General features: G+C 66.6%; 75 protein-coding genes and 2 tRNA genes. 38 read left to right on the forward strand and 39 right to left on the reverse strand.

Annotated elements, in window-relative coordinates:
• Window positions 1-384 precede the first annotated feature (384 nt).
• Window positions 385-1,647 (reverse strand): polyhydroxyalkanoate depolymerase, encoded by a 1,263-nt coding sequence (locus K3F48_RS13695; RefSeq protein ID WP_222576000.1) that lies wholly within the window; start codon window positions 1,645-1,647, stop codon window positions 385-387.
• A 359-nt stretch (window positions 1,648-2,006) separates the two neighbouring features.
• The gene (locus K3F48_RS13700) at window positions 2,007-2,552 is read right to left on the reverse strand and encodes a YbhB/YbcL family Raf kinase inhibitor-like protein (protein WP_222576001.1); all 546 of its coding nucleotides are present in this window, start codon (window positions 2,550-2,552) and stop codon (window positions 2,007-2,009) included.
• A gap of 174 nt (window positions 2,553-2,726) precedes the next feature.
• Here K3F48_RS13700 and K3F48_RS13705 point away from each other — a divergent pair, with 174 nt between their 5' ends.
• Complete coding sequence (locus K3F48_RS13705) at window positions 2,727-4,154, forward strand: MDR family MFS transporter (RefSeq protein ID WP_222576002.1); 1,428 nt, start codon at window positions 2,727-2,729, stop codon at window positions 4,152-4,154.
• 5 nt (window positions 4,155-4,159) lie between these two features.
• Here the strand turns inward: K3F48_RS13705 and K3F48_RS13710 are convergent, their stop codons facing one another.
• Window positions 4,160-5,077 (reverse strand): alpha/beta fold hydrolase, encoded by a 918-nt coding sequence (locus K3F48_RS13710; RefSeq protein ID WP_222576003.1) that lies wholly within the window; start codon window positions 5,075-5,077, stop codon window positions 4,160-4,162.
• 143 nt (window positions 5,078-5,220) lie between these two features.
• On the opposite strand from K3F48_RS13710, the gene K3F48_RS13715 reads away from it, so the two are divergent.
• Window positions 5,221-6,120, forward strand: a complete 900-nt coding sequence (locus tag K3F48_RS13715) for a LysR family transcriptional regulator (RefSeq protein ID WP_222576004.1) — start codon at window positions 5,221-5,223, stop codon at window positions 6,118-6,120.
• A 124-nt stretch (window positions 6,121-6,244) separates the two neighbouring features.
• On the opposite strand, the gene K3F48_RS13720 is transcribed toward K3F48_RS13715, so the two are convergent.
• Genes K3F48_RS13720 through K3F48_RS13730 form a run of 3 tightly spaced genes read right to left on the reverse strand, consistent with a single transcriptional unit; the run spans window position 6,245 to window position 9,041 of the window.
• Window positions 6,245-7,594, reverse strand: coding sequence for a sorbosone dehydrogenase family protein (locus tag K3F48_RS13720; RefSeq protein ID WP_222576005.1), 1,350 nt, complete (start codon window positions 7,592-7,594; stop codon window positions 6,245-6,247).
• Complete coding sequence (gene epsC / locus K3F48_RS13725; RefSeq protein ID WP_222576006.1) at window positions 7,591-8,544, reverse strand: serine O-acetyltransferase EpsC; 954 nt, start codon at window positions 8,542-8,544, stop codon at window positions 7,591-7,593. The genes K3F48_RS13720 and epsC overlap by 4 nt, the downstream gene beginning before the upstream one ends.
• A complete protein-coding gene (locus K3F48_RS13730; RefSeq protein WP_222576007.1) occupies window positions 8,541-9,041 on the reverse strand; it encodes a heme-binding protein in 501 nt (166 codons plus the stop codon). The genes epsC and K3F48_RS13730 overlap by 4 nt, the downstream gene beginning before the upstream one ends.
• Window positions 9,042-9,207: 166 nt before the next feature.
• On the opposite strand from K3F48_RS13730, the gene K3F48_RS13735 reads away from it, so the two are divergent.
• The 16 genes from K3F48_RS13735 to tolR all read left to right on the forward strand — a co-directional run bounded on the left by K3F48_RS13735 (window position 9,208) and on the right by tolR (window position 26,617).
• The gene (locus K3F48_RS13735; RefSeq protein ID WP_255609004.1) at window positions 9,208-9,828 is read left to right on the forward strand and encodes a helix-turn-helix domain-containing protein; all 621 of its coding nucleotides are present in this window, start codon (window positions 9,208-9,210) and stop codon (window positions 9,826-9,828) included.
• A gap of 263 nt (window positions 9,829-10,091) precedes the next feature.
• Window positions 10,092-11,039 carry a family 2A encapsulin nanocompartment shell protein gene (locus K3F48_RS13740; protein WP_222576008.1) on the forward strand — a complete coding sequence of 316 codons (948 nt, stop codon included), beginning with the start codon at window positions 10,092-10,094 and terminating at the stop codon, window positions 11,037-11,039.
• Between the two features lie 67 nt (window positions 11,040-11,106).
• A complete protein-coding gene (locus K3F48_RS13745; RefSeq protein ID WP_222576009.1) occupies window positions 11,107-13,305 on the forward strand; it encodes a family 2A encapsulin nanocompartment cargo protein cysteine desulfurase in 2,199 nt (732 codons plus the stop codon).
• Window positions 13,306-13,395: 90 nt separating this feature from the next.
• Window positions 13,396-13,839 (forward strand): Rrf2 family transcriptional regulator, encoded by a 444-nt coding sequence (locus tag K3F48_RS13750; protein WP_222576010.1) that lies wholly within the window; start codon window positions 13,396-13,398, stop codon window positions 13,837-13,839.
• Window positions 13,840-14,119: 280 nt separating this feature from the next.
• Window positions 14,120-16,456 (forward strand): DUF1549 and DUF1553 domain-containing protein, encoded by a 2,337-nt coding sequence (locus K3F48_RS13755; protein ID WP_222576011.1) that lies wholly within the window; start codon window positions 14,120-14,122, stop codon window positions 16,454-16,456.
• 28 nt (window positions 16,457-16,484) lie between these two features.
• Window positions 16,485-17,936 carry a DUF1501 domain-containing protein gene (locus K3F48_RS13760; RefSeq protein ID WP_222576012.1) on the forward strand — a complete coding sequence of 484 codons (1,452 nt, stop codon included), beginning with the start codon at window positions 16,485-16,487 and terminating at the stop codon, window positions 17,934-17,936.
• Window positions 17,937-18,062: 126 nt separating this feature from the next.
• Window positions 18,063-18,473, forward strand: a complete 411-nt coding sequence (locus K3F48_RS13765) for a hypothetical protein (protein WP_255609008.1) — start codon at window positions 18,063-18,065, stop codon at window positions 18,471-18,473.
• A 19-nt stretch (window positions 18,474-18,492) separates the two neighbouring features.
• Entirely contained in the window at window positions 18,493-19,383 is an 891-nt protein-coding gene (locus K3F48_RS13770; RefSeq protein WP_222576013.1) for a dienelactone hydrolase family protein, read from the forward strand.
• A 27-nt stretch (window positions 19,384-19,410) separates the two neighbouring features.
• The gene (locus K3F48_RS13775) at window positions 19,411-19,926 is read left to right on the forward strand and encodes a rhodanese-like domain-containing protein (RefSeq protein WP_222576014.1); all 516 of its coding nucleotides are present in this window, start codon (window positions 19,411-19,413) and stop codon (window positions 19,924-19,926) included.
• A complete protein-coding gene (locus tag K3F48_RS13780) occupies window positions 19,923-20,489 on the forward strand; it encodes a peroxiredoxin (protein ID WP_222576015.1) in 567 nt (188 codons plus the stop codon). Before K3F48_RS13775 ends, K3F48_RS13780 begins: the two co-directional genes overlap by 4 nt.
• A 72-nt stretch (window positions 20,490-20,561) precedes the next feature.
• Complete coding sequence (locus K3F48_RS13785; RefSeq protein ID WP_255609009.1) at window positions 20,562-21,023, forward strand: cytochrome c; 462 nt, start codon at window positions 20,562-20,564, stop codon at window positions 21,021-21,023.
• A 16-nt stretch (window positions 21,024-21,039) separates the two neighbouring features.
• Entirely contained in the window at window positions 21,040-21,789 is a 750-nt protein-coding gene (locus K3F48_RS13790) for a cytochrome b/b6 domain-containing protein (protein ID WP_222576017.1), read from the forward strand.
• 197 nt (window positions 21,790-21,986) lie between these two features.
• Window positions 21,987-24,416 (forward strand): TonB-dependent receptor, encoded by a 2,430-nt coding sequence (locus K3F48_RS13795; RefSeq protein ID WP_222576018.1) that lies wholly within the window; start codon window positions 21,987-21,989, stop codon window positions 24,414-24,416.
• A 238-nt stretch (window positions 24,417-24,654) separates the two neighbouring features.
• Complete coding sequence (locus K3F48_RS13800; RefSeq protein WP_222576019.1) at window positions 24,655-25,407, forward strand: hypothetical protein; 753 nt, start codon at window positions 24,655-24,657, stop codon at window positions 25,405-25,407.
• Between the two features lie 42 nt (window positions 25,408-25,449).
• Complete coding sequence (locus K3F48_RS13805) at window positions 25,450-26,187, forward strand: MotA/TolQ/ExbB proton channel family protein (protein ID WP_222576020.1); 738 nt, start codon at window positions 25,450-25,452, stop codon at window positions 26,185-26,187.
• Window positions 26,168-26,617, forward strand: a complete 450-nt coding sequence (tolR, locus tag K3F48_RS13810; RefSeq protein ID WP_222576021.1) for a protein TolR — start codon at window positions 26,168-26,170, stop codon at window positions 26,615-26,617. Before K3F48_RS13805 ends, tolR begins: the two co-directional genes overlap by 20 nt.
• A gap of 139 nt (window positions 26,618-26,756) precedes the next feature.
• Here tolR and K3F48_RS13815 read toward each other — a convergent pair whose 3' ends face one another.
• From K3F48_RS13815 to K3F48_RS13825, 3 genes are all read right to left on the reverse strand, one after another.
• Window positions 26,757-27,830 carry a hypothetical protein gene (locus K3F48_RS13815; RefSeq protein WP_255609011.1) on the reverse strand — a complete coding sequence of 358 codons (1,074 nt, stop codon included), beginning with the start codon at window positions 27,828-27,830 and terminating at the stop codon, window positions 26,757-26,759.
• 211 nt (window positions 27,831-28,041) lie between these two features.
• Window positions 28,042-29,433: a sensor histidine kinase gene (locus tag K3F48_RS13820; RefSeq protein WP_370631421.1), complete on the reverse strand. Its 1,392-nt coding sequence runs from the start codon at window positions 29,431-29,433 to the stop codon at window positions 28,042-28,044.
• A 2-nt stretch (window positions 29,434-29,435) separates the two neighbouring features.
• Window positions 29,436-30,125: a response regulator transcription factor gene (locus K3F48_RS13825; RefSeq protein ID WP_222576022.1), complete on the reverse strand. Its 690-nt coding sequence runs from the start codon at window positions 30,123-30,125 to the stop codon at window positions 29,436-29,438.
• A gap of 315 nt (window positions 30,126-30,440) precedes the next feature.
• Here K3F48_RS13825 and K3F48_RS13830 point away from each other — a divergent pair, with 315 nt between their 5' ends.
• Both K3F48_RS13830 and K3F48_RS13835 read left to right on the forward strand, forming a co-directional pair.
• Window positions 30,441-30,872 (forward strand): hypothetical protein, encoded by a 432-nt coding sequence (locus tag K3F48_RS13830; protein ID WP_222576023.1) that lies wholly within the window; start codon window positions 30,441-30,443, stop codon window positions 30,870-30,872.
• A gap of 83 nt (window positions 30,873-30,955) precedes the next feature.
• A complete protein-coding gene (locus K3F48_RS13835; RefSeq protein WP_222576024.1) occupies window positions 30,956-33,235 on the forward strand; it encodes a TonB-dependent siderophore receptor in 2,280 nt (759 codons plus the stop codon).
• Window positions 33,236-33,852: 617 nt separating this feature from the next.
• On the opposite strand, the gene K3F48_RS13840 is transcribed toward K3F48_RS13835, so the two are convergent.
• Window positions 33,853-33,929 (reverse strand) — tRNA-Arg (locus tag K3F48_RS13840).
• A 191-nt stretch (window positions 33,930-34,120) separates the two neighbouring features.
• Here K3F48_RS13840 and K3F48_RS13845 point away from each other — a divergent pair.
• Together K3F48_RS13845 and cysE are read left to right on the forward strand one after the other, a co-directional pair.
• A complete protein-coding gene (locus K3F48_RS13845) occupies window positions 34,121-34,885 on the forward strand; it encodes an alpha/beta fold hydrolase (RefSeq protein ID WP_222576073.1) in 765 nt (254 codons plus the stop codon).
• A gap of 33 nt (window positions 34,886-34,918) precedes the next feature.
• A complete protein-coding gene (gene cysE / locus K3F48_RS13850) occupies window positions 34,919-35,770 on the forward strand; it encodes a serine O-acetyltransferase (protein ID WP_222576025.1) in 852 nt (283 codons plus the stop codon).
• On the opposite strand, the gene K3F48_RS13855 is transcribed toward cysE, so the two are convergent.
• Window positions 35,731-36,390, reverse strand: a complete 660-nt coding sequence (locus tag K3F48_RS13855; RefSeq protein ID WP_222576026.1) for a TetR/AcrR family transcriptional regulator — start codon at window positions 36,388-36,390, stop codon at window positions 35,731-35,733. The two genes, cysE and K3F48_RS13855, sit on opposite strands and share 40 nt — an antisense overlap.
• 277 nt (window positions 36,391-36,667) lie before the next feature.
• Between K3F48_RS13855 and K3F48_RS13860 the strand changes: the two genes are divergently transcribed.
• The 8 genes from K3F48_RS13860 to K3F48_RS13895 all read left to right on the forward strand — a co-directional run bounded on the left by K3F48_RS13860 (window position 36,668) and on the right by K3F48_RS13895 (window position 48,487).
• On the forward strand, window positions 36,668-40,135 hold the full coding sequence (locus K3F48_RS13860) for an acyl-[ACP]--phospholipid O-acyltransferase (RefSeq protein WP_222576027.1): 3,468 nt from the start codon (window positions 36,668-36,670) through the stop codon (window positions 40,133-40,135).
• A gap of 243 nt (window positions 40,136-40,378) precedes the next feature.
• A complete protein-coding gene (locus tag K3F48_RS13865) occupies window positions 40,379-41,428 on the forward strand; it encodes an NADP(H)-dependent aldo-keto reductase (RefSeq protein ID WP_222576028.1) in 1,050 nt (349 codons plus the stop codon).
• A 17-nt stretch (window positions 41,429-41,445) separates the two neighbouring features.
• Window positions 41,446-41,910, forward strand: coding sequence for a GNAT family N-acetyltransferase (locus tag K3F48_RS13870; protein ID WP_222576029.1), 465 nt, complete (start codon window positions 41,446-41,448; stop codon window positions 41,908-41,910).
• 234 nt (window positions 41,911-42,144) lie between these two features.
• Window positions 42,145-43,914 (forward strand): phospholipase C, encoded by a 1,770-nt coding sequence (locus tag K3F48_RS13875; protein ID WP_222576030.1) that lies wholly within the window; start codon window positions 42,145-42,147, stop codon window positions 43,912-43,914.
• Window positions 43,915-44,105: 191 nt separating this feature from the next.
• A complete protein-coding gene (locus tag K3F48_RS13880; RefSeq protein ID WP_222576031.1) occupies window positions 44,106-44,702 on the forward strand; it encodes a LemA family protein in 597 nt (198 codons plus the stop codon).
• 38 nt (window positions 44,703-44,740) lie between these two features.
• Window positions 44,741-45,535 carry a YgcG family protein gene (locus K3F48_RS13885; protein WP_255609013.1) on the forward strand — a complete coding sequence of 265 codons (795 nt, stop codon included), beginning with the start codon at window positions 44,741-44,743 and terminating at the stop codon, window positions 45,533-45,535.
• Window positions 45,535-46,140 carry a TPM domain-containing protein gene (locus tag K3F48_RS13890; RefSeq protein WP_222576033.1) on the forward strand — a complete coding sequence of 202 codons (606 nt, stop codon included), beginning with the start codon at window positions 45,535-45,537 and terminating at the stop codon, window positions 46,138-46,140. Before K3F48_RS13885 ends, K3F48_RS13890 begins: the two co-directional genes overlap by 1 nt.
• Before the next feature lie 748 nt (window positions 46,141-46,888).
• Complete coding sequence (locus K3F48_RS13895; protein WP_222576034.1) at window positions 46,889-48,487, forward strand: murein L,D-transpeptidase; 1,599 nt, start codon at window positions 46,889-46,891, stop codon at window positions 48,485-48,487.
• Between the two features lie 222 nt (window positions 48,488-48,709).
• Here K3F48_RS13895 and mmoC read toward each other — a convergent pair whose 3' ends face one another.
• The 12 genes from mmoC to K3F48_RS24905 all read right to left on the reverse strand — a co-directional run bounded on the left by mmoC (window position 48,710) and on the right by K3F48_RS24905 (window position 61,074).
• On the reverse strand, window positions 48,710-49,744 hold the full coding sequence (gene mmoC, locus K3F48_RS13900; protein ID WP_222576035.1) for an aromatic/alkene monooxygenase hydroxylase FAD-binding subunit MmoC: 1,035 nt from the start codon (window positions 49,742-49,744) through the stop codon (window positions 48,710-48,712).
• Window positions 49,745-49,756: 12 nt separating this feature from the next.
• Entirely contained in the window at window positions 49,757-50,080 is a 324-nt protein-coding gene (gene mmoD / locus K3F48_RS13905) for a soluble methane monooxygenase-binding protein MmoD (RefSeq protein WP_222576036.1), read from the reverse strand.
• Between the two features lie 78 nt (window positions 50,081-50,158).
• On the reverse strand, window positions 50,159-50,668 hold the full coding sequence (gene mmoZ / locus K3F48_RS13910; protein WP_222576037.1) for an aromatic/alkene monooxygenase hydroxylase subunit gamma: 510 nt from the start codon (window positions 50,666-50,668) through the stop codon (window positions 50,159-50,161).
• A 26-nt stretch (window positions 50,669-50,694) separates the two neighbouring features.
• Window positions 50,695-51,111 carry a methane monooxygenase regulator MmoB gene (mmoB, locus tag K3F48_RS13915; protein ID WP_222576038.1) on the reverse strand — a complete coding sequence of 139 codons (417 nt, stop codon included), beginning with the start codon at window positions 51,109-51,111 and terminating at the stop codon, window positions 50,695-50,697.
• Window positions 51,112-51,126: 15 nt separating this feature from the next.
• On the reverse strand, window positions 51,127-52,314 hold the full coding sequence (gene mmoY / locus K3F48_RS13920; RefSeq protein WP_222576039.1) for an aromatic/alkene monooxygenase hydroxylase subunit beta: 1,188 nt from the start codon (window positions 52,312-52,314) through the stop codon (window positions 51,127-51,129).
• A gap of 148 nt (window positions 52,315-52,462) precedes the next feature.
• Window positions 52,463-54,043: an aromatic/alkene monooxygenase hydroxylase subunit alpha gene (gene mmoX, locus K3F48_RS13925; protein WP_222576040.1), complete on the reverse strand. Its 1,581-nt coding sequence runs from the start codon at window positions 54,041-54,043 to the stop codon at window positions 52,463-52,465.
• 405 nt (window positions 54,044-54,448) lie between these two features.
• Window positions 54,449-56,131, reverse strand: coding sequence for a molecular chaperone GroEL (locus tag K3F48_RS13930; RefSeq protein ID WP_222576041.1), 1,683 nt, complete (start codon window positions 56,129-56,131; stop codon window positions 54,449-54,451).
• A gap of 40 nt (window positions 56,132-56,171) precedes the next feature.
• On the reverse strand, window positions 56,172-56,507 hold the full coding sequence (locus K3F48_RS13935) for a hypothetical protein (RefSeq protein ID WP_222576042.1): 336 nt from the start codon (window positions 56,505-56,507) through the stop codon (window positions 56,172-56,174).
• A 4-nt stretch (window positions 56,508-56,511) separates the two neighbouring features.
• Window positions 56,512-58,587: a sigma-54-dependent Fis family transcriptional regulator gene (locus tag K3F48_RS13940; RefSeq protein ID WP_255609019.1), complete on the reverse strand. Its 2,076-nt coding sequence runs from the start codon at window positions 58,585-58,587 to the stop codon at window positions 56,512-56,514.
• Window positions 58,588-58,720: 133 nt separating this feature from the next.
• Window positions 58,721-59,275 carry a DUF1097 family protein gene (locus K3F48_RS13945; RefSeq protein ID WP_222576044.1) on the reverse strand — a complete coding sequence of 185 codons (555 nt, stop codon included), beginning with the start codon at window positions 59,273-59,275 and terminating at the stop codon, window positions 58,721-58,723.
• Window positions 59,276-59,390: 115 nt separating this feature from the next.
• The gene (locus K3F48_RS13950) at window positions 59,391-59,792 is read right to left on the reverse strand and encodes a hypothetical protein (RefSeq protein WP_222576045.1); all 402 of its coding nucleotides are present in this window, start codon (window positions 59,790-59,792) and stop codon (window positions 59,391-59,393) included.
• A gap of 184 nt (window positions 59,793-59,976) precedes the next feature.
• Entirely contained in the window at window positions 59,977-61,074 is a 1,098-nt protein-coding gene (locus K3F48_RS24905) for an SCO family protein (protein WP_222576046.1), read from the reverse strand.
• Window positions 61,075-61,502: 428 nt separating this feature from the next.
• Here K3F48_RS24905 and K3F48_RS13960 point away from each other — a divergent pair, with 428 nt between their 5' ends.
• Entirely contained in the window at window positions 61,503-62,003 is a 501-nt protein-coding gene (locus tag K3F48_RS13960; RefSeq protein ID WP_222576047.1) for a copper chaperone PCu(A)C, read from the forward strand.
• A 2-nt stretch (window positions 62,004-62,005) separates the two neighbouring features.
• Here the strand turns inward: K3F48_RS13960 and K3F48_RS13965 are convergent, their stop codons facing one another.
• From K3F48_RS13965 to K3F48_RS13995, 7 genes are all read right to left on the reverse strand, one after another.
• On the reverse strand, window positions 62,006-63,148 hold the full coding sequence (locus tag K3F48_RS13965; RefSeq protein WP_222576048.1) for a DNA cytosine methyltransferase: 1,143 nt from the start codon (window positions 63,146-63,148) through the stop codon (window positions 62,006-62,008).
• Window positions 63,149-63,307: 159 nt separating this feature from the next.
• On the reverse strand, window positions 63,308-63,721 hold the full coding sequence (gene rplQ / locus K3F48_RS13970) for a 50S ribosomal protein L17 (RefSeq protein WP_222576049.1): 414 nt from the start codon (window positions 63,719-63,721) through the stop codon (window positions 63,308-63,310).
• A 118-nt stretch (window positions 63,722-63,839) separates the two neighbouring features.
• Complete coding sequence (locus tag K3F48_RS13975) at window positions 63,840-64,859, reverse strand: DNA-directed RNA polymerase subunit alpha (protein ID WP_222576050.1); 1,020 nt, start codon at window positions 64,857-64,859, stop codon at window positions 63,840-63,842.
• 88 nt (window positions 64,860-64,947) lie between these two features.
• Window positions 64,948-65,337 carry a 30S ribosomal protein S11 gene (gene rpsK, locus K3F48_RS13980; protein WP_018267194.1) on the reverse strand — a complete coding sequence of 130 codons (390 nt, stop codon included), beginning with the start codon at window positions 65,335-65,337 and terminating at the stop codon, window positions 64,948-64,950.
• Window positions 65,338-65,450: 113 nt separating this feature from the next.
• Window positions 65,451-65,819: a 30S ribosomal protein S13 gene (rpsM, locus tag K3F48_RS13985; RefSeq protein WP_222576051.1), complete on the reverse strand. Its 369-nt coding sequence runs from the start codon at window positions 65,817-65,819 to the stop codon at window positions 65,451-65,453.
• A gap of 464 nt (window positions 65,820-66,283) precedes the next feature.
• Window positions 66,284-68,446, reverse strand: a complete 2,163-nt coding sequence (gene scpA / locus K3F48_RS13990) for a methylmalonyl-CoA mutase (protein WP_222576052.1) — start codon at window positions 68,444-68,446, stop codon at window positions 66,284-66,286.
• 30 nt (window positions 68,447-68,476) lie between these two features.
• Complete coding sequence (locus K3F48_RS13995; RefSeq protein WP_222576053.1) at window positions 68,477-69,640, reverse strand: hypothetical protein; 1,164 nt, start codon at window positions 69,638-69,640, stop codon at window positions 68,477-68,479.
• 107 nt (window positions 69,641-69,747) lie between these two features.
• On the opposite strand from K3F48_RS13995, the gene K3F48_RS14000 reads away from it, so the two are divergent.
• Window positions 69,748-71,229 carry a PLP-dependent aminotransferase family protein gene (locus tag K3F48_RS14000; protein WP_222576054.1) on the forward strand — a complete coding sequence of 494 codons (1,482 nt, stop codon included), beginning with the start codon at window positions 69,748-69,750 and terminating at the stop codon, window positions 71,227-71,229.
• Window positions 71,230-71,250: 21 nt separating this feature from the next.
• On the opposite strand, the gene K3F48_RS14005 is transcribed toward K3F48_RS14000, so the two are convergent.
• Window positions 71,251-72,456, reverse strand: coding sequence for a DUF2336 domain-containing protein (locus tag K3F48_RS14005; RefSeq protein ID WP_222576055.1), 1,206 nt, complete (start codon window positions 72,454-72,456; stop codon window positions 71,251-71,253).
• Window positions 72,457-72,572: 116 nt separating this feature from the next.
• On the opposite strand from K3F48_RS14005, the gene K3F48_RS14010 reads away from it, so the two are divergent.
• The 3 genes from K3F48_RS14010 to K3F48_RS14020 all read left to right on the forward strand — a co-directional run bounded on the left by K3F48_RS14010 (window position 72,573) and on the right by K3F48_RS14020 (window position 76,931).
• Window positions 72,573-73,307 (forward strand): aldolase/citrate lyase family protein, encoded by a 735-nt coding sequence (locus tag K3F48_RS14010; RefSeq protein WP_222576056.1) that lies wholly within the window; start codon window positions 72,573-72,575, stop codon window positions 73,305-73,307.
• Window positions 73,308-73,447: 140 nt separating this feature from the next.
• Window positions 73,448-75,910 (forward strand): hypothetical protein, encoded by a 2,463-nt coding sequence (locus tag K3F48_RS14015; RefSeq protein WP_222576057.1) that lies wholly within the window; start codon window positions 73,448-73,450, stop codon window positions 75,908-75,910.
• 76 nt (window positions 75,911-75,986) lie between these two features.
• The gene (locus K3F48_RS14020; protein ID WP_222576058.1) at window positions 75,987-76,931 is read left to right on the forward strand and encodes a hypothetical protein; all 945 of its coding nucleotides are present in this window, start codon (window positions 75,987-75,989) and stop codon (window positions 76,929-76,931) included.
• An 81-nt stretch (window positions 76,932-77,012) separates the two neighbouring features.
• Here K3F48_RS14020 and K3F48_RS14025 read toward each other — a convergent pair whose 3' ends face one another.
• Both K3F48_RS14025 and K3F48_RS14030 read right to left on the reverse strand, forming a co-directional pair.
• The gene (locus tag K3F48_RS14025) at window positions 77,013-78,344 is read right to left on the reverse strand and encodes an outer membrane beta-barrel protein (protein ID WP_222576059.1); all 1,332 of its coding nucleotides are present in this window, start codon (window positions 78,342-78,344) and stop codon (window positions 77,013-77,015) included.
• Between the two features lie 239 nt (window positions 78,345-78,583).
• On the reverse strand, window positions 78,584-86,257 hold the full coding sequence (locus K3F48_RS14030; RefSeq protein ID WP_255609014.1) for an apolipoprotein acyltransferase: 7,674 nt from the start codon (window positions 86,255-86,257) through the stop codon (window positions 78,584-78,586).
• A gap of 382 nt (window positions 86,258-86,639) precedes the next feature.
• Here K3F48_RS14030 and K3F48_RS14035 point away from each other — a divergent pair, with 382 nt between their 5' ends.
• The 3 genes from K3F48_RS14035 (at window position 86,640) to K3F48_RS14045 (ending at window position 87,573) form a co-directional block, all read left to right on the forward strand.
• Window positions 86,640-87,008: an Hpt domain-containing protein gene (locus tag K3F48_RS14035; protein ID WP_370631422.1), complete on the forward strand. Its 369-nt coding sequence runs from the start codon at window positions 86,640-86,642 to the stop codon at window positions 87,006-87,008.
• A 108-nt stretch (window positions 87,009-87,116) separates the two neighbouring features.
• Window positions 87,117-87,191 (forward strand) — tRNA-Thr (locus tag K3F48_RS14040).
• 94 nt (window positions 87,192-87,285) lie between these two features.
• A complete protein-coding gene (locus tag K3F48_RS14045; RefSeq protein WP_222576062.1) occupies window positions 87,286-87,573 on the forward strand; it encodes a hypothetical protein in 288 nt (95 codons plus the stop codon).
• Between the two features lie 3 nt (window positions 87,574-87,576).
• On the opposite strand, the gene K3F48_RS14050 is transcribed toward K3F48_RS14045, so the two are convergent.
• The 6 genes from K3F48_RS14050 to K3F48_RS14075 all read right to left on the reverse strand — a co-directional run bounded on the left by K3F48_RS14050 (window position 87,577) and on the right by K3F48_RS14075 (window position 98,068).
• Complete coding sequence (locus K3F48_RS14050; protein ID WP_222576063.1) at window positions 87,577-88,554, reverse strand: bifunctional riboflavin kinase/FAD synthetase; 978 nt, start codon at window positions 88,552-88,554, stop codon at window positions 87,577-87,579.
• Between the two features lie 142 nt (window positions 88,555-88,696).
• Window positions 88,697-89,275 (reverse strand): RNA polymerase sigma factor, encoded by a 579-nt coding sequence (locus K3F48_RS14055; RefSeq protein ID WP_222576064.1) that lies wholly within the window; start codon window positions 89,273-89,275, stop codon window positions 88,697-88,699.
• A 693-nt stretch (window positions 89,276-89,968) separates the two neighbouring features.
• On the reverse strand, window positions 89,969-90,862 hold the full coding sequence (locus K3F48_RS14060; RefSeq protein ID WP_222576065.1) for a transglutaminase family protein: 894 nt from the start codon (window positions 90,860-90,862) through the stop codon (window positions 89,969-89,971).
• Window positions 90,859-93,375 carry a circularly permuted type 2 ATP-grasp protein gene (locus K3F48_RS14065; RefSeq protein ID WP_222576066.1) on the reverse strand — a complete coding sequence of 839 codons (2,517 nt, stop codon included), beginning with the start codon at window positions 93,373-93,375 and terminating at the stop codon, window positions 90,859-90,861. The genes K3F48_RS14060 and K3F48_RS14065 overlap by 4 nt, the downstream gene beginning before the upstream one ends.
• Entirely contained in the window at window positions 93,365-96,661 is a 3,297-nt protein-coding gene (locus K3F48_RS14070) for a transglutaminase family protein (RefSeq protein WP_222576067.1), read from the reverse strand. Before K3F48_RS14070 ends, K3F48_RS14065 begins: the two co-directional genes overlap by 11 nt.
• Before the next feature lie 216 nt (window positions 96,662-96,877).
• Window positions 96,878-98,068 carry a GGDEF domain-containing protein gene (locus K3F48_RS14075; RefSeq protein ID WP_222576068.1) on the reverse strand — a complete coding sequence of 397 codons (1,191 nt, stop codon included), beginning with the start codon at window positions 98,066-98,068 and terminating at the stop codon, window positions 96,878-96,880.
• Window positions 98,069-98,382 lie beyond the last annotated feature (314 nt).

The following is a 98,382-nucleotide window of genomic DNA, read 5'->3' on the forward strand; positions in this document are numbered from 1 at the left end:
AACCTCATGCATCGCAAGAGCGTCGTCGACATGCGCGCGCCGACGCCGAATAACAAGCCGGACCCACGCCAATACGAAATAATACTATGCCTATCTTGAACCGGACAGCCGTGGGCTTGTCCCGGCCATCCACGCCGCAACGCCGAGGTTTCTCGCAAATTCATGCGCGGCGTCGACGCCGCGGCGACAGTCTCCGCGACTTGGCGCAAAAACGAGACATTCGCAGTGCGCTGGCGCTTTGCAAAAATATCTCAGTGGCTCGGCGTGGAGGGCCGGGACACGCCCGGCCATGACGGCGCTGCGCATTCCAAGATGTGTGCACGCGGTAGCCCTCGAGGGGGGAGGCTCTGACGATCGGTCGCGCGGGGCGAGCAGCGGCGCCCGTCAGCTGTCCGCCCGCTCGACCCTCGCCAGAAAATCGCGGATGCGCGGCGCGATCTCCTTGCGGAAGCGTGAGCCGTTGAACACGCCGTAATGGCCGACGCCCTCTTGCAGATAGTGCTGCTTGCGCCCTTCGGGAACATTCGCGCAGAGCTCCTGCGCCGCATAGGTCTGGCCGACGCCGGAAATATCGTCCTTCTCGCCCTCGACCGTGAGCAGCGCGGTGCGCTGGATCGCCGAGAGATCGATGATCTCGCCGCGATGACGCAGGTCCCCCTGCGGAACCTCGTGGCGGATGAACACCTTCTCGACCGTCTCGAGGTAGAACTCGGCGTCGAGGTCCATGACGGCGAGATATTCGTCGTAAAAATCGCGATGCTTCTCGGCCGAATCGCCATCACCTTCGACGAGATGGTTGAACATGTCGAGATGAGCGGCCACATGGCGCTCGAGATTCATCGCCATGAAGCCCGAAAGCTGCAGAAAACCGGGATAGACGCTGCGCCCGAGGCCCGCATGCGGGAACGGCACGGTGTGGATGCAGTTGCGGTGGAACCAGTCGACGCCGCGCTCCACGGCGAGGCGGTTGACCGCGGTCGGGCTGCGGCGCGGATCGATCGGACCGCCCATCAGCACCATGGACTCCGGCGCATCCTTGCCGCCCTCGCCCTCGAGCGCCGCCACGGCGCAGATCAGCGGCACCGAGGCCTGGCAAACGCCGAGCGTGTGCAGCGGAACGCCGTCGCCGCGCTTCGACAAGAGGCGCATCATCTCGACGAGATAGTCGATGTAGTCGTCGAGGCCGAAGACGCCGCGCTCGCTCGGAACGGCGCGGGCGTTGGACCAATCGGTGATGTAGACGTCATGGCTCGGCAGGAATGCTTCGACCGTGCCGCGCAGCAGCGTCGCATAATGGCCGGACATGGGCGCGACGATGAGCAGCTTCGACTGGCGCGGCGCGCCTTCCGCGATCTGGCGCCGGAAATGCACAAGGCTGCAGAATGGGCGCTCCCACAGCACCTCTTCCCGGATCGGGGTGACGAGGCCGTGAACCGTCGTCTCCTTCAGTCCGAAGGTGGGCTTGCTGTAGCGGCGCGTCATCCGCTCGAACAACTCCGCCGCCGCAGCGACGCTGCGGCCGATGGATGTGTGCGCGAAAGGATTGAACGGGCTGGTGAAGGTCGTCAGCGTCGCGTCCGACACCGCGCGCGCCGGCGCGAAAGCCAGATGCATCATCTCATAGAGCTGGTACGACAGCCGATCCATTTCCCGACACTCCAGCTCTCGCGCCGCGCCGCTCGAGAGAGCGACGTAGCGTGACCGAAGACGAACCTCTAACATAGCTCAGTTCAGGCGAAATTGAAACTGCCTCTAATCTGCGCTGATTGCACGCAAGTTCTCTTTTCGACGCCTTAAAAATAAGCAGAAACGGCTGCGGACGAGGGCAGCTTCGCCGCCCGCGGATGTCGCGACGGCGCTTCACGCCGCGTCGTCGTCCCGCCGCCATCGCGCTTGATATGATAACTCCGCAAAGGCTCAACAAGATCAGGGCGCGACGGCAGAATCAGAGCGCACCGCCAGAGCCCTCGCCCTTTGCCCGGAACGGAAAGCGTCTCCGGCCCGCGTCAGCGGCCATAGAGGCCGGTGAGGCTCGCCTTGGCGAGGACGTTCTGATTGACGAGGAAGCCGACGAGCGAGGCCGTCGCGCCCTCCGGCGCCGCGATCGCGTCGACGCCCAGCGCATAGAGGGTGAAGACATAGCGATGCGGCGGATCGCCCACCGGCGGGCAGGGACCGCCCCAGGCGGAAAAGCCGTAATCGGTGCGAATCTGCTTCGCCCCCGCCGGCAGGCCGGCGCCGTCCGGCGTCCCCGCGCCCTGCGTCAGCGCGCGCGCCGTGGCCGGAATGTCGACGACGAGCCAGTGCCAGAAGCCGGCGCCGCCGGTCGGCGCGTCTGGATCATGGCAGAACAGAGCGAAGCTCTTGGTTCCCGCCGGCGGCTCGCTCCAGGCGAAGCCGGGCGAGACATTGCCGCCGCCGCCCCCGAAGCCGTCGAAGGCGAATGTTCGGTCGATGGTCGCGCCGTCGGCGATGTCCGAGCTCGTGAGGGCAAAGCCCCCGCTCGCCGGCTCGGCGGCGGAGAGGACGGCGAAGGGAAGTTGATTGCGCATGCAGCGGCCTCCGGTGCGACTGTGGCGAAGGGCGTTCCGCCCGGCCCTTTTCTAGACGATGCCGCGCGCCCTGTCGCGCCTTCCGAAACGCGCGCGGCCCGACGCTTTTTCTGCTTAGCGCGACGGGCGCGGGACGGCTATTGTGCGGCGCCGCGCAAGAAGGACGAGACACGAGTGAACAAGCCGCCGACGGAGCTCACGCGCAGCGCGCTGACGAGAGCCGAGCTGATTCAGATCATGGTCGGCCTCGGCCTCGCCATGCTGCTCTCGGCGCTGGACCAGTCCATCGTCGCCACCGCCATGCCGACCATCGCCGCCGATCTCGGCGATTTCGCTCATCTGCCCTGGATCGTCACCGCCTATCTCGTCGCCTCCACCGCGGTGACGCCGCTCTATGGCAAGCTCGCCGATATTCACGGCGCGCGCGCCATGCTGCTGATCGGCGTCGCCACTTTCGTCGCCGGCTCGATCTTCTGCGCGCTCGCGCCCAGCATGAGCCTGCTGGCGCTCGCCCGCGGCGTGCAGGGCCTGGGCGGGGGCGGGCTCATCGCTCTGGCGCAGACCGTCATCGCCGATCTCGTCGCGCCGCGCGAGCGCGGGCGGGTGATGACCTATTTTTCCGTCGTCTTCATCGCCGCCAGCGTCGGCGGGCCGGCGCTCGGCGGCGTGTTCTCCGAGCATCTGCACTGGTCGCTGATCTTCTGGATCAATGTTCCGCTCGGCGTCCTGGCCTTCTGCATGAGCTGGTTTCATCTCGGCCGCGTGCGGCAGCGCCGACATCCGCATCGGCTCGACATCGCCGGCGCGCTGCTGCTCGTCATCGGCTCCAGCGCGACGCAGCTGGCCCTCTCCTGGGGCGGCGAGCGCTACGCCTGGAGCTCGGCCCCGATCCTCTCGCTGCTGGCGGCGGCCGGGGCGGCCTGGGCGCTGTTCGCCTGGCGCACCCGCGCGGCCGAGGAGCCGCTGATCCCGCTCGCCGTGCTCGGCGACGCCGTGGTGCGCGACGCGACGCTCTCGGGCGCCTTCGGGCTCGGGACCTTTGTCGCTCTGTCCATGTTCCTGCCGATCTATTTCGAAGGCGCGCTCGGGCTCACCGCCGACCGGTCCGGCCTCGCGCTCATTCCGCTCACCGTCGCCACGGTGGCGGGGGCGACGATCGCCGGCCGGCTGATGAGCCGCACCCGCCATTACAAAGCGGCGCCGCTGGTCGGCCTCGCCGCCGCGACCGTCGCCATGGCGGCGCTCTGGCTCTGGCTCGATTCTTTATCGCTCGTCGCGCTCGACGCGCTGCTGGCGGTGGCCGGGCTCGGCGTCGGCGCCATGCTGCCGGTGACGACCGTCTCGGTGCAGAACGCGGTTCCGGCGCATAATATCGGCACAGCGACGGCGGTGACGCAATTCTCGCGTCAGCTCGGCGGCGTGTTCATCGTGGCGATCTTCGGCGCCATCGTGATCGGCGGCGGCCCCTCCGCCGCGCCCGCCGAGCCGGACACTCTGCGCGCCGCCTTCCGCGCGGCGCTCGGAATCGGCGCGCTGTTCCTATTGGCGAGCTGTCTGTTCCTCGCGCGGATGGAGGAGAGACCTCTGCACGGCGGCGAATGAAGCGCTCAGCTCGCGAGAAAGCGGGCGAGGCGATCGCAGAAGAACTCCGGCGCCTCCTCGGCGACGAAATGCCCGCTGTCCTCGGCGATCTCGGCGGTGAGATCGCTCGCCTGCCGCCCGACCGCCTCTGCGAGCCGCGGCCCGACGCCATGGCGGCCGGCGATCGTCATTACCGGCATGGCGAGCTTGTTCCCGGCGAGGGACGCGGCGAGCCGGGCGTCCTCCGGCAGCGCCCGGTAGAGAGCAAAGCCCGCCGTCATGCCGCCCGGCGTCGCATAATGGCGGGAGAATTCGGCGATCGACGCCTCGGAGACGGCGTCCTTGCGATGCGACCAGGCGCGAATCTGCGCGGCGATATACTCCCTCTCCCGCCCCTTGGTCAGCAGCTCGGGAATGTCGGGAGCCATGTGGAAGCCGTAATGCCAGGCGCCGCCATGCGCCGCGTCCATATTCTCCGTGCCGGGCAGGAGACAATCGACGAGGACGAGCTTCTCGACGCGCAGCGGGTAGAGATGAGCGAGCACGAAGGCGGCTTTCCCGCCCATGTCGTGACCGACCACATGCGCGCGCCCGCCCGCGACATCGGCAATGAGCGCGGCGATATCGGCCGCAATCGTCCGCTTGTCATAGCCCGCCGGCGTGCGCTCCGACAGGCCGACGCCTCTGAGATCGGGGGCGATCAGCGTGAAACGCGCGGCGAGCCGCTCCATCGCGCCTTTCCACGCGAGCCAGGTCTGCGGCCAGCCATGCAGCAAGACGACCGTCGGACCGACGCCGGCGACGACATAATGCAGCCGAACGCCATTGACCTCGGCGAACCGGCTCACGCCGCCTGCCGGAAGCATCGCCGGAGAGAAATCGGCGAGAGCCGGCCCGAGCAAGGCGGCGCCCGTCACGCCAGTGAGAAACGCGCGGCGCTTCATGTGATTTCCTTCTTTCCGCGAGCGACAGCGCCCCCCTCCCCGGAAGAGGAGGCTGACCGCCCTCTGTCGCCGCCAGAGTTGTCGATCTCTTTCGCCCGGTCTATTCGTCATGCCGGCATGACTTCCATAACCATTGAGAATGCATGGACCTCGCCGCCGCACTTCGCGCCTTCGTCCGCTCCGTCGAGCGCGGCTCGATGACGGCCGCGGCGACCGATCTCGGCGTGTCGCAACCCGCCGTCAGCAAGCTGCTGCGCAATCTGGAAAATCATGTGGGCGCGAAGCTCGTCGAGCGCGGCGCGCGCGTCCTCCGCCTCACGCCGCAAGGCGCCGCGCTCTATGAGGCGGCGGGCGGCGGGCTGGCGCTGATCGACGCGGCGATCGAGGGCGTTCGCGGCGACGGCGGCGCGATCGAGGGACGCCTGCGCCTGCACGGGCCGGCTTGCATCGGCGAGCGCCATTTGCACGGGCTCGTGATGCAATTCCAGGATCGCCATCCGCGCGTGCGCGTCGAGCTCTTCCTGGACAATCATCCGATCGACCTCGTTCAGGAGAATGTCGATCTCGCTCTGCGCATGGAGCGGCCGGCGGATCGGCGCCTCGTCATGCGCCGCATCGGCTACAGCCGGCGCATCCTCGTCGCCTCGCCCGATTATCTCGCACGCCACGGGCCGGTGCGGCGCTGCGAGGAGCTGAGCGAAGCCGACGTCATCGTCACCAATGCTTCGCTGCGGGGCGACGCGCTGCCGCTGCGCAGGGGGAAGGAGAGAACCGCAATTCCCCTGCGGCCGAAGCTGACCACCAATAATGCGCAGGTGCTGCTCGACGCGCTGAAAGCCGGCAGGGGCGTCGGAACCGCGCAGCTGCTGCTCGTCGCGGAGGATCTGGCGCAGGGGCGGCTGGTCCGCGTGCTGCCCGATTACGAGATCGAGCCGACGGAATTCTTTCTCGTCTATCCCTCATCCAAATATCTACGCCCGACCGTCCGCGCCTTCATCGATTTCGCCGCCCCGGCGTTGCGCCGGATCGAGGGAATTTTTTGAGGCGGCGACGGGACGCTCCGGTCGAGAGAGGGGCGGCGCCCTTCATGTTCGCCGACGCAAGTTTGTAGCCGCGCTCGCGCAGCGCGCGGCATGGCGAGAGAGCCGCCCCGAGACTCGGTTGTGTTCATTGCGTCGAATGAGAGACACGCCAGATAACGCCATTCGCATCCTCGGTGAAGAGCAGCGCGCCATCCTTCGCCACGGCCAGCGACACCGGACGGCCCCAGACCCGCGCATCGTCCAGCACGAAGCCAGTCAGGAAATCCTGATATTCGCCGGTCGCTCTCCCATTCTCGAATATGAGCCGGATGATCTTGTAGCCCGTGCGCTTGGCGCGGTTCCAGGACCCGTGCAGAGCGATGAACGCATCGCCCGCATAATCGGACGGAAACTGGCCGCCGTCGTAGAACGCGATGCCGAGCGGCGCCGAATGCGGTTGAATCAATAGGTCCGGCACGGTCGCCCGACCGGCGAGATCCGGCCGCTCGCCCGCATGACGCGGATCGACATGATCGCCGATATAAAGCCAGGGCCAGCCGTAGAAGGCGCCCTCGCGGACCCTCGTGGCGTAATCGGGCGGCAGATCGTCGCCGATCATGTCGCGCTCGTTGACGACGCACCAGAGCTCGTCGGTCGGCGGGCGGAAGGCCATCCCGGAACAGTTGCGCAGACCGGTCGCGAACACCCGCTTGTGACCGCCGTCCGGATCGAAGGCGAGCACATCGGCTCGCAGCAGCTCCACGCCGTCGCTCGCGCCGACGCCATTCGCCTTCTCGAGCGCGGCGACCTGCTCGGGCGATGGCTGCGAATGTCCTTCGGCGACATTCGAGCGAGAGCCGACCGCGACGAAGAGCGTCTTGCCGTCCGGCGAGAAGACGATGTCGCGGGTCCAATGTCCGTCTCGCGGCAAATCCGAGACGACGATCTCCGCCGGGCCGGCCGCGACCAGCTCGCCCGGCCGATAAGGATAGCGCCGCACCTCCGAAACCGTCGCGACATAAAGCCATCTCGGATCGGGACCGGGCGGATAGAAGGCGAGGCCGGAAGGCCGCTCGAGGTCGCGCGCGAAAACGCGATCCGTCTCCGGCTTGGAGCCGCTCGCGTCGAGCCGGAAGGCGCGCACGCGTCCGCCAGTGCTCTCGACGACGAACACGTCGCCGTTCGGCGCGACGCGAATGACGCGCGGGCCTTGGAGATCGGCGGCGACGACGTTCGCCATGAAGCCCGGCAGCGTGTTCGGCTGCGCGGCCTCGGGCCGCGCGGCCACTTGCGAGCGAGAGGCGGCGGGATCGCTGGCGTAAGGAGCGGGCAGGTCGCCGTTCGAAATTTTTCGTCGCACGCCCGGCGCATCGGCGCGCCAGTCGGAAAAGGCCTGCGCGCCGCTGAGCAGAGGCGCGGTCTGCGCCTCGGCGAAGTCGGAAAGCGCGAGCGTGAACACGACGCAATGGAAAATCGTCGAAAGCCGCAGCCTCATATCCCGCCGCCATTGTCGAAGGTCTCGATGGCGCGCGCCTGGGTGATGTTGCTCCCCGGCGGAACGCTGTGCGTGAGCCAGACATTGCCCCCGACCGACGATCCCCGGCCGATGGTGATGCGCCCGAGGATGGTCGCGCCGGCGTAGACGACCACATCGTCCTCCACGATCGGGTGACGGGGGCGGCCTTTGACGAGCGCGCCGCTCGCATCCGCCTCGAAGCGTTTCGCTCCGAGCGTGACGCCCTGATAGAGCCGCACGCGCTTGCCGATGCGCGCCGTCTCGCCGATCACGACGCCGGCGCCGTGATCGATGAAGAAGCTCGCGTCGATCTCGGCGCCGGGGTGAATGTCGATGCCGGTCTCGGAATGCGCGATCTCGGCGACGATGCGCGCGAGCATGGGCGCGCCGAGCGAAAACAGCTCATGGGCGAGGCGATGGCGCGTGACCGCGGCGATTCCGGGATAGCAGAACACGATCTCGTCGAGGCTGCGCGCCGCCGGATCGCCGTCGAAGGCGGCGCGTATGTCGGTGTCGAGGAGCGAGCGGACTTTCGGCAATGCGCCGAGGAAGGCGTCCGATATCCGCTTTGCGTCTCGCTCTTCCTCCCCGCTCTCCTCCCCTTCCGCAAAGAGCAGCAGCTCCTTGCGGATCTGCTCGGTCAGCGCGTGCAGCGCGCGCTTCAGCGTCGTCGACACGAAAGCGTCGACGGTCTCGACGGTGAGATGCGAGGGGCCGAAGTGGCGTGGATAGAGAACGGCGACGAGATCCGCGACGATGTCGGCCATCGCCGCGCGCGAGGGAAGCTCGGGAAGCACGCCGCCCTTGTAGCGACGCTTCTGCGAGGTCTTGCGCAGAGCGCGCAGCGCATCGACGACCTGATCGACCGCCGCGCTTTGCGCGTCCCCGGCCTCGGCCGGCTTCGTCCCGTCGCCGAAACGGGCGTTCACTTCAGCTGATCCGCGATCTTGTCGATTCCGGCCTTGGCGCAAGCCTCGTCCTTGTCGCCGCCCGGAGCGCCCGAGACGCCGACCGCGCCGATGGTCTCCTCGCCGGCCTTGATCGGCAGCGCGCCCGCAATGGCGATGACGCCGGAAAGATGAACGAGGCCGAGGCTCGGATTGTCCTTCACCCTTTGGGCGATATCGCCGGACGGCGCGCGGAAGGTGCGCGAGGTATAGGCCTTGCGCTGGCTGTTCTCGAGCGTGTGCGGAGAGGCGCCGTCGCCGCGAAGCGAGACGAGCGCTTGCCCTTCCGCGCCGACGATCGTGACGGACACGCGATATCCCTGGGCGACGCAAGCGTCATGAGCGCCTTGCGCGACCGCGAGGGCGGCGGTGAGCGGCAGGAATTTATGCGCCGGCAGCTCGGCTCGCGCCGCGGGGGAGGCGATGAAGGCGACGCCGAGCGAAAGGAGAGCCAGATTGCGGGCGAAGAATTTGCTCATGTTCGATCCATCCGTTCGAGGATGTCGCATGCTAGCAGCATTTATATCAACTGCAAGGGTATGATTTCAGCAGCAGCCGAGGCATTGCGCAATATTAAAGGAGATTTTCGCGCTTGACCGCGGTGCGCCCATTCCAGATACTCCGCTTAGACAAGAGGAAAAATGGATGACTCGAGTGGCGGGTGGACTCTTCAGGCGCGATCGTTCGTCTCCGGAGCGGCTGTCGCGGACGGTCGCGGAACGGCTCGAGCGGCTGCTCAATCGCCGTGGACGCTCGCTGGCCCGCCTGTCCGAGCAGAGCGGCATAGAAGGGGACGAGCTCGCGCGGATCGCCGCCGGACGTCAGGCTCCTTCGCTCGGCCATCTCTGGCGCATCGCCAATGCGCTCGGCGTTCCCTTCGGCAGCCTCGTCGCCTCCAAGGAACGCCAGGGCGTGCTCGTGATCCGCAAAAGCGAGCCGCAGGCGGTCGAGTCCGTCGGCGGGGCCTTCGTCTCGCGCGCGCTCTACCCCTATGACTGCCGCCGGCCGGTCGAATTCTATCACCTCACCATCGGACCCAATCACCTCGAGCGCTCCGAGGCCCATGCGCCGGGCACCAAGGAAAATCTCGTCGTCGCGCGCGGCTCGATCGAGGTCGTCGTCGGACGAGAGCCGGCGGTGCAGCTCGACGAAGGCGACGCCGTCGATTTCCTCGCCGACGTGCCGCACAGCTATCGCAATCTCGGCGTCGTTCCGGCGACGGTCTATCTCGTCATGTCCTATACGGACGCCGACGAGGAGGGGTGAAGCGGCGGCGCCGGCCTCGGACAGTCCGAGCAGTAGACCGTTTTGATAGACGTATACAAACCAAATATATTTGAAGAACATTGCAAATGTAGAATAATTTTCTACTACGAATACTATTGATCGCCGCGGGGCAATCTCGTAGGGATGACGAGCGGCGTCCAAATCGCCGCTCCTTTCGATGACGGCCGGACGTTATTCGGCGCCGCGCGGCGAGCATCCGCCGGCGCCGGGCGCCTCGTTCAATCGCCCCGAGGTATGATTCAATGACCACCGAACCCGAAGTCCGACGGACGCTGAGCGAATCCGCGGCCCGTCAGCTCGCCAATGCGACGAAGACGAGAGCGCAATGGTCGGGCATAACGCCGCGCTGGCTCGTGTCCTTCCTGCCATGGACGCCGGTCGAGGCCGGCATTTATCGCCTCAACCGCGTGCGCGAGGATCGCGCGCTCACCGACGCCGACGTGACCTGCAGCCCGGCCCGCGACCGCGACGCCGATCTGCCCGAGACCTTCGTCGATTACGAGGATCATCCGCGCGAATATTCGATGAATGCGGTGACCACGGTTCTAGACGTGCAGACGCGCGTCTCCGATCTCTACAGCCATCCCTACGATCAGATTCAGGAGCAGGTTCGTCTGCTCACCGAAAAGGTCAAGGAGAAGCAGGAGAGCGAGCTCATCAACAATCCGGAATATGGATTGCTCGCCAATGCGCATCCGTCGATGAAGATCAGGACGCGCACGGGCGCTCCCACGCCCGACGACCTCGACGAGCTCATCGCCCGCGTCTGGAAGGAGCCGGCCTTTTTCCTCGCCCATCCGCGCGCCATCGCCTCCTTCGGCCGCGAATGCACGCGCCGCGGCGTGCCGCCGCCGACCGTGACCTTGTTCGGCTCGCCCTTCCTCACCTGGCGCGGCCTGCCGCTGGTGCCGAGCGACAAGCTGTTCATCGACGAGGCGGGCAAGACCAATATTCTGCTGCTGCGCACGGGCGAGAAGAAGCAGGGCGTCATCGGCCTGTTCCAGCCGGGCATTCCGGGCGAGGTGGCGCCGAGCCTCTCGGTGCGCTTCATGGGCATCAACCGCAAGGCGATCGCCTCCTATCTCATCTCGCTCTATTGCTCGGCGGCCGTGCTGACGCATGACGCGCTCGGCGTGCTCGAGGGCGTCGAGGTCGGCAAATATCACGATTATCCCGACAAATATGTCTGACGCCGATGCGCTGGCGGCCGCGTCGCCGGCGCGCGCATTGTCGAGACTGCTACTTAAGAGAGCGATCATGTCTTCTGCGCTTTCCCAGCCCGCGGGTTTCGGCGCGACGTCTCCGGACGCGCCGTCGCAAGAGGCTCTGACGCGCCATGGCGCGCCGGCCTTTCCCGATCCGGCCATGATCGCCCGCATCGCCAACGCCTTTTTCCAGGCCTCGCCCGATGAGCAGCCGACGACGCTCTCGCCCGGCGCGCCGATCGTGCCGCCCATGCTGCCCGAAGCGCCGGCGCCCTCCGTCGTCACCAGCGTCGCGCCGCTCGCGCCGGCGCGCCCGCCTCTGGGCCCGCCCGATCTTCCGCCGACGACGATCCCCTCCATGGCGCCGACGCCCAATCTCTCCGCGCCTTCCGCGCCGATCGGCCTGCAACCGGCGGTTCCGCCCTATGGCCTCTCGGATGTTCCGCAGCCGGGCGCATCGGCCGGCGCCTTCGAGCCGGGCAGCCCGGCCGCGGCGACGATCGACTATTCGGCGATCCCCGGCTCTTTGACTCCGCTCGGCGGCGCGTCGCCCGTGCAGGCGCCGGCGCCCTATGGCGGCTATGATCCGGGCTCGGTTCCGGGAGGCGTGAAAGCCACGCCGGCCGACAATCTCTATTTTCTGCATGATCGGTCGCCCGTCGCCGCCCCGTCCGACCCGTCCCTCTCGCTCGTCGACCGCCATGACGTCGACGCGCCGGCAGCGGGCGGCGCCGGCGCTCCCGGCGCCGCGCCGGAGACCTTCGCCTATTCGGGCCCGTCGGCAGCCGATCCGCATCGCCTCTCCGATAGCGTCGCGCTCGGGACCCCGAACATCGCCCTGCCGGCTCTCTCCGGCCAGGAGCGCAGTTTCGCGCCGGGCGCGGCCGGACCGGCGGCGACCGACTCTCTTTATTTCCTGGACCGCGTCGGGGCGGTCCCCGCCGCGCCGGTCCCCGCTGCGGAGGAGCCGCAGGGCTTTGCGCCGCAGCTCGTCGCCCATGCGCCGGCGAGCCGCGGCGCGTTCGATCCTTACGCCGTGAAACGCGACTTCCCGATCCTGCAGCAGCAGGTGCACGGCAAGCCGCTGGTCTGGCTCGACAACGCCGCCACCACGCAGAAGCCGCAGGCGGTCATCGACCGGCTCGCGCATTTCTACGAATATGAGAACTCCAACATCCATCGCGCCGCTCATGCGCTGGCGGCGCGATCGACCGACGCCTATGAGGCGGCGCGCGAGAAGGTGCGGCGCTTCCTGAAAGCGCCGTCGGTGAAGAACATCATCTTCGTGCGCGGAGCGACGGAAGCGATCAATCTCGTCGCGCAGGCCTGGGGCCGGCGCAATGTGCAGGCGGGCGACGAGATCGTCGTCTCCTTTCTCGAGCATCACGCCAATATCGTGCCCTGGCAGCAGCTCTGCGCCGAAAAAGGCGCGCGGCTGCGCGTCGCGCCGGTGGATGATCGCGGCCAGATCATTCTCGAGGAATACGAGAAGCTGCTGAACCCCAAGACGCGCATCGTCGCGGTGACGCAGGTTTCCAATGCGCTCGGCACGGTGACGCCCGTACGCGACATCACGGCGATGGCGCATCGCCATGGCGCGCGCGTGCTGATCGACGGCGCGCAGTCGGTCTCGCATATGCCGGTCGACATGCCGGCGATCGGCTGCGATTTCTTCGTCTTCTCCGGTCATAAGGTGTTCGGCCCGACCGGCATCGGCGTCGTCTATGGCAGGGACGAGGTCCTCGCCGATATGCCGCCCTGGCAGGGCGGCGGCAATATGATCGCCGACGTCACCTTCGAGAAGACCATCTATCAGGGGGCGCCCGAGCGCTTCGAGGCGGGCACCGGCAATATCGCCGACGCCGTCGGCCTCGGCGCCGCGCTCGATTATGTCGAATCGATCGGCATGGAGATCATCGCCCGCTATGAGCACGACCTGCTCGTCTACGCGACCGAGAAGATGCGGCTCGTGCCGGGGCTGAAATTCATCGGCACGGCGGCGGAGAAGGCCAGCGTGCTCTCCTTCGTGCTCGACGGCCACCGCACCGAGGACGTGGGCAAGGCGCTCGACCGTGAAGGAATCGCCGTGCGCGCCGGGCATCATTGCGCGCAGCCGATACTGCGCCGCTTCGGCCTCGAGGCGACCGTGCGTCCCTCGCTCGCCTTCTACAACACTTGCGCGGATGTCGACGCGCTCGTCGCCGCGCTGCTGCGCCTGCAGAGCGGAGGCGCCGCCCGCGTTCGTGCGTGAGCGCCCCACCCCGGCCCTCCCCCGCTTCGCGGGAGAGGTTGCCCATGAAGCTTTCATAGTCTATGGTCTTCATAGACGGAGAGCGGCGCTTTGTTGACCAAAAAGGGCAAATACGGCCTCAAGGCGATGGCGCATCTCGCGCGATTTGCTCCCGGGCGCCCTGTGCCCGTGCTGGAGATCGCGACGACTCAGAACATCCCGAAAAAATTCCTCGACGCGATCCTCTGCGAGCTGCGCAACTGCGGCTATGTCGTCTCGAAAATGGGAAAGGGCGGCGGATATACGCTCGCCCGGCCGGCGGACCAAATCACCGTCGGCGATATCGTTCGCGCGCTCGACGGCCCGCTCGCCCCGCTGCCCTGCGCCAGCAAGACCCGCTATCGCCCGTGTGACGACTGCGGCAATGTCGAGCGCTGCGCGGTGAGGCTGGTGATGCGCGACGCCCAGCGCGCGCTGTCCGGCGTGCTCGACAATTGCACGCTCGCGCGCGCCTGCGAATTGGCCGAGACCATTCCGCTCTGCTATCACATTTGAAAGCGCGCGCCAGCCCTCGCCGCAAAGCCCCGCCCCCTCGCACATCTTCTCTCTGATCGGCAGCCGAGCGCCGACGTCGAGGGGCCGCGCGTCGTGCGCGGCCGCTCCGTAGGCCCCGAGGATTTTTTGTTTTATACCTATCTAATAGGTAGACATTATACGAATTCGAGCCTAGAGTTTGCCGACTGCCCGCCACAAAGAGACCTCTCTCTGCGAGCGCGGCGCCCCATGTCGCCGAAGAAACTCCAAGCCTTTTCGAACCGATCGAGGTTGCGCGCATATGACGAAGACCCTGAGACGATCCGCGTTCACTTTGCTGCTGAGCGCCTCGGCGAGCGTCCTCGCCCTCGCCGAAGAAAACAAGTCCGCCTCTCCCGGCGCCGCCAGTGAGCCGCCGGCGCGCGCAGCCAGGCTCCATTGGGCCTGGCAGCCCGTTCAAGCGCCCGCCATTCCGGCCGTCGACCAGAAGCAATGGGTGCGTTCGCCCCTCGACGCATTCGTTCTCGCCAAGATCCGCGCCAACGGACTGACGCCGTCGCCGGATACCGATCGCGCGACCTTCATCCGCCGCGCGACGCTCGACGCCTGGGGAGTTATTCCGACGCCGGAGGAGGTCGTCGCCTTCGTCGAGGATCAGAGCCCCGAGGCCTATGAGAAAGTGATCGACCGGCTCCTCGCCTCGCCGCGCTACGGAGAGCGTCAGGCTCGCTTCTGGCTGGATCTCGCCCGCTATGCGGACAGCTCGGGCTTTCAGAACGACACTGCGCGGCCGAACATGTTTCGCTATCGCGACTATGTGATCAAGGCCTTCAACGAGGACAAGCCCTATTCGCAATTCATCCGCGAGCAGATCGCGGGCGACGAGATCGCGCCGGGCAATCAGGACGTGCTGGTCGCGACCGGGTTTCTCGCCGGCTATCCGGACAACAGCAATTCGCGCGACCTCGTGCAGCGCAAATATCAGATCACGACCGACATGACCGACACGGTCGGTCAGGCGATCCTCGGCACGACGGTCGGCTGCGCGCGCTGCCACAATCACAAGAGCGACAAGTTCACGCAGAAGGACTATTTTTCGCTGCAGGCGTTTTTCGCCAATACCGCCTTCGATGAGAAAATCTCCGCCCGCAAAGGCGAGGTGGAGACCGCCTTCGAGAAGGAACGGGCGATCTACGACGAGGCGACCAAGGCCATCCGCGCCCGTCAGAAAGAGATTATCGATTCGGTCCGCGAGGCGGCGTACAAATATCACAAGGAGCGCTATCTCACCGACAGCCGCGAGTCGATCTTCAAGCCGAAGGATCAATGGACCGCGCTCGATCGCTGGGTCAATCATCGGCTCGACGCGGTGACCGACGACACTCAGCTCGGAGCCTATCTGCGCTACACAGCGGACGACAAGACCTCGCCGGATCACAATGCGGAGATCGTCAAGAAGGCCGAGGAATATCTGAAGCTCACCGCCGAGCTGCGCAAGTTTCAAAATTTGCGTCCGACCAAGGGCTCTCTCAACTACACCGCGGCGACCGAGCTCGGCCACAGCGACGCGCCGCCGACTCATGTTCTCTTCGTCGGCAATCACGAGAAGCCGCTCGAAGAAGTGCCGCCAGCCTTTCCGGAGGCGTTGACCAGCGAGAAGCCGAACATCAAGCCGACCGCGACATCGTCCGGCCGCCGCACGGCGCTCGCCGATTGGCTCGTGAGCGACAGAAATCCGCTCACCGCGCGCGTGTTCGTCAATCGCGTGTGGAACCAATATTTCGGCAAGGGCATCGTCGGCACGGTGAGCGACTTCGGCAAGGCCGGCGACAAGCCGACCAATCAGGAGCTGCTCGATTTCCTGGCCTACAGCTTCGTGCAGGACGGCTGGAGCGTGAAGAAATTGCATCGCGCAATTCTTCTCTCCTCCACCTATCGTCAATCCTCCGCCCATCGCGAGGATGTCGCCAAGGCCGACCCCGACAACAAGCTCGTCGCCGTGTTCCCGCGCAAGCGACTCGAAGCGGAAGAAATTCGCGACTCGATTCTCGTCGCCTCGGGCAAGCTGAACGAGCAGATCGGCGGCCCGAGCGTGTTTCCGCCCATTCCGGCCAATCTGACCGGCGGCGGCAACTTCAACTTCGATCCGTCCTGGACGACGGCCAAAGACAAGAAGGATTTCAACCGCCGCAGCCTCTACATCTTCACGCGGCGAAGCCTGCCCTATCCGCTGCTCGAAACCTTCGACATGGCAAATTCGCAGCAGATCCACAGCAAGCGTGACGTCACCACGACGCCGCTGCAGGCGCTGACGCTCTACAACAGCGACATCGTGTTCGAATGGTCGCAGGCGCTCGCCGGACGCGTGATCGAAGAGGCCGGCGCCGACGAAACGGCGCAGATCGACAGGCTCTATCTCGTGCTGTTCGGCCGCAAGCCTTCGGACGCCGAGCGCTCGGCTCTGCTCGCCTTTCTCGATCGGCATCGCAGCACGATCGCCGGCAAAGGAGAGGACGGCAAGCTCTCGCTGGCCTTGCCGATCGTGAAGGCCAAATTCGTCGATCCGCTGCGCGCATCGGCCTTCGTCGATCTCGTGCATACCGTCGTGAACAGCAATGATTTCGTCTACCGCTTCTGAAAAGGCTCCTCGATAGGAGGGAATCCGGATGCTCATCAAGACTACACGTCGCGAATGGCTGCGCAATGCGGCCTATGGCGTCGGCGGCTTCGCCGTCGGCGGAATGATGCCCGGCGGCGGCTGGTTCGGCGCGCCGCAGGCCAATGCGGCCGCTTTCCTCGACCCGCTCGCGCGCAAGGAGCCGCATTTCCCCGCCAAGGTGAAATCGGTGATCTGGCTGCATATGGACGGCGCGCCCAGCACGATCGATCTCTATGACTACAAGCCCGAGCTCGAGCGGCTCGCGGGACAGGAGATTCCCGCCTCCTTCCTCGAAGGGATCAAGACCAGCACGCAGGGCGGCGTCGGCAAGCTGTTCGCCTCCAAGCGCACATGGAAGCAATATGGCGAGAGCGGCGCCTGGTTCTCCGATTGGCTGCCCAATCTCGCGCAGCACGCCGACAAGCTCACTTTCATCAAGTCCAGCGTCACCATCGGCGCGACGCATGATATTTCGATCTTGAAGCTCAACACGGGCGATGTGAATCCTGGACGTCCGTCGCTCGGCTCCTGGGTGGCCTATGCGCTCGGCGCCGCCAATCCCGATCTGCCGCCTTACGTCGTGCTTTATGGCGGAAAGCGTGAGCCGCGCGCCGGCTCGGTGAATTGGAGCTCGGGCTTCCTGCCGGCCGTCTATCAGGGCACGGCGTTCCGCCCCGGCGCGCAGCCGATCCTCTATCAGGCGCCGCCGGAGCTGATCGGCCTGCAGCAGCAGCGCGAGAGCCTCGATCTCCTCAAGACGCTCAATGATCTGCGGTCCGCAGCGCGTCCGGAGGATTCCGAGCTCGCCGCGCGCACCAATTCCTATGATCTCGCCTATCGCATGGAGGCGACGGCGCCGGAGGCGGTCGATCTCGCGAAGGAGTCCGCCGCGACCAAGGCGCTCTACGGTATCGACCAGGACGCGACCCAGGACATGGGCACCGTGCTGCTGCGCGCGCGCCGCCTCGTGGAGCGCAATGTGCGCTTCGTCCATGTGGTGTCGGGGCCAGTCGAGCAGGCGGGCGACGATGATCGGAGCTGGGACGCGCATCGCCAGCTCGAGAAAAATCACTCGGCCCATACGCGCGCGATCGACAAGCCGGTCGCAGGCCTGCTCGCCGATCTCGAGGCCCGCGGCCTGCTCGATCAGACGCTCGTCGTGTGGACCTCTGAATTCGGACGCACGCCCTATGGCCAGAGCGGCGACGGCCGCGACCACAATCCGTGGGGCTATACGCAATGGCTCGCTGGCGGCGGAATCAAGCACGGCCTCACTTATGGACGCACCGACGAGCTCGGCTTGAAGACGGTCGAAAATCCGGTCGACACTTATGATCTGCACGCGACCGTGCTGCAGCTTCTCGGCCTCGATCATCTGAAGACGATCTATCATCGCGCCGGACGCGCCGAACGTCCGACGGTCGTCTACGGAAAGGTCGTCGGCGACATTCTCGCCTGAGCCCAGCGCCGGGGAGGGACGACGGCGTCGTCCGCGCTCTTCTCCGGCCTCCGCCGATCGTTTCGTCCTCGATGGCGCGATCCATGGCGGGGCGCCGCGTCCTCCGGTCTCCATGTTTGTTACGACATGAAAAACAAGACAAGCTATCGCAACATGCTTCTGCGCGTCGGATCTTTCGTCCTCGTCCTCGCGACTCCTGCGCTGGCGTTGGACCTTCATGATTACGACGACGATCTGATGCGCGATCTCGACAGAACCATCAAGTTCTTCGAGCCGGACATCACCGCCCAGAATGCGTCGGCGGCCAAGGAAGACGCCGCCATCCTGCTCGAGGGTTTCCGCTATACGGAAGACTATTTCGGCAAGAAAGGCGTCGCGGACGCTGTGGCGATCTCCCGCGACGGCTCGAAGCTCGTCGATGTGGTGCTGCGCAACGTCGAAAAAGGCGATTTCGACTCTGCGGCCGCCGCCGCGCGCGATACGACGCAGGTCTGCAAATCCTGCCACGAACTCTACAAACCCCGCCTGGCCCGATGAAACCGAAGCGAGACGAACCATGACGAGGAAGACTGCGCGTGATTTTCCGCCGGACGTTTTGAAGCTGTTCGATCAGTTCGTGCATGGCGACATCGATCGCCGCGGCTTCGTCGACGGCGCGAAGCGGCTGACGATCGGCGCCGCGGCGGCGGGAGCCTTTCTCGACGAGCTGCTGCCGCGCTTCGCCGAAGCGGCGCAAGTCGAGAAAAACGACCCGCGCATCGCTGGCGAGACGCTCGAAATTCCATCACCCGATGGATATGGAAAAGTGAAGGGCTATTTCGTCCATCCGGCGAAGGTCGAGGGCAAGCTGCCGACCGTGCTGGTGATTCACGAGAACCGCGGGCTCAATCCCCATATCGAGGATATCGCCCGCCGCCTCGCGCTCGAGAATTTCGTCGTTCTCGCGCCGGACGCGCTCGCGCCGCTCGGCGGCTATCCCGGCGACGAAGACAAGGCGCGCGCGCTGTTTCCGCAGCTCGATCAGGCGAAGACGCGCAACGACTTCATCGCCGCTTATGGCGCACTGAAGAATTGCCCGATCGGCAACGGCAAGGTGGGCGCGATCGGCTTTTGCTATGGCGGCGGCGTCGTGAATTTTCTCGCGACGAAGCTTCCCGATCTCGCGGCAGGCGTGCCGTTCTATGGCGCGCAGCCCGCTGCCGAGGAGGTGGCGAAGATCAAAGCGCCGCTGCTCATCCATTATGCCGAGAGCGACGAACGCATCAACGCCGGCTGGCCGGCCTATGAAGCGGCGCTCAAAGCCGCGGGAACGCATTACCAAACTTTCATCTATCCGGGCGTTCAGCACGGCTTCAACAATGATACGACTCCGCGCTATGATCAGGCCGCCGCCGCGCTCGCCTGGAAACGCTCCGTCGATTTCTTCAACGCCCATCTTCGGGCGTAATCACCACGCAAGAGAAAGGTCGAATCGATGCGAGCGCCGACGCTGCTCATCTCCCTCCTACTCTCCGCCGCGGCCGCCGAGGCCGCAGACGCTCCGGCGCCGCCGACCGCCGCCGCCGCGCCGGCCGTGACTCCGGCCAATGATCCCGCCTACACCTACAAGACGCTTCGCCTCAACCGCGCGGCCTTCGACGCGCTGGCCGCCAAGCCGGAGAATTTGCTGGTCCTCGATATCCGCCGTCCCGACGAGCTCACCAAAAACGGCGGCTTCCCCGTCTATCTCAGCATTCAAACCGCCGATGTGCAGAAAAGCCTGTCCTTCATTCCACGCGATCGGCTCATCGTCACCGTGTCCAACCGCGCGCATCGCGCCGGAGCGGTCGGCGATATTCTCACCGGCCTCGGCTATCGCGTGGTCGGCGCGATCGGCGTTCTCGACTATCAGGACGAAGGCGGAACCTTGACGAAAATCACGCCTCCTCCACCGAAGACCGCCACATCCTCGACCGAAGCGCCATCCGCCGCTGCGGGAGGCGCCAAATGATCGGAACGCTGCGCGACGGCGCGCTGCTCTCGGCGCTCTGCGCGAGCCTCGCGGCGTCGCCGGCCTCGGCGGCGTTGAAGCAGGGCGCAGCGGCGCCGGATTTCACCACCGCCGCTGCGATCGGCGGCAAGGAATTCGTCTTCTCGCTCGCCGAAAGATTGAAGCAAGGGCCCGTGGTTCTCTACTTCTATCCGAAGTCCTTCACGCGCGGCTGCACGATCGAGGCGCACGAATTCGCCGATAATTACGACAATTTCGCCGCCGCGGGCGCTTCGCTCGTCGGAGTGTCGGCGGATACGATCGCGACGCAGATCGATTTTTCGACCAAGGAGTGCCGCGACAAATTCCCCGTGGCCGCCGATCCCAATCTCACGGTGATCGAGGCCTATGACGCCAAGCGTGATCGTCCGATACCGAGTGGCGCGACCGTGTCGGACCGCATCTCCTATGTTGTCACGCCCGACGGCAAGATCGGCCTCGCGCTGGTTTCCGCCGATCCGCTCGAACATGTGGCGGCGACGCTCGCATTCGTCCGCAAATGGCGAAGCGAGCATCCACGCTGATCTGCTTCACCGAGAGAAGGAACGATTATGGACTTGTCTTCGAAACGCGCACGCCTGTTCGTCACGAGTGGAATGGCTGTCGTCTGCCTCGGCCTCGCAGCCTCGTCCTTTGCTCAGACCGCGCAGGCGCCCGCCGGTCCGTCCGCCGCGAAGATCGCCGTCGAGAATCGCAGAGCGGCGTTCACTCTCATCGGCAATTCCTTCCGCTGGTTCGGAGCGGCGGCCAAGGGCGCCGCGCCCTATGACGAAGCCGAGGCGAAGAAGCGCGCCTCTCGCATCGGCTTCCTCGTCAATTTTCTCGATGACGCATTTCCGGAAGATTCCAATCTCGGAGAGCCGGCCAGCAAGGCGAAAGGCGACGCCTGGACCAATCGTGCGGACTTCGAGAAGAAGCTCGCGGCGTTCAAGGCGAACGCCCGCGCGTTCGAGCAGACGGTCGCCAATGAGAAGGGCGCGACGGACGGCTTCAAGGCGGCGGTCGCCTCGCTCGGGCAGGACTGCAAAGGCTGCCATGATTCCTACAAGCTGAAATAACGCGCGCGACCGGCGAATGACCATCATCGACGAGCAGAGACCGCAAGCCCAGTCGGCGGCCGAGGCGCCGCCCCGGACGACGCGACTCGTCTGGGATCTCCCGGTGCGGCTCGTTCACTGGTCTCTGGTGATCTCGTTCGTCGGCGCTTTCATTACCAATAAGCTCGGCGTCGCCTGGTTCGACTGGCATGTCCGGTTCGGATACGGCGTTCTCGCGCTGGTCGCTTTTCGCATTCTCTGGGGATTTTTCGGGACCAAGCATGCGCGATTTGCGAGCTTCGTAACGCCGCTCGGAGAGACGCTGCGCTATCTGCGTCGCTTGGCGCGGGGCGCGCCGACCGCCTACGCCGGACATAATCCACTCGGCGCTCTGATGGTCGTGGCGCTTCTGCTCGGACTCGGCGCACAGGCCGGGCTGGGGTTGTTCTCGGACGACGAGATCTTCAATGCCGGCCCGTTCGCCGGGCTGATCGGCAAGGAAACAAGCCTCGCGCTCACATCGCTGCACGCGCGCGGCTTTTATCTGTTGGCGGCGGCGGTCGCGGCGCATGTCGCCGCGGTGCTGGCGCATGTGTTCATCAAGCGCGACAATCTCGTGCGCGCCATGATCACCGGCCGCAAGGCGGCCCATAAGGTTCCGGCGCAAGACGAGATCGCCCATTCCCGCCTCGTGGCGGCGATGGCGCTCGTGCTCGTCGTCGCGGCGGTCTTCGCTGTCGCGAGTTCCTTCGTCCCTGTCGCCGAGGCGAATGCCGACGCTTTCTGAAGATGCGACTCCCTCCCCGATGAACTTTTTAGATCGCGCGTCGCGCGATCTTTTTTGCGTCGAGTGTGTCGCGTTCGCAACGGCCGGCGAGATTCTCCGCTTTGCTTTCCGATTCCGCGCGCCCGTCGATGACTTTGGGCTTGACCGCAGCTAGTATAGCTACAAACTAAGTAGATATACTGGCGACGGAGAGTGGGATGGTCGGTGCATCGTATCGTGAGCGGCTTTTGTCCAGCGTGCGTTTCGTCCCCTGCGCAGTGTTGAGCGGCGTGATCCTCGGAGCGATCGCGCCTTCGGCCAGCGCCGAGGATGCGCAAGTGGAGGAAGTCAAGGTGACGGCGCGTCACCGAGAGGAAAAGGCGCAGGACGTGCCGCAGCCCGTCGCCGTCGTCGGCGGCAAGACGGCCGATCGCGAACATATCGAAAGGCTGCAGGAGTTCGGCCAGAAGGTTCCGAATTTCGGCTTCTTCGTCGGCAATCCGCGTGGATCGGGCGCAAATATCCGCGGCACCTCCGGCGCGTTCACCAGCGCCGACGGCGCCGAGAGCGCGGTCGGCTTCATCGTCGACAATGTCTTCTACACGCACACCGGCTTTCAATGGGCCGATTATGTCGACCTTCAATCCTTGGAAGTGGCGCGCGGTCCGCAAGGCACGCTGCTCGGCAAGAACACGACCGCCGGCGCCGTGGTGATCCACACGCAGCTGCCGTCCTTCACGCGCTCTGCGACATTGGAGACATCCTTCGGCAATCGCGGCCGCATCATCGAGAAGCTCAACGTCACCGGTCCGCTCATCGAGGACACGCTCGCCTATCGCGTCACGTTCTTTCTCGACAAGAGCGGCGGCTTCATCCACGACAAGGTCACGGGAGCCGGCCTCCTTAATAATAATCGCTGGGGCGTCCGCGGGCAGCTCCTCTACACCGGCGACAATTTCACCGACCGGCTCATCTTCGAGCGGCTGCGCTCCGACGAATACAATAATTATACCGCCCTTTGGGGGGACTCCATTCCCTATTTCGCCAATGGCGCGCCGGCGCGGCAGTTCAGCCAGAATGTCGCGAGCCGCCTCGGCAAGCCCATTCTCGGCTTCGATCCCTATAGCCCCTATCTCACCCGTCTCGGCAATCTCGATCAGCGCACGCATGGGCTCTCGAACGAGATCAATTTTCAGCTGGGCGAGAACACTGTCACCTCGGTGAGCGCATGGCGAGAGTTCATTCTCCATCCGCGCAACTCGCTCGGATCCGCCTATGGCAACGAGCTGGAGATCGTGTCCACCGCCTTCGACACTTATGTCGACCAATATTCGCAGGAGCTACGCCTCGCCTCGCCGAAGGAGCAGATATTCGAATGGCAGGTGGGCTTCTACGGCCTGCGCGAAATGATCTGGTCCAATCGCCATGACGATTTCGGCTCCGACTCCGCGCAATGGTACGCCAATGACATCAACGCCAATCCCGCCCTCTTGAACGGCGTGGTCGCGCATCAAGACGGCAAGGCGACGACGACGAGCTTCGCGGGCTTCGGCCAGGGAACCTGGCATATCGACGAGCAATTGGCCGTGACCCTCGGCTTGCGCGACACTTATGAAATCAAGACCGGCTCCGACTTCGGATGGGTGAGCGGCTTCAATCCCGCTTTCACGGTGCAGCAGACGCTGGCGGCGGTCGCGCAGGCCAAGGGCGGCATCGCGCTGTTCGATTCGGGGGGGCAGTGGAAGGACAATAATTCGCTGTCCGGGCTCATCAATCCGTCCTATCGCTACAATGAGAACATCCTGGTGTATGGCTCTGTCGCGCGGGGCGAAAAATCCGGCGCGGTCAACACCAATGCGCTTCCCATTCTCGACGGCGCCCGCAATTACGTAGGCTTTCAACCGGTCATCATCAAGCCGGAGATCACCTGGGATTATGAGCTCGGCGCCAAGACCAACTGGCTCGACGGCAAGCTCGTCCTCAACGCCAATCTCTATTGGCAGGACACGTTCAATTTCCAGACGACGCTCGTCAACACGGATTACGTCGACGCAGCCGGCGTTCCAATCACCAACACCTATCTCGGCAATATCGGACATGTCCGCTTTCGCGGCGTCGAATTCGACGGGAAATGGAGTCCGTTCGAGCGCTTCTGGCTGACCTTCTCCGGCGCGCTCACCGAGGTTCGCTATATCGATCACAAGAAGGGCCCGCGACCGGCCGATTGGCAGTTCACGGGCGCGCCCGCATTCCTCGATCTCTCGGGCACCAAGGCGACCGGCGTCTCGCCTTTGTCTTTCAATGTCGGCTTCAGCTATGATCATCCGCTCGGCGCGGCTTTCAGAGACGCCGGCTTCGATCAGCCGGTCACCGCCTACACTTATGTCAATGCCGCGTGGAAGGACACGACGCCATTCACGACGCCCTGGTCGATCTACAAGCTGGAGCAGAGGCCGTATACGCTCGTCAACGCCGGCATCGGCGTTCGCACCGACGACGATCGCTATAATCTCTTCTTCTGGGTGAAGAACCTCTTCGACGAGCGCTATCGCACCAATATCGCGATGTCGACGGGCAGCTCGCCGAATTCGATGAACTTCGGCGATCCGCGCTGGTTCGGCGGGACCCTGCGCGTGAAGCTCGAGTGATCGGAGATCGGACGCAACCGCGATTGTCGGATGTGTGCGCCGTGCGCAAACGCGCTCGCTCGATCGATGACGAGGCTCGAAGGGACAAAGGGGAACAGCTCCTTTGTCCCTTCGTCGCGACAGGCTTCTCGGCGCCGTCAATTCGCCCCACCGAGACGCGTCTCGTAAATAAGCCTATTGCATCGATAGGATTTATATTGTGTAATGACTCTCACATTCGGCAAGGGGGAATTGATCGATGTCGTTGGCGACCGCGGCGAGATATGCTCCGCCCCTCCAAGAGCTTGCTTTCGATGACGACGCGTCGGGAGCGCAGGGCCTTCTGCGAGCGTCGCCCCCGCGCGCGAATTACGCCGCGCGTTGCGGCGCCGTCATTCTTTATGCGCTCGCCTTCGCGGCGATCGTGTCGGTCGGCTTCAGCGTCGACAACAAGCCCGTCGAAGAGCTGAGCGTGATCGAGCTCGCGCCGATTCCGGTGGACGAGACGCCGGAGGAGGAAACGCCTCCGCCTGCCGAGCCCGACCTGCCGGAGCCGCCGCCGCCCGCGCCGGAGGCGGTCGAGCCGCTTCCGCAAGTGAAGCCGCCGCCGCCGAAGCCAGCTCCAAAGCCGAAAGTCGAAAAGGAGCGACCGCGCCACGAGCCGCGGCCGGCGGCGGAGCGCACTAGGGCGAGCGGGCCCCGCGTCGACGCTCCGGCGGCGCGCGCGCCCACTCCGGTCGGCGCTACGCCTTCGGCGATCGCCAATGTGTTTCACGCGTGCATGCAGAGAGCGGCAGCCAACGCCTATCCGGAAGCGCAGTCTCCGCGCAGGGCGCACATCGGCTATCACGCGACATTCAGCGCGACTGGTTCGCTCGTCTCCTATTCGATCGTGTCATCGGGCAACGCCGCATTCGATGCGGTCGCCAACCGACTCGCCGCACGCTGCGGCACGGTTCCCGCGCCGGGCAAGACGGTTACGCTGCCTGGGGCAATTACCTTCAGTCCCTGACATCTCGCAACCTCTGTCTCTCTGCTGAAAGGCCATCCATCCATGAGTGACGCTTCCGCCGCCTCGGCCGCCCTGGCGCATGCGCTGACACCGGTCGAATTGTTCCTGCAAGCCGACGCGATCGTCAAAACGGTCATCGTCCTGCTCATTCTCGCCTCGGCTTGGGGCTGGACCGTTATCGCCGAAAAGCTGATCCGCCTCGGCGTGCTGCATCGGCGCGCGGCGCGGCTCGTCGACAGCGTTCAGGACGGCCTTCCGGTCGCCAGCGTCGCGGACAGTTTCGGCGAGGCCTCGCCGGACGATCCGCTGGTTCAGGTCTATCGCGCGATGGTCGACGAGCACACGCGCTCGTCCGATCTGCAGCAGACCGAAGCCCAGCGCGACGCGCTGCAGGAGCGCGTGCATCGGGTCGGCCAGCTCGCCGCGACCAACGCCATCGATCACCTGCACTCCCGCCTGCAGGGCCTCGCGACCATCGGCTCGGTGGCGCCCTTCGTCGGCCTGTTCGGCACGGTCTGGGGCATCATGAATTCCTTCCAGGGCATTGCCGCGTCGAACAACACCAGCCTCGCAGTCGTCGCGCCGGGCATCGCCGAAGCGCTGTTCGCGACGGCCCTCGGACTGGTCGCGGCGATCCCCGCCGTGATCTTCTACAATCGGATCAGCGGCGACATCAGCGCTTATGGCAAGCGCCTCACCGCCTTCATCGGCGTGTTCGAGGTGGAGCTGTCCCGTCAACTGTCTCGCAAGGGAGATCGCAATGGCCTTCGCGCTGCGTAAGAACGACTCCGATTTCGAACCGCAGCCGATCGCGGATATCAATGTCACGCCGCTCGTCGACGTCATGCTCGTTCTGCTGATCGTATTCATGGTCGCGGCGCCGCTGATGACGGCGGGCGTTCCGGTCGATCTGCCGAAGACGCAGGCCAAGCAGCTCGACGATCAGCAGCCGCCGATCGTGGTGAGCGTGGACGCCAATGGCGCCTTCTTCGTCGATAAGCGCGAAGCGGGCGCCAATGAGGGGCTTCTGGCCCTCTTGCAGGAGAGCAGCGGCGGCGCGAAGGACCGGCGCGTCCATATTCGCGCGGACAAGGCCGTGCCCTATGGCAAGGTCGCCGAAGCGATGGGCGTCATCAGCTCGGCCGGCTACGCCAAGGTCGCGCTCGTGTCCGAGGCGGCGCCGGGCGGCGCCAGAGCCGCGTCGCGCTGAGCTTGGGCCGCCTGCGGGGCGCCGGCTCTAAACAGGCCGGCGCCGCCGGGACAGCGAAAGGTGTTCCCATTTCAGGCGCAAATGTCGCGCCAGTGAGGACGGAACTGGGAACTCAGATGTAATTGCATTGTCCATATATTCACGATTCCTGCTGAAATGCGCGCACGAGTCGCAGCAGCGTCTCGGGTGGCGCACCGTAGCTTACGATCCTCACATCGAGATCATAGCCCGCCATCAACTCCAAGGCGCGTCGGATGGCGTCATCGATCCAACTGGCGTCGTTGCCGAAAGCGCCGCCCCCAAGAGAGGTGAGAAGAACGATATTTGATGCGCCCCGATTTACATTCAGCACGGCGCTCCACAATGTCGCCTCGTAGGCTGCCTCCAGCACCAGAGATGCGAAGGGCCTCCAGAGCGGAGTGGGCACAGAACTGTAGGCAACTGGCAGGGCCGAGCAGAAGGCTTGCGAAACCAGGGGCCGCCTTTCTCCTGCACCATCGATGACTTCCACGTCGCGATGCAATCCGATGCGCAATTCGCCGCGCAAGCTGTCCGACTCCTGCCCGTTGCTCGAGGCGAGGCAGTCGGCGATGGCATTCAGCCCGTCGGCGCTACAAAGCGCATAGCCATTCTGCATGCGCCAGAGCTTGTTGACCGGCCGGCCCGTGGCGACGCTCAGCGCCTCGCCGACAGCCGCCAGTCCGTCGAGTTGGCGATCTCGCGTTTGACCGTAGCTATCGCCGGCTGGCGCGAAATAATTGCGGTAGATCGTTGCCGCTCCGGCGGCGATAGCACAGGCAGGGCCCTGGGTGTGGTCATGCTGATAGCGGGTGACGCCATGCTCGGGCGTTATCTCGGGGGAGGTCATTTCCAGCATGTTGAATTGCGACGCCACCTGAAACAGAGCGCCGGAATATTCGGGCCTCCTCATTAATTCCCGCACATCGCCGGTCACAACGCTGACTTTCAGCTGTCCACTCGGGGCGCCCGCCGATTGCGCGCGTCCACGCAGCGAGTGGAGCGACGCCAGTTCGAGATCGCCAATAGCGAAGCTCTTGCCGTTGATCAGGGATCGCAGCCGAGCCCCTTCAACGGCGAGATTTGACCGAGTGCTCTCATAGTCCAACTCGCGAAATCCCGTGAGTCGCTCAAACCAGTCCATGCCCGCCCCCGTCGCGCGAAATTGCGATCCATATTTGGTGGCCGAGACCATGCTGTCGAGAGCCTTTCAAGTATTGCGTGCGGTTCGACGCCCGACTCGTTCAGCCTCTGGCAAATCGTGAGCACGACGCCGCCGGTCGGCCGCGCCGATGTCGAGCATCATGGCCAAGCTGCGGCCAGAACCGGTGCGTCCAAGCATGGATAAGCCGAAAGTAGCGCGCCGGTCGGGACAAAGACGCGAACATGTATGTTATTTAAAGGTCCTACGGCAGTCTCGCAGGAACATCCGTCAGCTCCGGAAATATCAATTTAAATGTCGCGCCGCCACTTGGCGTTTCCTCGACGCAAATTTTCCCGCGCATCTCGTCCATCAGTTCCTTGGCGATGGCCAAGCCCAGCCCTGTGCCGGGCGTCGCCTCGCTCTTGCGCCAGAAGGGCTCGAAAATCATCTCGCGTTCTGTCTGGGCGATGCCCTGGCCGTGATCGATCACGGCGACTGTCGCTCCCGGACCGACGCGAACGACGACGGCGCCGCCCGACGGCTCCGCGCGTAGCGCATTGTCGATGAGATTGGCGACGACGGCTTCGATCGCCCTGCGATTGCCGCGTGTGACGACTCGAGGCGCGCAGGCTTCGAATTCGATCGTTCGGTCGCATTCGACAGCGAGCCGCAAGTAGAGACAAACCACTTCCCGGACCGACGTCACGAGGTCGACTTCCTGATCGAGCGCGACCTGCCGTTCCGTCAAGCGCGCGGCGACGAGCAGTTGCTCGACGATGGCCTGCAGTCGGCTCGCGTCGCTCAACAGGGCGCCTTTGACAGGCAGCTCTTCCAAATTGTCCAATCTCGCGCGCAAGATCGCGATTGGCGTGCGCAGTTCATGCGCGGCGTTGGCCGTGTAGCGACGTGTCCGAGCGGCGCCGGCGGCGAGCCGCTCCAGAGCGATGTTGATCCCGTCGACCAGCGGAGCGATCTCCGCCGGGACGTCGCCGACCGGCAGTCGCTGATGCAGCATGTTCATGTCCATGCGCGCCGCTTCGTCGGCGATTGCGCGGAGCGGCGTCAGCCCACGCCGCACGGCGAATAGCGCGGCCCCGGCCGAGATGAGCGCCGTCACGACGAAAAAGCCCGCCAATCGCCGAAAATCTGCGAGAATCGCATAGAAGAGGTCGCTCAAGACGAATTTTGGAGAATAGACGGCCGCATGTAGCCGACCGAAAGGCGTCCGTACGGGTTCGACGAGACCCCGCGGAGACAGCGTCGGATCGCCGGGCAAGACGAAGTGCGTGTGCGTGGGGCTGATTTTGATCACGCCTGCCAGAGCCGCGACCAATTCTGGCGAAGAGCCCGAGACCGCCTCGCTTCGCGCGGCGTCGAACACAGCTATTTTCAGGCCGGGAACGCGTCTCGCCTCGTCACGCAGTTCGGGGATCGGATCGATGCGCAGAGAGCCTTCGTCGTCGCGCATGAGCGATGCGACGACGAGCTGGATCATTCGCGCGGAAGCCAGCTCGTCCGCCGTCCTGCCGAAGGCTTCGAAGGCGCCGACGCCGGCAAACCCCAGGATGATCGTGATCGTCCACCCTGTCGCGAAGGCTACGAATTGCGAAACGATCAGATAGCCGACGACGCGATTGGCGAGCGAAGACGCCATGCTCAGGCGTTCGGCCGGGGTTTCGCCTTGGCGATCATGTATCCGAGCCCGCGCGCCGAATGAATTTCGACGCCCGCGCCGAGTTCCGACAGGCGCGAACGAACGCGCGAGACGAGCGCGGTCACCGCATGTTCATGGACCTCCGCGTCGAGCCCGTAAATCCCCGACAGAAGCCTCTCTCGCGGCACGACGCAATCGGCGCGCCGGGCCAAGGCCTCGAGCAGCGCCAGTTCTCGGCGCAAGAACAATACGGGACGGTTCGCGACCGACACCGTCCGCATATCGAGATCGAAGGACAGCGCCCCTATGACGATCGGCGGAGTCCGACCGCCTCCCCGCCTCCGCAGGCTGGCGCGAATGCGCGCCATCATCTCGTCGAGGTTGAACGGCTTCGTCAGATAGTCGTCGGCCCCGGCGTCCAGACCTTCGATCCTGTCGTCGATGGAGTCGAGCGCAGTCAGCATCAGGATGCGGCTGGCCGGGTGCAGCCGGCGGATATGCGAAATCAGCGACAGGCCGTCGCCGTCCGGCAACCTGCGGTCCAGCAACGTCAAGGAATAAGAGCTGCTATCGAGCGCGAGCGACGCCCCTTCGATCGTATCGACATGATCGACGGCATAGCCCGCCCGTTCGATCCGGCGGGCGATTTCGCTCGCGAGTTCCGCGTAATCCTCGACCAACAGAATTCGCATGGGCGCCGCTCCCAGCTTGTCCTGCGTTCGGCGTTCGGCCCCTCCCGGACCCAAAATACCGTCGCGCCGCCATTCATAACCAGGGTCGTCCTGTTGGCAACAGCGCTCTGCGGGAATCAAAAATGGACACAATCACGAATCGGAGAAGACCGTGGCGCCCAAGACACAGTTTCCCGTTTTCTCGATGACCCTGCCGGCTATGAGGTTCACATGACCTTTCGCGTCTAGTGTCGTGTGTAGACAACAGCTTGAGGCCCCGGGTTTGCGGGCCAGCAATCACTCGATCGAGAAGGCTCCCGGTTGGGAACGAGCGTGATGGTCCAGGGCGAGCGCGAGCAGAGTGACAAAAGGCGCGGTGGGCGACTTTCGGCACGTCCGGCCGTCGCTTCCTTGGTGGCGCTGTTCGTCATTTTGCAGGGCCTGGCGTCCGTCGGGTCCTCCTTCGTTCGCCACCGCCACGGCAATGAGCCGGCGACCGCCTTCTTCTCCCCGGTCGCGCTCTGCGCGACGGGTTCGCCTCATGAAAAGGCGCCGTCGCAGCAGCCCATACAGTCTCAGTGCTGCGTTATTTGCGGAGCACGCGACTATGACGGCGCCTCCGCCGTCGTCCTGACGCCCGACTCCCCGACGACGGCGCCGCTGGCGGCGTCTGGTTCGATCGCGAAAAATTTTGTCGGAGCGCCTCCACCGCCGGTGTCCGGCTGGGCCAGTTCCTGGTCGTCGCGCGCGCCACCGTCTTTCTCCTGACCGACTGCTGGCGGCCGCAGGGCCGCGCCATGTTCGTCTCAATCTGCGTGGGCGGCCAGCGCGCCGTCTCAGGAGAGCTTGATATGTTTCGTTCGACCTTGTTGCGCGGCGTCTCCGCCGGCGCGTTGGCTTTCGCATTTTTTCCGGTGATTTCGGCTGCGCAAGAGGCTTTGCCCGCGATCGACATCGCCGCCGAGCGGGGCGGCGCCGCGCCCGCCGGCGCCAGACCATCCGGTCGCGGCGCCGATGGCAATGGAAGCGGGACCAGCTATACGGCAACCAAAGCCACGTCGGCGTTGAAGACCGATACTCCGATCCTCGATACGCCGAGGTCCGTGCAGGTCATTCCCAAGCAGGTGCTGGAAGACAAGCAGGTCTTGAACACGCAGGAGGCGGTTAAATTCGTCAGCGGAGTGCAAACTCCGCCCGGCGCCTATTACGACAATTTTCTCATTCGCGGTTTCAGCACGTCCAACAACGTCTATCGCAACGGGCTGAAATTATATGGAGTCTCTGGAGCGGAAGACCCAGCCTTTATCGATCGTATCGAGATCATGAAAGGCCCGGCCGCCATGCTCTACGGCCGCATTCAGCCGGGCGGCCTCGTCAATTTCGTGACCAAGGCGCCGCAGGAAGAGGCCGCCCGCAGCGTCGAGGAGCAATTTGGCAGCTGGGGGCTCGCCCGCACCACGGTCGACGTCACCGGCCCGGCGACTCTCGACAAGTCGCTGCTCTACCGCGTGATCGGCGTCTATGACCATGCCGATGATTTTATCGACTTCAGGCATCGCGACAATGGCTCGGTCCTGACCTCCCTGGCCTGGCGGCCGACGACGCAATTCGAAGCCAATATAGGGTTCGAATACAATAACCTCGCAACGACCAATCGCGGAATTTATGGTCAACAAATCCCCGCGCTGAGCTCGACCGGCCGTCCGGCCAATCTGCCGCGCAACTGGACGCAGAACGTCCCCGGCATGTACGAAAATCTGCCGGACGTGATGGAGCGCGTCCTCGTTTCGGCGGACTGGACATACCATTTCAACGATCGATGGAAGGTGACGAACAGGGCGCACTATCAACATGTGGATGAAATGCAGCATATCGTCATTTCGCGCGGCTATGACGAAGCGACAGGCCTCATGAATCGCAAGGTGACCTGGAACCGGTTCTATCGCGACACATGGTCGCTCAATCTCGATCTGACCGGGACATTAGAAACTGGTCCTGTCGAACATAATTTGCTCTTTGGTTTCGACTTCTATGATCACAGGCAAGTGCTCAAGGGAGACAATCCAAACGCAAGCGCCGCTCAGCCGATTCCTTCCTTCAACATTTGGGCGCCTTATTACGGCGATATCGGCTATTCGGCCATCAAGGGCCAGATCGCTCAGGCGTCGGGCAATATCTTGCAGCGCGTCAAGCAACAGAACTTCGGCTATTACGTCCAGGACGACATCTCCTATGACGACTTCATCCACTTTCTGATCGGCGGCCGTTACGACGTCGCGTTCGACGCGCAGTCCGAGATTTTCGGAACGCGAGCAGGCTCGACGTGCTTTCCAGCTTGTGACGGCCACTACAATCCGTCGTGGAAGGGGAATCCGACCGAACGCAAGATTTCGCCGAACGGCGGACTATTGTTCAAGTTGACGCCGGAATATTCGATCTACGCCAGCTATTCGGAGTCGTTTGGCACGTCTAACGCCTCTGCGGTGAGCGCCGATGGGAAGCCGTTCAAGCCGCAGGAGGGACAACAATATGAATTGGGAGCGAAAGCCAGCCTTTTCGGGGGAAAGGTGACGGCTTCGGTCGCGGCCTTCGATCTCTATCTCAAGAACGTCCTGGCGCCCGATCCTTCGCGCCCCAATACGATCTATCAGGTCGCGACGGGCAAGGTGCGCAGTCGCGGCGTCGAATTCGACCTCGCAGGTCAAGTCACCGACAATATCAGCCTGATCGGCAGCTACACTTACGATGACGCCATCATCATCGAAAACAGCACCACGGGGACCGGCGCGCTTCTCGGCAAGCGTTGGGCGGGCGTGCCGCGCCATGCGGGAAATCTGTGGGCGAAATACGACACGGCGCCCGGCCGGACGGAGGGTTGGAGGTTCGGCGCCGGCTTCTACGCCAATGGTCTCCGCCAGGGCAACAACACCAATACTTATCAACTGCCCGGCTATGTCACCTTCGACGCGATGATCGGCTATCGGACGGTCGTCGAGAGTTTTCCCGTCGAGGCGCAACTCAACGTCAAGAACATCGGCGACGCGAAATATTTCGAAGCCACCGATGGCGGGCTCAACGCTTATTACGGCCAGCCGAGAACATTCATCGGATCGTTGAAGGTGAAATTTTGAAAGGGCGTCACGACGGAAGTCGAACTGCCCCGGCTTTGCCTACTTCGGCGAGGAGGCCGGTCACCCACTCGAACTCGCGCGAGATCTGGCTGGCGATCCATCTCTGGCTCGGTCTCGGGACTGTGGAGGCGTTCTCGCCGATCACCGAAATCGAACGCTTGCGCTCCACGCCCGGCGCCGGAAGGGATCACCTGTTCCACCGCCGCCCACGTCGGCAAGACTGGCTGCAAGGAGCGCTCTCTCCCGGATGGACCGGCTCGACGGGCCGGTCGCGACCAATTCGCCGATCAACGGCTCCCCAACCGGCTACGGCGGTCGAGTTGAAGCCTTCCAAAGCAGAAAATCGCCCCGGCCGAGGACAAGCTGAAGCGCCTCGTCGAGGATAGCGTCATCGACATGGACGATCTGCTTCGTGACTGTCGCGCCGCCTCCCGATTCCGAGCGGGAGCGCGCGAAAGCCGCGCTGGAGCGCATCAAAGCTCAATCCACACCGTCGTCGAAGCCGTCGAGGTCGACGACCAGGTCCATCCGCTTTCACGGCTCCAAGACCAGCCTCGAACAGGTCGCCGTCGTTGGAGAACAAATCGGCAACGGCGTTTGCGGTTTTAATACGCAAATGGCGCGCCCGAAAGGATTCGAACCTCTGACCCCCAGATTCGTAGTCTGGTGCTCTATCCAGCTGAGCTACGGGCGCCCTCATCGCCGACGACGCGGGGTTTCGTGAACCCGCTCGGCGACGAGGCCGTCGTTTAGCGTCTCGCAAGGCTCTTGGCAATAGACGATATTTCATGTCTTGATCCGCTTGCGGGCTCCCGCCGGTGCGATAAGTACCGGCGATCCTGACGCCCGCACGCGCGTTCGATGTAATAGAAATGGAAATTCATGATGGAGCAGTTCGAGTCGAACGGTGTGCAGCTCGCCTATGCCGATTTTCCGCCGCTGGCGGAGGATCGTGGAGAGCCCATCGTTCTCGTTCACGGCTTCGCCTCGACGCATGCCGTCAACTGGCTCTTTCCCCAATGGGTCAAGACGCTGACGGAGGACGGCCGGCGCGTCGTCGCGCTCGACAATCGCGGCCACGGCCGGTCGGCGAAGATCTACGATCCGGCGGCCTATGACCTCGCGCTGCTGGCCGACGACATCGCGCGCCTGCTCGATCATCTCGGGCTCGATCGCGCCGATATCATGGGCTATTCCATGGGCGCGCGCATCGCGACTCGTCTCGCCATCGCCCATCCGCAGCGCGTGCGGTCGCTGATTCTCGGCGGAATCGGCGCCAATCTCGTCACTTCGGCCTTGCCCCGCGGCCTGCCCGAGGCGATGGAGGCCGAGCGCATCGAGGACATCGACGACCCGCTGCTCAAAATGTTCCGCGGCTTCGCCGAGGCGTCGCGCTCCGATCTCGCCGCGCTCGCCGCCTGCGCGAGAGGCGCGAATCAGATCGTCGATCGCGCCGCGCTCGCGCAGATCGTCGCGCCGGCGCTCATCTGCGTCGGCACGCGCGACGAGGTCGCGGGCGACCCGCATCCGCTGCAGCCGCTGTTTCGGAACGCGCATATCGTGGATATTCCGGGACGCGACCATAATCGCGCGGTCGGCGACCGCGTCTACAAGCAGGCCGTCATCGATTTTCTCGCGCATCGCGAGTAGACGCAGCGCTCCGCCTGTCGCGGGAGGACCGCCATGGCTACGCCTCCACAGGAAAAAACCGGCGCCGCGCGCATCGTCGCGCTCGGCGGCGCCGATCCGCTGTTCGCGCGCATTCATGCGGAGGCGCAGGACGCGGCGGAGCGCGACCCGAATGTGGCGAGCTTTCTCTACGCCGCGGTGCTCTCGCACGATTCGCTCGAGAGCGTCATCGCCCATCGGCTCGCTCAGCGGCTCGAAGGGGCCGACATGCCGGCCGCTCTGCTCGGGCGCATCATGCTCGACAGAATGGCGCGCGACCCGAGCTTCGGCGAGGCGCTGCGCGCCGATCTGCTCGCCGTCTTCGATCGCGATCCGGCCTGCGCGCGCATTCTCGAGCCAATGCTTTATTTCAAAGGATTTCACGCCATCGAGACGCATCGCCTGGCGCATGGGCTGTGGAAATCCGGCCGCAGCGATCTCGCGCTCTGGCTGCAGAGCGCCGCTTCCGCGCGCTTTCAGACCGACATTCATCCGCAGGCGCGGATCGGCAAAGGCTTCTTCCTCGATCACGCGACCGGGGTCGTGATCGGATCGACCAGCGTCGTCGAAGACGAGGTGTCGATGCTGCATGGCGTGACGCTCGGCGGCACCGGCACGGCGGGCGGCGCGCGCCATCCCAAGGTGCGGCGCGGCGTGCTGATCGGCGCGGGCGCAAAAATCCTCGGCGATATCGAGATCGGCGAATGCGCCCGCGTCGCCGCCGGCTCGGTGGTGATGGAATCCGTGCCGCCGCACAAGACCGTCGCCGGCGTTCCCGCCCGCATCATCGGCGACGTCGGCGCCGCCGAGCCCTCCTTGACCATGGATCAGCTGCTCGACGCCCCGGCGCATGATCCGGGGCTTTGAGCGCCGAGGCCCGCGGAGACGGCGCGCACCAAGCGGTCGAGCTCGGCGTCGAGCGTTTCCGCCGGCGTCGGCGCGAGCTTTTCCTCGAGGCCGAGGGAGACGACGCCATGCACAGCCGAAAACAAGGTGCGGGCGAGCCGCGCGCGCGCAGCCGCCGGCTCATGCGGCAACAGGCGGGCGAGAGGCGCCTCGATCAACGTGAACAGCCGGTTCTGATCCTCGAGGAACCAGGCCGGGACGGCGCGGCCGCCGAGGCGATGCTCGAACAAGGCCCGCCAGAGGCGCTCATGGGCGCGGGCGAAATCGAGATAGCCGCGCGCGAGGCGCGACAATTCTTCGACCGGCTCTTCCCGCGCCTGCTGCGGCGCCTGCTGCGGCTCCAGCGCGCGCTCCAGCTGCGCGAGAGTGCCCGCGCCTATGCCGAGGATCATGTCGTCGAGATCCGCGAACACGGTATAGATCGCGCCGACCGCGCAGCCGACCGCGGCGGCGAGATCCCGGGCCTTCAGGCTGTGCAGCCCGCCCGCCTCGATGGCCGCTCGGCCGGCGGCGAGCAGCCGCTCGCGAAGCTCGGCGCGACGCGCCGCTGTGCCCGTGGCGCTGGGCTGCGCCTCCGCCATGTCCCACCCCTCCGATTCGCTCGCGCAGCCGGAGCGTCCGCCCCGCCGTCTTCGGGCAGGGGGTGGCGCCTTGTTTGAACACCGTTCAAAAACGACTTGAACGCCGTTCAGTCCGTGCTATGCTCCAGTTTGAACAATGTTCATAGAGCAGGAGCCAACCAATGATCAAGACCCCGGTCCGCGGCCCGCCGACGCTTTCCACCGCGTCGCAAACCCGTCCTTAAACCGAATCGGCGACAAAGCTCCATTCTCGCCGCGCGCAAACGGAACATCGACGATGTCCGACCATCTCCTCTTCGCCAAGCGCTTCGCGCCCTTGTTCTGGTGCCAATTCTTCGCCGCCTTCAACGATAATTTCCTGAAGAACGCGCTGGTCCTGCTCATTCTCTTCCAGATCGGCGGGTCCGAGGGCGAGTCGCTCGTCACCCTCGCCGGCGCGGTGTTCATCGCGCCCTATTTCGTGCTTTCGGCGCTCGGCGGGCAGATCGCCGACAAATTCGACAAAGCCCTCGTCGCCCGCCGGCTGAAACTCGTCGAGATCGGCGCGGCGGCGATCGCGGCGACCGGCTTCGCGCTCGCCTCCGTGCCGGTCCTGTTCGCCGCGCTCGTCTCATTCGGCGCGCTCGGCGCGCTGTTCGGCCCGGTGAAATACGGCATTCTGCCCGATCATCTGCGCGAATCGGAGCTGCCCGGCGGCAATGCGCTCATCGAGGGCGCGACCTTCCTCGCCATTCTCGCCGGCACGATCGCCGGCGGCCTCGCCATGCGCGGCGGCGGCGAGCCGCTGCTCACCGCCTTCGGAGTCGGAGCCGCGGCGCTCGCCGCCTGGGGCGCGGCCCGCTTCATTCCCTCCACTGAACGCGCGGCGCCCGATCTGAAGCTCGATCCCAATATTCTGCGCTCGACCTTCGCATTGCTGCGCGAATTGTGGCGAGACACGCGGCTCTGGCGCGTCGGCGTCGTCACCAGCATCTTCTGGCTCGTCGGCGCGATCGCTTTGTCGCTGCTCGCCCCACTGGTGACGCATACGATGCACGGGTCCGAGCTGGTCGTGACCCTGTATCTCGCGGTCTTCGCCATCGCCATTGCGGCAGGCTCAGGCCTCGCCTCTTTCCTGCTCGCCGGACGCATCGTGCTGCTGCCGGCGGCGATCGGCGCGGCGATCATCGCCGGCGCTTCGATCGACCTCGGCCTGACGCTCTCCAGGATCGCGCCGGCCGAGACGAGCGCGGCGCTGGAGGCGGCCGAGTTTCTCGCCCAGCCGGGCGCCTGGCGCGTCACCGTCGACCTCGCGCTGCTCGCCGTCGCCGGCGGGCTGATGATCGTGCCCTCCTTCGCCGCCATTCAGGCTTTCGCGCCGAGCTTCGAGCGTGCGCGCATCATCGCCGCGGTCAATGTGCTCAACGCCGCCTTCATGGCGGGCGGCGCGCTCGCCGTCGCGCTGCTGCAGGCCGAGGGCGCCAGTGTGCCGAATCTCTTCCTCGGCATGGGCGCGCTGATGGCGCTCGCCGCCCTGTGGATCTACAAGGCCGTGGTCGTCTCCCCTTTTCGTGACGCCCTGTCGATCGTCTTTCGCGCCTTCTATCGGCTCGAGGCGAAGGGCCTCGCCAATCTCGACAGGGCCGGCACGAATCCGATCATCGCGCTCAACCATGTGAGCTTTCTCGACGCCGCGGCGATCCTCTGCGTGCTGCCGATCGATCCTATCTTCGCCATCGATTCGACCATCGCCAAAAAATGGTGGGTGCGGCCGTTCCTCAAATTCGTCCGCGCCATTCCGCTCGATCCGACGCGCCCGCTCGGCACGCGCACGCTCGTCAATGCGGTGAAGAACGGCGATCCGCTGATCATATTTCCCGAAGGCCGGCTCACCGTCACCGGCAGCCTGATGAAGGTCTATGACGGCGCCGGCCTCATCGCCGAGAAGACCGGCGCTTTCGTCGTGCCGGTGCGCATCGAGGGCGCGGAAGCGACCCTATTCTCGCGACTATCGCGCGCGCAGGCGCGCCGCCGCTTCTTCCCCAAGCTGACGCTCTCCATGCAGGAGCCGGTGAAGCTTCGCGTCGATCCGGCGCTGAAGGGCAAGGCGCGGCGCATCGCTTCGGGCGCGGCGCTCTATGAGATCATGTCCGATCTCGTGTTCCGCACCAGCCCGGTCGAGCGCACGCTGCATCGCGCGCTCGTCGAGGCCGCGCGCGTGCATGGCCCGGGGCGCATCGCCGTCGAGGACCCGATCACGGGCGCGCTCTCCTATCGGCGGCTGCTGATCGGCGCCCATGCGCTCGGCCGCAAGCTGATGAAGAAATCCGAGCCCGGCGAAGCCATCGGCGTGATGCTGCCCAATTCCAACGCCGCGGCCGTGACCTTCTTCGCCGTGGTCGGCGCCGGGCGCGTCGCCGCCATGGTGAATTTCACCGCCGGCGCCGCCAATATCCGCGCCGGCCTGCTGGCGGCGCAGGCGAAGACGCTGCTCACCTCGCGCGCCTTCGTCGAGAAGGGCAAGCTCGACAGGCTCGTCGCCGCGCTGGAAACGGATTTCCGCATCCTCTACCTCGAGGATCTGCGCACGGAGATTTCGCAGGGCGACAGACTGCGCGCCATGCTCGGCCATCGCCGCGCGCTTTGCCCGCGCAGTCCGGACGACATGGCGGCGATTCTCTTCACCTCGGGCTCGGAAGGCGCGCCCAAGGGCGTCGCGCTCTCACATAAGAATCTGCTCGCCAATGCCGCGCAGGCGGCGGCGCGCATAGACTTCGGCCGCACCGACAGGCTGTTCAGCGTGCTGCCCGCGTTCCACTGCTTCGGGCTCAATGTCGGCATGGTGCTGCCGCTCGTCTCCGGCGTGCGCATCTATTTTTATCCCTCGCCGCTGCACTACAAGCTGGTGCCCGAGCTCGTCTATGCCGTCAACGCCACCGTGCTGCTCGGAACCGATACGTTCCTCTCGGGCTATGCGCGCGTCGCGCATGCTTATGATTTCCGCTCGCTACGCTATGTGATCGCCGGCGCCGAGCCGGTGAAGCAGGGAACGCGCGACGTTTATCTCGAGAAATTCGGCATTCGCATTCTCGAGGGCTATGGCGTCACCGAGACGGCGCCGGCGCTCGCTCTCAACACGCCGATGTTCAACCGCTTCGGCACTGTGGGGCGGCTCCTGCCCGGCATGGAGGCGCGGCTCGAGATCGTTCCCGGCGTCGCCGAGGGCGGACGTCTGTTCGTGCGCGGGCCCAATGTGATGCTCGGCTATCTGACCGCCGACGCGCCCGGCCGGCTGAAGCCGCCGCACGAAGGCTGGCACGACACCGGCGATATCGTCTCGATCGACCGCGATGGCTTCATCCGGATACAGGGCCGGGCCAAGCGCTTCGCCAAGATCGGCGGCGAGATGATCTCGCTCGCCGCCGTCGAGGCGCTCGCCGCCGAGCTGTGGCCGACGTCGCTGTCGGCGGCGGCGCGGGAGCTCGATTCCCGCAAGGGCGAGCGCATCGTTCTGGCCACCCAGCAGCGCGACGCGACGCGCGCCGACTTTCTCGCTTTCGCCAAATCGAAAGGCGCCGCGGAGCTGATGGTTCCGGCGGAACTCATGATCGTCGAGCGCCTGCCGCTGCTCGGCTCCGGCAAGCTCGATTTCGCCGCGGTCGCGACCATGGTCCGCGACCGCGACCGCTATATTCTGCCGACCCCGCGCGTGCCGAATGGCGTCTATGGCCGCATCGACGGCGGCGGCGCCACGCGCAGCGCCTGAGCGTTCCGACGCCCTCGGACGCCGAGCCTTCAGGCTCGATTTCGGGGGCGTGAGGACTATCTGCGGGACGCCCCGCTCTTCGGCGAGGCCTCGCCCGGCGGGGAGAGGCTTGCGTCGGATGAATCGACGTGTTTCGAGAAGCGAGCCCGGAAGCTCGCGGTCCGCGCGCGTCCTGCGACCGAGACATGCGAGCCGCCGGCGCTTTTCTCTGGAGAGCCGAGCGGGGCGACGGAGTCCGAAAACATGGAATATAGACGTTTGGGCAGGACCGATCTGCGCGTGTCGGCGATCATGCTCGGCACCATGACCTTCGGCGAGCAGAACACCGAGGCCGACGGGCATGCGCAGCTCGATTATGCTCTCGATCGCGGCGTCAATTTCATCGACACCGCCGAAATGTATTCCATCCCGCCGCGCGCGGAGACACAGGGCTCGACCGAGCGCATCATCGGAACCTGGCTCGCCGCGCGCAAAAATCGCGACAAGGTGATCATCGCCACCAAGGTCCATGGACGCAGCCAGAGCCCCTATATGCGGCCGCACGGAAAGGGCACGCGGCTCGACCGCGCCGACATCCTTTACGCGATCGACCAATCGTTGAAGCGCCTGCAGACCGATTATGTCGACCTCTATCAGCTGCACTGGCCGGACCGCCCGCTGCCTCTGTTCGGCGCCGGCGGCACGATCTACAAGGCGCCGCCGCCCCTGCCCGAAATTCCGATCGAGGAGACGCTGGAGGCGCTGGGCGAGCTGGTGAAGGCCGGCAAGGTCCGCCATGTGGCGCTCTCCAACGAGACCGCCTGGGGCGTCGCGCGCTTCCTGCGCGCGAGCGAGCTCGGAGCGGGGCCGCGAATCGTTTCGATCCAGAACGCCTATCATCTGCTCAATCGCACCTTCGAGATCGATCTCGCCGAATTCGCGCAGCGCGAGGATGTGGGACTGCTCGCCTATTCGCCGCTGGCGCAGGGCTATCTCACCGGCAAATATCAGAACGGCGCACGGCCGCCCGGCGCGCGCACCACGCTGTTCGAGCGCGGCCAGCGCTACGAGAAGCCGGGCGTGGCGCTGGCGATCGACGCCTATCTGGCGCTGGCGAAGGATGTCGGCGTCTCGCCCGCCGCGCTCGCTCTCGCCTTCGTCACGTCGCGACCTTTCGTGACCTCCAACATCATCGGCGCGACGAGGATGGAGCAGTTGAAGGAGAATCTCGATTCGCTCGATGTGACGATCACGCCTGAGATCGAGGCGCGCATCGACGAAATCCACCAGATTCACAGCAATCCGGCGCCGTGACCGCGAAGGCGAAATAAATGAATGTGACGCTGCGGCTCGCATCGCTCGAGGAGAAGCCGAAGCTCGCCGCCCTGCTGCGGGACTATCTCGAGGAGCTCGGCCCCTGGGGCTATGGCGAGCCCGACTACCCCTTCCTCGATTGCTATTGGCGCGAGGAGCGGCGCAGCCCCTTTCTGATCGAGGCCGACGGCGCGCTCGCCGGCTTCACGCTGGTGAACGCCGTCTCGATCTCCGGCTATGCGGTCGACGCGTCCGTCGCGGAATTCTACGTGCTGCCGCCGTTCCGCCGCCGTGGCTGCGGCGCCCGGGCGGCCTCGCTCGCCTTTCGCTCGCGAGCGGGGTGGTGGGAATTGTCCTTCCATCGCGACAATCCCGCGGCGCGACTCTTCTGGCCGGCCGCAGCCGCGCGCGCCGGCGCCAGGCGACTGCAATTCTACGATGTCGGCGAGAGCCGCATCCTGCGCTTTCGCATGGCCTGCTGACCGACCCTACCCTGGCGAGCGCGAGACGAGGAGCGCGCCGAACGGTTGGTCTCATGACGACCGTCTCTTTGCCGCACCACGTCTTTTTGCCCTTGCGTCACGAGAACGCGTTTTTTCTGACATCGGGAGGCAACGAAGGCATAGCACTTTCGCGCCGCAAACTGAGAGGCGCGCCTCGCCCGGCTCCGGCTCCTTCGCCGAAGATGCGAGACGCTCTCGGGGAGAGGGGCAAATATGCGTTCGATCTTCACATCGCTGTGCCTAGCGACCACCGCGCTCTGCGCGACTCCTGCTTTCGCGGGATCGACCACGACGCCGATCCGCCATGTCATCATCGTCGTCGGCGAGAATCACACCTTCGACAACGTCTTCGGGACCTATAAACCCACCGGCGGCCAGAAGATCTCCAATCTGCTGAGCAAGGGCATCGTCAACGCCGACGGCACGCCCGGCCCGAACTTCGCGCTCGCCAGGCAGCGCATCGGCACCGACGTTTCGAACTATCACGTCACGACGCCCACGGTCGGCACCTACGGCGTTCTGCCGCAGCCCTACACCACCTATGCGCTGTTCCAGCCGCAGGGCGTTCCGGACACGCGCTTTCCGAGCGATCTGCCGAACGGCCCGTTCCAGATCACCAAATACGCTCCCTACAGCTCCTTCACCGGCGACCCTGTCCATCGCTTCTTCCAGATGTGGCAGCAGATCAACGGCGGCAAGAACGACAAGTTCGTCTGGGTCGAGAAGTCGATCGGAACCGGCTCGAACGGCAAGCCCTATCCCGCCGACGGATTCAACCCCAAGGAGGGCGCGATCGCGATGGGATTCTACAATATGAATCCCTATAAGGACGCGACGGGCGCCGACAAGCCCGGCGACGCCGCGATCTTCAAGTCGCTGGCCGATCATTACGCGATCAGCGACAATTTCCATCAGTCGATCATGGGCGGCACGGGCGCCAATTTCCAAGCCATCGTGAACGGCTTCGCCGCCTTCTTCACGGACCCCGCCAAGCTCGACGGCTCCGCGGCGACGCCCTGGAGAAATCAGATCGAGAATCCGAACCCGAGGAAGGGCACGGACAACTACTACACCCAGGACGGCTACAGCGGCGGCTCCTATGTGAACTGCGCCGACGCCAAGCAGCCGGGTGTCGGCTCGATCAACGCGCAGCTCAAGAAGAGCGGCGCTCAGAACACCTGCGAGGACGGGCATTATTATCTCGTCAACAATTACAGCATGTATTGGAACCAGACCAGCGCTCAGCACCGCGATCTCGGCTCCGACAAGTTCGTGCTGCCGCCGCAATCCGCTCCGACCATCGCCGACGTGCTGACCAAGGCCGGCGTGTCCTGGAAATATTACAGCGCCGACCGCGGCGACGACATCACTGCGTTCGACAAGGAAGTGGACGGCATTCCGCTGCTCTATCACTCCTATTGCGGCATCTGCGACCCGCTCACCGCCTATAAGAAGATCATGAGCCATCCGAACCAGGAAAATAAGCTCCAGAACTATGGGAACTTCCTGCGGGACCTCAAGGACGGAACGCTCCCCGCGGTCTCCTTCGTGCGGCCCTTCGAATATCTCGCCGGCCATCCGGCGAACTCTAACAATGAGCTCTACGAGCAGTTCATCCAAGCGCTCATCCACCGCGTGAAGAGCAACAAGTCGATCTGGTCCGACACCGCAATCTTCATCACCTATGACGAAGGCGGCGGCTATTACGACTCGGGCTATGTGCAGCCGGTCGACTTCTTCGGCGACGGCACGCGCATTCCGCTCATCGTCGTGTCGCCCTACGCGAAGAAGGGCTATGTCGACCACACGTACTACGACCACGTCTCGATGCTGAAATTCATCGAGCGCAACTGGAAGCTGCCGAAGATCTCCTCGCGCAGCCGCGACAATCTGCCCAATCCCGTGCATACCGACGCCGATCCTTACGTCCCGACCAATCGTCCGGCGATCGGCGATCTCATGAACATGTTCGATTTCGATTGAGATCGACCAAGCATGAGCTTCTAAGGAAAGGGCGGCGGTTCTGCCGCCCTTTTTCTTTCGGCGCGCCGCGCCCGCGGTCACCGCCGCCACGGAATATGATCGTCGCTCTTCCCATCGCCGCGCGGCGCGCCTAAGTTTTCGAGGCGCGCGCCGAACGAGGCGGCTGCGGCGCCGGACCGGAGAATTTCGAAATGCGCCTTCCCTCCCGCTGGCTGTTCCTCTTCGCCCTTCTTTCGCTCGCCGTCCCGCTCTCGGGCTGCGGCTATAATACGATCCCGACGCTGGAGGAGGAGGCCAAAGCCAAATGGGCCACGGTCGAGGCGCAATATCAGCGTCGGGCCGACCTCATTCCCAATCTCGTCGCCACCGTCAAAGGCTACGCCAAGCAGGAGAAGGACGTTCTCACCTCGGTGACCGAAGCGCGCGCCAAGGCGACGCAGATGCGGCTCGATTCCTCCCAGCTCACCGATCCCGAAAAGGTCAAGCAGTTCCAGGAAGCGCAGACCCAGCTCTCCGGCGCGCTCGGACGGCTGCTCGCCGTCAGCGAGGCCTATCCGGACCTTAAATCCAACGCCAACTTCCTTGCTCTGCAGTCGCAGCTCGAGGGCACGGAGAACCGCATCAATGTGGCGCGCCGCGACTACATCGAGGCGGCGCGGGAGTTCAACACCTCGCTGCGCACCTTCCCGACGCTGCTCTGGGCCAAGACCGTCTTCGCCGGAACCAAGCCGCTGCCGGAGTTCACGGCCGTCGCCGGCGCGGAGAAAGCGCCCGAGGTAACCTTCTGAAGGCGCCGCGCGGGGAGCGAATGTCGGCGATATCGCTCATGATCAAAATCGCGCCGCGCGGCTCGGCCGCGCTGGCGCTCCTCGTGCTGCTGCCGGTTCTGGCCTTCGCTGCTCTCTCCTTCCCCGCGCTCACGGGCCGCGTCGTCGACGACGCCCATATCCTGCCGCAGGCGGCGAAGCTCGCGGTGGAGACGAAATCGCGCGCGCTCGAGGACAAGTCGGGCATTCAGCTCGTCGTCGCCACCATCCCCTCGCTGCAGGGCGCGGACATAGAAAGCTTCGCCAATGGGCTGTTCCGCTTCTGGAAGCTCGGCGAAGCGAAGACGAACAATGGCGTGCTGTTCCTGATCGCGCCGAATGAACGCAAGATGCGCATAGAGGTCGGCTATGGGCTCGAGGGCGCGCTGACCGACGCGCTGTCCAAGATCATCATCGCGACGGCGGTGACGCCGAAGTTCAAGGCCGGCGACTATGGCGCTGGAGTCGAGCGCGGCGTCGACGCGATCGTCGAGGTGCTGAGCGGCGACGCGGCGGAGTGGCAAAAGCGCGTGAAGCTGCGCGCCGAGGGCGAGGACGCCTTCGACGACCTCGTCCCGCTCATCATGGTCGCGCTGTTCCTGTTCGTCTTCCTGTCCATGCTCTCCAACGCCCGCGGCGGGCGGCGCGCCTATCGCGGCGGGCGCGGGCCGATCGTCTATCTGCCGCCTTCGAACGACTCCTGGTCCGGAGGCTCCTCCTGGGGCTCGGGGAGCTCCTGGGGCGGCGGCGGAGACGGCGGCTTTTCGGGTGGAGGCGGCTCGTCCGGGGGCGGCGGCGCTTCGGGGGACTGGTGATGCCCATTTCCAACGAGGATCAGGCGCGCATATCGGCGGCGATTCGCGCGGCCGAGCAAAAGACCGCAGGAGAAATCGTCTGCGTGCTGGCGCGTCGCTCCTCCGATTATCTCTATGTGCCGCCGCTGTGGGCCGCGCTGCTGGCGCTCGTCGCGCCCTGGCCGCTGGTGATCTTCACCACGCTCGACATTCGCGCCATATTGGTCATTCAGACGCTGATCTTCGTGGCGGTCGCCGCGGCGCTCTCCTATCCGCCGCTGCGGCTGGCGGCGACGCCGCGCATCGTCAAGCGGGCGCGCGCCCATCGCGCCTCGATCGAGCAATTCTTCACCCGCGGCGTCGCCGGCACGAAGGGCAGGACCGGCGTGCTCATCTTCGTCTCGCTCGGCGAGCGCTATGCGCGAGTCGTCGCCGATGACGGAATCGCGGCCGAAATCTCCGACGAGCAATGGCGCTGCGCGCTCGATCTGCTGCTCGACAACGTTCGCTGCGGCCACATCGCCGAGGGCTTCGTCGCGGCGATCGAGGAATGCGCGCGGCTGCTCGCGCAGCATGTGCCGCCGGGCGGCGCCGAGGAGCTGCCGGACCGCATTTACGTGATCTGAGCGCGCATGAAAAAAAGTCCCGGCCGCGCCATGGCGCGCCGGGACAGCTGGCTCGCAGGAGGTCGAGCGCGTCGGCCAGAGCGCTTTCCGATCGAACGGAATCGTTCGATCGATCAGAATTCGCTCAAACTAAAGAATGCTAGAGCGTTATCCGATCCATTCGGATCGGATAACGCTTTAGCCGAGGAAGCGCGTGATCTGATGAATGACGACGATGAAGAAGGCCAGAGCGCCGACGATTCCGGCAATAGCCTTGGCGAGTTCCGCGGAGCTATGCATGACGTTTCCCCTCTCTGTCTCATAATTTGTTATTCGACACGCCGTCTCTTCTTTAGATGCGTGCGCGTCGAGCAATAGATTGCGCGCGTATTCTTTGGCCGACAATCGCCCGAGCGCGCGTCACAATGGCGCAGCAGCTTGCAGAGGCTTGAAATATCGTCTTGATTTCCGCCCGCTCGGCTGTGCTACAAAAAGTCGCGGCGAGTCGCCCGTCGCGAGCGCTCGGTTCCGGACGATGGCCAGGACTACGGCCAGGACTACGGCCTTGTACGGCTCGACACGGCCTCGACGAGGCCGATAATGAGCGCGGCTTCGCCGAGAGCGAAGCAAGTTTGTCGCTTTCCTGGTTCTGCGTTAACCCTATAACTTCTCGTAACCTCGATTGCCGTATCGTGGGCGCGTCCTTCTCGGTGGAAGGATAGGCGCGACCCGCCGGTTGGTCGTCGTTCAGTAGGCGTGAGGCAAGACCATGGTGACCCGCGATGCTCTCGCGGGAGCGTCCGCAAAGGCGTTCCTCGTCGTTCTCGCTTGCTCCTGCGCGTCGATCGCATTCGCTGCGTCCCGCGCGCCATTTCGCGAGCGGCTCGCCGAGCCGCCGCCGATCGTCTCCTGGCTCGCGGCCGAGGTCCGTTCCGCGCCGGCGCCGTCCGAGTCTTTCGTGGGCGATCTCTCCGTTTCGCCGCTTCTGCCGATCGTCGCGCCGCATGTCGCGGCCGAGGCCGACGCGGATTTCGATGTCGCCGCCGCTCTGATCCCGGCAGAGGCGCGCGCTTTCGCCGATGCGCTCGACGTCTGGGCGCATCGCGCGAGCGGCGAGCGGCTCGTCCAGCGCAAGGCCATCGCCGAATTCTACGCCGCGCGCGTCTATCGGCCGCTGTGGCGGGAGGGCGAGCGATGGCGCGCGGAGGCGTCGGCGGTCGTCGAACGCCTGCGCCTCGCGGGCGAGGACGGGCTCGATCTGCGCGCCTATCCGATCCCCGAGCCGGGCGCGCAGGCGTCCGCCGCAGCCGATGAAGTCGCCCTAACGGAAGCCGTCGTCGCCTATGCGACGCAGGCCGCCGGCGGGCGCGTCGATCCGCGACGAGTCTCGCGGCTCATCGGCGCCCGCCCGCCTTTGCCGGAACCCGGGGCTATTCTCTCCGCCATCGCTGCCGCCGGCGAGCGCGCGGGCGATCGGCTCCAAGACTATAATCCGCCGCACGCGGGCTATCGCGCATTGAAGGAGAAGCTCGTCGAGCTGCGCGGCGCGCGTGGGCCGGAGGCGCCGACGCGCTACGCCGAATCGCGATCCGTGGCGCGCGACGACTCGCCCGCCGAGCACAAGAGGCGCGCGACGCCGGCCGCTCCGCAGGGCGCGCGCCTGCGGGCGGAGATCATCGCCAATATGGAGCGCTGGCGCTGGCTGCCGCGCGACCTGGGCGGCGACCGCATCGAGGTCAATATTCCCGATTTCGAGCTCGCCGTCGTCCGCGACGGCGAGGTGACGCATCGCGCGCGCGTCATCGTCGGCAAGGAGGGCACGCCGACGCCGGTGTTTTCCGATGCGATGCAGTTCATCATCGTCAATCCCTATTGGAACGTGCCGCCGTCGATCCTGAACAAGGAGATGCTGCCGAAATTCGGCGGCGATCTGCAGGCGATCGCCGCGCACGGCTATGAAGTGGTCTATCGCAACGGCCAGGCGCGAGTGCGCCAGCGGCCGGGCGAGGGCAATGCGCTCGGTCGCATCAAATTCATGTTCCCGAACGATTTCTCGGTCTATCTGCACGATACGCCGAGCCGCGGGCTGTTCTCCGCTGCGCATCGCGCCTTCAGCCATGGCTGCGTGCGCGTCGACCAGCCCTTCCGCCTCGCCGAGGCGGTGCTCGGCCCGGACAGCGGCTGGCGCGAGGACCGCGTGAAGAAGCTCATCGGCGGCTCCGAACGCTATATCAATCTCATGCACCCGCTGCCGATCCATATCGAATATTTCACCGCTTTTGTCGACACGGGCGGGCGCCTGCGTCTGCGCGGCGATCTCTACGGCTATTCCGCCAAGGTGCGCGCGGCGCTGGGCCTCGAAGGCTAGCAGTGTGCTTCATCGAAATTGATTGGCCTCGAGAGCGAGCCTGAACGCTCGCAGTCCGAGCCGCGCTCGCTACTACACCGCGAGGCTCGCAATTCCCCGCGACTTGCGATCCCGAGCGGCGACGCACGCAGAAAAACTGCCCGAGCGAGCCCGGGCAGGAGAAGTTGGGGAGCCCCCGCCCGACGGAGTAAAGTCCGAGCGAAGAAGAAAGGCGGCGGCCGGTCAGCCGCTCGCCAGGAATTTCTCGAGATAGACCTGCTCCTTGGGCACGCCCGCCGTCGCCGCCGCCGCGAAGGCGGCCTCGATCATGCCGGGAGGACCGCAGAGATAGATGTCCGGCTTGACGTCGGATTTCTCCAGCTCCGCGCGCAGGAGATCGATCACTGTTCCCTTGTCGACGCCATTGCCGCCGTCGTCATTCACCACCGCGATGCGAACGCCGAGGCTCGGCATGGATCGCGCGAGGCTCTTCAGCTCGTCGACATAGAATAATTCATCGCGGTTGGTGACGCCGAACAGCAGCGTCGCCGGCGACGGATCACTGGACTTGCCGAGCTGGCGGATCATCGACAGCACCGGCGACAGCCCCGTGCCACCCGCGACGAAGACTCGCGACCGCCCGCCGTGATCATGCAGCGAGAAGGACCCGGCCGGTCCGCGCAGATCGACCCGCATGCCGACCTTCGCCTCCGTCTGCAGGAATTTCGAGAAGGCCCCGTCCGGCAAGAGTCGGATGAAGAATTCGAGCTGCCCGTCCTCCGCGACCGAAGCCATGGAATAGGAGCGCCGCGTATGCGTGCCCGGAATCTCGATGTCGACGAACTGGCCGGGAACGAAGTTCAGCGAAATGCGCGCCGCGCCGTCGGCCGTCAATGGCTGCAGCACGAGACGCACGACATTGGACGACACGCGATCGCACGCGACGATCTCGGCGAGCCAATTGGTCTGGATCGCTTCGAAGGAGATGCGATCATAGGTATAGGGCACGACGAGATGCAGATCGCTGCGCGGAAAAGTGCGACACAGCAGAACCTTGCCGTCCTCTTCCTCGTCCGGCGGCAACGCTTGGACCTTCACATCGATCAGCTCATAGTCGCCATCCGTGCAATCGGCCTTGCAGGTGGCGCAGCCGCCCGCGCGGCAGGAGGCGAGCAGAATCACGCTCTGCCTCAGCCCCGCGGAGATCACATCCTCACTGGGCCCGCATTCGAACGAGCAGGTTTCTCCGTCCTCGGTCTCGATGACGATCTGATACATAAGTCTCGAACCCTAAATATGCGCCGGCTTCGCCGCGCCGTTCTCGTCCTTCACGGGCTCGGGCGTTCCGATGCCGCGCAGCAGCGCACGGATCGCCTCGCTCTTCCCGCCATCGTTCAGCGAAGCCTCGTCCTGCCTGCGGAAGAAGCTCAGCACATGAGCGACCGCCTCGCGCGCCGACTCCTGCGACAGCGAGCAGCCTTCCTGCACGAATTCGCCATCGCGCAGGATCTCCCAGCGCCACATATATTCGAGGTCCATCGTATAGGCTTGATAGCGCTCGTCGGCGTGTATCAACGCCTGCCGGATCTCCGGCCGCGCCGCCCCTTGCTCCATTGTCTTCCTCCCTCTTTATCTCTTGTCGTTCGGGCGGCGCGGCCGCCCGAACGCATGTCTTTCGCAATTCGTGCAGCGTCACGCCTGCAGATGCAGGACCTTGACGCCGCGCTCCTTGCGCAGCCCTTCGAGCGGAGTGGCGTAATAATCGGTGTTGCGGATCTCCATCAGCACGGTGCCGAGCGCGGCATCGGTCCGCAGGAACACATTCACCGGCAGAACCGGCGGCTTGTAGAGCTGCCGGAACTCGATATGGATGCGCTCCGCCTCATATTTGCTCTTCGCCGCCTTGATCTTGGCGATCCAGGTCGCCTCCACCGCGGCGGCGGCCTCGCCGGTCGACGCCTTGGTGATGAGATCGGCGACGGGGAGCTTCTCGGTCTTCAGCACCGAGAGCTTCTCCTCGATCTTGCGTTCGATATATTGATAATCGACGTCGAGATCATAGCTCTTGCGGAACGGCGACGAATAGGCGAGGCGGAAGTCCTGGATGAACTTCGTCGCCTGATCGACGCTCGTCAGCTTGGCGATTTTGGCTTCCCATTCGGTGCGAATGGAATTGTCGTGGATGGGTTCTCTCTTGGCCATTTTCTAACGTTCCTCGTGATCGCCGATCAAATGTCGGTCAGGGCGCGATCGAGGCCCATGAGTTCGGAGGTGATGGTGAATTTGGTGCCGAGCGTATAGGCGCGGCCGACCGTCGACGATACATTCACGAGAAGGTCGTAGACTGAGAACGGCTTGCCGAGCATGTCGGAAGCCTCGGCCGAATCGATCTCGATCGCGCCATCGGCCTTGATCCACCAGAAGCCGGCCTTGTCCTCGACGACGATCGACGGATTCTTGGCCTTGCCGGCCTTGAGGACGATGTCCTCGACGATGGCGTCGATCTCGTCGCTCTTCATCAGCACCAGAACCACGGCGTTGGACTCGTGGACGACCTGATTCTCCTCGGCGAAGAACTCGTCGGCGAAGGCCTTGCCGGTCTTCTGCATGATGCCGGCGTTGTAAGCGTTGTGAGCGCTGGACATTGAAGCGTTTCCTTTTCAGTTCTTGTAGCCGGCGAGAACGGCGTCGACCTTCTGGTCGACGTCGACCTTGAAGCCGATCTTGTCGGCGTAATCGATCTTCCAATCGCCGAAGACGCGCTGCAGCGCATCGGAGACGCCGGCGCGATCGGTCGCGCCCGCGACCTTCTCGACCTTGGCGTAGAGACCGACGAAGTCCTTCAGCGCCGCAACCGAATTCGCGAGATAATGATCGGTCCAGGCGGAAAGGAATGTGCGGTTGTGCGCGCCGAATTCCGAATCATTGGCGAGGCAATAGACGAAGAGATCGTCGATCGCGCCGCGCGTGGTTTGGAAATAGGTCTGCGACTGCGCCGTGAAGAAGGGTGTCAGCGTGTCGCCATAAACGGTGGCGAGGCGCTGGAAGAACTCGCGACGGGCGAACTGGCCGAAGGTCGCGTCATAGACGGCGTGACCCGCCCAGAGGATCTCGTTCCAATCCTGAATGCCCTGCCAGATCTCCTGCACCGTCGCGCGCGCGCCGGCATAGATCGGGTCGGTGGTCCAGATCTTCTTCGGAATGTCGGTCGAAGCGTCGAAGCCCGGAACCAGCTTGGCGATGAACAGACGCTCCATCTGGATCATCTGCGCATTGTCGACCTTGTCGAGACCGGCGAAGGTCGCCGACTGGCGGATGGTGTCCGACAGACAGTCGCGGCCGACCGAGGAATGCGCGTTGAACAGGCCATACTCGTTGAAGAGCAGAGCGCCGTAATATTTGTTGAGGATCTCGTCGCGCCAATAGGGGTCGATGGTGCGGATCGAGCCTTCGGACGAATAGCCGGCGAGAAAGCGCTGGGTGTAGCGCGCCTCTTCCGACTTGTCCTTCACATAAGGAGCATGCCAGCGGCGGGCCGGGTCGCGATGGCGATACCAGTCGGTCGTGCGCAGCTCAGTGCTCTCATTGCCCCAGGACGGACGCCCGCCGTGGAACTTCTGGGTCCAATCGCCCCAATCGAGGCCGCCGGCGATCCAGTCGGGATTGGGCTGAGCATAGCAGGACAGCTGCTCATATTCCGACAGGCGCTTCCAGCGCGGCTGGATGAAATAGTGATATTTGCGCTGCGTGTCGAGCGCATGATCCGGCAGCGCGGCGGCGATGATAGCCGCGCGCTCGGGATCGGTGAGACCCCGCTTGGTGACTTGGGAGCTCTGAGGCTGTGACATGGTCGTTCATTCCTCCACTGAGGGATTTTTTGGTGCTTCGTGCTCGCGTCGAAGGTGACCGCCGGGCGCGGGAGTCCCGACGGTCCTATCCAGCGCGCGTTGCGAGCGACGCGCGCTGGAATTTTGTGAGACATGAAATTTTGTGAGATCAGAACTTGGCGAGCGGATCGGGGAACACGCAGCCCGCGCGCTTGATGTCCTCGAGCGTCCACAGATTGTCGCCGCGCGTGTGCGGCTGAGCGATCAGCGTCTTGCCGTCGGAGCGAACGCCATGGCCCTCGGCGATCACCTCGGACAATTCGCGTCCCTCATACTGCTCGAACACATTGTGGCACTCGTAGCGCTCCGGCTCGATCAGCCACTGGCGCTCGCCCCAATCATCCGTCAGCGAATGCTTCTTGCCGTTGAATTCGTGCACGCGCAGCGAGCCCGAGCCCTTGGCCAGCGACGGAATGAACGGAACCTGCGAGACGCGGTCGATATAGACGTCGTGACCGTTCGCGAGGAGCCACTGATAGGGGATGAAGCCGCTCTTGGGATCTTCATAGCCGAGCTTCTTCCACTCGTTGAAGATCTTGCCATAGTGATCGGCCCAACCCGGATAATTCGCCTCGAACCAAGCCTGATCCTCTTCGTCCGGCAGAGCGAGACGGGCGAAGCCGAGCGGCCACATCGCATAGGCGGCGAGCGCGAGATCGTGATGCGCCCAATAAGCGTCACGCTTGGCGTCGCGAAGCGAAGCCGGGCTCTCGACGCCATATTTGCCGAGACGGCCGATCCAGATTCCACCCCAATCCTCATAGACCCAGCGGTTCCAGGTCTTCACCCAGGGCTCGACCTTGAACTTGGAGCCATATTCGAACAGATAGCCGAGGACGGGCGTGAAATATTTCTGCTGCGTCCAGAAGGCGTTGTTCAAATCGGTGTTGAGGAACTTCGCCGAAGCCGGATCATTGGCGATCGACACCACGGTCTGGTAGCCGTTCGCCATATGACGCAGCTCGTCGGTCTCCACCGAGAGGAACACGGTCGGCGTGATCTCGTCGCCATTGGCCGAGGCCCATTCGGTGACGGCGACGATCAGCGGATTGGTGAAGCAGGCTTCGCCGACCAGCTGCAGATTGACCGAGCACTCCACGGCGTCGCCGGAGATGAAGCCATCGGCGAAGACGCGCTTCATGCCCTTCCACAGCGGACCGATCGCGCGGGTGCGACGGGCGTCGTTGTGGCCGGCCGGATCATGATAATGCTTGGAGTAATAGTGATTGATGAAGGCGCATTGATGCGTGTGACGAATCTCGTCGAGCACCTGCGCGAGATAGCCGTTCTTCTGCTCGGCGGCGGTGGCGCTGTCCCACAGCATCGCCGAAGCGGCGATCGCGTTGTATTCGCCGACCTCGAGGAAGTTCGAGATCACCTTCATCGTCTCGCCCCAGCGGGGATGGACCTTGTTGCCGGCGCCGAGACGGGTGAGGCCGTCGAGCAGAGTGCCGAACTGGCGCTCGTCCTTGGCCGCCTCCATGCGGGCGTATTCCTTGGCGATGACCTTGAACTGCTCCTTGGTCTCGTTCGCCATGTGATATTTAGTCGGATATTTCGTCCGATTTTCCTTGAAGTCCCAGTTGAAGCTCTGCAGCCACTTGTGGACTTCCTGCGGCTCGACGCCGACCGGAGCTCGATTGACCTTCAGAGCATCGGTCGCCGCTTTGGTCGCGAGACTGATCGCCATGCTTGTTCCTCCTGACAGAGTTTTCTTTTCTTTCGGACTGTCGAGCTCGCGGCTGCCGCGTTTCGATCGTCCGAATGTAGGCGCCGCTTTCCAAGCCTCGGGTGTTTGCAAAACATCGTTGCGCGTCATGCGCGGAAGCGACGACGCATTATTGTTGGCAAGGCCTGTGCCACTCGTCACGACTAATGAAGCTCTTGCGTTTCTCTAAGGATTCATCGCGATTGCGACAGCATGAGACGCGAGTGTTCGATCACGCTCCGGCGATGCTCGATACAGGTGTCAAAGAACCATACGTCTCGCGAGATGCGTCGAATTCGATGAAGCGACGTCGTGCAGGCGGCAAAAAGAAAGCGCTGCGGCGATGCAACGCCGCAGCGCTTTCTTTTTGAACGATCGCTTCGTCGATCAGCTGCGCGGATCTTCTCGCGTTTGCGCGGCGAGATGCGGATCGAATCCGAATGTCGGATCGCGCGGCGGAATATGCGTCACTGCGCATTCGACCGTCATCATCGACGATGCGGTGGCGACGGCGTTGCGCAGCGCGAGCCGCGTGACGCGCGCGGGATCGATGACGCCCGCGGCATAGAGATCGCCGCATTCGCCGCTGCGCATGTCCATGCCCCAGAAATCGTCATTCGAACGTCGGAGCTCATAGAGAAACTCATTCGCGTCACGTCCCGCATTGGCGGCGATGCGTCGAATGGGCTCGTCGAGCGCCGTGCGCACGATGGCGATTCCATAGGTCTGATCGAGATTGTCGCCGCTCGCTTCCGCGAGCGCGGCACGCGCGCGATAGAGGCCGACGCCGCCGCCGGCGATGACGCCGTCGCTGCGCGCGGCGCGCGCGGAGGACAGCGCATTCTCGATTCTCTGCATGCGCTCCTTGATCAGAATATCCGAGAATCCGCCGGCCTTGATGGTGACGACCTTTCCCGAGAGCGCCTTGATGCGCGTCTGCAATTTTTCGAGATCGTGCCGCTTGCCGCTCGGCGAGCCTTTGGACGGATCGGCTTGCGTGATCCATTCGGCCTGCTGGCGCGCGGAGGCGAGACGCTCCGCGATCATCGCGCTTTCGCCCGCGCCGCCGATCACCACCGTCTCTTCCTCGCGCACGACGACGCGGCGCGCGCGGCCGAGATGCGCGAGCGTCACGCTCGACAGATCTTCGCCGCACGCCTCCATGATCGCGCGCCCGCCGGTGAGCGCGGCGAGATCGAGCAGGAATTCATAACGGCTGTCGCCATAGCCCGGACCTTTCACCGCGATCGAGCAGAGATTCTTGCGGATGTGATTGAGCAGCAGACCGGGCAGCGCCTCCTCGACGATATTTTCGGCGACGACGAGCAGGCTTCCATTGTGCCGGCGGACCAGCTCCAGCGCCGGCACCAGCTCGGAGAAATGATTGACGACGCGATCATAGATCAAGACATAGGGAGTCTCGAGCTCGGCGATCTTGCGCGTGCTGTCGGTCATGAAATAGGGCGAGCGATAGCCCTGCTCCCAGCGCATGCCCTCGACGATGTCGATCTCATCGTGAAGCGCGGCGCCGAGCTCCACATCGACGACGCCGCCATCGCCTGCGCGCGTCAGGGCCTCGGCGACGATCGCGCCGATCGATTCGTCGCCGCCCGCCGCGAGCGTCGCGACATGGGCGAGCGCGCGCGCGTCGTCGCAGCGGCGCGCGCGCGCGGCGAGATCGGCCTCGACGATGCGCGCCGCCTTCTCCATGCCGAGCACGATGTCGCGCGGATTCATGCCGGCGGCGAGCGCCTTGCGCGTCTCGGCGGCGAGGCGCCGCGTCAGCACCACCGACGTCGTCGTTCCGTCGCCCGCCTCCTTGGCGACCGCCGTCGCCATCTGCCGCACGAGCGTCACGCCGACGCTCTGCGTGCGGCCGGAAAGCTCGACCGCCTGCGCGACGGTGACGCCGTCCTTGGTGGCGACGGGCGGAAGTCCCGCGGCGCGATGCTCGATCACGACATTGCGGCCGCGCGGACCGAGCGTGACGCCGACGGCGTCGGCGAGGGCGTCGACGCCCTCGAGCAGGTCGCGACGCACCACGTCGCCGAAGCGGATATTTCTGGCCACGAACTCTTCTCCTTGGTCACGCGGCGGCTGCCGCCGCTGCTCACGTCTTCTTGGATTTGTCATAGGCGGCGACGTCGATGTCCTCGCGGCCCGCATCCAGCGCCATCGTCTTGCGGCCGGCGGCGACGCGGCGCGCGCGATTGCGCTCGAGCCTCGCCCACAGCGACAGAAGTCGGCGATCGTCGAAATCGAGCGCGTTGCGCAGCTCCTCGAGATCGATCGGCTCGAGCTCTCTGCGGAAATAGGCGCGCAGCTCGGCGACGCGCTCCTCGCCGATATGCGCGGCGAGATCTCGCGTTTCGGCTTCCAGCACGCGAATCGACGCGTCGAGCGTCGTGGCCATCTGCTCGAGAAAGGAACGATCGTCCGGTCCCATCGCGTCACCTCTTCGAAATGATGCGCCTGTCGCTCTGCAGTCCGTAGCGCGCCATCTTGTGGTAGAGAGTCGCGCGCGTGATGCCGAGGCTGCGCGCCGCCTTGGCGATGTTGCCCTTGCTCGAGGCGAGCGCGAAGCGCACGGCGCGCGCCTCCCAATCGGAAAGGTCGAGCGGCGTCTCGCCGCTGTCCTCCGGCGCGCGCTCCCCGAACAGCGAGGCGCCGACGCTGCGGCGCGAATCGACATTCAGCTCCTGCAGGAAATCGACCGGCAGATCGTCGAGCCGGATGACCGTCTCTTTCGCGACGGCGATCGACGAGCGCAGCACATTGCGCGCTTCGCGAATGTTGCCGGGCCAGGGATGCTCGAGGAAGACGCGCCAGACGTCCTCGGCGAATAGGAGCGGCTCGACGACGTCGAGCGCCTCCTGCTCGAGCCGGAACAGATGCGCGAGCAGGCGCAGCCGATCGGGGCGCTCGCGCAAAGGCGGCAGCCAGAGCTGCACGCCGTTGAGGCGATAATAGAGATCGCGGCGAAACGTTCCCTTCTGCACCATTTCCGGCAGGCTGCGATTGGTCGCGGCGACGACGCGCACGTCGACGCGGATCGGCTTCGACGAGCCGATCGGCACGACCTCGTTCGAATCGAGCACGCGCAGCAGCGTCGCCTGCAGATCGGCCGCCATGTCGCCGATCTCGTCGAGGAACAAAATGCCCTTGTCGGCCTCTACGAACTTGCCCGGCTTGCCCTTGGCGCGCGCGCCGGTGAAGCTGCCGCCCTCATAGCCGAACAATTCGCTCTCGATCAGCTCGCGCGGAATGGCGGCGCAATTGATGGCGACGAGCGGACGGTCCTTGCGCGGCCCGCTCGCATGCAGGCGGCGCACGAGATGATCCTTGCCGACGCCCGACTCTCCCGTGATGAGAATCGGAATGTTGCGCTCCTGCAGTCCGGACGCCTTGCGCAGAGCCGTCTCGAGCACGCCGTCGCGCCATTCTCCGTCTCGGGCGGCGTGCGGCGCGATCAACGGCTCGACGCCTGGCGCGGCGCGGTGCGCGGCCGCGGCTTCCGCGTCACGGCGGGGCGCGCGATGGATTTCAGCGACGAGCGGAGGCGCGCCGCGACGGGCCACGGTCACAGCGCGCCCATCGGCGTTCGCCGCGCTCAACGCCGGCGGCTCGAGGCCGATCGCCGTGCGCGCCTCCTCGCCGATCAGCGCTTCGGCGTCGCCCGCCTCGAGCAGCTCGACGCCGATGCGGTCGACGCCCCGCACATGTCCGTCCGCGGCCACGAACAGGCGCCCGCCCGCCGCATAGCGGCCGCCGCCGGCTCCGAGCGGGCTCGCGCGCAAGCGAAGGATATAGCCGTCGGAAACGAGATATTCGAACAGGCTCGCCTCGAGCAGGCGGCGCGCGATCTTCAAGCTGCCGAGCATCAGCCGCGCGCTGTCGCGGCGCGCCGAGACCATGCCGATGATCGCGTGAATGCGTCCGTCCGGCCCGAGAATGGGGCAGCCGGCCGTCGCGAAGCGGTGCAAAGCGCGGTTGAAATGCTCCTTGCCGTCGAAGGCCGCGGGCTCGCGCATCAAGCTCGCGGCGCCGACGCCATTATTGCCGAATGCGGCCTCGCTCCAATCGGCGCCGACGCGCGTCATCGGCGCGCCGCCGGGCGATATTTCGAGGCCATGATCGAAGAACTGGATCAGCGCGGCGTCCGGATCGGCGAGCAGCAGAGCGACCTCGGCGTCGCCGAGCAGCGCGCGCAGATCATAGGCCGCCTCGGCGAGATGAGCGGCGGCCGGGGAGAGCGAAGCGTCCATATTCGGCGCGCGACTCTCTGCGTCGCGCAGCCGCGGCGCGAGATCGGCGCCCGCCGAGAGCCCGTGCTCGTCGATGCAGCGCGCCCAAGCCTCGGCCACCTGCGGACGCACCCAATCGGCGCCGCCCGGCGCCTGTCCCGTCTGCCGCATCCAGTCCCAGGCGACGCCGGGACGATCCACTCCATGGAGCCCGGCATCCTCGCCGCATGGGCGCGGGCCGGCCGGCTTGGCGCGCTCGGGGAAAGGCTGTCTCACGGCCATGTCGCTCAACGTCGGTCCTCCCGAATTCCTCATCGGCGCGCGACTCGTCGAACGGACGCGCGAGGCGTTCGCCGCTCGCCGCGCTCGAGGCGCGGCGAGCGGCTTCTCGAAGCTTCGTATGAGGAGGTCCGCCTCAGGCGCTCGTCGCCGACCGAGTCGGCGAGCGCCCCAGGGGCAGGCGTTTTTCCGCGGCGTCCGCGAGCGCGTCCGCGGCGAGGCCGAGCAGCGCGCCCGCCGCGAGCGACAGGAACGCCACGAGGAAGCAATTGTCGGGCGCGAGCGCGACGATCTTGTCGGCGCCGCCGACCGCCGCGCAAGCCAGCAGCGCGGCATAGCCGAGCAGCGCGACCGAGAGCGAGCCGAGGCCGGGGAGGCGCGCCACATAAGCGAGCGCCGCGAGCGTCGCCGCCGCCGCGATTCCCGTCCACGCCGCCGCGCCGAGCGTCTCGCCATAGGGGAGCTGCGTGACGAGAACGAGCGCCAGAGCCGCCAATGCGGCGCCGAGCAGGAAATGAACGAGCGCTTGCTTCAGCCCTTCGAGCTTGCTCCCGAAGTGGCTGTAGCCGGCCCAGCCGATCAGCAGCGCGAACAGCTGCGCGCCGTGCGGCGCAACGGGACCGAAGGCGAGAAACGCGGCGAGGCCGCCCAATGCGCCGATGCTCACGGCGCGGATGATCGAAAGTGCCATGACTCAAATCTCCGCTGGTTGCGCGCGATCTCTGATCGGCGCATGTCGAATGAGACCCGATCGGAGTCCGTCTCGAGCGAGCGGAACCGCCGATGTCGTCGCTATGTTTCGGGAATCAGACGAAGCGCGCGGGTGGCGCGCGCGGAGACAAAGGCCGCAGCTCGGGAGCGGCGATCACGGCGTCGATGCGATATTCCGGCGCGACGGGCGCGCTGAACATTTCGAGAGGCCGAATGGTGATCGGCGCGCGCTCGACGTCCGTTTCGATCAGCGAGCTGCAATGCAGCAGGCAGCACGGGCCGACATGATGCGCCTCGGCCGGCTCGTCGTTCGATGTCGACGTCGACGTCGACGCTTGGACGGTCTCGCAGACGCCGCCGAACAGAGCGACGGCGCGGTCCGCCGTGGCGCCCGTCGCGTAGCCGATCGAGAACATTTGCAGAAGCAGGAGGAGCGCCACAGCCGCGCTGACGGCCGTTCGCTCGACGCCATGCATGATCCGGCTGGATGTTCTCAATGTCGCTTACTCTGTGTCTCGGTCGCTTACTCTGCGTTTCGGCGAGACTTAACGCTAGGAGCGCCGTTGAAAAGGGTCAAGCGAAGCGGCCTGCGCCATTGTGCGGCATGTTGTCGCGCGTTGAAATTACGAGGTAATCTCGTTCGTGAAGGGCGTTTCGGATGCGACGCGCGCCGCTTTTTCGTCAGCCGGCAGCGTCCGTCTCCTCATGCAGGAAGGCTCTCAGCCTGCGCGTCGCCATGCCGCGATGATCCATCAGGGAGACGCCGTCACGCACGCGCCCGTGCCTGTCGACGAGATAGACGAGCGTCGTGTGATCGATCGTATAGCCGCCGCCGTCCAGCGGGGATTTGCGAAAATAGACGCGAAACGCCTGCGCGGCGCGCGCGATCTCCGTCTGCGAGCCGGTGAGCGCGATGACGCGGCCGTCGAAGGGGGCGATGAAATCGGACAGCGCCTTCGGCGTATCGCGCTCGGGATCGAGCGTGACGAAGACAATGGCGAGGTTCGCGGCTTCCGGCCCCAGCGATTGGATCGCGTGCGTCAGCTCGAGCAGAGTCGCCGGACACACTTGCGGACATTGCGTGAAGCCGAAGAAAGCGGCATAGGGCCGCCCGCGCATCGTCGTCTCGTCGACGATGGCTCCGCTGGTGGAGGTGAGACGAAAGGACGGCTCGCGCAACGGCGCCGGGCGCGCGTCGCTCGGCTGTTGCGACCATCGCCACATCAGCCCCGCCTGCAGCGCGGCCGCGGTGAGCGCGATGACGGACAAGCGCCGCAGCATCGCGCTGCGGCGTCGCCGCGACGCATCGGTCGCTTCCAGTGCGCGTCCGACCACCGTGCGAACCTCGACGATCGCGCCTTCGTCATTCAGCGCCGAAATCAGATTTTTTAGGAGCCTGTCGCGCTCGCTCGGGGTTTCGTGGCCGGCGATCTGCACGATGCGATCGGCGCCGATGAGCTCGACGCGCGCGCATTGGCCGAATTTGTCGACATGGCGATCGACGCTGAGGCCATTGGCTCTGATCCTGCGGCGGTCCACCAATCGCTCGGCGACATAGCGCGAGACGCAGACGACGCCGTCCTCGATCTCGACGCGCTCGACGATCGGCGGTCGGACGAAAAGCGAGGTCGCCCGCTCGAAGGCGGTCGCGACGGAATGCAGGAGCGCACGGAACGCCGGAAGCTTGCGCAAGTCGCCCGCAGCCTTGGCGAGATGGTTGCAACGGGCTTCGTCTTCGGCGTTGGCGTCGATCCGATGAGAGGAGCGCGAAACAGGCACGTGCATTCCTTGCAAATGAGAAAGGCGTTCGGCTCGGTCGAAGAAGCTTGGTCCAAGAAGCCTAGTCCAAGAAGCCTGGTCGAAGAGGCCCATTCGGACGAGCCGCCGCGAATGGCGACCGAACCGCGCACGATGTGTCGCCGCATAGAATAGGAACGCGAGTGAGACGACGTCAATGAAACCGATGCACTTTCACATGCGACTGGACGTCGCGTGCAATAACTGAACAAGAGCATTGCGTCGTCTCCCGTCGAGATCGTCCCGCCCATGTCGATACATTCGTATGAAATCCAGCCGTCGCGACAATAGGACGCAAGACCGCCTGACGCCTGCGTCCGCGCTGCTTTCTGAGTGTGTCTTCGTTTCTTTTCGCAATGGCGCCGAAGTTGCCGTCCTCACCGCCATCTCGTCCTCGCTCGGGCTCCGACATGCAGCCTTCGCTCTCTCATGCGTTTCGCTTGTCGCGACGCGATCATCTCCTTCTCGCCTTCGTCGCGAGCTTGTTCTGCGTCGCCGCGGCGACGCTCGACGCCGGCGGCGACGCGCCCGCTCCGCTGCGGATCGAGCAGGCCCGCTGCGATCCGGCTCTCGCGGGCGGCAAGGTCGGCTCCTGCACGCTCGTCATTCGCAATCCCGGTCGCGAGGCGGACCGGCTCGTCGCGATCGAAATGCCCGGCGCCGATCGCGTCGAGATTCACTCGATGAGCGTCACGGATGGAATCATGCAGATGCGCCGGCTCGCGCAAGGCGTCGACATTCCCGCTGGAACGACGGTCGACTTCCGCGAGCGCGGCTATCATCTGATGGTGGTCGGGCTGAAGGCGCCGCTCGCGGCGGGCGATACGATCGAAGCGACGCTGAACTTCGAGCGCAGCGGCCCGCGGCCTGCCGCGTTTCGTGTCGAGAACGAGCTGCTTCAGATGCGCTGAGCTCACGCCGCGCGTCGCGCGCGCATCGCCGCGAGCGCGGGCTCGAAGAGATGCGCGGCGAGATGGCGCACGACAGCGACGACGACGCCGTCGCCGGTGAGATGATAAGCATCGGCATAGCTCGCCGGCAGCGCGTAATCCTCCGGCAGGCCCATCAGCCGCGCCGTCTCGCGCGCGGCGATCAGCCGGGAGCGCAGCCGCCCATGCTCGACGACGAGAATGCTCTGGCGGCTGGAGCCGCCGGCCGGCGTGCGCAGGCAGCCGGCGACATCGTCGAAGCGCGCTTCCGCACGCTGGATCTTCTCGCCGCCGGCGCCGTAGCGCGTGCGCCTGTAGAGCGCGCCCACCATTCTGCGGCCGGAAACCTTCGCCGCCTCCACCTTGGCGCGATTGACCGCGCTCATCATATCGAGGAGCGCGCGGGTTTCGGCGGCGCTGCGCCAGGCGACGCCGTCCGGCTCGTCGTCGATGAGATCGGCCAGCGTGAGATTGCGCGCGGGCGGGGGTGGCAGCCGCCACCACAGCCATTGCGTGCGCAGGCTCTCCGGCAGTCGGTCGAACGCCGTGTCGAGCGCGCGCGTGCGCCAGAGCGGCGTGGGCGCGTCGGAGAGCAGCGCGGGCGCGAGCGGCAGATCCGCGCGCGCCGCGACGATGAACAGGCGCGGCCGCGACTGCGGCACGAACAGCGCCGCGTCGATGACGAGCGCGCCGAAGCGATAGCCCTGCTCGGCGAGCGCCGCGCAAATGGCGGCGAAGTCGCGCCCGCCATGTGAGGTCAGCGCACCGCAGACATTTTCGAGCGCGAGCAGCGGCGGATGGCGTCCCTCCACGCGCAGCGACGCGATGAGGCTCCAGAAAGGCCAGAACGCGCCCGAACGCGCGCCGCCCAGGCCGGCGCCGACGCCGGCGAGCGAGAGATCCTGGCAGGGAAAGGAGGCCCAGACGAGATCGGCGCGTCCGGGCAGCCGCGCGACCTCGAGCGCGCGAACGTCGCGCTCGACGAGCTCGCCGCCGCCCCAATTGGCGCGATAGCTCGCGCATTTGCGCGCGTCGAAATCATTGGCGAAGAGGCACTGCCAGCCGGGTCCCAATCCGGCGCGGACCATGCCGCCGCCGGCGAAGAATTCGTAATAGGTCGGCGTCATCTCGGATCTCGCCCTTCGCCGCGACTATCGACGATTCGGCGCGAGAACGCCATGTCGCGGGCGCAAAGTGTCACGGGCGCAGCGACTTCGGCCTGCGAGAAACAAAAGGGCGGCAGCCCGCAGGCGCCGCCCCTCGAAAATGCGACGAGGAATTCGGCGTCAGGCCGCCTCTTCCTGCGTCTGGACAGGTCCCGAGTCCTTGCCCTTGGCGTCGACGTCGCGATCGACGAATTCGATGACGGCGAGCGGGGCGTTGTCGCCATAGCGGAAGCCCGCCTTCAGCACGCGCGTGTAGCCGCCGTTGCGCTCCTTATAGCGCGGGCCCAGCACGTCGAAGAGCTTCTTGACGAGGTCCGGATCGCGCAGGCGCGCGATCGCCTGGCGGCGCGCGTGCAGATCGCCGCGCTTGCCGAGCGTCACCAGCTTCTCGACCACTGGACGCAGATCCTTGGCCTTCGGCAGTGTGGTGACGATCTGCTCATGCTTGATGAGCGCCTGAGACAGATTCATGAACATCGCCTTGCGATGCTCATGCGTGCGGTTGAACCTGCGCTTCGCGCGACGGTGATACATGTGGCGGTCTCCGTTTTTATGCGGCCGCCGTGCCAAGGAACGGCCGTCGAGAGCGAATAGAGAGTAGCGAGTAGCGAGTAGATTTTGTCTATTCGCTACTCGCTATCTCGCTATTCGCTCAATAATGCTCTTCGAACCTCTTCGCGAGATCGTCGATGTTCTCCGGCGGCCAGCCCGGCACTTCCATGCCGAGATGCAGGCCCATCTGCGCGAGAACCTCTTTGATCTCGTTCAGCGACTTGCGGCCGAAGTTCGGGGTGCGCAGCATCTCCGCCTCCGACTTCTGAATGAGGTCGCCGATATAGACGATGTTGTCGTTCTTCAGGCAGTTGGCCGAACGCACCGAGAGCTCGAGCTCGTCGACCTTCTTGAGCAGCGCCGGATTGAAGGCGAGCTGCGGGATCGACGGAGCGGCCTCCTCGCGACGCGGCTCCTCGAAATTCACGAAGACGCTGAGCTGGTCCTGCAGGATGCGCGCCGCATAGGCGAGCGAATCCTCCGGCGAGATCGCGCCATTGGTCTCGATCGTCAGCGTCAGCTTGTCATAATCGAGCACCTGGCCGGCGCGGGTGTTCTCGACGCGATAGCTGACCTTCTTGACCGGCGAATAGAGGCTGTCGATCGGGATGAGGCCGATCGGCGCGTCCTCGGCGCGGTTGCGGTCGGCCGGCACATAGCCCTTGCCGGTCGCTACCGTGAACTCGACGCGAATCTCGGCGCCCTCGTCCAAGGTGCAGATGACGAGGTCGGGGTTCAGAATCTGCACGTCGCCGGGCGTCTGGATGTCGCCGGCGGTGACCGGGCCGGGGCCGGTCTTCTTGAGCGTCATGCGCTTGACGCCCTCGGCGTGGTTCTTGATCGCAATGTCCTTGATGTTGAGGACGATGTCAGTCACGTCCTCGCGCACGCCGGGAATGGAGGAGAACTCGTGCAGAACGCCGTCGATATGGATCGAGGTGATGGCCGCGCCCTGCAGCGAGGAGAGGAGAATGCGGCGCAGCGCATTGCCGAGCGTCAGGCCGAAGCCGCGCTCGAGCGGCTCGGCGACCGCGACGGCGATACGGCGCGGATCGTCGCCGGCCGTCACCTCGAGCTTGCTGGGCTTGATGAGTTCCTGCCAGTTCTTCTGGATGCTCACTGTGGCGCCTTTCCTTCAGCTCGGCCGGGCTCCGCACGCGTCGCGCGACGCCCCTCTGCAATTCGTCCCGATCAACGCTCGCGGCGCGTCAGACTCGGCGGCGCTTGCGCGGACGGCAACCATTGTGCGGAATGGGCGTCACGTCGCGGATCGAGGTCACGGTGAAGCCCGCCGCCTGCAGCGCGCGCAGCGCCGACTCACGGCCCGAGCCGGGTCCGGAGACCTCGACCTCGAGCGTGCGCACGCCATGCTCGCCGGCCTTGCGCGCCGCGTCCTCGGCGGCCATCTGCGCGGCATAGGGCGTCGACTTGCGCGAGCCCTTGAAGCCCATCGTGCCGGCGGACGACCAGGACACGGTGTTGCCCTGCGCGTCGGTGATGGTGATCATGGTGTTGTTGAATGTCGAATTCACATGCGCGACGCCGGAAACGATATTCTTGCGCTCTCTACGGCGAACGCGCGTGGTCTCTTTGGCCATGTCTCTCTCGTCCTTCGAACGCGCCCGTAATGCCGGGCGCTAGGGCTCGATGGGGCGACGCGGGCGCGCCGCCCAGGTGATCGTCGCGGCTCACGCCGCGACACGGAAAATACTTACTTCTTCTTGCCGGCGATCGGCTTCGCCTTGCCCTTGCGGGTGCGGGCGTTGGTGTGGGTGCGCTGGCCATGCACCGGCAGCTGGCGGCGATGGCGCAGGCCGCGATAGCAGCCGAGATCCATCAGGCGCTTGATGTTGATCGCCACCTCGCGGCGCAGATCGCCCTCGACGAGATAGTCGCGGTCGATCGTCTCGCGGATCTGCAGCACTTCGGCGTCGGTGAGCTGGGCGACGCGACGCTCCGGCGGGATGTTCACCTTCTCGATGATCTCCTGCGCCTTCTTCGCGCCGATTCCATGGATATATTGGAGCGCGATGACGACGCGCTTGTTGGTCGGAATGTTGACGCCGGCGATACGTGCCATAGGTCTCGTCTCTCCATCTCGAGGGCGAGCGGGAAGCTCGCCGGTGTTGCGCCCGCGTCCGGTGGAGGCCGGCCCTTGCGGGTCGTGATACGACAACGGCTCCGTTCCCGCTGACGCGAAACGGAGCTTCATGCCGTGATCGTGAAGTCGCGCTTCCTAGACGAAAGAATGCGCCGCGTCAAGTCGTAAAAGCCAACAATGCACGGAACTCGCCATCCCGGCTCTCATCCTGAGCGCCCCGCAGGCGCGTCTCGAAGGATGATCCAGAGCGCGCGCGGCGGCCACCCTTCGAGACGCCCGCTTCGCGGGCTCCTCAGGGTGAGGGGTTGGTTGTCTCGGTCACGCCCCGAACGCCCTTCGCCTCAGAGCTTGTGAATCTTTCGATTTTCGCGAATTTCGACCTCCGTCAAATCAGTGACCTAGAGGGCGCAGAAACGCCGAAAATCCAATTGATTCACAAGCTCTCACGCCTTCGCGCGTTCCCGCTGCGCATAGCCGAGCCGCACATTGAGCTCATCCAGCACCCGCGCCGCCGCCTCGGGAATATTGGTGCCGGGCGGGAAGATCGCCGCGGCGCCGGCGTCGTAGAGCGCCTGGAAATCCTGTTCCGGGATCACGCCGCCGATCACCATCATGATGTCCTCGCGCCCTTCCGCCTTCAGCGCGTCGCGCAGCTCGGGCGTCAGCGCCAGATGGCCGGCGGTCATGGTGTTGACGCCGACGATATGGACTTTTTCCTGCGCTGCTCGCGCGGCCACTTCCTCCGGCGTCGCGAACAGATCGCCGATCACCACCTCGAAGCCGAGATCGGCGAAGGCAGAGGCGATCACCTTCTGGCCGCGGTCGTGTCCGTCCTGGCCGAGCTTGGCGACGAGAATCTTCGGCCTGCGCCCCTCGTTTTCGGCGAAAGCCGCGGTCATGCCCTGCACGCGCTCCACCTTGTCGAAATTCTGGCCCGCCTCGCGCGCATAGACGCCGGAGATCACATTGGCCTTGGGCTTGTGGCGGCCGAACACTTTTTCCAGCGCGAATGAGATCTCGCCGACGCTCGCTTTTGCACGCGCGGCCTTCACGGCGAGGTCGAGCAGATTGGCGCCGCTCGTCGCCCCCTCCGTCAGCGCGTCGAGCGCCGCCTGCGTCGCCGCCTCGTCGCGCTCGGCGCGCAGGCGCCGCAGCTTCTCGATCTGCGCGGCGCGCACGGCGGAATTGTCGACCTTCAGCACATCCGGCGCGACATCGTTCAGCGGCCGATATTTGTTGACGCCGACCACCACCTGCTGGCCGGTGTCGATGCGCGCCTGCGTCTTGGCCGCGACCTCCTCGATGCGCTGCTTCGGCAGGCCTTGCGCGATCGCCGCCGCCATGCCGCCCAGCTTCTCGATCTCCTGAATATGCGCCCAGGCCGCTTCCGCGAGCTCGGCGGTCAGCTTCTCGACATAATAGGAGCCGCCCCAGGGATCGATGATGCGCGTCGTGCCGCTCTCCTGCTGCAGCACGATCTGCGTGTTGCGGGCGATGCGCGCCGAAAAATCGGTCGGCAGCGCCAGCGCCTCGTCGAGCGCATTGGTGTGCAGCGATTGGGTATGCCCTTGAGTCGCCGCCATCGCCTCGACGCTGGTGCGGATCGAATTGACATAGACGTCCTGCGCCGTGAGCGACCAGCCGGAGGTCTGGCAGTGAGTGCGCAACGTCAGGCTCTTCTCGGACTTGGCGCCGAGATCCTTCATCAGCCGCGCCCACAGGAGGCGCGCGGCGCGGAGCTTCGCCACCTCCATGAAGAAATTCATGCCGATGGCGAAGAAGAAGGAGAGCCGCGGCGCGAAAGCGTCGATGTCGAGCCCGGCGGCGACGCCGGCGCGCACATATTCGACGCCGTCGGCGAGCGTGTAGCCCAATTCGAGATCGGCGGAGGCGCCCGCCTCCTGCATGTGATAGCCGGAGATCGAGATCGAGTTGAACTTCGGCATATGCTTGCTGGTATAAGCAAAAATATCCGAGACGATGCGCATGGAGGGCAGCGGCGGATAGATATAGGTGTTGCGCACCATGAATTCTTTTAGGATGTCGTTCTGAATCGTGCCGGTCAGCTTCTCGGGCGGGCAGCCCTGCTCCTCGCCGGCGACGATGAAGAGCGCCAGCACCGGCAGCACGGCGCCGTTCATCGTCATCGACACGCTCATCTGCTCGAGCGGAATGCCGTCGAACAATGTGCGCATGTCGTAGATGGAATCGATGGCGACGCCCGCCATGCCGACATCGCCGGAGACGCGCGGATGATCGCTGTCATAGCCGCGATGGGTGGCGAGATCGAAGGCGACCGAGAGGCCCTTCTGCCCGGCGGCGAGATTGCGGCGGTAGAAGGCATTGGAATCCTCCGCCGTGGAGAAGCCGGCATATTGGCGGATGGTCCAGGGCTGGGCGACATACATGGTCGGATACGGCCCGCGCACATAGGGCGCGACGCCGGGGAAGCCGTCGATGAACGAAAGTCCCTCTATGTCCTGCGGCCCATAGGAGTTTTTGATCTCGATCCCCTCCGGCGTCAGCCAGCGGCGCGCGGCCGCGTCGGGCGCGGAAACCTTGGTCGGAGCGAAGGGGATCGACGCAAAATCGGGAATTTTGGACATTTCCGGCTCTCTGATGGCTTTCCACGACTATTAGCCAAAAGGAGCGAGGGGAGCAAAGGGGCGATCTCGCGGGACGGCTCGGGGCGTCGATCCGGTCCCCGAGGAGGGCGCCAGAAAAGCAGGCTTCGAAACGCCGCTTCCTTGCTCCTGCTCGAAGCGAAGCCTGAGGCCGCACAGGCCGAGGACAATGCCGATCGCGAGCAGCCCCGCCAGCGCCGCGCCCCATACCGCGACGCCATCGGCCAGGCCCTTGCGAAGGCCATGCGACTGCAACACGACGCGCAATCCGGCGAAAGGATGGGCGAGGGCGAAAAAGACGGCGAGCGTGTAATCGGGAACGAGGCGGATGTTCCAGGCGTCCTCGATCAGCCCATGCGGGGCGCCGGACGCAAAGCTCCAATCCGAATCGATGCCGAGATGAATGCGCGCGAGGAGAATGACGCCATTGAAGTGATTGGTGACGAAGACGAGCAGAAAAGCTCCTGATGCGAGCTGGAAGGCGCGGAATCCGTCGGCTCTGCGCGCGCTGTGAATCCAGGCCAGCCAGCCGCCGGAGCCGACCATGAACAGAAAGCCCGCGACGAGAATCGGCTCGACGACCGGCGCGCGATAAATGTGGCGCAAGGTCTTCATCAGCGATCGATGCGCATCGGGGCCGACGAGGCCGGCGAGATGATTGCTCAGATGGGCGGCGACAAAGACGAGAAGCATAGAAGCCACGGCGCCATGGGCGGCGCGCAGCCAGGCCGGGGCGGAGCGGGGAACAGATTGCGGCGGCGCTTCGCGCCCGCCCGCCGCGATGATCGCGATCATCGCGGCCCAGAAGGCGGCGAGCGCCGCGACATCGGGAACCGGATTGCCCAGCATGTAGATGTCGTCGCCGACGGCGGTGAAGATGGGCGGCGCCGCCACCGCCAGCAGGGCGATGCGCCGCGCGCGCAGCTCCGCGTCGCTCGGGCTCTCGATCCTCAGCAGGCGCGTCGCGCAGACCAGCGCGATGGCGGGCGCCGCGAAGGCTGCGGCGAGGGAGAGCGCCGCCGCCGCCAGAGCGAGCCCGCCCCCGGCGGCTCGCGCGGCTTCGATCGCGCTGTGAAAGGCGATCAGAGGCAGCGGATAGGTCATCGCCGCCAGCGGCGCGATGAACCACAGAGGCTGGAGACCGGCGCGGAGGCCGACGACCGACGACGACGACATTGCTTCTTCTCCTCGAGAAGGCTGGCGAGGCCGCCAAGGTCGTGGAGAAAATGGTTCGCAGGAAGATCCAAATTGATTAGAATGACCGAGCCAATTTGGAGAAGGATATGCGTCGCGCTCGGGAGGTGGAGCTCGCGCTCGGCCCGAGGCCGGACGGCGTGTCGCTGCAGCATTGGCTGTATTCCGAGATCCGCGCCGCCATTTTGAGCCGGCGCCTCCAGGGCGGCGCGCGCCTTCCGGCCAGCCGCGATCTCGCCCGCCGGGCCGGCGTGTCCCGCGGAACCGTCCTGGCGGCTCTCGAGCAATTGGCGGCCGAGGGCTATCTCGTCGCCGTCGTCGGCCGCGGCGCCAGCGTCGCGGCCGATCTGCCAGATCAAGCGCCCGAGCCGCCGCCGAGCTCCCGGCCGGCCGCAGCGTCAACGGGCGCGAGGCTGGCGGCCCGTGGCCTTGCGCTGATCGAGGAAACCCCTTTTCCCGTCGCGGCGCCCTCCTGGCCGCTGCCGGCTTTCCGTCCCAACCAACCCGATGTGGCCGCCTTCCCGCTCGACCTCTGGCGCCGCTCGGCGGCGAGGCGGTCGCGGCTCACCCGCGTCGATCTGCTGGCCGACGGCGAGGCGCAGGGATATGGGCCGCTGCGGGAGGCGGTCGCCGCGCATCTGCGGCAGTCGAGGGGGATCGCCTGCGAGAAAGGCCAGGTGGCGATCGTGGCGTCGGTGCAGCAGGCGCTCGATCTGCTCGCACGTCTCTGCCTCGATCCCGGCGACGCCGTGTGGATGGAGGATCCCGGCTTTCCCGGCGCGCGGCTCGTGCTGGCGGCCGCGGGCGCGCGCATCGTCGGCGTTCCCGTGGATTCGTGCGGGCTGGATGTGACGGCGGGCCGCCGCCTCGCGCCGAACGCCCGCATGGCCTATGTCACTGCCGGTCGTCAGGCTCCGCTCGGCATGCCATTGGCGCTCGACCGACGGCTGGAGCTGCTGGCCTGGGCCGAGGCGGCGGAGGCGATCGTCGTCGAGGACGACTATGACAGCGAGTTTCGATTCCGGGGACTGCCCTTGGCGGCGCTCAAGAGCCATGACTCCGGCGATCGGGTCGCTTATGTCGGCGCCTTCAGCAAGATGCTGTTTCCGGCGCTGCGGCTCGCCTTCGTGGCGCTGCCCGGCGCGCTGGTCGATCCCTTCGCGAAAGCGCTGTCGCTGACCTGCCGCTACCAGCCGACCGCCGCTCAGGCGACGCTGTTCGACTTCATCGCGGAAGGCCATCTCGGCCGCCATATCCGCCGCATGCGGCTGCTCTACGCCGAGCGGGCCGAGGCTCTGCGGGATGCGGCGAGTCGCCGGCTCGGCGGCGCGCTGGTCATCCCGCCGATCCTCATGGGCCTCGACACGCCGGCCTTTCTCGCGGAGCGCCGCGACGGCGCGGCGATCGTCCGACGCGCCGCGGAACGCGGCGTCGAGGTCCGCGATCTGTCCTATTACGCCGTCGATCGTCCCGCGCCGGCGGGCGTGCAGCTCGGCTTCGCCGCCCTTGCGCCGGCCGCCATCGACGAGGGGATGGCCAGATTGGCGCAGGCGCTCGAGGAGGTTCGGTGAGAATGGGGCGCGGGCGTTCCCTCACGCCGCCTGCAGCACATCCGCCTCCAGCGCCGCCATGTCGATCGCCGGCGCGTGATCGCGCTCCAGCGCCGCGGCGGCGTCGCGCGCGTCCTCGCGCAGGGCCTCGGCCTCGAAGCGGCGCAGCAGCGCCAGCAGGCGGTCGAGCTCGCCGCCGTTCAGCTCCTCGCAGGCGGTGAGCGCGCGCTGCACCATCAGCAGCGACAGGCGCGCCCCGCCGCCGCCAGCGCCGCGATAGCCGAACGCCTGTTGCGCGTCGAGCGCCGCGCGGAAAGCCGGCAGCAGATTGGCCGGCATCTTTGCCCGCGCATAGAGCGCGGCGAAGCCTTGCCCGCGAAAATCGCGCACCAGCCCCGCCACTCGCTGCGCATCGACGCCCGACAATTCCCCGAGCGCCGCCTCCAGCAGCGCGCTATTGCCCGAGAACAGCGCGCGCAGCGCCAGGCTCGGCGTCAACCGCCCGCGCCGGCGCAGATGCGCGACCAGCGCGCGCACGCCATTGCGGCCGCTCGTCTCGTCCGCCTCGGCGACGATGACGACATTGGCCTTCTCGCGCGCCTCGCCGACGACGCGCTCGGTCCGCTCGCGCGACAGCCAGTCGCGGTCGATGACGAAGGAGGCGAGGCTCGCCGCCGTCGCGTCGACGAGATCGCTGCGCACCGCCGCGGGCAGGAAGGGCCGCGACAACAGCGCCTCGCGCAATTGCGCGTCGTCGCCGAAGCGCTCGATCATGCGGCGCATGGAGAAGGCCGGCAGCTCGGCGCCGGGATTGACCGCGAGAGCGATCGAGGCTTCGCAGGCGCCGACCTCGGCGAGCGCCGCGGAAAGGCCGCTCGGCACATGGGCGCGCAAGGCGATCGCCGTCTGCGCGAAAGCATCGCCGATCGCCGCGCAGTCGATCAGCTCGACCTCTGTCAGCAGCGGCGAGCGCGACAGCACCAGCGCGGCTATGTCGGACTGGTCGCTGGCCAGGGCCGCGACGATCGCATGCGGCGCGTCGGGCGAATTGGCGAAAATTTCGGCGAGCCTGCGCCGCACCAGCGGGGAAGGGTCGTCCAGCAGCGAGGCGAGCGCCGTCTCCGTCTCGCGCCGCATGGCGGGCCCGAGATCGGCATGGAGATAGGCCCTCGCCAGGGCGTCGGCCCCTTCGATGCGGCGCGCGGTCGGCGCGGTCCGCGCCCAGTGCAGAAAATCCCTGGCGATCATCTTACGCTTCGACGCCCTATGTTCTGGATCGGATCGGCGCTCACGGGCGTCCACAATCTCCGTTTATGGTAAATGCCCGCTTAAGATCACGGTCGGGCGCGAAAATGGCGGCTTTCATGCGATCCTGGCTGCTCGTTCGGCCGCGATACGACGACTTCGAGCGGGCTCTCGCGGCGAAAGCCGACGCGCTCGTCCTCGATCTCGGCGATCCGCTGGACGCCCGCGCGCGCGAAGCGGCGCGCGCGGGCGCATTTTCCTGCCTCGCGCGCGCTCAGGGCGGGCCAGGGCCCGCCCTATGGGTGAAGGTCGCGCCCCTCGACAGCGCGGCGATCGACGGCGACCTCGCGGCGATCGTCGCCGCCGGCGCGCAGGGCGTCGTTCTGCCCCGCGCCTGCGGCGGCGCGAGCCTGCAGCATCTCTCCGCCAAGCTCGCGGTCGCCGAGGCCGAGGCGGGCCGGGACGACGGGAGCATCCGGATCATGGCGCTCGCCACGCAAACGCCGGCGGCGATCTTCGCCCTCGGCGATTATGCCGGTGTGTCGCGGCGGCTGGAGGCCCTCGCCTTCGATACGGAACCGCTGCGCCTCGCGCTCGGAGCAGCCTGCGACGAGAACGCGCTGCGGGACGCCTCGACCCCCTTTGCTTTTGCGCGGACATGTCTCCGGCTGGGCGCGGCGGCGGCCGGCGTCGCGGCGATCGACCGACCCTTTCCGGCGACGGGGGTCCCGGCGAGCCTTTCCGCGGAATGTCGCGCCGCCCGGCGCGACGGGTTTTCCGGCAAATTCGCCGTTTCCTCCCTGCAAGTTCAGGAAATAAATGCCGCTTTCGACTGGGCCGAGCCCCAGCTATAGTCGCAGCGCCCAAGCGTTCATCACGAGTTCATGCGCGCGGCTTCATTTTGGGCTTCCCGCGTAAAACGACAGCAACAGGCCGACGGCGCGAGATCCGCTCGCGCCGGCCGCCGCACGCGTAACGGGGTGAGACAGCCTGGATGACGATCAGCGACCGCCCGCTCGATATATCCGCGGCCCGGGCAGCGCGGGGCCTGCTCGACGAGACGCGCCGGGCCCTGGCCGGGCCTTTGGAGACGACGCCGCATCGCTGGACGCCGCGCGACGCCTCCCTCGCCTTCGCGGCGCTCGCCGGATTCATGGCGCTCGCCGCCGTCTGCTGGGCGGCGAGCGGCGCGGTCGTGCCCTGGGATTCGAAGAATCACTTCTATCCGATGTTCCGCTTTCTGGGCCAGGCGCTGCAGAGAGGCGAGCTGCCGCTCTGGAACCCCTATCATTTCGCCGGGCATCCCGCCGTCGCCGATCCCCAATCGCTCATCTTCACCCCGACCTTCTTCCTGCTGGCGCTGCTGTTCCCCTCGGCCTCGATGCAGAGCTTCGACCTGTTCGTGTTCCTGCATCTGCTGATGGGCGGCGCCGGCGTGCTGGCGCTGTGCCGGCGGTTCGGCTTCGCGCCGGTCGCGGCGGTCCTGGCCGGCGCGATCTTCATGTTCGGCGGCGTCGCCGCCTCCCGGCTTCAGCATACGGGGATGATCATCTCCTACAGCTTCTTCCCGCTCGCCCTGTGGCTGCTGGAGGTCATGCTGGAGCGCCCGCTGGTGCGGAACGGCGTGCTGTTCGGCGTTTTCGCGAGCCTCATGGCCCTCGGACGCGATCAGGTCGCCTATCTCTTCTGCGTCACGCTGATCGCGCGCGTCCTCCATGCCGCAGCGGCCTCGCGCCGGCCCCTCGCTTTTCTCGCCGAGCGCTGGCCGGCGCTGCTGGCGGCGGGAGCGACGGGCGGGACCATCCTCGCGGTTCCCGTGCTGCTCACCCTGCAATTTCTGGCGAGCTCCAACCGGCCGGCGATCGCTTTCGGCGTCGCCGCCGCCGGCTCGCTCGCGCCCGTCAATTTCGCCACCATGCTCGCGCCCGATATTTTCGGCTCGCTCGGCAAGGGCTACGCCTATTGGGGTCCGGGCTACGACACGATGGCGGCGCCCGACTGGACGGACCGCGCCATCGACTATCTCTTCATCGGCACGGCGCCCGTGGCGCTGGGGCTGTGGCACGGGCTCGCCGGCGGCCGCATCTTCGCGCGCGAGGCGCGCTTCATCCATTACATGCTGGCCGGGGCGCTCATTTACACATTGGGCCGGTGGACGCCGCTGTTCGAGCCGATCTACGATTTCTTCCCCGGGGTCTCGCTGTATCGGCGGCCCGCCGACGCGGCTTTCGTGCTCAACGCCGGCTTCGCGCTCTCCAGCGGCTATCTGCTGCATCGCTACATCGCGCACGGATCGCCGCGGCCGTTCCAGAAAGCGCCGCGCGGGCTCGCCCTTGCGCTTCAAGCTTGCGCCTTCGGCGTCGCGCTGGCGCTGCTCCTCGGCGCGCTGGCCTTTTCCGCGGAGACGAAGCATGGGCGCGAGGCGCTCGTCGCCATCGCCTTTGCGATCGCCGCCGCCGGCGGCGCCGCGCTCGTCCTCGTCTTCGGCGAGCGGCTGGACCGGCGCGCCCTCGCGGCGGCGCTGCTCGTCGCCGCGACCTGCGGCGAGCTGTTGTGGCGCAACGCCGCCGATCCGCTGAACGCCGAGCCGGCGACGCGCTATTCGATCCTCGGCGAGCCCTCGCCCGCCGAGCGCCAGGCGGTCGCCGCCCTCGCGCATGAAATGTCCGAGCGCGCCGCCAAGGGCGAACGTCCGCGCGTCGAAATTCTGGGACTGCCCGGCGGCTGGCAGAACGCCTCGATGATGCTCGGGCTCGAGGACACGATCGGCTATAATCCGCTGCGCATCTCAGATTACGAGCGCGCCATCGGCCCCGGCGACAACGCCGTCGATCCCGATCTGCGACACTACCCCGCGACCTTCCGCGGCTATCGCTGCATGCTCGCGCGGCTGCTCGGGCTCGATTATCTCGTCCTCGGTCGTCCGCTGGCGCGCATGCCGCGGCATATGCCGCGGCCGACGGCGACGCCGATTTTCGTCTCCGACCAGATCTACGTCTACAGGCTCGGCCGCCCCGCCGCGCCGCGCGCCTATTTCGCCTCTCACATCGTCGCCGTCGATTCGGACGAGGCGATCGCCGACGACGAGATCCCCGAGTTCGACAGCTCCCGCGAGGCGCTGGTCGATCGCGCCGACACGCCCCGGCTGAACGCTGCGCTCTCGGCGCCCGGCGCGGCGGCGCGATCCGAGGTCGCGATCGTCTCCTATGGCGGGGAACGGATCGTCATCGACGTCGAGGCCGATCGCGACGGCTTGCTCGTTCTGCACGATCTCTATTATCCAGGCTGGGAGGCGCGGGTCGACGGCGCGCCGACCCCGATCGTGAAGGCGAATATCCTCTTTCGCGGCGTGGCGACGCCGCAGGGGCGCCATCGCGTCGAATTCCTATTTCGGCCGTTTTCGCCCACCAATCTCGCCTCGGCCGCCGCCTCGCTGGTCGAGGAGGAGGCGAATTAGAACGCTTTCCATTCGGAACGAAAACGGCTGGAGTGGTCCTCATCTCTCGATTTCGATGCAGCGAGTCCCACGGCGCATGAAAACCTGTCTGCTCGTCGGCTTGGCGATGGCGCTCGCCGGGGCCGGCGGAGCGCTGGCGGAGACGCCGGCGCAAAAGGGCGGCGCCGCTCATCCGGCTCGATCGGCTCCCGCGGCGGACGAAGCGCGCGAGCCCCCGGCGACCTTGCGGCTCAGCGCCGTGCTGACCGCGGGCGACAGAGCGCCCGTGCGCAGCGGACTGGTCTGGCGGATATTCGAGGAGGCTCCGGGCGGCGACGGCGCGCGCAAGCTGGTCGCCGAAACCAGGGAAGCCGCGCCCACGCAGCCGCTGCCGGACGGCGTCTATATCGTTCACGCCGCTTTCGGCCTCGCCGGGGCGACGCGGCGCGTCGTGATCGAGGGCGCCAATGTCAGCGAGCGGCTGGTGCTGAACGCCGGCGGACTGAAGCTGATCGACACGCTCGGCGAGACGCCGATTCCGGCGCAGCGACTGTCGATCTCGATCTTCGTGCCGGAGCGCGGGAACTCGGAAGCGAAGCTGGTGCTCGCCAATGCGCGCGCGGGCGAGGTGCTGTGCCTTCCGGAAGGCGCCTATCACATCGTCTCCACCCTGCTCGACACCTCGCAAGGGTCGCAGGGCGACAACAACGCCACCATTTCCGTCGTGAACGCCGATCTGCGCGTCACGGCGGGCAGGCTGATCGAGGCGACCTTGCGCCATCGCGCGGCGACCATGACGCTGAAGCTCGTCAATCAGCCGGGCGGCGAGGCGCTGGCCAACACGTCGTTTTCGGTGCTGACGCCAGGCGGCGACGTCATTCGCGAATTGATCGGCGCGTTTCCGTCGCTGGTGCTGGCGGAGGGCGAGTATGTCGCCATCGCCCGCCGCGAGGGCAAGACCTATCAGACGACCTTCAAGGTGCAGACGACGCAGGATCGCGACGTCGAGATCCTGACCCAGGCGGAATCGGAACTGCGCTAAAATCCCTTCAAACGCAAAATGCGCGGACGACTCCTCGAAGTCGTCCGCGGCCGTTCTCGTGCAGCCGTCTCGGCCCGCGGGTCAGCGCAGGGTGAACGGAATGATCGCGTCGAAGCCGAAGGTCACCTGCGTGCCGCGGGTGCCATTGACGAAAGGCGTCGTGTTGTTGAGCGACGTGTCGTAGCGGATCTCCGGCCGCAGGATCAGGCCGGTGATGATCGGGTTCTTCGGCACCTCGGGGGTGATGGTGACGCCGAGCGTCGCCTCGAGATAGGTGGTCGGCGGCGCGGTGATCAGGCTCGGCGTGGGGAAGCCGTGCTGGAGATTGGCGAAATCGACCGAACTCGGGTAGCCGGCGACGAAGAAGCCGTTGTTGTCGCGCCAGATTTCGAGGCGGCCGCCGATCTTGAAGATGTCGTTGATCTTATAGGTCGCATATTGCGCGACGCCATAGCCCTCGACGCCGCGGCCGCGGCCCGTGAACGGATCGACATTGCCGCCATCGTCACGGATATAGTTCAGATCCGTGATGAAGGTGAGATCCTCGGTCGCCTTCCAGGTGACGACCATGTCGTTGAGATAGCGCAGCGTGCTGTTCGGATCACAGCCGCAGACGACTGGCGTGTTCGGCCAGCCGACTCCCCACGGGTCGAGCTGCTTGGGATTCTCCGGGCCGATGTGTGTCGTAGCGAGGACAGTCAGCTCGCCGTCGAACAGGTTGAGCCCGACGCCGCCATGGAAGGAGGCGGAGTTGTTGTTGTCGCCCGGCCAGCCGATGCTGGTGTTCACGCCCGTCGTCACGCCCGCATAGATGTCGAGCCAGGGCAGCGCATGGCTGATCGTCATGACGCCGGTGTGCTTCAGCGGAATGCCGAAGTTGAAGATGTAGGAGTGTGAATAGAAGACGTTGTCCGGCGCGGTGATGAGCTCGGCGCCCTCGAGCGTCACGAACTGGCCGACCTTCACGTCGACGCCGCCCTCGAACAGGACCGGGAAATGCGCGATGGCGAATGCTTCGACGATGTCGAGCTGCGTGCGGTCGCGGATCACATAATCGAGCTCGCCGAGGAAATGCGTGTAGCGGGCGTCGGAGCCCACCATTCCCTGCACCTTGAAGCCGTAGTCGAAGCCGGTCGCCTTCGGGTCCAGCGGACGCTGAATGGTCAGAACGCCCTGATTGAACAGCGGGCCGGTGCGGTCCGTGAACAGGTGGCCGAAGTTGAAGTCGTTGATGTGGTTGCTGAAGTTGGGCGTGATGCCGCCGCTCAGCCAGCCGGTGACAGTGAGCGTGTCGGTCCAGACGGGCGGAGGCGGCGGGGGCAGCGCGGCCTTCTTCGTCGCGAGGTCGGCGGCGAATGCGGCATTGGCGAAGAGCGCGGCGGCCGCGACTCCCGTCAAAAGCGTCAATTTCATGATTCGGCTCCCGAGGTGGAATCTTTCTTCACAGGAACTGTGTCAGACGCGACTGGATCAGTTCAAGCCGAACAGGGGAGCAAATGCCTATCGAATATGCATAAAGGGCATGCCCAAGCGTTTTCTCGCGCGCAGTGGCGAAAATGTCACATTTCTGGCAGCTTTCAGACAAACACGACAATCGGCCACAAAAACGTATGATTGCCGCCAAATTATTCGTTCGCGCGCCGCCGGACCGCTTACTCGAAGCGGCCCGAGGCATGGCCGAGCATGGTGTAGACCTTGCCCGCGTCGGAGATCAGATAGCCGCGGGTCAGCGCGCCATCGCGGTCGCTGCGGCCGGTCTCCATCAGAAGCCGCTCGAACTCCTGGATGTAATGATCGACCGTGGCGCGGAACTCCGCGTCCACGCGGCAGCGTCGGCGGATCTCCTCGAAGGTCTGCTGGCCCTGCGGCGTGTAGAGCCGGCGCCCGAAGGGCGCCTTCTCGCCGCGTTGAAAGCGCTCCCAGAGATCCGTCACCGCCGCCTGATCGACCATTCGCGCGATGTCGAGCGTGAGGCTGTCCAACGCGCCGCTCGGCTTGTTCCGCGCCGGCGCGCCATGGGAGCGCGGCGCCGGGGGCTCGTCGCGCGAGGCGCGCGCCAGCAGATCGGACAGCCAGCCTCCTTCCGCGGGCTCGGCGCGGGGGGGCGGGGCCGGTTGCGGCGGAATGGCGCGCGCGCGGACCGCGTCCTCGCGAGGACGCTGCGGGGCGCCCCAGGAGGATTCGGCCTGCCGCGGCGGCGGGGGCGGCGGCGGAGCGGCCACGACGGCCGGGGCCGCCTCATAGGTCCGGCGCGCAGCGGCGGGCGGCGGCGCGGCGGCCGGCCCGGGCTCGGCGATGTCATAGACGCGGCCCGAGCGCGCCACGATGTCGGTGAGCTCGTTGAGCGCCTTCACCTGCTCGCCCACGACGCGCCGCAGCGCGGCGGCCTGCTCGGCGGTCTCGCGCGGCAGGTCCTGGGCGCCGCGGCGAACCTCGTCCCGCGTCGTTTCCAGCTCGCGCCGAATCTCGAGCGACATCCCGCGCATCTCCGCGGCCGCGGCGTTGAACTTCTCGGTCGCCTCGCCGAAGATCCGCGTCAGCTCCTCGTTCGCCTGATCATAGGCCGCGCGCAGGGCGGCCGAGGTCTGCTCGCTTTCGCGCGCGGCGGTCTCGCGCACGGCGGCGAAACGCTCGTCCACGAGGTCGGCCGTCTCCCGGGTCGATTCGGCGAGAAGCCCGCCCACGGCGCGGGCGCGCTCCTCCACGCGGCGGAAACTGTCGTCGACGAGGCCGGTGAAGGTCGAGATCGCGCCTTCGAAGTCCTCGCGCTTGTCCTCGACGAGGCCGACGAGGCCCTCGAGCGAGCGGCGGCGCGCCTCCAGCGCCTGATCGAGCTGCTGCTGGCTCACGGCGAGCTTGTCGACGCTCTCCGTCAGCGTCTGCCGATGGCTCTCCATTGCGCCGACGATCTCCTGGGCCTCGCCGATCGCCCCGCCCGACAAGTCGCCGAGCTGGGCGATTTGCGTCGACACCTCGCCGATCGCGCCCTGGAAATCGCGCAAGCGGCCGGAGAGCTCCGACTCCAGCCCCTCGAGATTGGCTCCCGCCTGATCGATGATCGTCTGCAGAGAGGCGTTGGTCGCGCCGAGCCGATCGAGCACGTCGGGCAGCTCCTTGCGCAGCTTCTCGTTGACCGAGAGCAGCGCGCGCACCGACCCGTCCGCGCCGGCTTCCAGCGCCGTCCTCAGCTCATTCGTCGACTGCTCGATGGACTGGGTGATCTCGGCGCGCTTCTCGCCGAGATGCTGCACGATGGACGCGCCGCGGGTCTCGATCGCATGGGCGACGAGTTCGCCGACATTGGCGAGCTCGCGCGTGACCTCGCCTCCGCGCTCGCCGAGCGAGGTCTGGATCTGCGCCAGCCTATCGTCCAGCGTCGAGCTGATCTCGCCGACGCGCTGCGTCAGCGCCTCGCCCAGATCGCCGGTGCGCGCATGCAGCGTCGTATCGAGGTCGCGCTTGGCCGCCGTCAGCGTCGCGTTGATTTCCGAGATGCGGGCGCCGATGGTCTCGACCACGAGGCGCGAGCGCTCGCCGATCTCGGTCGAGACGGCGTCGAGCCGACCGACCACATTGTTCTCGAACACGCCGATGCGATTGTCGAGCGTGCCGGCGATCTCCTCGGCCCGCCCGCCCAGCGCGGCGTTGATCTCCTCAGCCTTGGTCGACAGCGTGTCGGCGAGCTGCGTCGAGCGCTCGAGCAATACCGCGTCGATCTCCTTGACCTTCTCGTCGAGCGAGCGGATCACCTCGCGGCCGCCGTCGCCCATCGAGCGGGCGACTTCGACGGCATGGCGCGAAAGCGTGTCCTGGAAGCTCTTGCTGGCCGAGGAGAGGCCCGCATCGATGCGCTCCACCAGCCCATCCATGCGGTCGACCGCCTCGCGCGTCCGCTCGTTGGACACGGCTTCGAAGGTTTCGATCTTCGACGCCATGGCGCCGGCGATCTCCTCCGCCCGAACGCCCAGCTGCTCGACGAGCGTGGCTCCGTCCTTCACGATCGTCCTGTCGACGACGACGAGCTGCCGCTTGACCGACTCCGACAGGCTCTTCGACTGCTCGGAGAGACGCCCGGCCAGCGCGTCCGATTGTTCGGAGAGGCGAGCGACCAGCTCGCCGCCGCCTTCGCCGATGGCGCGCTCCACAGATGCGAAACGCTGCTCGACGTTCTCGGACAGCCGCTGCGTCTGCTCGGCGAGACGCAAGGCCAGAACTTCGGACTGTTCGGAAAGGCGCGACACGAGCTCGCCGCCGCCCTCGCCGATGGCGCGCTCCACCGCGGCGAGCCGCTGATCCATGTCCTCGGAGAGACGCTGCGTCTGCTCGCCGATCTGCGCGGACAGCGCTTCCGACTGTTCGGAGAGACGCGCGACCAGCGCGCCGCCGCCTTCGACGAGCGCGCGGTCCACCTCGACCAGCTGCCGCTCCATGTCCTCGGACAGCCGCTGCGACTGCTCGCCCAGCCGCGCGGAAAGCGCTTCGGACTGTTCGGAGAAGCGCGCGACGAGGTCGCCGCCGCCCTCGCCGATCGCGCGGTCGACTTCGGCCAGCTGCCGTTCCATATCCTCGGAGAGGCGCTGCGATTGCTCGCCGATCCGTGCGGAGAGCGCGTCCGAGCGCTCGGCGAGGCGCGTGACCAGCGCGCCGCCGCCCTCGACGATGGTGCGATCCACCGCGACGAGCCGCTGGCCGAGCTGCTCCGTCAGCCGCTGCGACTGCTCGCCGATGCGGACGGAGAGCTGCGCGCTCTCCTCCTGCAGCGTCGCCTCGAAGGCGGCGATCTGCTCGCAGACGCCGCGCGCGATCTGGTCGCCGCCGGCGGCGAGCGCCGCAGCGACCTCCTCGCCATGGCCGAGCACCGTCGTCTCGAAGGCGGCGATGCGCTCGGCCAGCGCTTCGTCGACGCGCTCGCCCTGCGTCGAAATCGCGAGCACCGCCTCGCCGGCCGTGATTGCGAAGCGCTCCTGCAGCGTGGCGGACTGCTCGGCGAGGGCGCCCGCCAGATCGGCGACGCCCTGCTCGAGGCCGGCGCGCAGATCGGCGCCGCCCGTCGCGAACACGTCCTCGGCCCGCTTCTGCGCGTCCGCCAGCGACCGCGACGCTTCCGCCGTCGCCTTCTCCAGCGCGTCCAGCCGAACGGTCAGCGCGCCGTCGACCTTCTCCGCCTGCTCCGAGACGGCGGCGGTCACCTCGCCGGCCTGGCGCGACACCTGCTCCTCGAAGGCCGTCAGGCGCTCGGAGAGCACAGCGGCTATCTTCTCCGAATGCTCGGCGACGCGTGTCGCCACCTCGTCGCCATGGCGCACCACTGTCTCCTCGAAGGCGGCGAGGCCCTGCGAGAGATAGGCGCCGATGTCGTCGCCGCGCTCCACCAGCCGCGAGACCGTCTCGTCGCCGCGCGCGACGACGCGCTCCTCGAAGGCCGCGAGCCCCTCGGTCATCACGGCGCCGATACGCTCTCCGCCCTCGGAGAGGCGCTGGGCCGTCTCCTCGCTCTGGCGGGCGATCTGCTCGCCGAGCGCCGCGAACTCGCCGGCGACCGAGACGGTGAGACGCGCGCCATGCTCGGCGAGACGCGCCACGGCGGCCTCGCTCTGCTGGGCGACTCGCCGCTCGAAAGTGGCGACGCCGTCGGATACGGCGGAGCCGACGCGCTCGCCCTCCTCGACGAGCCGCGCCGCGAGATCGTCGCCGCGGCGCAGAACCTGATCCTCGAAAGCCGAGAGCCCGTCCGCCACCGCGCCGCTCACCTTGTCGCCATGCGTGACCAGCCGGCCGACGACGCGCTCGCCATGGTCGATGACCCGCGCCTCGAAGGCGGCGAGGCCTTCGGACACGGCGGAGCCGATGGCGTCGCCCTGCGCGACGAGGCGCTGGGTAGCTTCCTCGCTGCGGTCGAGGACGCGCGCCTCGAAGGCCGCGAGCCCATCGCTGACGAGGGCGCCGATGGCGTCGCCATGCTCGACGAGCCGGGACGCGACCTCGTCGCTGTGGCCGACGACGCGCGCCTCGAAGGCCGCGAGACCTTCGGAGACCACGGCGCCGATCGCCTCCCCCTGAGCCGCGAGCCGCGCCGCGGCCTCGCCACTGCTCTCGGCGACGCGCGCCTCGAATTTGGCGAAGCCTTTCGAGACGACCGAGCCGATCGTCTCGCCATGAGCCGCGAGCTTCTCGGCGATATCCTCGCTGTGGTCGGCGACCCGGCTCTGAAAGGCGGCGAGGCCTTCCGCCACGGCCGCCCCGAGCGCCTCGCCCTGAGCGGCGAGCCGCGCCGACGCCTCTTCGCTGCGCCCGGCCACGCGCTCCTCGAATTTGGCGAACCCCTCCTCGACGACCGACCCGATCGACTCGGACTGGGCGGCGATCCGGCTCGCAATGTCCTCGCTGTGCGCGACGACTCGTTCCTCGAAGGCGGAGAGCCCGTCCGTCACCATCGCGCCGATCGCGTCGCCATGGGCGACGAGCCGGCTCGCCACCTCGTCGCTGTGGCCGAGGACGCGCTCCTCGAACGCCGTGAGCCCGTCCGACAGCGTCGAGCCGATCGCATCGCCATGGGCGGTGAGGCGCGTGGCGACCTGCTCGCTCTGCGAGACGACGCGGCGCTCGAAGGCGGCGAGCCCCTCCGCCACCGACGCCCCGATCGTCTGACCATGCTGGAGCAGCCGCGAGGTCGCCGCCTCGCCCTGGCCGACGACGTGCCGCTCGAAGGCCGACAGCCCCTCGGCGAGCATCGCGCCGATCGCATCGCCGTGAGCGACGAGGCGGCTCGCCGCTTCCTCGCTGTGGCCGGCGACGCGCTCCTCGAAAGCCGCGAGCCCCTCGGACACGGCCGCTCCGACCGTCTCGCCCTGCGCGGCCAGCCGCGCGGCCAGCTGCTCGCCCTGCTCGGCGACACGCCGCTCGAAGCTCTCGAGCCCTTTCGACACCTCCTCGCCGATCGACTCGCCCTGGACGACGAGGCGCGAAACCGCCCGTTCGCCGCGGTCGACGACGTTCTTCTCGAAAGCCGAAAATCCCTCTGACAGGCCGGCGCCGATGGCCTCGCCATGGGCGACGAGACGGTTCGCCACCTCGTCGCTGTGGCCGACGACAAGCTCCTCGAAAGCCGCGAGCCCGTCCGACAGCGTGGAGCCGATTGTCTCCCCCTGCGCGGCGAGGCGCGCCGCCACCGCGTCGCTTCGCTCGACGACATGCTTTTCGAATGAGGCGAGGCTGTCCGTCAAAATCGCGCCGACGGCCTCGCCGCGAGCCGCAAGGCGATTCGCCGCCTCCTCGGTGGGGATGGCGACGCGCTCCTCGAAGGCCGCGACGCTCTCGGAAACCGTGGAGCCGATGCGCTCTCCCTGCTCGATCAAGCGGGCCGCGGCGTCCTCGCCGAGGCGAAGCGCCAGATCCTCGAACTGCTGCACGCCCTGCGCCATGATCGCGGCGAACGCCTCGCCACGAGCGCCGACGCGCTGCTCCGTCTCCTCGCTCTGCGCGGCGACGCGGGCGTCGAACTCCGCGAGGCTGCGCGTCACCGTCTCACCCAGGCGCTCGCTGTGCTCGGCGACGCGCTCGGCCGCGGAGCCGCCATGGCGAGCCACGCTCTCCTCGAATGCGGAGAGCCGCTCGGCGAGCGTTTCATTGATCCGGTCGCCATGTGTGGCGATGGCGGCGACCGCCTCGGCGGCGAGCGTGGCGAAGCGCTCCTGCAGCGCCTCGGTCTGCTCGCCGAGCGCCCCGGCGCCGTCTATGAGATTTTGCTCGAAACGAGCATGCAACGCCTCGCCATGCGCCTCGAACTCGCTCGCCGCGCGCTCGCGCGTCGCCTCGAGCAGCGCGGCGATGCGGTCGCCGGCGGCGCCGAAAGCCGCCTCCGTCGCGGCCGCCTTGGCGGCCATCTCGCCCGCGAGGCTCTCCGTCGCCTCCGCGAGCGCGCGCTCCAGCGCGCCGCCGTGGGTCGCGATCGCATCGTCGACGCGCGCGCCGGTCTCGGCGAGCCGCTCGACCAGGCTGTCGCCGCGCGCGCCGACATTATCGGCGAGCGTCGTTCCGAGCGCGTCGAGCCGCTCGACGATCGAGGCGCTGCGCTGGGCGAGATCGGCGGCGAGCGTCTCGCCGCGCTCCTTGAGCGTGCGGTCGGCCTCCGACACGCCGTCCGAGAAGCGCCGGGTCACCTCCTCGGTCGCTCCGCCGAGCCCGCTGGTGATCGCCTCGCCGGCGGCGGCAAGGCGCTTGACCATGTCCTCGCCGCGACTCTCCAGCGTCGTGTTGAAGCCGTCGCCGACGCGCTCCAGCGCCAGCCGGATCTCCTCCCCCTTGGAGCCGAGCGCGGCGGTCACCCGTCCGCCGGCCTCGCTCACCGTCTCGGCGAGATGACTCGATGTCGACTGGAGCTCTTGCGACAGGGACTCGCGGGCGCCGAGCAGAGCGGTGCGGGCGTTGTCGGCGTTGACGAGGATCGCCTCGCGCTCGCGCGTGAGCTCGTCGATGAGCAGGCGGATGCGGCGCTCATTCTCCGAATAGGAGCGCTCGAGATTGGAGACCTCGGTGCGCACGATGATCTCGAGCTCGCTGGCGCGGGCCAGCGCGCGCTCGATGCCGTCGCCCATCGACGCCGCCTCGCGGCGGATGGCCTGGGACAGCGTCACCACCTGCTCGGTGGCGATGGCCTCCGGCTCGATGAGCCGGATCGCCACTTCGGCCATCGAATTGGCGACTTGCTTCATCTCATGGGCGCGGCGCGCCATGACCCCCGTCACGAAGATGAAGACGATGGGACCGGCGAGCGCGAGCAGGGTGAGCACGGGCTTGGGCGCCAGAAAGGACCCATTCTCCCGATCGATGATCTCGCCCTGGTTGAAATAGACGAACAGCGTCCACAGCAGCGCCCAGGCGACGATCGAGGCGAAGGTGTAGGCGAGAATGGCGCTGTTGGGACGCGCCTGCAGCGCCTGCCGCAGCCGCCCGACGGTCTGCCGGTCGTCATTGGCGGGGGCGGCGGCCGGGGCCACGGCGGCGGTTTTTTGCGGCGAGGGATTGCGAGGGGCCGGAGACGCCGGCGACGGCGATGCGGCCTCGGCCGGGCGCGGCGCTGCGGGCTCGCGCGGCTCCGGCGCGCGACGGGTCGGCAGGCCGAGCCCGACCGTGCGCGGGCGATCCTTGACCGCGGCTTTGCCCGCCTCGGCGACGATTTTCTCGGCCGGCTCGGCCTTTGCGGAGCCCTTTTCCTCGGCGGGGGCGTCGGCGGCTTTGGCGGCCGCCTCGGGCTCGACGCCCAATTTCAACGCCTCCTCGATCGCCGACAGCGCAGCGGTCGCCGCGTCCTGGGTCTTGCCCGACATCGCCATTTCTCTTTTCTCCGAGCGGACTTGATCGTCGCAATTACGCCGCTCACCCTCCATCCCGCGCACATCGAGCGGAAAAGATTAACCAAATATTACAGCCGTCGGCGCGCAAATGAAACCAGCGCCGGCGAAGCGATCCGAATCGTCGTTAACGCGGGCGCGACAGCGGCGGCGGCGGCGCCGTCGGGTCGTCGCCGCGACGAGCGCCGCTGCAGCCGCGGTCGAGCCGATCGAAGACTTTGCACACGAAATTGATTCGACTAAGGATACGCTGCCCCTTTGCGGGCGGCGAGACAGAGGAATGCCGCATGTCGCGCCGGCGCGGCGAATCCACAAAAAAATACGCGCCGAAGCATGCGCGCCGGACGGGGAGACAGGCGTGAACGACAGGAGCCGCGAGGGCGATCCGCCGCCCGCCTCGAGCGTCGATTTTGCGCATCTCGCCGGGGCGACGGCGGGAGACGAGGAGCTCGCGCAGGAGCTGCTGGCCCTGTTCGGCGGACAGGCCCGGAATATCTGCGTGCAGCTGGACGCCGCGCCGGACGACCGCAAGCGGCGCGAGCTCGTCCATACGCTGAAGGGCTCGGCCGCCGCGATCGGTGCTTTCGCCGTGGCGGGCGCGGCGGACGCCTGCGAGGCCGCGCTGGCGAGCGGGGGCGAGGGCGCGCCGCCGCTCGACGCGCTCCGCCGCGCCCTCGCCGAGACCCTGGCGGCGATCGAGCAGCATCTCGCGCAAAGGCGCGCATAGTGCGTCTTGCCTATGCGACGGCCCTGTGGCACAAGGCCGACGAGCCGCGTCGACCCTTTTCGTTTCGCGCGGCCGAATTGCGCCGGCCTCCCCGGCGCGGAAACGGATGCTGCAGTAGCTCAGTGGTAGAGCACTCCCTTGGTAAGGGAGAGGTCGAGAGTTCAATCCTCTCTTGCAGCACCATCCCTCCACTGCGATTTTCGTCATTCGCTGCGAATTCGGCGAACGGCTCGAAGCTCGGGCGGCCTGATCGGGCTCGTGACATCGGAGGCGGCGCATGACGCCGGAAGAATTCGAGGCCTCTCTCGCCGCCGCCACGCCGCCGGCGCTGGAGCCGCCGCTGCTCGCGCTCTGGCGCGACGCCCGCGGCGAGTGGAATCTCGCGCATGAATGCGTCGGCGCCCGCGACGACGCCCTCTCCATGTGGACACACGCCTATCTGCATCGCGAGGAGGGCGATCTCGGCAACGCCCGCTATTGGTATGCGCGCGCGGGCCGCGCGCCGGCGCAGGGGCCGCTCGCCGAGGAATTCGCCGAAATTCTCTGCGCGCTGCTCCGGGCGTGACGCTCAGCGCGGGCGGCGGGCCAGAATCTCGCGCGCCTTTCGCGCGTCGTCGCGCATCTGCGCCGTGAGCGCGTCGAGCGAGGGGAATTTCGCCTCGCCGCGGATGAAGCCGATGAAGGCGACCTCCACCGTCTTGCCGTAGAGATCGCCGTCGAAGTCGAAGACGAAGACCTCGAGCAGCGGCGCGCCCTCCTCCTCCACCGTGGGCCGCCGGCCGAAATTGGCGACGCCGTCGTGCAGCACGCCGTCGGCCTCGAGCGTCACCGCATAAATGCCGTGACGCAGCTGGCTCGACGGGTCGAGCGCGATATTGGCGGTCGGAAAGCCGAGCGTGCGGCCGAGCTTGCGGCCTTCCCGCACCACGCCCTCGACGAAATAGGGATGGCCGAGCAGGCGCGCGGCCAGCTCGACCTCGCCGGCCTGCAGCGCTTCGCGCGTCGCCGTGGAGGAGACCGCCTCGAGGCTGCCCGCCTCGTCCCGAGTGATGCGCGGCACGATCTCGACGGCGAAGCCCAGCCGTTCGCCTTCGGCGCGCAAAAACTCGGGATTGCCGGCGCGCTTGGCCCCGAAACAGAAATCATAGCCCGCCACGGCCGCCGAAACGCCGAGACGGCCGACGAGAATCTCTTCGGTGAACTCGCGCGGCGGTCGCGCGGCGAAGTCTCTGTCGAAGGTCAGAATGATCATGCCGTCGAGGCCGAGGCGCGCCAGCAGCGCCGCCTTGGCGTCGGGCGGAGTCAGGCGGAAGATCACCGAGCGGCCGGCGAAGACATCGGCCGGATGCGGCTCGAAGGTGAGCAGGGCGCAGGGCTTGCCGAGGCGCCGCGCCAGCGCCTGGGCATGGGCGATGACGCCCCTGTGGCCGCGGTGCAGTCCGTCGAAATTGCCGAGCGCCACCACCGCGCCGTCGAGCCCCGCCGGGGGGCTTTCGGGATCGCGAGCGACGATGAAGGGGTGCGCGAGCGGCACGGGAGCGTCCAATCGGGTCGGGCGCCCCAGGGGCGCGGAATCGCAAAATGGCCCGCGCAGTTTGGGTAAAGAGCCGGAGCAAGTCCAGTGACGAGTTCCCACCGGCCCCGTCCGGCTTTCCTTCGATCTCATAGGCGCGCGGCCGGACCGCGGCTCAGAGCCGCAGCTCGGCCCGCGGCCGCGCCCGGGCCGAGGCGACGCGCGCGGTCTTCGCGCCGTCGGGCGCGTCGGCGGCGCCGTCGAGCGCCGCCTGGAGATGATCGACCGTGCGGCTGATGTGGCGATTGACCGTGCGCAGCGAAATGCCCAGACGCCGGGCGATCTCCGGGAAGGTCAAGCCATAGAGGCGGCTGAGCAGAAAGGTCTCGCAGCATCCGGGCGGCAGCTGCGCGAGCGAGGCCTGCAGGCTGCGAACCAGAATGGCCTCCTCGACAGCGGTCGCGAAAGGCGTTTCGCCGCCGGAGACGGCCTCGAACTCCACATCCTCGACGAGGCAGGCGGAGCGCGTCTTGCGCTTGCGCAGGAGATCCAACGCCACATTGCCGGCGATGCGATAGAGATAGCCGCGCGCGTCGGCGATGCGGCCGGCGTTCTCGAGCTCGAGGAGGCGCAGATACGCCTCCTGAACGACGTCTTCGGCGTCCTCCCGGCCGACATGGCGGCGCGCGAGACCCTGCAATGCACGGTTGTGGCGTCGATACAGCCGATCGACCGCGTCGCTCGAAAAGCGCATCAGCGGCCTCCTTTGCGGCGAGGCCGGCTTGCGGCGCGCGCCGCGTGTTCGGAGAAACCGATCGAGCGGCGGTTCGCCCCGGCTGAAAATACAGCGATGAACATGTGCGTCTCCCTCGGCCGCGCAGGCCGGCGTCATGGACGAGCCGGGCCGTCTCGCCACACGGAATCGGCGGCGAGGGAGGTTCGGCTCGATGCGTCGGAACGAATGGGGAGAGGTCAGGCCGGCGGGGCGCGGGCGCGGTGGGATTCGCAAACAGCGTCGGCCGAAGCGCGTCGCGCCGCGCATGGAGCCGGGCGGCGGCCGGGGGGGCTGTGAGATGTGAGTGGCCGTTCGGCGCTCGTCGGGTGGGACGGCTGATCGGAGCACGGCTGACACAGCAGACAATCGTCGCAGCAGCCACGCGAGCCATCGGCCGGCCCGTCCCCCTCGGCGTCGCTGCACAGCGACGCGGCGACCAGCGCATGTGTGGATACGGCCCTGAGGACAGAGGCGCGGCTCGCCTGCGTGAGCAGCGTGAGAGAGAGAAGGAACGCGACGAGGACAAGACGACGCATGTCGAGGCACCGGCTGTCGAAATCATTCAACTATTAGTTGCATAGTAAATATACTTATTCGTGACGGATGGCAATTCGCTCGCGTATAAATTGCATCCTCTTGCGCGAGGCGGCGCGCCGAGGGGCGGATCGCCGCCTAACGCGCGGCCGACGAGTCGACGGGCGTGACGCTGACGCTCACATCGAGCTTCTGGCGGCCGGCGCTGAAAATCACCCCGTCGATCGGCGAGACGTCGGCATAGTCGCGACCGACGGCGATGACGACATGGTCGTTCTCGACGAGAATCGCGTTGGTCGGATCGAGATCGATCCAGCCGTGCGGCTCGCCGCACCAGAGCGACATCCAGGCGTGCGAGGCGTCCGCGCCTTCCAGCGGCGCGCATCCCGGCGGCGGAATGGTGCGGATATAGCCGCTGACATAGGCGGCCGGCAGCCCGAGCCCGCGCAGGCCGGCGATCATGATGTGAGTGAAATCCTGGCAGACGCCGCTGCGCATCTGAAAGGCGCGGGCGAGCGGCAAAGCGACATGGGTCGCGCTCGGATCATAGACGAAATCCGCCTTGATGCGCCGCATCAGCTCCGCCGCGCCCTCGAGAATCGGCCGGCCGGGCGCAAAGCTTTCGCGCGCATAGGCGGTCGCCGGCTCATGGAGCGGAGCGAGGCGGCTCGGATAGAGCCAATGGGCAGGCGCATGAGAGTCGAGCGAGGCGGCGCCGACGGCGGCGGAGCGCACATTCTCCCAGCAGGGCGTCGCCGTCTCGGCCGGCGGCGCCGGCCGCTCGACGCGCACCCTGGCCCTCATGGCGATGCCGAGCTTCACATGCGGCGCGTCGATGCGCGCCTCGGCGACGCGATTGCCATAGAAGTCCACGCGCTCGCGCCAGTCGCCCGCAGCCGGCGTCACATCGATGCGGCCGGACAGCACGCTCTGGCCGCCGTCGCTACGCGGCAGCAGCCGCAAGGCGCAGCGCGCCGAGGCGACCGGCGCCTCATAGCTGTAGGTGGTCACATGGGTGATGTCGTAGATCACGCGAGACGGATCGGCTCTTCGAAATGCGCGGCGTCGGAGCCTTGCAGGAAGTAGCGGCCGGCGAGCGCGTCCGCAAGATTCATGAGGCGCTGCTCGACGGCGAAGATGCGCGTCGCATCGAGCATCACGGCGTCCTCCACCTCGATCTCGGCGCGCAATTTGACCGAGAGCCGCCGCGGCTGCTCCATCAGCCCGTCATGACGCAGGATCGGCAAACCGGCAAGATGCTCGTCGATGCGCGTCACCTGGAAGCACACCGAGCGCGGGTTGTAGGGATCGAGCATGGCCATGTCGAGCGCCGGCGCCAGCGCCGCGCCGGCGAGATAGCGCGAGCGATAGGTGATCTGCGAATCGATGAGCTCGAGCAAAGTGTCGAGGCTGTCGATGGTCGCGCCCTCATCGGCGAAGGCCCTCGCGAAGCGGCAGGCGTTGATGGCGCGCTCGACGCGCTTGCCGAGATCGAGAAAGGACCAGCCGGCGACGCGATTGACGTTTTCGTCGATGAGGCCTGAGAGTGCGGCGACGATATGCAGCGACTGCTCCGCGGTCTCGAGCAGCTCCGGCTCCGAGCAGAGCCCGCTCCCGAGATCCTGCAGCCGGCTCTCGAGCCGGTTGATCAGCTGCCAAATGTCCTGAGACAAACGCTCGCGGATGATGGAGGCGGCCTGGCGCGCCGCCCGCGCGACACTGAGCGCCGAGCCCGGCGCCTCCGAGCCGCCGGCCGCCGCCTGCGCCAGCTCGGCCGCCGCGAGGCGCGGCGTCTTGGCGGGCGCGGCGCCCCAGGCGAGCAGGATGCGCTCCAGCCGCTCGATCGGCTGGCGGCCGCTGTAATTGGGCGCGTCCGCCTCGGTGAGGCGGTTGCAGAGGCAGCGCACGAGGCGCAAGGTCGCCTCGGCGCGCTCGATATAACGGCCCATCCAGAAGAGATTATCCGCGGCGCGGCTCGGCAGATCGCCGACCATGCGCACGATCTCGATGTCGTCGCTGGTCGGCAGCAGGGAGGCATTGTCGATCGGCCGATCCGCCAGCACCCAGACGTCCGCCGATTGCGCGCCCGCGCCCATGGTGATGGCGCGCACGTCGAGCCGGTCCGACACGCGGCAGAAGCCGCCGGGCATCACCCGCCAGCCCTCGGCCGTCGCGGCGGCGAAGACGCGCAGCGCGAAAGGGCGCGGCGCGAGACCGCCCTCGCTCCACACCGGCGTCGTCGACAATTGCACGACCTCCTGGCCGACATAATCCATGCCGCGCGCGCGCATGAGATCGGCGAGCCGCGCGCGCTCGGCCGCATCGAACTCGCCGCCCAGGGCGACGCGCTTGCCGGGGAAGCCGGCGAGATGGTCGCCGAAGGCGGGGGCGACGGCGCGCTCGTCGAGCTCCGCCAGCACCTCGTCGCGCGCGGCGTCCTGCCCGCACCACCAGGTGGCGATATTGGCGAGCCGCAGGTCCTCGCCGAGCAGGCGGCGGGCCAGCGCCGGCAAAAAGCCGAGCAGCGCCCGCGATTCGACGAGGCCGGCGCCGGGCATGTTGGCGAGCGTGACATTGCCGTCGCGGATGGCGTCGAGGAGGCCCGGCACGCCGAGCTGCGAGGCGGCGTTCAGCTCCAGCGGATCGCACCAATCGGCGTCGACGCGCCGCCACACGACGTCGACGCGCTTCAGCCCGGCGATGGTGCGGACATGCAGCTTGCGCTCGCTGGTGACGAGATCGGCCCCCTCGACCAGCAGCAGGCCGAGATAGCGGGCGAGATTGACCTGCTCGGAATAGGTTTCGCTGAACGGCCCCGGCGTCAGCAGGCAGATGCGCGGGTCCTTCTGCTGCGCCGCCTTGGCGAGGCCGGCGCGAAAATCGCGGAAGAAGGGCGCGAGGCGCTGCACCTTCATATCGCGGTAGAGGCGCGGGAAGGTGCGGGCGAGGACCAGCCGGTTCTCGAGCGCATAGCCGGCGCCCGAAGGCGCCTGGGCGCGATCGCCGAGCACCCACCAGCGCCCGTCCGGCCCACGGCCGATGTCGGCGGCGTAGAAGCGCAGCCAGCGCCCGCCCGGCGGCGCGACGCCGGCCATGGGGCGGATATATTCGGGCGAGCCGGCGACGACGGCGGCCGGCAGCGCGCCCTCCTTCACGAGGCGGCCCTCGCCATAGACGTCGCGCAGCACGCGATCGAGCAGCTCGGCGCGCTGAGCGACGCCGGCCTCGATCTCGCGCCATTCGGCCTGCGGCAGCAGCAGCGGCAGCCGGCTCAGCGGCCAGCTGCGCTCCTTGCTCTCGCCGAGCACGCGATAGGAGACGCCCATGTCGCGAATGCGCCGGCCGGCGGCGGCGAAGCGATCGTCGATGTCGTCGCGGCCGAGGCCGGCCAGAGTGTCGAGCAGCCGTTTCCAATGCGCGCGCACGCGCCCGTCCAGCCCGACCAGCTCGTCCGGCACGCCGGCAGGCGGCGCATAGCGCTCGAGCCAGGAGGCGACGCGACGCGACGCCTCGCCGCTCGGGTCGATCGGACGTTCAGCCGGCACAGATCCTCCGCAGATCCAAGGTCAGCGGGAATTCGCCCGCCGGCTCCTCGCGCGGCGGCCGCACCCGGCCGGGCGTGTGGCCGTGATCCTGGAACCGCGAGAGCCTGCGGGCCTCCGCCTCATGCGAATTTACCGGAAACGTATCATAGTTGCGACCGCCCGGATGCGCCGTGTGATAGACGCAGCCGCCGAGCGAGCGCTCGCTCCATGAATCTATAATGTCGAAGGTGAGCGGCGAATGGGCCGCGATGTTCGGGTGCAGGCCCGACGCCGGCTGCCACGCCTTGTAGCGCACGCCGCCGACCGCGAGGCCGGAGGCGCCGGCGCTCGACATCGGCACGCGGCGGCCGTTGCAGGCGATCACATGCCGGCCCGGCACGAAGCCCTCCGCCTTCACCTCGACGCGCTCCACCGATGAATCGACGAAGCGAACCGTGCCGCCGGCCGCGCCCTCCTCGCCCATCACATGCCAGGGCTCCAGCGCCTGACGCACTTCGAGCTGCACGCCGCCATGCTCGACGCGGCCGGCGAGCGGGAAGCGGAACTCGCGCTGCGCCTCGAACCATTCGGGCTCGAACGGATAGCCGGCGCGCTGCAGATCGCCGAGCACGTCGAGGAAATCGCGCCAGACGAAATGCGGCAGCATGAAGCGGTCGTGCAAGGCCGTGCCCCAGCGAATGAGCGCGCCCTGCTGCGGCTCGCGCCAGAACCAGGCGACGAGGGCGCGCAGCAGCAATTGCTGCGCGAGGCTCATGCGCGCGTCGGGCGGCATCTCGAAGCCGCGGAATTCGACGAGGCCGAGTCGACCGGTCGGTCCGTCCGGCGAATAGAGCTTGTCGATGCAGATTTCCGCGCGATGCGTGTTGCCGGTGACGTCAACCAGAAGATTGCGGAACAGGCGGTCGACGAGCCAGGGCGGGAAGCCCGTCGTCCCCGCCTCCGGCACATTGGCGATGGCGATCTCGAGCTCATAGAGCGAATCGTGCCGCGCCTCGTCGACGCGCGGCGACTGGCTGGTCGGGCCGATGAAGAGGCCGGAGAAGAGATAAGAGAGCGCCGGATGTCGCTGCCAATAGAGGATCAGGCTCTTCAAGAGGTCCGGCCGGCGCAGGAAAGGCGAGTCGAAGGGCGTCCGGCCGCCGAGCACGACATGATTGCCGCCGCCCGAGCCGGTCTGGCGGCCATCGACCATGAATTTATCGGCGGTGAGCCGCGCGTTGCGCGCGTCCTCGTAGAGGCCGGACGTCGTCGCCACGGCGTCGCGCCAGGAATCGGCCGGATGGACATTGACTTCGATGACGCCGGGGTCGGGGGTCACCTTGATCACCTCGAGGCGCGGATCGACCGGCGGCGGATAGCCTTCGATGTGAATGGGCAGGCCCTGCGCCTTGGCGGTGGTCTCGACCGCCGTCAGCAGCTCGAGATAATCCTCGAGCGTCGGGACCGGCGGCATGAACACGCAGAGCGCGCCATTGCGCGGCTCGACGGCGAGCGCGGTTCGCACCGCGCCTTCGACCTCTAATTGCGGACTCACATCCGGCGGCGTGGAGAGCGCATTGGTTTCGTAGATTTGCTGCAGATGGAAGGGGTCCGGCAGCGGCCGGCGGATCTCGGTCGGGTCCTGCTGCCAGGAATAGGGATAGGAGGCCGCCGGAATCCACGGCAGCGAATTGATCGGCAGGCGCAGGCCGATCGGCGAATCGCCGGGCATGAGGAAGAGCTTGCCGCGCCGCAGCGGCCAGCGCTCCGACACCCAGCGCCGCTCCGCGAGCGCATTCCAGCGCTGCACCGGCAGCACGAAGCCGGTCGGCCGCGACAGGCCGCGCTCGAAGGCGCGCAGCATGCGCGCCCGCTCCTCGGCGTCGTCGATCTTCGAATCGAGCGGATCGACATTGATCGGGAGCGAGCCCTCCTTCAGCAGCCAATGCGCCGAGTCCTCATAGGCCGGGATCACATAGCGCGGGCCGAGGCCGAGGCGCTCGGAGAGATCGCCGATGAAGCGCTCGCCGTCCTCCGCGGTGGGGACGCTCGGCGCGCCGATGCGGGTGACGAGCTCGGGATCGCGCCAGATGGGCTGGCCGTCCTTGCGCCAATAGAGCGCGAAGGCCCAGCGCGGCAGGCTCTCGCCCGGATACCATTTGCCCTGGCCGTAATGCAGAAACCCGCCGCGCGCGAAGCGCTGCTGCAGCCGCCGCACCAGATCGTCGGCGCGCGCGCGCTTGGTGGGGCCGACGGCGGCGGTGTTCCACTCGGCCGATTGGAAATCGTCGATCGAGACGAAGGTCGGCTCGCCGCCCATGGTGAGCCGCACGTCATGCGCCGCGAGATCGGCGTCGACCTGCTCGCCGAGCGCGTCGAGCCGCGCCCAGGATTCGTCCGAGAAGGGCGCGGTGATGCGCGGCGCCTCGCGAATGCGCTCGACGCGCATCTCGAAGCCGAACTCCACCTCCGCCGGCTCGACGATTCCGGTGATCGGGGCGCAGGAGCGATAATGCGGCGCGCTGCACAAGGGCAGATGGCCCTCGCCGCAGAAAAGGCCGGAAGTGGCGTCGAGCCCGATCCAGCCGGTGCCGGGAATATAGACCTCCGCCCAGGCGTGCAGATCGGTGAAGTCGTGATCGGTTCCCGTCGGCCCCTCGATCGGATCGACGTCGGCCTTCAGCTGGATGAGATAGCCGGAGACGAAGCGCGCCGCGAGGCCGAGGCTGCGCAGAACCTGCACCAGCAGCCAGGCCGAGTCGCGGCAAGAGCCCGTGCCCAGCGCCAGCGTCTCGTCCGGCGCCTGCACGCCGGGCTCCATGCGGATCACATAGCGAATGTCGCGCTGCAGGCGGGCGTTGAGCTCGACGAGATAATCGACCGTGCGCAGCGGCGCGCTGGGCCGCACGCTCTCGACAAAAGCGTTGGAGAGCGGCCCCAGCCCCTCCACTTCGCGGCAGGAGGCGAGCTCGGCCTCGAGCTCCTGCGGATAGGCGAAAGGAAATTGCTCGGCGAAGGGCTCCATGAAGAAGTCGAAGGGATTGTAGACGGCGATCTCGGCGTGGAGATCGACCTCGATGCGGAACTCTTCGGCCTTCTCCGGGAAGACCAGCCGCGCCAGCCAATTTCCGTGCGGGTCCTGCTGCCAATTGATGAAATGGCCAGCGGGCAAAATCTTCAGCGAATAGCTCGGCACCCGCGTGCGGCAATGCGGCGCCGGCCGCAGACGCACGACCTGCGGCCCGAGCGCGACCGGCCGATCATATTTGTAATGGGTGACGTGGTGCAGGGCGACCTTGATCGACACGGGAGCTTGCTCGGCCTCACGAGGATGTCGCGCGACGGGCGCGCGGCGGGATTAGCTTATGGCCGGCGCGGCCTGTCAATCGCGCGGGCCTGCGAGCGCCGCGCTTTGCCGGAAATTGCCGCAGGGCGCATCCGGGGACGGCGCGCCATGCCGATGAAAACGGCGCCGCGGCGCGCGCCAATGTCGATGCGCCCCTGTCGCCTCGGTGGCGCAATGTCACGACTGCATCAGGGAAGCGGGCGGCGGGTCTCCCCAAAACGACACGCCGCCACGATTGTCGCGCTTGGCGCGATACAGCGCGGCGTCGGCGCGGGCGCACAAGACGTCCAGGGCGAGGCCGTCGCGCGGCGCCAGCGCGACGCCGATGCTGGCTCCGATGCGGATTTCCCGCCCTTCGATTTCATAGGGCGCGGAGAGGACGCGAATGATGCGATGCGCGAGCAGCCGCGCTTCGTCCTCATGCGCGATGCCGCTCTGGATGACCAGGAACTCGTCGCCCCCGAGGCGCGCCGCCATATCCTCGCTGCGCAGCGCGCCGAGCAGGCGTGCGGTCGCGGCGCGCAACAGCGCGTCGCCGAAGAGATGGCCGTAACGATCATTGACCTCCTTGAACCGGTCGAGGTCGAGACAATGGATCGCCAACGCCGTCCCCTCCGCGGGCAGCGCCGCGACCGCGTCCTCGAAGCGCTCGCGCAGGCGGACGCGATTGGCGAGGCCGGTGAGCTCGTCGCGGCGCGCCATCGCCGCATGGTCCAGCTTGGCGACGACCTGACGGCGGGTGGTCTCGTAATTGCGGCTCGCCCAATGCACGACGGCGAAGGCGAAGCCGGTCAGCAGCACGGCTTCCAGGATGAAGGCGGCGACGACATGAGGGTCCGTGGCCCCGGGCGCGCGATAGAGGAACCCGGCCACCGTCGGGACCGTGGCCAGTGCGAGGGCGATCCGGCAGAACATGGGCCGAAAGGCCACATTCGAGCTCGCGCCGCCGCCGAAGACGAAAGCGAGGCCAGAGGTCAGCATCGGCACGAGCGCCGAGTCGGGCGGATGGCCGATGGTGAGCGCGCGCGCGTTCAGCGCTCCGAGCAGCGCGGCGAAGGCGTAAATGGCGCAATCATGCATGCGCTCCCATCGCCGCGCCTGCAGCGCCGTGATCGGCTCCTTCGCGGCGCGTCGATAGGCCAGGGTGATGGCGATGCACAGCGCGATGGCGAACGCAGCGAGCAGGGTGAGGACGAGAATGCCCAAATCCTGCTTGCGGGATGTGAGCAGCAGGCCGACGCTGGTCGATGCGAGGCCTATGAACGCAACCGGCAAAATCGGCCGGACCACCACGTCGACGAGCTCGACATAGGCCGCGTCGGGGAGCCGGCCCAAAGCCGCATCCGGGGATTCCAAGCGCCGCCACATGTCTCACCCTGTCGTCGGAGCCTCTGAATGGGAGAGATAGGGGCGAGGTCGCGTCGGCGCAAAATTTCAGCTGGCGGGCGCGGCTCGAAGCTTGCCGGTTCCTTCCGGCCGGCGCATCGAGGGCCCGCGTTCGTCGAAGGGCCGCGCGTCAGACGATAGTCCTTCACCCGATCGCCCTGCGCGAGCCGACAGGGCTCCGAATTCGGGTTAACGAGCAGAGAGTTTTCAGCGTCATGGCCGCGCTTGTCGCACGGCTGTCCGGCACAAAAATTGGTTGTACAAGCGCATGACATTGATTCTAATCCGGTCCTGAG

This window comes from Methylosinus sp. Sm6 (assembly GCF_019802345.1).
Lineage (GTDB): Bacteria > Pseudomonadota > Alphaproteobacteria > Rhizobiales > Beijerinckiaceae > Methylosinus.

What these genes read in the sequence shown, in the direction of transcription:
- K3F48_RS13695 (WP_222576000.1), bottom strand. Translation starts at nt 1,647, where the DNA reads ATGGATCGGCTGTCGTACCAGCTCTATGAGATGATGCATCTGGCTTTC.
- K3F48_RS13700 (WP_222576001.1), bottom strand. Translation starts at nt 2,552, where the DNA reads ATGCGCAATCAACTTCCCTTCGCCGTCCTCTCCGCCGCCGAGCCGGCG.
- K3F48_RS13710 (WP_222576003.1), bottom strand. Translation starts at nt 5,077, where the DNA reads ATGAAGCGCCGCGCGTTTCTCACTGGCGTGACGGGCGCCGCCTTGCTC.
- K3F48_RS13715 (WP_222576004.1), top strand. Translation starts at nt 5,221, where the DNA reads ATGGACCTCGCCGCCGCACTTCGCGCCTTCGTCCGCTCCGTCGAGCGC.
- K3F48_RS13720 (WP_222576005.1), bottom strand. Translation starts at nt 7,594, where the DNA reads ATGAGGCTGCGGCTTTCGACGATTTTCCATTGCGTCGTGTTCACGCTC.
- K3F48_RS13730 (WP_222576007.1), bottom strand. Translation starts at nt 9,041, where the DNA reads ATGAGCAAATTCTTCGCCCGCAATCTGGCTCTCCTTTCGCTCGGCGTC.
- K3F48_RS13735 (WP_255609004.1), top strand. Translation starts at nt 9,208, where the DNA reads ATGACTCGAGTGGCGGGTGGACTCTTCAGGCGCGATCGTTCGTCTCCG.
- K3F48_RS13740 (WP_222576008.1), top strand. Translation starts at nt 10,092, where the DNA reads ATGACCACCGAACCCGAAGTCCGACGGACGCTGAGCGAATCCGCGGCC.
- K3F48_RS13745 (WP_222576009.1), top strand. Translation starts at nt 11,107, where the DNA reads ATGTCTTCTGCGCTTTCCCAGCCCGCGGGTTTCGGCGCGACGTCTCCG.
- K3F48_RS13755 (WP_222576011.1), top strand. Translation starts at nt 14,120, where the DNA reads ATGACGAAGACCCTGAGACGATCCGCGTTCACTTTGCTGCTGAGCGCC.
- K3F48_RS13760 (WP_222576012.1), top strand. Translation starts at nt 16,485, where the DNA reads ATGCTCATCAAGACTACACGTCGCGAATGGCTGCGCAATGCGGCCTAT.
- K3F48_RS13765 (WP_255609008.1), top strand. Translation starts at nt 18,063, where the DNA reads ATGAAAAACAAGACAAGCTATCGCAACATGCTTCTGCGCGTCGGATCT.
- K3F48_RS13770 (WP_222576013.1), top strand. Translation starts at nt 18,493, where the DNA reads ATGACGAGGAAGACTGCGCGTGATTTTCCGCCGGACGTTTTGAAGCTG.
- K3F48_RS13775 (WP_222576014.1), top strand. Translation starts at nt 19,411, where the DNA reads ATGCGAGCGCCGACGCTGCTCATCTCCCTCCTACTCTCCGCCGCGGCC.
- K3F48_RS13780 (WP_222576015.1), top strand. Translation starts at nt 19,923, where the DNA reads ATGATCGGAACGCTGCGCGACGGCGCGCTGCTCTCGGCGCTCTGCGCG.
- K3F48_RS13785 (WP_255609009.1), top strand. Translation starts at nt 20,562, where the DNA reads ATGGCTGTCGTCTGCCTCGGCCTCGCAGCCTCGTCCTTTGCTCAGACC.
- K3F48_RS13790 (WP_222576017.1), top strand. Translation starts at nt 21,040, where the DNA reads ATGACCATCATCGACGAGCAGAGACCGCAAGCCCAGTCGGCGGCCGAG.
- K3F48_RS13795 (WP_222576018.1), top strand. Translation starts at nt 21,987, where the DNA reads ATGGTCGGTGCATCGTATCGTGAGCGGCTTTTGTCCAGCGTGCGTTTC.
- K3F48_RS13800 (WP_222576019.1), top strand. Translation starts at nt 24,655, where the DNA reads ATGTCGTTGGCGACCGCGGCGAGATATGCTCCGCCCCTCCAAGAGCTT.
- K3F48_RS13805 (WP_222576020.1), top strand. Translation starts at nt 25,450, where the DNA reads ATGAGTGACGCTTCCGCCGCCTCGGCCGCCCTGGCGCATGCGCTGACA.
- tolR (WP_222576021.1), top strand. Translation starts at nt 26,168, where the DNA reads ATGGCCTTCGCGCTGCGTAAGAACGACTCCGATTTCGAACCGCAGCCG.
- K3F48_RS13815 (WP_255609011.1), bottom strand. Translation starts at nt 27,830, where the DNA reads ATGGTCTCGGCCACCAAATATGGATCGCAATTTCGCGCGACGGGGGCG.
- K3F48_RS13820 (WP_370631421.1), bottom strand. Translation starts at nt 29,433, where the DNA reads ATGGCGTCTTCGCTCGCCAATCGCGTCGTCGGCTATCTGATCGTTTCG.
- K3F48_RS13825 (WP_222576022.1), bottom strand. Translation starts at nt 30,125, where the DNA reads ATGCGAATTCTGTTGGTCGAGGATTACGCGGAACTCGCGAGCGAAATC.
- K3F48_RS13830 (WP_222576023.1), top strand. Translation starts at nt 30,441, where the DNA reads ATGGTCCAGGGCGAGCGCGAGCAGAGTGACAAAAGGCGCGGTGGGCGA.
- K3F48_RS13835 (WP_222576024.1), top strand. Translation starts at nt 30,956, where the DNA reads ATGTTTCGTTCGACCTTGTTGCGCGGCGTCTCCGCCGGCGCGTTGGCT.
- K3F48_RS13845 (WP_222576073.1), top strand. Translation starts at nt 34,121, where the DNA reads ATGGAGCAGTTCGAGTCGAACGGTGTGCAGCTCGCCTATGCCGATTTT.
- cysE (WP_222576025.1), top strand. Translation starts at nt 34,919, where the DNA reads ATGGCTACGCCTCCACAGGAAAAAACCGGCGCCGCGCGCATCGTCGCG.
- K3F48_RS13855 (WP_222576026.1), bottom strand. Translation starts at nt 36,390, where the DNA reads ATGGCGGAGGCGCAGCCCAGCGCCACGGGCACAGCGGCGCGTCGCGCC.
- K3F48_RS13860 (WP_222576027.1), top strand. Translation starts at nt 36,668, where the DNA reads ATGTCCGACCATCTCCTCTTCGCCAAGCGCTTCGCGCCCTTGTTCTGG.
- K3F48_RS13865 (WP_222576028.1), top strand. Translation starts at nt 40,379, where the DNA reads ATGGAATATAGACGTTTGGGCAGGACCGATCTGCGCGTGTCGGCGATC.
- K3F48_RS13870 (WP_222576029.1), top strand. Translation starts at nt 41,446, where the DNA reads ATGAATGTGACGCTGCGGCTCGCATCGCTCGAGGAGAAGCCGAAGCTC.
- K3F48_RS13875 (WP_222576030.1), top strand. Translation starts at nt 42,145, where the DNA reads ATGCGTTCGATCTTCACATCGCTGTGCCTAGCGACCACCGCGCTCTGC.
- K3F48_RS13880 (WP_222576031.1), top strand. Translation starts at nt 44,106, where the DNA reads ATGCGCCTTCCCTCCCGCTGGCTGTTCCTCTTCGCCCTTCTTTCGCTC.
- K3F48_RS13885 (WP_255609013.1), top strand. Translation starts at nt 44,741, where the DNA reads ATGATCAAAATCGCGCCGCGCGGCTCGGCCGCGCTGGCGCTCCTCGTG.
- K3F48_RS13890 (WP_222576033.1), top strand. Translation starts at nt 45,535, where the DNA reads ATGCCCATTTCCAACGAGGATCAGGCGCGCATATCGGCGGCGATTCGC.
- K3F48_RS13895 (WP_222576034.1), top strand. Translation starts at nt 46,889, where the DNA reads ATGGTGACCCGCGATGCTCTCGCGGGAGCGTCCGCAAAGGCGTTCCTC.
- mmoC (WP_222576035.1), bottom strand. Translation starts at nt 49,744, where the DNA reads ATGTATCAGATCGTCATCGAGACCGAGGACGGAGAAACCTGCTCGTTC.
- mmoD (WP_222576036.1), bottom strand. Translation starts at nt 50,080, where the DNA reads ATGGAGCAAGGGGCGGCGCGGCCGGAGATCCGGCAGGCGTTGATACAC.
- mmoZ (WP_222576037.1), bottom strand. Translation starts at nt 50,668, where the DNA reads ATGGCCAAGAGAGAACCCATCCACGACAATTCCATTCGCACCGAATGG.
- mmoB (WP_222576038.1), bottom strand. Translation starts at nt 51,111, where the DNA reads ATGTCCAGCGCTCACAACGCTTACAACGCCGGCATCATGCAGAAGACC.
- mmoY (WP_222576039.1), bottom strand. Translation starts at nt 52,314, where the DNA reads ATGTCACAGCCTCAGAGCTCCCAAGTCACCAAGCGGGGTCTCACCGAT.
- mmoX (WP_222576040.1), bottom strand. Translation starts at nt 54,043, where the DNA reads ATGGCGATCAGTCTCGCGACCAAAGCGGCGACCGATGCTCTGAAGGTC.
- K3F48_RS13935 (WP_222576042.1), bottom strand. Translation starts at nt 56,507, where the DNA reads ATGGGACCGGACGATCGTTCCTTTCTCGAGCAGATGGCCACGACGCTC.
- K3F48_RS13940 (WP_255609019.1), bottom strand. Translation starts at nt 58,587, where the DNA reads ATGGCCGTGAGACAGCCTTTCCCCGAGCGCGCCAAGCCGGCCGGCCCG.
- K3F48_RS13945 (WP_222576044.1), bottom strand. Translation starts at nt 59,275, where the DNA reads ATGGCACTTTCGATCATCCGCGCCGTGAGCATCGGCGCATTGGGCGGC.
- K3F48_RS13960 (WP_222576047.1), top strand. Translation starts at nt 61,503, where the DNA reads ATGCAGCCTTCGCTCTCTCATGCGTTTCGCTTGTCGCGACGCGATCAT.
- K3F48_RS13965 (WP_222576048.1), bottom strand. Translation starts at nt 63,148, where the DNA reads ATGACGCCGACCTATTACGAATTCTTCGCCGGCGGCGGCATGGTCCGC.
- rplQ (WP_222576049.1), bottom strand. Translation starts at nt 63,721, where the DNA reads ATGTATCACCGTCGCGCGAAGCGCAGGTTCAACCGCACGCATGAGCAT.
- rpsK (WP_018267194.1), bottom strand. Translation starts at nt 65,337, where the DNA reads ATGGCCAAAGAGACCACGCGCGTTCGCCGTAGAGAGCGCAAGAATATC.
- rpsM (WP_222576051.1), bottom strand. Translation starts at nt 65,819, where the DNA reads ATGGCACGTATCGCCGGCGTCAACATTCCGACCAACAAGCGCGTCGTC.
- scpA (WP_222576052.1), bottom strand. Translation starts at nt 68,446, where the DNA reads ATGTCCAAAATTCCCGATTTTGCGTCGATCCCCTTCGCTCCGACCAAG.
- K3F48_RS13995 (WP_222576053.1), bottom strand. Translation starts at nt 69,640, where the DNA reads ATGTCGTCGTCGTCGGTCGTCGGCCTCCGCGCCGGTCTCCAGCCTCTG.
- K3F48_RS14000 (WP_222576054.1), top strand. Translation starts at nt 69,748, where the DNA reads ATGCGTCGCGCTCGGGAGGTGGAGCTCGCGCTCGGCCCGAGGCCGGAC.
- K3F48_RS14005 (WP_222576055.1), bottom strand. Translation starts at nt 72,456, where the DNA reads ATGATCGCCAGGGATTTTCTGCACTGGGCGCGGACCGCGCCGACCGCG.
- K3F48_RS14010 (WP_222576056.1), top strand. Translation starts at nt 72,573, where the DNA reads ATGCGATCCTGGCTGCTCGTTCGGCCGCGATACGACGACTTCGAGCGG.
- K3F48_RS14015 (WP_222576057.1), top strand. Translation starts at nt 73,448, where the DNA reads ATGACGATCAGCGACCGCCCGCTCGATATATCCGCGGCCCGGGCAGCG.
- K3F48_RS14020 (WP_222576058.1), top strand. Translation starts at nt 75,987, where the DNA reads ATGAAAACCTGTCTGCTCGTCGGCTTGGCGATGGCGCTCGCCGGGGCC.
- K3F48_RS14025 (WP_222576059.1), bottom strand. Translation starts at nt 78,344, where the DNA reads ATGAAATTGACGCTTTTGACGGGAGTCGCGGCCGCCGCGCTCTTCGCC.
- K3F48_RS14030 (WP_255609014.1), bottom strand. Translation starts at nt 86,257, where the DNA reads ATGTCGGGCAAGACCCAGGACGCGGCGACCGCTGCGCTGTCGGCGATC.
- K3F48_RS14045 (WP_222576062.1), top strand. Translation starts at nt 87,286, where the DNA reads ATGACGCCGGAAGAATTCGAGGCCTCTCTCGCCGCCGCCACGCCGCCG.
- K3F48_RS14055 (WP_222576064.1), bottom strand. Translation starts at nt 89,275, where the DNA reads ATGCGCTTTTCGAGCGACGCGGTCGATCGGCTGTATCGACGCCACAAC.
- K3F48_RS14075 (WP_222576068.1), bottom strand. Translation starts at nt 98,068, where the DNA reads ATGTGGCGGCGCTTGGAATCCCCGGATGCGGCTTTGGGCCGGCTCCCC.